The organism is Enterococcus caccae ATCC BAA-1240 (assembly GCF_000407145.1).
In the GTDB taxonomy this organism is placed as follows: Bacteria; Bacillota; Bacilli; order Lactobacillales; family Enterococcaceae; genus Enterococcus_L; species Enterococcus_L caccae.
This window is the reverse complement of record NZ_KE136476.1, coordinates 230,686-346,028: the sequence shown is the minus strand read 5'-3', so window position 1 is coordinate 346,028 and position 115,343 is coordinate 230,686. Positions and strand designations below refer to the sequence as shown.

103 protein-coding genes and 1 other annotated feature (2 of these 104 only partly in view) are annotated in these 115,343 nt (G+C 35.2%); of the genes, 28 read left to right on the top strand and 75 right to left on the bottom strand.

Going from position 1 to position 115,343, the window contains the following annotated elements; genetic code table 11:
- The 14 genes from I580_RS16065 to I580_RS16000 form a co-directional block, all read right to left on the bottom strand.
- Positions 1 to 791: the 5' portion of a glycosyltransferase gene (locus I580_RS16065; RefSeq protein ID WP_010770951.1), read on the bottom strand. The gene continues 79 nt to the left of window position 1, outside the view; 791 of the gene's 870 nt are visible here — the first part of the coding sequence; its start codon is at positions 789 to 791; the stop codon falls past the left edge of the window.
- A gap of 19 nt (positions 792 to 810) precedes the next feature.
- A complete protein-coding gene (locus I580_RS16060; protein WP_010770950.1) occupies positions 811 to 2,025 on the bottom strand; it encodes a CDP-glycerol glycerophosphotransferase family protein in 1,215 nt (404 codons plus the stop codon).
- Positions 2,026 to 2,028: 3 nt separating this feature from the next.
- Positions 2,029 to 3,078, bottom strand: coding sequence for an NAD-dependent epimerase/dehydratase family protein (locus tag I580_RS16055; RefSeq protein WP_010770949.1), 1,050 nt, complete (start codon positions 3,076 to 3,078; stop codon positions 2,029 to 2,031).
- A gap of 18 nt (positions 3,079 to 3,096) precedes the next feature.
- Entirely contained in the window at positions 3,097 to 3,819 is a 723-nt protein-coding gene (locus I580_RS16050) for an IspD/TarI family cytidylyltransferase (RefSeq protein ID WP_010770948.1), read from the bottom strand.
- A 21-nt stretch (positions 3,820 to 3,840) separates the two neighbouring features.
- The gene (locus tag I580_RS16045; RefSeq protein WP_010770947.1) at positions 3,841 to 4,716 is read right to left on the bottom strand and encodes a LicD family protein; all 876 of its coding nucleotides are present in this window, start codon (positions 4,714 to 4,716) and stop codon (positions 3,841 to 3,843) included.
- A gap of 18 nt (positions 4,717 to 4,734) precedes the next feature.
- Complete coding sequence (locus tag I580_RS16040) at positions 4,735 to 5,619, bottom strand: NAD-dependent epimerase/dehydratase family protein (RefSeq protein WP_143141734.1); 885 nt, start codon at positions 5,617 to 5,619, stop codon at positions 4,735 to 4,737.
- Positions 5,552 to 6,196 carry a sugar transferase gene (locus tag I580_RS16035; RefSeq protein ID WP_010770945.1) on the bottom strand — a complete coding sequence of 215 codons (645 nt, stop codon included), beginning with the start codon at positions 6,194 to 6,196 and terminating at the stop codon, positions 5,552 to 5,554. The genes I580_RS16040 and I580_RS16035 overlap by 68 nt, the downstream gene beginning before the upstream one ends.
- A 13-nt stretch (positions 6,197 to 6,209) precedes the next feature.
- Positions 6,210 to 8,018: a polysaccharide biosynthesis protein gene (locus I580_RS16030; protein WP_010770944.1), complete on the bottom strand. Its 1,809-nt coding sequence runs from the start codon at positions 8,016 to 8,018 to the stop codon at positions 6,210 to 6,212.
- Positions 8,019 to 8,037: 19 nt separating this feature from the next.
- Complete coding sequence (locus I580_RS16025) at positions 8,038 to 8,802, bottom strand: tyrosine-protein phosphatase (RefSeq protein WP_010770943.1); 765 nt, start codon at positions 8,800 to 8,802, stop codon at positions 8,038 to 8,040.
- A 25-nt stretch (positions 8,803 to 8,827) separates the two neighbouring features.
- Complete coding sequence (locus I580_RS16020) at positions 8,828 to 9,529, bottom strand: CpsD/CapB family tyrosine-protein kinase (RefSeq protein ID WP_010770942.1); 702 nt, start codon at positions 9,527 to 9,529, stop codon at positions 8,828 to 8,830.
- 11 nt (positions 9,530 to 9,540) lie between these two features.
- Entirely contained in the window at positions 9,541 to 10,377 is an 837-nt protein-coding gene (locus I580_RS16015) for a YveK family protein (protein ID WP_010770941.1), read from the bottom strand.
- Positions 10,378 to 10,512: 135 nt separating this feature from the next.
- On the bottom strand, positions 10,513 to 11,343 hold the full coding sequence (locus tag I580_RS16010) for a hypothetical protein (RefSeq protein WP_010770940.1): 831 nt from the start codon (positions 11,341 to 11,343) through the stop codon (positions 10,513 to 10,515).
- 79 nt (positions 11,344 to 11,422) lie between these two features.
- Complete coding sequence (dapF, locus tag I580_RS16005; protein ID WP_010770939.1) at positions 11,423 to 12,397, bottom strand: diaminopimelate epimerase; 975 nt, start codon at positions 12,395 to 12,397, stop codon at positions 11,423 to 11,425.
- Between the two features lie 131 nt (positions 12,398 to 12,528).
- Entirely contained in the window at positions 12,529 to 13,137 is a 609-nt protein-coding gene (locus I580_RS16000; RefSeq protein WP_010770938.1) for a superoxide dismutase, read from the bottom strand.
- Between the two features lie 165 nt (positions 13,138 to 13,302).
- On the opposite strand from I580_RS16000, the gene I580_RS15995 reads away from it, so the two are divergent.
- From I580_RS15995 to I580_RS15985, 3 genes are all read left to right on the top strand, one after another.
- A complete protein-coding gene (locus tag I580_RS15995) occupies positions 13,303 to 14,115 on the top strand; it encodes a DUF1189 domain-containing protein (protein WP_010770937.1) in 813 nt (270 codons plus the stop codon).
- A 142-nt stretch (positions 14,116 to 14,257) separates the two neighbouring features.
- On the top strand, positions 14,258 to 15,349 hold the full coding sequence (ispG, locus tag I580_RS15990) for a flavodoxin-dependent (E)-4-hydroxy-3-methylbut-2-enyl-diphosphate synthase (protein ID WP_010770936.1): 1,092 nt from the start codon (positions 14,258 to 14,260) through the stop codon (positions 15,347 to 15,349).
- 99 nt (positions 15,350 to 15,448) lie between these two features.
- A complete protein-coding gene (locus tag I580_RS15985) occupies positions 15,449 to 16,411 on the top strand; it encodes a phosphoglycerate dehydrogenase (RefSeq protein WP_010770935.1) in 963 nt (320 codons plus the stop codon).
- 124 nt (positions 16,412 to 16,535) lie between these two features.
- On the opposite strand, the gene I580_RS15980 is transcribed toward I580_RS15985, so the two are convergent.
- Positions 16,536 to 17,474, bottom strand: a complete 939-nt coding sequence (locus I580_RS15980) for a glycosyltransferase family 2 protein (RefSeq protein ID WP_010770934.1) — start codon at positions 17,472 to 17,474, stop codon at positions 16,536 to 16,538.
- 408 nt (positions 17,475 to 17,882) lie between these two features.
- Between I580_RS15980 and I580_RS15975 the strand changes: the two genes are divergently transcribed.
- Positions 17,883 to 19,370, top strand: coding sequence for a helix-turn-helix domain-containing protein (locus I580_RS15975; RefSeq protein ID WP_010770933.1), 1,488 nt, complete (start codon positions 17,883 to 17,885; stop codon positions 19,368 to 19,370).
- Between the two features lie 145 nt (positions 19,371 to 19,515).
- Here the strand turns inward: I580_RS15975 and I580_RS15970 are convergent, their stop codons facing one another.
- The 8 genes from I580_RS15970 to nox form a co-directional block, all read right to left on the bottom strand.
- Positions 19,516 to 19,827: a HesB/YadR/YfhF family protein gene (locus I580_RS15970; protein WP_010770932.1), complete on the bottom strand. Its 312-nt coding sequence runs from the start codon at positions 19,825 to 19,827 to the stop codon at positions 19,516 to 19,518.
- Positions 19,828 to 20,019: 192 nt separating this feature from the next.
- The gene (locus I580_RS15965) at positions 20,020 to 20,685 is read right to left on the bottom strand and encodes a potassium channel family protein (RefSeq protein WP_010770931.1); all 666 of its coding nucleotides are present in this window, start codon (positions 20,683 to 20,685) and stop codon (positions 20,020 to 20,022) included.
- Between the two features lie 182 nt (positions 20,686 to 20,867).
- Complete coding sequence (locus I580_RS15960) at positions 20,868 to 21,500, bottom strand: response regulator (RefSeq protein WP_010770930.1); 633 nt, start codon at positions 21,498 to 21,500, stop codon at positions 20,868 to 20,870.
- On the bottom strand, positions 21,475 to 22,578 hold the full coding sequence (locus I580_RS15955) for a sensor histidine kinase (protein ID WP_010770929.1): 1,104 nt from the start codon (positions 22,576 to 22,578) through the stop codon (positions 21,475 to 21,477). The genes I580_RS15960 and I580_RS15955 overlap by 26 nt, the downstream gene beginning before the upstream one ends.
- On the bottom strand, positions 22,575 to 23,306 hold the full coding sequence (gene liaF / locus I580_RS15950; protein WP_010770928.1) for a cell wall-active antibiotics response protein LiaF: 732 nt from the start codon (positions 23,304 to 23,306) through the stop codon (positions 22,575 to 22,577). The genes I580_RS15955 and liaF overlap by 4 nt, the downstream gene beginning before the upstream one ends.
- A 200-nt stretch (positions 23,307 to 23,506) precedes the next feature.
- Positions 23,507 to 23,980, bottom strand: a complete 474-nt coding sequence (gene greA / locus I580_RS15945; RefSeq protein WP_010770927.1) for a transcription elongation factor GreA — start codon at positions 23,978 to 23,980, stop codon at positions 23,507 to 23,509.
- Between the two features lie 252 nt (positions 23,981 to 24,232).
- Positions 24,233 to 25,417: an endolytic transglycosylase MltG gene (gene mltG, locus I580_RS15940; protein ID WP_390621161.1), complete on the bottom strand. Its 1,185-nt coding sequence runs from the start codon at positions 25,415 to 25,417 to the stop codon at positions 24,233 to 24,235.
- Positions 25,418 to 25,848: 431 nt separating this feature from the next.
- Positions 25,849 to 27,186 carry a H2O-forming NADH oxidase gene (gene nox / locus I580_RS15935; RefSeq protein ID WP_010770925.1) on the bottom strand — a complete coding sequence of 446 codons (1,338 nt, stop codon included), beginning with the start codon at positions 27,184 to 27,186 and terminating at the stop codon, positions 25,849 to 25,851.
- 261 nt (positions 27,187 to 27,447) lie between these two features.
- Between nox and I580_RS15930 the strand changes: the two genes are divergently transcribed.
- Positions 27,448 to 27,951, top strand: a complete 504-nt coding sequence (locus I580_RS15930; protein WP_010770924.1) for a cupin domain-containing protein — start codon at positions 27,448 to 27,450, stop codon at positions 27,949 to 27,951.
- 154 nt (positions 27,952 to 28,105) lie between these two features.
- Here the strand turns inward: I580_RS15930 and I580_RS15925 are convergent, their stop codons facing one another.
- Positions 28,106 to 28,756 (bottom strand): HAD family hydrolase, encoded by a 651-nt coding sequence (locus tag I580_RS15925; RefSeq protein ID WP_010770923.1) that lies wholly within the window; start codon positions 28,754 to 28,756, stop codon positions 28,106 to 28,108.
- Between the two features lie 23 nt (positions 28,757 to 28,779).
- Positions 28,780 to 29,646 carry an SPFH domain-containing protein gene (locus tag I580_RS15920; RefSeq protein WP_010770922.1) on the bottom strand — a complete coding sequence of 289 codons (867 nt, stop codon included), beginning with the start codon at positions 29,644 to 29,646 and terminating at the stop codon, positions 28,780 to 28,782.
- Between the two features lie 171 nt (positions 29,647 to 29,817).
- Between I580_RS15920 and I580_RS15915 the strand changes: the two genes are divergently transcribed.
- Both I580_RS15915 and I580_RS15910 read left to right on the top strand, forming a co-directional pair.
- Positions 29,818 to 30,789 carry a ring-cleaving dioxygenase gene (locus I580_RS15915; protein ID WP_010770921.1) on the top strand — a complete coding sequence of 324 codons (972 nt, stop codon included), beginning with the start codon at positions 29,818 to 29,820 and terminating at the stop codon, positions 30,787 to 30,789.
- Positions 30,790 to 30,813: 24 nt separating this feature from the next.
- Positions 30,814 to 31,434, top strand: coding sequence for a flavin reductase family protein (locus tag I580_RS15910; RefSeq protein WP_010770920.1), 621 nt, complete (start codon positions 30,814 to 30,816; stop codon positions 31,432 to 31,434).
- Positions 31,435 to 31,504: 70 nt separating this feature from the next.
- Here I580_RS15910 and I580_RS15905 read toward each other — a convergent pair whose 3' ends face one another.
- The 4 genes from I580_RS15905 to I580_RS15890 all read right to left on the bottom strand — a co-directional run bounded on the left by I580_RS15905 (position 31,505) and on the right by I580_RS15890 (position 36,089).
- Positions 31,505 to 31,870, bottom strand: a complete 366-nt coding sequence (locus I580_RS15905; RefSeq protein WP_010770919.1) for an iron-sulfur cluster biosynthesis family protein — start codon at positions 31,868 to 31,870, stop codon at positions 31,505 to 31,507.
- A 113-nt stretch (positions 31,871 to 31,983) separates the two neighbouring features.
- Positions 31,984 to 32,475 carry a gamma carbonic anhydrase family protein gene (locus I580_RS15900; protein ID WP_010770918.1) on the bottom strand — a complete coding sequence of 164 codons (492 nt, stop codon included), beginning with the start codon at positions 32,473 to 32,475 and terminating at the stop codon, positions 31,984 to 31,986.
- A 120-nt stretch (positions 32,476 to 32,595) separates the two neighbouring features.
- Entirely contained in the window at positions 32,596 to 34,362 is a 1,767-nt protein-coding gene (efrB, locus tag I580_RS15895; RefSeq protein WP_010770917.1) for a multidrug efflux ABC transporter subunit EfrB, read from the bottom strand.
- Positions 34,359 to 36,089 carry an ABC transporter ATP-binding protein gene (locus I580_RS15890; protein ID WP_010770916.1) on the bottom strand — a complete coding sequence of 577 codons (1,731 nt, stop codon included), beginning with the start codon at positions 36,087 to 36,089 and terminating at the stop codon, positions 34,359 to 34,361. Before I580_RS15890 ends, efrB begins: the two co-directional genes overlap by 4 nt.
- Before the next feature lie 192 nt (positions 36,090 to 36,281).
- Here I580_RS15890 and I580_RS15885 point away from each other — a divergent pair, with 192 nt between their 5' ends.
- From I580_RS15885 to rnjA, 3 genes are all read left to right on the top strand, one after another.
- The gene (locus I580_RS15885; RefSeq protein ID WP_010770915.1) at positions 36,282 to 36,674 is read left to right on the top strand and encodes a YbaN family protein; all 393 of its coding nucleotides are present in this window, start codon (positions 36,282 to 36,284) and stop codon (positions 36,672 to 36,674) included.
- Positions 36,675 to 36,958: 284 nt separating this feature from the next.
- The gene (locus I580_RS15880) at positions 36,959 to 37,171 is read left to right on the top strand and encodes a DNA-directed RNA polymerase subunit epsilon (RefSeq protein ID WP_010770914.1); all 213 of its coding nucleotides are present in this window, start codon (positions 36,959 to 36,961) and stop codon (positions 37,169 to 37,171) included.
- Position 37,172: 1 nt separating this feature from the next.
- The gene (rnjA, locus tag I580_RS15875; RefSeq protein ID WP_010770913.1) at positions 37,173 to 38,843 is read left to right on the top strand and encodes a ribonuclease J1; all 1,671 of its coding nucleotides are present in this window, start codon (positions 37,173 to 37,175) and stop codon (positions 38,841 to 38,843) included.
- Between the two features lie 245 nt (positions 38,844 to 39,088).
- Here rnjA and I580_RS15870 read toward each other — a convergent pair whose 3' ends face one another.
- A complete protein-coding gene (locus tag I580_RS15870; RefSeq protein WP_010770912.1) occupies positions 39,089 to 39,538 on the bottom strand; it encodes a universal stress protein in 450 nt (149 codons plus the stop codon).
- 178 nt (positions 39,539 to 39,716) lie between these two features.
- Here I580_RS15870 and I580_RS17125 point away from each other — a divergent pair, with 178 nt between their 5' ends.
- Entirely contained in the window at positions 39,717 to 39,866 is a 150-nt protein-coding gene (locus I580_RS17125; RefSeq protein WP_010765983.1) for a hypothetical protein, read from the top strand.
- Between the two features lie 307 nt (positions 39,867 to 40,173).
- On the opposite strand, the gene I580_RS15860 is transcribed toward I580_RS17125, so the two are convergent.
- The 4 genes from I580_RS15860 to I580_RS15845 form a co-directional block, all read right to left on the bottom strand.
- Positions 40,174 to 40,374 (bottom strand): cold-shock protein, encoded by a 201-nt coding sequence (locus I580_RS15860; RefSeq protein WP_010760372.1) that lies wholly within the window; start codon positions 40,372 to 40,374, stop codon positions 40,174 to 40,176.
- A gap of 148 nt (positions 40,375 to 40,522) precedes the next feature.
- Positions 40,523 to 41,191 (bottom strand): RadC family protein, encoded by a 669-nt coding sequence (radC, locus tag I580_RS15855; protein ID WP_034860098.1) that lies wholly within the window; start codon positions 41,189 to 41,191, stop codon positions 40,523 to 40,525.
- A gap of 85 nt (positions 41,192 to 41,276) precedes the next feature.
- Positions 41,277 to 41,936: an HAD family hydrolase gene (locus I580_RS15850; protein ID WP_010770910.1), complete on the bottom strand. Its 660-nt coding sequence runs from the start codon at positions 41,934 to 41,936 to the stop codon at positions 41,277 to 41,279.
- 61 nt (positions 41,937 to 41,997) lie between these two features.
- Complete coding sequence (locus I580_RS15845) at positions 41,998 to 43,317, bottom strand: bifunctional folylpolyglutamate synthase/dihydrofolate synthase (protein ID WP_010770909.1); 1,320 nt, start codon at positions 43,315 to 43,317, stop codon at positions 41,998 to 42,000.
- Positions 43,318 to 43,703: 386 nt separating this feature from the next.
- Between I580_RS15845 and I580_RS15840 the strand changes: the two genes are divergently transcribed.
- The 4 genes from I580_RS15840 (at position 43,704) to I580_RS16560 (ending at position 50,721) form a co-directional block, all read left to right on the top strand.
- Positions 43,704 to 46,271 (top strand): YfhO family protein, encoded by a 2,568-nt coding sequence (locus I580_RS15840; RefSeq protein ID WP_010770908.1) that lies wholly within the window; start codon positions 43,704 to 43,706, stop codon positions 46,269 to 46,271.
- Between the two features lie 21 nt (positions 46,272 to 46,292).
- Positions 46,293 to 46,886 carry a TVP38/TMEM64 family protein gene (locus tag I580_RS15835; RefSeq protein ID WP_010770907.1) on the top strand — a complete coding sequence of 198 codons (594 nt, stop codon included), beginning with the start codon at positions 46,293 to 46,295 and terminating at the stop codon, positions 46,884 to 46,886.
- Positions 46,887 to 47,196: 310 nt separating this feature from the next.
- Complete coding sequence (locus tag I580_RS15830; protein ID WP_010770906.1) at positions 47,197 to 47,649, top strand: DUF1307 domain-containing protein; 453 nt, start codon at positions 47,197 to 47,199, stop codon at positions 47,647 to 47,649.
- Between the two features lie 18 nt (positions 47,650 to 47,667).
- Complete coding sequence (locus I580_RS16560; protein WP_010770905.1) at positions 47,668 to 50,721, top strand: BspA family leucine-rich repeat surface protein; 3,054 nt, start codon at positions 47,668 to 47,670, stop codon at positions 50,719 to 50,721.
- 62 nt (positions 50,722 to 50,783) lie between these two features.
- On the opposite strand, the gene I580_RS15810 is transcribed toward I580_RS16560, so the two are convergent.
- Positions 50,784 to 53,429, bottom strand: a complete 2,646-nt coding sequence (locus I580_RS15810; RefSeq protein WP_010770904.1) for a valine--tRNA ligase — start codon at positions 53,427 to 53,429, stop codon at positions 50,784 to 50,786.
- A 151-nt stretch (positions 53,430 to 53,580) separates the two neighbouring features.
- Positions 53,581 to 53,801, bottom strand: a binding site (T-box leader).
- A 134-nt stretch (positions 53,802 to 53,935) separates the two neighbouring features.
- Here I580_RS15810 and I580_RS15805 point away from each other — a divergent pair.
- Complete coding sequence (locus tag I580_RS15805) at positions 53,936 to 54,865, top strand: tyrosine-type recombinase/integrase (protein WP_010770903.1); 930 nt, start codon at positions 53,936 to 53,938, stop codon at positions 54,863 to 54,865.
- A 79-nt stretch (positions 54,866 to 54,944) separates the two neighbouring features.
- On the top strand, positions 54,945 to 55,949 hold the full coding sequence (locus tag I580_RS15800; RefSeq protein WP_010770902.1) for a D-alanine--D-alanine ligase family protein: 1,005 nt from the start codon (positions 54,945 to 54,947) through the stop codon (positions 55,947 to 55,949).
- On the opposite strand, the gene I580_RS15795 is transcribed toward I580_RS15800, so the two are convergent.
- The 12 genes from I580_RS15795 to I580_RS15740 form a co-directional block, all read right to left on the bottom strand.
- On the bottom strand, positions 55,929 to 58,229 hold the full coding sequence (locus tag I580_RS15795; protein ID WP_010770901.1) for a tetratricopeptide repeat protein: 2,301 nt from the start codon (positions 58,227 to 58,229) through the stop codon (positions 55,929 to 55,931). The genes I580_RS15800 and I580_RS15795 overlap by 21 nt on opposite strands.
- A 62-nt stretch (positions 58,230 to 58,291) precedes the next feature.
- Positions 58,292 to 58,774: a hypothetical protein gene (locus tag I580_RS15790; protein ID WP_010770900.1), complete on the bottom strand. Its 483-nt coding sequence runs from the start codon at positions 58,772 to 58,774 to the stop codon at positions 58,292 to 58,294.
- A 15-nt stretch (positions 58,775 to 58,789) separates the two neighbouring features.
- A complete protein-coding gene (locus I580_RS15785; RefSeq protein ID WP_010770899.1) occupies positions 58,790 to 60,364 on the bottom strand; it encodes an AAA family ATPase in 1,575 nt (524 codons plus the stop codon).
- Positions 60,365 to 60,377: 13 nt separating this feature from the next.
- A complete protein-coding gene (locus tag I580_RS15780; protein ID WP_010770898.1) occupies positions 60,378 to 60,818 on the bottom strand; it encodes a hypothetical protein in 441 nt (146 codons plus the stop codon).
- Positions 60,815 to 61,012: a hypothetical protein gene (locus I580_RS15775; protein ID WP_010770897.1), complete on the bottom strand. Its 198-nt coding sequence runs from the start codon at positions 61,010 to 61,012 to the stop codon at positions 60,815 to 60,817. Before I580_RS15775 ends, I580_RS15780 begins: the two co-directional genes overlap by 4 nt.
- Before the next feature lie 11 nt (positions 61,013 to 61,023).
- Positions 61,024 to 62,754, bottom strand: coding sequence for a hypothetical protein (locus I580_RS15770; protein WP_010770896.1), 1,731 nt, complete (start codon positions 62,752 to 62,754; stop codon positions 61,024 to 61,026).
- 315 nt (positions 62,755 to 63,069) lie between these two features.
- Positions 63,070 to 63,561 carry a thiol peroxidase gene (gene tpx / locus I580_RS15765; protein ID WP_010770895.1) on the bottom strand — a complete coding sequence of 164 codons (492 nt, stop codon included), beginning with the start codon at positions 63,559 to 63,561 and terminating at the stop codon, positions 63,070 to 63,072.
- Between the two features lie 229 nt (positions 63,562 to 63,790).
- Positions 63,791 to 64,438 (bottom strand): redox-sensing transcriptional repressor Rex, encoded by a 648-nt coding sequence (locus I580_RS15760; protein WP_010770894.1) that lies wholly within the window; start codon positions 64,436 to 64,438, stop codon positions 63,791 to 63,793.
- A gap of 152 nt (positions 64,439 to 64,590) precedes the next feature.
- A complete protein-coding gene (thiI, locus tag I580_RS15755; RefSeq protein ID WP_010770893.1) occupies positions 64,591 to 65,796 on the bottom strand; it encodes a tRNA uracil 4-sulfurtransferase ThiI in 1,206 nt (401 codons plus the stop codon).
- 290 nt (positions 65,797 to 66,086) lie between these two features.
- A complete protein-coding gene (locus tag I580_RS15750) occupies positions 66,087 to 67,235 on the bottom strand; it encodes a cysteine desulfurase family protein (protein ID WP_010770892.1) in 1,149 nt (382 codons plus the stop codon).
- A 141-nt stretch (positions 67,236 to 67,376) separates the two neighbouring features.
- Complete coding sequence (ezrA, locus tag I580_RS15745; protein WP_010770891.1) at positions 67,377 to 69,098, bottom strand: septation ring formation regulator EzrA; 1,722 nt, start codon at positions 69,096 to 69,098, stop codon at positions 67,377 to 67,379.
- A gap of 229 nt (positions 69,099 to 69,327) precedes the next feature.
- Positions 69,328 to 69,993: an HAD family hydrolase gene (locus I580_RS15740; RefSeq protein ID WP_010770890.1), complete on the bottom strand. Its 666-nt coding sequence runs from the start codon at positions 69,991 to 69,993 to the stop codon at positions 69,328 to 69,330.
- A 194-nt stretch (positions 69,994 to 70,187) separates the two neighbouring features.
- Here I580_RS15740 and I580_RS15735 point away from each other — a divergent pair, with 194 nt between their 5' ends.
- The 3 genes from I580_RS15735 to I580_RS15725 all read left to right on the top strand — a co-directional run bounded on the left by I580_RS15735 (position 70,188) and on the right by I580_RS15725 (position 74,008).
- Complete coding sequence (locus I580_RS15735) at positions 70,188 to 71,540, top strand: aspartate kinase (protein ID WP_010770889.1); 1,353 nt, start codon at positions 70,188 to 70,190, stop codon at positions 71,538 to 71,540.
- A 127-nt stretch (positions 71,541 to 71,667) separates the two neighbouring features.
- Positions 71,668 to 72,432 (top strand): ABC transporter ATP-binding protein, encoded by a 765-nt coding sequence (locus tag I580_RS15730; protein WP_010770888.1) that lies wholly within the window; start codon positions 71,668 to 71,670, stop codon positions 72,430 to 72,432.
- Positions 72,425 to 74,008, top strand: a complete 1,584-nt coding sequence (locus I580_RS15725; RefSeq protein ID WP_010770887.1) for a hypothetical protein — start codon at positions 72,425 to 72,427, stop codon at positions 74,006 to 74,008. Before I580_RS15730 ends, I580_RS15725 begins: the two co-directional genes overlap by 8 nt.
- A 146-nt stretch (positions 74,009 to 74,154) precedes the next feature.
- Here the strand turns inward: I580_RS15725 and I580_RS15720 are convergent, their stop codons facing one another.
- The 4 genes from I580_RS15720 to I580_RS15705 all read right to left on the bottom strand — a co-directional run bounded on the left by I580_RS15720 (position 74,155) and on the right by I580_RS15705 (position 77,347).
- The gene (locus tag I580_RS15720) at positions 74,155 to 74,682 is read right to left on the bottom strand and encodes a pyrophosphohydrolase domain-containing protein (RefSeq protein ID WP_010770886.1); all 528 of its coding nucleotides are present in this window, start codon (positions 74,680 to 74,682) and stop codon (positions 74,155 to 74,157) included.
- Between the two features lie 72 nt (positions 74,683 to 74,754).
- Positions 74,755 to 75,594, bottom strand: coding sequence for a Cof-type HAD-IIB family hydrolase (locus I580_RS15715; RefSeq protein WP_010770885.1), 840 nt, complete (start codon positions 75,592 to 75,594; stop codon positions 74,755 to 74,757).
- 37 nt (positions 75,595 to 75,631) lie between these two features.
- Positions 75,632 to 76,465, bottom strand: coding sequence for a DUF72 domain-containing protein (locus tag I580_RS15710; RefSeq protein WP_010770884.1), 834 nt, complete (start codon positions 76,463 to 76,465; stop codon positions 75,632 to 75,634).
- A gap of 141 nt (positions 76,466 to 76,606) precedes the next feature.
- Entirely contained in the window at positions 76,607 to 77,347 is a 741-nt protein-coding gene (locus I580_RS15705; protein WP_010770883.1) for an acyl-ACP thioesterase domain-containing protein, read from the bottom strand.
- Positions 77,348 to 77,543: 196 nt separating this feature from the next.
- On the opposite strand from I580_RS15705, the gene I580_RS15700 reads away from it, so the two are divergent.
- Positions 77,544 to 78,344, top strand: coding sequence for a MurR/RpiR family transcriptional regulator (locus I580_RS15700; RefSeq protein ID WP_010770882.1), 801 nt, complete (start codon positions 77,544 to 77,546; stop codon positions 78,342 to 78,344).
- Positions 78,345 to 78,423: 79 nt separating this feature from the next.
- On the opposite strand, the gene I580_RS15695 is transcribed toward I580_RS15700, so the two are convergent.
- Positions 78,424 to 79,845 (bottom strand): 6-phospho-beta-glucosidase, encoded by a 1,422-nt coding sequence (locus I580_RS15695; RefSeq protein ID WP_010770881.1) that lies wholly within the window; start codon positions 79,843 to 79,845, stop codon positions 78,424 to 78,426.
- Positions 79,832 to 81,184 carry a PTS sugar transporter subunit IIC gene (locus I580_RS15690; protein WP_010770880.1) on the bottom strand — a complete coding sequence of 451 codons (1,353 nt, stop codon included), beginning with the start codon at positions 81,182 to 81,184 and terminating at the stop codon, positions 79,832 to 79,834. Before I580_RS15690 ends, I580_RS15695 begins: the two co-directional genes overlap by 14 nt.
- A 435-nt stretch (positions 81,185 to 81,619) precedes the next feature.
- On the opposite strand from I580_RS15690, the gene I580_RS15685 reads away from it, so the two are divergent.
- From I580_RS15685 to I580_RS15675, 3 genes are all read left to right on the top strand, one after another.
- Positions 81,620 to 82,465, top strand: a complete 846-nt coding sequence (locus tag I580_RS15685; RefSeq protein ID WP_010770879.1) for a helix-turn-helix domain-containing protein — start codon at positions 81,620 to 81,622, stop codon at positions 82,463 to 82,465.
- A gap of 223 nt (positions 82,466 to 82,688) precedes the next feature.
- Complete coding sequence (locus tag I580_RS15680; protein WP_010770878.1) at positions 82,689 to 83,273, top strand: lytic polysaccharide monooxygenase; 585 nt, start codon at positions 82,689 to 82,691, stop codon at positions 83,271 to 83,273.
- A gap of 24 nt (positions 83,274 to 83,297) precedes the next feature.
- Positions 83,298 to 84,347 (top strand): chitinase, encoded by a 1,050-nt coding sequence (locus tag I580_RS15675; protein ID WP_010770877.1) that lies wholly within the window; start codon positions 83,298 to 83,300, stop codon positions 84,345 to 84,347.
- A 290-nt stretch (positions 84,348 to 84,637) separates the two neighbouring features.
- Here the strand turns inward: I580_RS15675 and I580_RS15670 are convergent, their stop codons facing one another.
- The 5 genes from I580_RS15670 to I580_RS15655 all read right to left on the bottom strand — a co-directional run bounded on the left by I580_RS15670 (position 84,638) and on the right by I580_RS15655 (position 93,737).
- On the bottom strand, positions 84,638 to 85,261 hold the full coding sequence (locus I580_RS15670) for a recombinase family protein (RefSeq protein ID WP_010770876.1): 624 nt from the start codon (positions 85,259 to 85,261) through the stop codon (positions 84,638 to 84,640).
- 36 nt (positions 85,262 to 85,297) lie between these two features.
- A complete protein-coding gene (locus I580_RS15665) occupies positions 85,298 to 87,439 on the bottom strand; it encodes a peptidase domain-containing ABC transporter (protein ID WP_010770875.1) in 2,142 nt (713 codons plus the stop codon).
- Between the two features lie 12 nt (positions 87,440 to 87,451).
- On the bottom strand, positions 87,452 to 90,565 hold the full coding sequence (gene lanM, locus I580_RS15660; RefSeq protein ID WP_010770874.1) for a type 2 lanthipeptide synthetase LanM: 3,114 nt from the start codon (positions 90,563 to 90,565) through the stop codon (positions 87,452 to 87,454).
- A gap of 109 nt (positions 90,566 to 90,674) precedes the next feature.
- Positions 90,675 to 90,860, bottom strand: coding sequence for a serine-rich class II lanthipeptide (locus I580_RS17160; RefSeq protein ID WP_139843294.1), 186 nt, complete (start codon positions 90,858 to 90,860; stop codon positions 90,675 to 90,677).
- A gap of 123 nt (positions 90,861 to 90,983) precedes the next feature.
- Positions 90,984 to 93,737 carry a SpaA isopeptide-forming pilin-related protein gene (locus tag I580_RS15655; RefSeq protein WP_010770873.1) on the bottom strand — a complete coding sequence of 918 codons (2,754 nt, stop codon included), beginning with the start codon at positions 93,735 to 93,737 and terminating at the stop codon, positions 90,984 to 90,986.
- Between the two features lie 235 nt (positions 93,738 to 93,972).
- Here I580_RS15655 and I580_RS15650 point away from each other — a divergent pair, with 235 nt between their 5' ends.
- The gene (locus I580_RS15650) at positions 93,973 to 94,848 is read left to right on the top strand and encodes a helix-turn-helix domain-containing protein (RefSeq protein WP_010770872.1); all 876 of its coding nucleotides are present in this window, start codon (positions 93,973 to 93,975) and stop codon (positions 94,846 to 94,848) included.
- 21 nt (positions 94,849 to 94,869) lie between these two features.
- On the opposite strand, the gene I580_RS15645 is transcribed toward I580_RS15650, so the two are convergent.
- The 7 genes from I580_RS15645 to I580_RS15615 all read right to left on the bottom strand — a co-directional run bounded on the left by I580_RS15645 (position 94,870) and on the right by I580_RS15615 (position 102,220).
- Positions 94,870 to 97,101 (bottom strand): vWA domain-containing protein, encoded by a 2,232-nt coding sequence (locus I580_RS15645; RefSeq protein WP_010770871.1) that lies wholly within the window; start codon positions 97,099 to 97,101, stop codon positions 94,870 to 94,872.
- A 32-nt stretch (positions 97,102 to 97,133) separates the two neighbouring features.
- Complete coding sequence (locus I580_RS15640; protein ID WP_010770870.1) at positions 97,134 to 97,793, bottom strand: hypothetical protein; 660 nt, start codon at positions 97,791 to 97,793, stop codon at positions 97,134 to 97,136.
- 69 nt (positions 97,794 to 97,862) lie between these two features.
- Complete coding sequence (locus tag I580_RS16555; protein ID WP_010770869.1) at positions 97,863 to 98,528, bottom strand: winged helix-turn-helix domain-containing protein; 666 nt, start codon at positions 98,526 to 98,528, stop codon at positions 97,863 to 97,865.
- Between the two features lie 90 nt (positions 98,529 to 98,618).
- A complete protein-coding gene (locus I580_RS15630) occupies positions 98,619 to 99,491 on the bottom strand; it encodes a BsaA family SipW-dependent biofilm matrix protein (protein ID WP_010770868.1) in 873 nt (290 codons plus the stop codon).
- Between the two features lie 53 nt (positions 99,492 to 99,544).
- Positions 99,545 to 100,312: a hypothetical protein gene (locus tag I580_RS15625; RefSeq protein WP_010770867.1), complete on the bottom strand. Its 768-nt coding sequence runs from the start codon at positions 100,310 to 100,312 to the stop codon at positions 99,545 to 99,547.
- 34 nt (positions 100,313 to 100,346) lie between these two features.
- Positions 100,347 to 101,393, bottom strand: coding sequence for a BsaA family SipW-dependent biofilm matrix protein (locus I580_RS15620; protein ID WP_010770866.1), 1,047 nt, complete (start codon positions 101,391 to 101,393; stop codon positions 100,347 to 100,349).
- Between the two features lie 80 nt (positions 101,394 to 101,473).
- Positions 101,474 to 102,220, bottom strand: coding sequence for a signal peptidase I (locus I580_RS15615; protein ID WP_010770865.1), 747 nt, complete (start codon positions 102,218 to 102,220; stop codon positions 101,474 to 101,476).
- A 444-nt stretch (positions 102,221 to 102,664) separates the two neighbouring features.
- On the opposite strand from I580_RS15615, the gene I580_RS15610 reads away from it, so the two are divergent.
- Positions 102,665 to 103,234: a recombinase family protein gene (locus tag I580_RS15610; protein WP_010770864.1), complete on the top strand. Its 570-nt coding sequence runs from the start codon at positions 102,665 to 102,667 to the stop codon at positions 103,232 to 103,234.
- A gap of 143 nt (positions 103,235 to 103,377) precedes the next feature.
- On the opposite strand, the gene I580_RS15605 is transcribed toward I580_RS15610, so the two are convergent.
- The 3 genes from I580_RS15605 to I580_RS15595 all read right to left on the bottom strand — a co-directional run bounded on the left by I580_RS15605 (position 103,378) and on the right by I580_RS15595 (position 106,044).
- Entirely contained in the window at positions 103,378 to 103,692 is a 315-nt protein-coding gene (locus I580_RS15605; protein ID WP_010770863.1) for a DMT family transporter, read from the bottom strand.
- Complete coding sequence (locus I580_RS15600; RefSeq protein WP_010770862.1) at positions 103,689 to 104,024, bottom strand: DMT family transporter; 336 nt, start codon at positions 104,022 to 104,024, stop codon at positions 103,689 to 103,691. Before I580_RS15600 ends, I580_RS15605 begins: the two co-directional genes overlap by 4 nt.
- Positions 104,025 to 104,715: 691 nt before the next feature.
- Positions 104,716 to 106,044, bottom strand: coding sequence for a C1 family peptidase (locus tag I580_RS15595; RefSeq protein ID WP_010770861.1), 1,329 nt, complete (start codon positions 106,042 to 106,044; stop codon positions 104,716 to 104,718).
- 145 nt (positions 106,045 to 106,189) lie between these two features.
- Between I580_RS15595 and I580_RS15590 the strand changes: the two genes are divergently transcribed.
- The gene (locus I580_RS15590; protein ID WP_010770860.1) at positions 106,190 to 106,561 is read left to right on the top strand and encodes a GntR family transcriptional regulator; all 372 of its coding nucleotides are present in this window, start codon (positions 106,190 to 106,192) and stop codon (positions 106,559 to 106,561) included.
- A 17-nt stretch (positions 106,562 to 106,578) separates the two neighbouring features.
- Entirely contained in the window at positions 106,579 to 107,961 is a 1,383-nt protein-coding gene (locus I580_RS15585; RefSeq protein ID WP_010770859.1) for a DUF5808 domain-containing protein, read from the top strand.
- Positions 107,962 to 108,611: 650 nt separating this feature from the next.
- On the opposite strand, the gene dagF is transcribed toward I580_RS15585, so the two are convergent.
- The 7 genes from dagF to I580_RS15550 form a co-directional block, all read right to left on the bottom strand.
- Positions 108,612 to 109,355: a 2-dehydro-3-deoxy-phosphogluconate aldolase gene (gene dagF, locus I580_RS15580; RefSeq protein WP_010770858.1), complete on the bottom strand. Its 744-nt coding sequence runs from the start codon at positions 109,353 to 109,355 to the stop codon at positions 108,612 to 108,614.
- A 28-nt stretch (positions 109,356 to 109,383) separates the two neighbouring features.
- Positions 109,384 to 110,475 carry a DgaE family pyridoxal phosphate-dependent ammonia lyase gene (locus tag I580_RS15575; RefSeq protein WP_010770857.1) on the bottom strand — a complete coding sequence of 364 codons (1,092 nt, stop codon included), beginning with the start codon at positions 110,473 to 110,475 and terminating at the stop codon, positions 109,384 to 109,386.
- A 99-nt stretch (positions 110,476 to 110,574) separates the two neighbouring features.
- Positions 110,575 to 111,411 (bottom strand): PTS system mannose/fructose/sorbose family transporter subunit IID, encoded by an 837-nt coding sequence (locus I580_RS15570; RefSeq protein WP_010770856.1) that lies wholly within the window; start codon positions 111,409 to 111,411, stop codon positions 110,575 to 110,577.
- Positions 111,411 to 112,160, bottom strand: coding sequence for a PTS mannose/fructose/sorbose/N-acetylgalactosamine transporter subunit IIC (locus tag I580_RS15565; RefSeq protein WP_010770855.1), 750 nt, complete (start codon positions 112,158 to 112,160; stop codon positions 111,411 to 111,413). Before I580_RS15565 ends, I580_RS15570 begins: the two co-directional genes overlap by 1 nt.
- 22 nt (positions 112,161 to 112,182) lie before the next feature.
- The gene (locus I580_RS15560) at positions 112,183 to 112,680 is read right to left on the bottom strand and encodes a PTS sugar transporter subunit IIB (protein ID WP_010770854.1); all 498 of its coding nucleotides are present in this window, start codon (positions 112,678 to 112,680) and stop codon (positions 112,183 to 112,185) included.
- A 16-nt stretch (positions 112,681 to 112,696) separates the two neighbouring features.
- A complete protein-coding gene (locus tag I580_RS15555) occupies positions 112,697 to 113,104 on the bottom strand; it encodes a PTS sugar transporter subunit IIA (protein ID WP_010770853.1) in 408 nt (135 codons plus the stop codon).
- 488 nt (positions 113,105 to 113,592) lie between these two features.
- A protein-coding gene (locus I580_RS15550; RefSeq protein WP_010770852.1) for a sigma 54-interacting transcriptional regulator crosses the window boundary here: on the bottom strand, positions 113,593 to 115,343 show its 3' portion. The gene runs 1,072 nt beyond the window's last position; 1,751 of the gene's 2,823 nt are visible here — the last part of the coding sequence; the start codon falls outside the window, past its right edge; it ends in the stop codon at positions 113,593 to 113,595.

The window sequence follows — 115,343 nt, the reverse complement described above, 5'->3', positions numbered from 1 at the left end:
AGTTTTTTTAATTCCCAAGAAAATATTTTTTTAACTTCTTGTTTGACTTTAATATGATTTTTATATTTTCTTATAAAATATATTGAATTTCTCATATAATAGTAGTTCCTATTTGGATTATGATTAAATGTTCTGGCCCATCTATTTAATGTTAAGGACTTACTTCTAGAAAATGCTTTTCCAAGTAATGATCCTTCCTTGGTATCACCTAAATTTTGTATCATATATGCTTCATTTATTCGAAGAATTTTCTTATCTAAAAGCAATATTTTTTGACACATATCATAATCAACGTAATCAATAAACATCCACTCATCATATTTCCCTGCTGCTTCCCATAAAGAAGTTTTTAACAACATTCCAGAAGTAGGACATCTCTGAACTGAATCTACTAAATTATTTGAAGGAGTTTCATAAATTATTTTTTGTTCCGATGATTTTCTAATAACCTTTAGAGTTAGGATACCAACCGATTCATCATTCAAATATTCAGAATATTTTTTTATCACATTTTCACCCAGTAATGTATCCTGATCCATAGACAGGACCCATTCATACTCCTCGTCTGATGCATGCTGCATGATATTATTTAAAGCTTTTGCGATTCCAACATTTTTTCCAACTGAAATAACTTCAATATCCTTATCAATTTCTTTTATATTTTCAAGGTTTGAACTCCCGTTATCAAAAATATAAATTTTTTCAACCTGCCTTTTTATTAAATTAAGGTTTTTAATTAGTAATTCTATTTCTGGATTGTAAGTTACAATACCCGCACATATTTTTTCCATATAACTCCTCATAGTAATTTTACAAATTTAAAATTTCTAAATAGTTACGCTCGCAATTTTTTTCATCATCATACTTAAAAAATTCATCTATGCGAACTCTATATTCATCTTCAAGTTCAAAGTTTTTTTCATACATTTCTTTTATCATGATTACTAAATTCTCTTCCGTATCGACGATAGGTCCAAAACCATCTTTGTCATAGGTAAAATATTTACTTTCAGCATATTGCTTTTCTTCAAATTCATCTTTGTCAAACTGATAGTAAATCATTGGTTTCTTCATATAACAGAAATCGTAAGTTACACTGGAATAATCTGTGATTAACAAATCAGATATTTTTAATAAATCTTGTACAAAATACTCTTCTTTGGAAGCAACAAGTAACCGACTGCTACTTGAATAAAAATAATCACTATATACTTGTGCATAGCCGTGCAAATAAAAAATTAATTCAATATCATTTTTGTCAAGAAAATCTAACAATGACCTGTTGTTTATTAGACTAAAAAAACTCTTATAATATTTTGACTCTAAAAACTGCTTTGTTATTTTCTCTTTATTGCTTTCATCTATTTCCAATCTAAAATCTAGCCAGTTTCTCCACGTAGGCATAATCACAATCTTTTTTTTATCTGATATAATGTTTTTTAAACTATCATATCTACAAAAACCCACTACTTTTACTTTCTCAGATGATTGAAAATTAGCTTTTATTAAAATTTCCTTCTCTTTTTCAGACATAGATATAATCAAGTCGTAGTTCGTATTTTTAGCATCTACTATTGATGAATATCCTCTGGCAACTCCATGATTCAAAAATATATTTTTAAAATCATGCAAATCCCACTGAACTAAATCTTCACAAATACGACCATATGGAAAACCGTAATATTTAGTTGTTCCTATAAATTTTGAACATCCCCAAAAAAGAATATAATGTTTAATCCCACCAAACTTGATATAATTTCCTAAACTTTTTATCTTATTAAAATCGTTACATTCAAAGTTTATTGGATAAAAAACTTTTTTGTTTGGATAAGTCTCTCTTATATATTTAAACAACCAATACCCATTATCCCTTGCATCATTCTCATACTCAGTAATCACCCAGACATCCGAGTTAAATAGCCTATACAGTTTACCAGGTATATAAGTCAAAATAAGTTTGATTAATGGAAACAAATCTCTTTTTCTCATTTTAAAAATTTGTTGTCTTAACTTTGCAAAATTCACGATTTACTTCATCCTCTCAGCCATACTAAAAATCAATTTCTCAAATGATTCTTGTAATGAAAATTTTGGCTGCCATCCTAAATCAACTATTTTCTTTATATCTAATTTGATTTTTGTATCTTCTGGATATTTCGACTTTTTTTCTTGTGATATCTGAAATTTCAACTCTATTTGATTTAAAGCTATTTCTCTGCATACCATACTTGCAACATTTTTTATACTATCGGTTGAATCAGGATTAGATATATTGTAGATATTTGACGCTTCTCCGCAATTAAAAAGTAATAAGAGCGCCCTTACAACATCCCTTGAATTACAATAATTAGCAATTGAATTTCCTTTTGTATTTAAAATAATATTTTCTTTATTTATTACACTTTTAGCTAATTGAGAAAAAAAACGCCCATCATTTAAATCGACACCTGAACCAAAAGTTTGTGCAAGCCTTGCAACCATAGTATCTACTCCATACTCCTTATAATAAGAAGAACATAGTAATTCGCAAGCTCTTTTTCCTTCTGGATATACATTACGAACATTTGTTAAATCTAAGTAACCAAGATTTTCTTCCTTCACCACAGTATAATGATCAAATTGACCATAAACTTCCATAGAAGATAGATATATTGTTCTAGAATTTTTATTCTTACAGGCTAATTCTAATATATTCTTGGTTCCTTCTATCATATCTAAAAACGTGTTAATTGGATTTTCAATTATAGATGATGACTTTGTAGTAGCTGCTGCATGAAGAAAATAATCAATTTCTTTATTACATTTAAGTGGTTCAACTATGTCTTGAAAGACACCTTCAATACCTAATGATTCATATTGACTGTATAAGTTGTCAAATTTTTCTTTATTTCTAGCTAAACCAATTATTTTACAATCTGTTCCTAGGTACTTATTCATGTATAGAATAGTCATCGCAAACTGATAACCTATTAATCCAGTAATACCAGAAATGAAAAAAGTTTTTCCAGAAAAAAATGCTAGCTCCTTACGTGAAGCAGATATTGAATCGACTAAATCTTGATGAAATATTGAGTCCATATCTTTTTGTCTTCCTTTCTAACTAAAAATTTTTTCATTTTTTCTTGCTTCAATCAATGCTTTAAACATATAAAAATCAGCAGGTGTTGTTATTTTTATATTCTCCGGCTCACCTTCTACTGTCGATAACGAAAATCCATAATATTGCATTAAAGACGCAGAATCAATGAACTTATGATTATTATCCTCTATGGCTCTTTTATGTGATGACATTATTTCTTCAAACCAAAAGCTTTGAGGTGCCTTAGCCATTCTACAATTAGACCTCTCCAAAACTTCACTTACTTTTCCCTTATCATCAATATAAACTACAGTTTCTATAGCTGGGCTAACAGTTATAGTAGCACCATATTTTTTTACGGAATTGATATTATCATTAATAACTTCATCGTTAATAAGCGGTCTTACACCATCATGTATTAAAACAATACAATCTTTCAATCCCACTATTCTTTGTTTGATCTCCAAAAGCCCCCTGTACTGAGACTCTTGCGCAGTCTTTCCACCAGAAATAACACTCAACACTTTTTTTATATTGAACTTTGATAATAAACTCTCTAAATATTCTATCCATTCTTCTTTACAAACTACGATAACTTGATCAATGTTTCTATTTTGTTCAAAAATTTCTAAAGTGTATATAATTATAGGCTTCCCATCCAACTCCAAAAATTGCTTTGGCATAGAGTCACTTTTCATGCGCGACCCTACTCCTCCAGCGAATATTAAACCAACATTCATATTTTTTCTCCTCCATTATTTTTATTTGTTGTAATATACCCCTTTAAACTTTTTATATGGTTCATTTAAATTAACATAGACAATATCATGCTTAGGATATCGTTCATTTTCTGGTGGCAATTTCATATAATCACCAAATATTAAAGAAAGATACTCCTCATGTCCAATAGCTACTGGCATAAAATCTGTTTCAAATGGTACCATAGAAACATCCAGAAACCATTTTTTTTCTAATAATCTAAAAATGGCTTTAGGTCCTGTTACTAATTCAACTAAATAATCTCCATCTTCCAAAGTCCACTTACTCATTTCTTTTTCAGATTTACTCCATAGTAGATACCTTAATTTTTTACTTGGTACCATAGCTAATGCGATCCCTGTTAATAATTTTAAAAACTTTCCTTTGTTATTAGGTATTCTTTGTGCGTTATAAACAGAGAAAATAAACGCACAGAGTATTTGTTTTATTCTTCCAAGCTTATATCTAGGAGCAATATCAATTGGTATTATATCAATTGATACACCATGGTTTATATCAACATCTTGACTATGAGTATTTATGAATGTAGTATTGTTAGCTTTTATGGACATTGCTGTATGATGATAATTTTCAGTTTTATTTGTTCTACATAGTGAATATAATCTAGTATCAGCAATCTCATTCCATTTTCTTGTCAATATTTCGTAATCTTCTCTCAACATAAAACAATCAATATCGTCATCCCAAGGGATAAAACCACCTTCTCTTTTAGCCCCAATTAACGTTCCACCAGCTAAAAAAAATGTCAGCTCATTTTCGAAGCAAATTTTCTTTAAATAACAAAGTATCTCAAGTTCCTTTAGCTGGAGAGCGCGTAATTTATCTGGCGTTATATCATCAAACGAAAAAAATTCCATTCCTATTTTACCTCGCAATTATTTTTTCTGTGTAGCTGTAATACTCCCTTGAAAAGAAATTTGATTATAGTCCAATTCAAAATCACTTGATGATTGGTCAATCATTAAATCTCCATATACTTTTTTTATCAGACTCAATGATAATAAGGAAAAAATAAATCTACTAAACCTACCTAAAATAAAGTACGTTCTTTTTCTATGTTCTTTTCTAATTAGGCTAATTAAATTATTAGTAACTACATATTCTTTATTTTGCGGAAGATACGTTCCATCTAATCTATTAGATATAATGATATATATTAAATAACATAGATTCTCAATGTAAATCATACTGCGACTATTAGTGATATTAGGAAATATTCCCCAATGCAGCGCTAATTTTTCCAATAGAGAAAAATTTCCTGGTGAATTTTTTCCATAGACCATTGGAGGTCTGATTATAGCTACTTTAAATGATTTTGAAGACAATTCATTTATAGCCATTTCTGCTTGCCGTTTACTTTCTCCGTATAAAGAACTAGGATTTAATTTAGTGTCCTTTGTAATTAAATCCGTCTCTGGACTAACGTCTCCATATACCGCAATAGTGCTAAATAAAATAAAATTAGGTACTCCATCCTTTTTGGCTTTTCTTGCAATTTTTATAGCTAAATCAGTATTTACTTGAAAAAAGATTTTCTCGTCCATTCTTTTTTTTTTATGCACAATAGCGGCTAAATGTACAATACAATCAAACTCAGAAAAATCCATATCTTTCCAATTATCTGTTCTTACACTTATTGATTTAAAGCATATATCGTCTGGTGAATAGTGCATTAAACTTTTCCCGATATAACTATTCTTTCCTACCAGTAATACCTTTGTTATGTTTTTCTCGTTTTTGTCTGATAACGCCTGTGCCACCTTCAACAACTCCCTCTGACTTAAACACAGATAATAATGTACCAAAAAAACATTTTACATCCATTAAAAATGACAATTGATTTACATATTCTCCATCTAATTTTGCTTTTTCAGCTATTTCTAATTCATCCCTACCATTGATCTGAGCCCATCCTGTTAGCCCAGGTCGAATACAATTGGCCCCATACTTCTCCCTTTCTTCAATTAAATCATATTGATTCCAAAGAGCTGGTCTAGGTCCAATAACAGACATATCACCTTTCAAAATATTAATAATTTGAGGTAATTCATCCAAACTTGTTTTTCTTAATATTTCCCCAACCTTTGTTATATAATAACCGGGATTATCTAATAAATGTGTAGGCTTTTCTGAAGGTGTATCAACTCTCATAGTACGGAATTTATATATAACAAAATGAGAATTATCAATCCCTAATCTTTTTTGCTTGAAAAAAACTGGACCTTTTGAATCAAGCTTTATGGCAATGATAATAGCTAAAAATAAAGGCGATAATATAATCAATCCTAACATTGATAAAATGATATCAATCATTCGTTTCAAATTTTGTTTATACATTATACTCCTCCATTTATTTACTAGATTCATTAGCAAAATTTATTAGTTTATCTGATACTGATTTATCATCAAATAGTAGACTTCTAACAAAAGAGTCAACTGTTTCCATATCAAAACCACTAACATTGCCAATGAATATTTTATCAAATACTTGTTCAGAATTTTTTTCTTTATTTACCAACAACTCTTCAAACAGCTTTTCACCAGGTCGAATGCCTGTTTCGACAATTTCAATTTGATCTTCTCTATAGCCACTAAGTTTAATCATATTTTTTGCTAAATCGTATATTTTTACAGGGTTCCCCATATCCAAGATGAATATTTCCCCACCTCTAGCTAGTGCCCCTGCTTGTATTACTAAACGACTCGCTTCTGGAATCGTCATAAAATAACGTGTCATTCTAAAATCAGTTATCGTTAGCGGGCCCCCCGCATGAATTTGTTCTTCAAAAACAGGAATAACACTTCCCCTGCTTCCCAAAACATTTCCAAAACGAACTGCACAAAACTTTGTATTTCCTCCATTATTAAGACCAGTTACGATCATTTCAGCTATTCGCTTAGTAGCCCCCATCACATTTGGTGGATTCACAGCTTTATCTGTTGAAATCATCACAAAGTTTTCAACATCATATTTTTTTGCCGCCTCGGCAATATTTTTAGTTCCAAAAATATTATTTTTAACAGCTTCTACTGGATTTTCCTCCATTAAAGGAACGTGTTTATGTGCTGCTGCATGATAAATAATTTCTGGTCGATATCTTTCAACAACTTGAAACATTCTTTTTCTATCTTGAACATCAGCGATAATAGGAATAATTTCTGTTTTTTGTGCACAAAAAATACGCCTTAACTCTCTTTCGATAAGGTAAATAGAATTTTCTCCATGACCTAAAATCAATAGTTGTTTAGGAGAAAATTTCATTATTTGACGACATATTTCTGAACCTATTGAACCTCCCGCACCTGTAACCAATATTATTTTTTCTGTTAATTGGTCTGTCAATTGAATAATATCCAACTTAACTTCTTCACGACCTAACAAATCAACGACATCGATTTTTTTTAGTCTAGATATCGTGATATTTCCTGAAGCTACTTCTTCTAATGCAGGCATAGAGTTTATAGGCAAACCTAAGGGAGTTACTATTTCTAAGATTCTTTGTAATTCCTTTGGTTGAAGAGAAGGAATTGCGATCGTAATCATTTCAATATTGTGACTTTCTACAATAGCTGGAATTTCAGTTGTTTTTCCTAGTACACGTACACCAGAAAGGTATGTGTGAAACTTATCCTGCGCATCATCAATAAATCCAACAACATCAATGTCACCATTCGTTGTAGAATTAACCAAACTATTTAATAATATTCTTCCTGCCTCACCGGCACCAACAATCAGCGTTTTTTTTGCAGCAGAAGTTATTGAACATTTTTTATTTTGATGTTCAATAATCAAACGCCAACTTAGCCGACTCGAAATGATGAAGAATGTAGCGACTAAATATGTCATTAATATAAACCTATGGCCATAAAATTTATCTGTCAGAAATAAAAAGATAAATTCAAGCATAAAAGTTATAGTAGTTGTTGCAAAAATAGCGCTCATTTCACTAAGATTCGTATAACGATTAATTCGATTAAATACTTTCAAAACAAAACCCCAAAAGATATATAAAACTAACTGTGCAACAACAGCTTTATTCAAAAAATTATATGTAATTTCAACATATGGTAATAAGTAAAAATACGAAAATATATTAGCTAACAAAATTATTAATGAATCTACCAACAGTAATACCAACACTTTTGTTTTTCTTGACATCCTTTAAACCCACTCTTTCTTATAAAAAACCAAACCTTTTTATTTTAATCTCTTTAAACTCCGGTCTTTGAACATCATCTCCATTCAAGATATCTTTAGCCATTTGTTGCATTGCTGCAACCTGCTCTACACTTCTGTCTTTCGCAATTGCCTTAAACGCTTTTTCCATAAAAAAACCACGTTTTTCTATATTATGGGCATCAGAAGCAACCATATATACCATATTATGAGCAACCATCTTTTTCGCAGTACGTTCGATCTGCTTCCCAAAAATACCAACATAACTTGGTGCAGTCATTTGAGTCAACACACCCATTTCCAAAAATGGTAACAGTCTATTAGGATCTTCAATAAACTTACTGTTTCTCTCTGGGTGAACAATCACTGGTATGTGCCCTAATTCCAATAACCTAAAAAACAATTGTTCTGTGTATGCAGGAATATCGTTACTTGGAAACTCAATCAAGATGTAACGATTCGTAAGATCAGCAAATAAAATATCTCCCATTTGGATCTGCTCCACTATATCTCCACTTATCCTGACCTCTTGCCCTTCGTACAAGACAAGAGGTATATTTCGTTGATCTAATTCTTTTTGTAATGCTGCTACTTGAGAAATCACTTGACTAGCAGGATTATCGTACTTTCCATTGTTATGATGAGGTGTACAAAGAATGTGTGTGACTCCTTGTTTAACAGCCATACTAGCCATGTCAAGTGAATCATCGATCGTTTTTGCTCCATCATCAATACCAGGTAATATATGGCAATGCAAGTCAATCATTGGCTTTTTCCTTCCTCATCAATTATTATGAACCATAGTAGTATCCTTGATCTTCTATATTCTTTGAGCCATTGTAGACAACGCCAAGGATATTCGCATCAACCATTTCCAATAAACTCTTAGCCTTTAATAAAGAATCTCTCTTTGATACGTTCTCACGAACTACTAAAATCGTACCATCTGATTTTGATGCAACAATCTGTGCATCAGTCACAGCTACGACTGGTGGCATATCAAAAATGACCAAGTCATATTGGTGTTTTAATTCATGAATCAACTCTTGCATTCTTCTAGAGTCCAGTAACTCTGAAGGGTTAGGCGGCTTAGGTCCACTCGTCATCAAAAATAAATTATCTACTCCAGAATTTTGGACAACTTGATGCAGCATTGTTTCCCGGCTACCTAGTAAAGTACTTAATCCTCGAGTATTATCTAAGGCAAAGGTTTTTGCTACTGTAGGTTTACGCATATCTGCATCTACTAATAAAACTCGTTTGCCTGAATTAGCAAATACAATCGCTAAGTTAGCTGAGGTGGTAGATTTCCCTTCACTGGGACCAGATGAAGTAATTACTAATGTTTTTAAGTCTCTATCTACCATAGCATATTGAATATTGGTACGAATTGTTCGATATTGCTCTGAAATCGGTGATGATTTATCTGCTAAAGTAATCAAACTTACTGCTTTTGTTTTTTGCTTTTTTTGAGCTCTCACTATATTTGTCATACTATACTCCTTTAAACCCGTGGACGGCTTCTACGTACTGGCGACGTAGTAGTATCTGGTTTACTATTTTCGTTTGTCATAGTTTTAGGTATCTCTTTATTTATACTTCTAGAATCACCAGCATGGTCTTCAGATGGTGATGGCGTTCGGACTAATTTGGCATTTAGTTCTTTAGCAGTCATATTTGGGACAATACCTAGTATTGTAAAGCCAAGTCCTTCTTCCACAAAACTATCATCTTTGATGGTTTTATCAAATAGTTCTAAAATAAATGCTACTGCGATACCAGCCATGATACCTAGAGCCAAACCAATTAGCAGGTTTAGTTTATCATTCGGTGAAACTTGATTCATATTTGCTGTTGCGGCAGATATGATCGATATCTTATCAACATTCACCATATCTTTAGCCTGCTCTTGGAAAACTAAAGCTGTTTGATTCGCTATATTTTGTGCCACTAGCGGATCTGTTACCTTTGAAACAATAGAAAACATCTGTGAATTTTGTGATTGATTCACTGAAATGCTTGCTTTTAAGTCTTCAACAGACAAATCACTATCATGTTCACCTTTCATTCTTTGCTGTACTTCAGACATTACGGTATCACTTTTGATCAAATCTTTATACGTATTGATCATTTGTAAATTCCCATTAATATCATTGACATTGGTTGTTTCATTTTGTGGTAATCGGACGATTAATTGTGCTTGTGAACTATATTTAGGAGTAATTACAAAATAAGTCAAAATACCAGCAATTCCCAATCCTAAAAACATGCTAACAATAATCAAACCAACGCGTTTCTTTAATACTCCGATTAATTCTTGTAAACTAATTGTCTCTTCCATTTTTTCCTCCAGTTAACTGCATATAAATAATTATAAATTTTAAATGAAACCACTACAAGATTATTTGTCAAGAATATTGATCAATAATTTGAGCAATTCTTCAAATTATTGATCGCTTAGATTCTAATAATCACTTTATTCACTTGGTAAAACTTCTTCTTGATTAGTCACTACCTCACCGAGCGCTTGCTTTTTAAGTAGACTATCAATTATATCTAGTTGATTAGCTAGTTCTTGTCTCAGGGTTTCATTTTTAACTAACTCTAACTGACTAATAGCGAGAAAGAAAGTTTCCACCGTCATACTGCTTGTCAATGCACCATCTTGAATCATTGCTTCAATGGTTCGCCTTAATTCAGTATATTGTTTGACCTGAGTATCCATTTCATCTAACAATGCACTCATTGCTTTGGTCCAATTGTTTTCACTTTTAGATACCTCATTACGAATCTGTGAAATCGTTGCAGTTGATGCCGTCTCATTGATAACAATATTAGGACTATTCGCTGTCCAATCAACTGGCGCTTTAACTAATAGCTCACTTATTTGTTTTTGTATTGTTCTTTTACGGTTAAAATCCTCTATTTTAGTTGATAGTTCTTTTTCTCCTTGGATCACTTCAACAAAATTGCTTGAAAAATCCTCATCTTTCAAGCCAAAATCTACAGCTTCTTTCTTTAGTGTACGGATATCTCTTTCGATACTTTTTAATTTTTCTTCATCAATTGGTTCCATTAAAAAGTCTTCCTGATCCTCTCGATACAGTTGTTTCACTTGCTTATCTAACCGTTTGATTTTTGCAGATTCACTTTTTATAGTTGATTTTGCGTAGTCAACTTTTCTTTGATATTCTTTATTGATATTAGACCTTATTCCTAAAATACAGACACTAATAGAACCGATAATCACAATTATGTAAATAAACCTTTTCGCTTTGTCTCTACCAAACCCTTCGAATTTTACCACTACTACACTCCTTTTAAGCATAACTAAATAACGAACTTTTATATTTTGGACATACCAACCCTCTATATTTGTCGATTATTTATTTTATAGATTTTAAAAATTTCTCATAATCTGCTTGCTCATTTGTTTCTTTTATACTTGCTTTTTTAAACTGTGCTTTTGTAAAATCAGACAATGTGCCAGATATTTCATGTGTAATTGTTGCATTACCAATCAACTCCATCCAATAACCATCTGAATTTTCTTCATGCACTACAGTATTTACCAAACCTCCAGTATTTTTGACAGTAATCGTTTCACCAAAGTTTCCCCCATGTAGCAAGACATACATTAAGCTACTCGCACACATAGCGGTTCCACAAGCATTCGTAAAGCCAACTCCGCGTTCAAACGTTCGGACAAAAATTTTATTGTTTCCTAAAATCTCTACGAAACTTACATTGATACCATCAGGAAAAATCGGATTGTCTCCATTTACATACGTTGCTATTCTCTCAAATTCATCGCCCATTAGCGTTTGATGATCTACAAATGTAATCAAGTGAGGATTAGGAACTGCTACAACCGAAAATGTCAACTTACTAGATAATTCTGAAATTTTTTCGTCAATGATTGTATTGTTTTTAGTTTTCATTGGGATTGCTTCTGCTTCAAAGCGTACAGGTGAAATCTCAACTTGATAAGTCGCAATTTTTTCTGCTAAATTTTTAGCTTGACGTACTTTTAGCTCAGCAAACATCGTTTCAACAGTAAATGATTCTTGATCGTATTTTTCAGCTAAGTATCTAGCAACAGTTCGCAGCCCATTGCCACACATGCTCGCTTCACTACCATCACTATTGATGACACGCATTTTAGCTAATGACTCGCCACCTATTACGGATTCAACTAGCAATAAGCCATCTGCCCCATTAAGCAGCCCGGTTTTTCTATCACATAAATGGGTGCGTAACGCATCGATTTCTTTGTCAGTAAAAGGGCGTTCTAATTGTGTTTCGTCTATTAAAAAGAAATCATTTCCGGACCCATGAACTTTTTGCATCGCTATATTCATCACAAAACTCCTTTGCTCTTTTCTATCTCATTTAATATTCCTAACTATTAGTATGCCACAAACAAAAAGAGGAAAACAGTGTAATTTACTGTTTTCCTCAAAAAGTTTCTAAAAATTTTATTTTTTGTACCTTATTTAGCTGCTGCGAAGCGTTTATTTACTTCATCCCAATTTACAAGATTCCAGAATGCGTCGATGTAATCTGGACGTACATTTTTGTAATTTAGATAATAAGCATGTTCCCAAACGTCTAAACCTAAAACAGGTGTTTTACCATCCATTAAAGGTGAATCTTGGTTAGGAGTTGATGTAATTTCTAATGTACCATTATTTAAAACTAACCATGCCCAACCAGAACCAAAACGACCAGTTGCAGCTGTTTTAAATTCTTCTTTTAATTTATCAAAACTACCAAAAGTAGCATCAATTGCCTCTTTAATTTCGCCAGTTGGTGCACCACCAGCGTTTGGTGCCATAATTTCCCAGAAAAATGCATGGTTAGCATGGCCGCCACCATTATTACGTACAGCCGTACGAATATCTTCAGGGATGCTGTCCATATCAGCAATTAAGTCTTCTATTGATTTAGAGCCAAGCTCAGGATGCTTTTCGATTGCTGCATTTAAGTTCGTCACATATGTGTTGTGGTGTTTATCGTGGTGTAGATGCATTGTTTCTACATCAATATAAGGTTCTAATGCGTCATAAGCATACGGTAGATCTGGTAAAGTGTAAGTCATAAAAAAATCCCTCCATGTAAGTCTCTATTTTCATACATTTATAGCATAACAGATTTTATGGCAACCTTCAAAGTAATTGCTTACAAAAATTGAGCAAAACTTGTTTTTCCTTGATAACTCCTTTAAAATGACGTGTATACTCAATTTGAAGTCAGGAGAGAATGTATGAACTCATTTACACTATTTAGACGCTCACTATTTCAGGTAACTGATCTCAACAAGGCAAAAAAGATGCCGTTTTGGAAAGTTATTTTATATGCTATTTTTTTAAGTATCATTCTGGCTTTACCACTCACAAAACAACTATTTTCTATCATGCAAGATATCAAAGAGGATGGACAAAAAATCGCTGCAAAACTACCCGAATTTAAAATTTCCGACGGTAAACTGCATGCAGCAGATGATGTCGAAGGATTCATTTACCAAACAAACTCAATCATTTTCACTTTTGATCCAGCTGGAAAACGAACGGTTAGTGACGTTACAGCTGATTCAGTTGGAACGGCCGTTAGCTTAGGTTTCTTACAAGATAAATTTGTTGTCGCACTACCTAATTCTGGAGCTGCAGACTCATTATTAGGGGCCAATCAATTTGAATTTCCTTATTCAAAAGGAACACTAGATGGCTTAAATAGTCAAGACTTAAAACAAGGTTTGGATGAAGCGAGTATGCCATTTTGGATAAAATTAGTTATTTTTATTTTCACACTCTACCCAACCTTTATCAATCTCGTCATCAATTTACTCATGATTACAATAGGAGCCAATCTTTATAGCAAACTCCGGTTATATAAATTACGCTTTTTGGATTGCTTAAAGATTGCAACTTACAGCATGACATTACCTGTAATCATCAGTAGTGTCCTACATTTTGTCAACCAATCTTTTGATGACAGTTTTTTGATTGTTTTTATTTCTTTACTCGTTTTCTTTTTTGCTGTTCGAAATGAAAAACGGCAAGAACCACCATTGGCCTAAAACGAAAAAAGGAATGCTTGAATCTTAAACATTTCTTACATTCTCTACTTTAGAAATTATGATAAGATAGACCATGAATTAAGGCTAGAACACAAAATAGGCTATAAAATAAACAGAACAGTAATTAAGGAGAGAATGAATTATGGGAGAATTGACTCATCGTAAAAATACTCGTCAAGTGAAGGTCGGCGATTTGACGATTGGCAGAAGTGATGAATTATTTATTCAAAGTATGTGTACAACGAAAACTCATGATATTGAAGGGACAGTTGCTCAAATCAAGCGCTTGGAGGAATCAGGCTGTCAAATCGTGCGTGTAGCGGTTCCAGATGAAGCCGCTGCTAATGCGCTAGGTGCTATTAAACGTCAAATTTCTATTCCTTTAGTTGCTGATATTCACTTTGATTACCGTTTAGCATTAAAAGCAATTGAACAAGGGGTTGATAAAATCCGGATCAACCCGGGAAACATTGGACGTAAAGATCGTGTAGAAAAGGTCGTTACAGCATGTAAAGCCAAAGGAATTCCAATTCGGATCGGTGTAAATGCAGGCTCTTTAGAAAAGAAATTTTTACAACAATATGGTTATCCAACTGCTGAAGCAATGGTTGCTAGTGCAGTTGAACATATTAAAATACTTGAAGATTTAGAATTTTACGATATCATCGTTTCACTAAAAGCAAGTGATGTTCTTTTGGCGATTGATGCCTATACGTTGGCAGCTGAAACATTCGATTATCCCTTACACTTAGGAATCACCGAGGCAGGAACAAAATTCTCTGGTGGGATAAAGTCAGCTGCTGGACTAGGCTCTTTACTTTCTCGCGGTATTGGGAACACTTGTCGTGTATCCTTGTCAGCTGATCCTGTAGAAGAGATCAAAGTAGCAAAAGAGGTTTTAAAAGCTTTCGGTCTAGCCAGTAATGCAGCCACATTGATTTCTTGCCCGACTTGCGGACGTATTGAAATTGATTTGATTCCAATTGCCAATGAAATCGAGGACTATATTGAAAAAATTCAAGCACCAATCAAAGTTGCCGTTTTAGGCTGTGCGGTCAATGGTCCAGGCGAGGCTCGCGAAGCGGACATTGGCATTGCTGGCGGAAATGGAAAAGGCATGCTTTTCAAAAAAGGGAGAATCATTCGAACGGTGCCAGAAGAGATCATGGTTGACGAATTGAAAAAAGAAGTTGATCTCCTTGCAGCAGCATACGCTCGTGGAGAAAAAATATAATTTAAGCTTTAAATAAAAAAGATTGAGCCTGTTAATAGTTCAATCTTTTTTTGTTTAAAGTACTTTTTTGTTACAATGAACTAGCAAGGAGGAATCAATATGGGACAACCAATAATCTATCTTTATGAACAAATGAAAGAAGAGCAAGTTGAAACGATTAGGCAAAGTACCTCTGATTATATAATTGTTGATGCAAAAAGAGAATCACTACAAATAAACGAAGATGATATTGAGATTATGTTAGGCTGGGATAAAGAATTAGGACAAAAGCTTTTATCTTCTGTAACAAGCCGTTTAAAATGGGTACAGTCGATCTCTGCTGGCGTAGACACATACGATTTAGACCGCTTTGCTGAAAAAAATATACTGTTATCCAACGCCAGCGGTATTCATAGTATTTCAATTTCAGAACATGTTTTGGGCGTTTTGTTGACTGAATTCCGAGGCATTCGTACTAGCATCAATAACCAAGCAAAAAAAGAATGGACACGAGAAAATATTTCCTATCAGCAGCTTTCTATGAAAAAAATGTTAATTGTTGGAACTGGACATATCGGCCAACAACTTGCTATTTTTGCACAAGGTTTAGGCATTCAAACATATGGAGTTAATACTTCTGGGCACGTGACAAACGGATTTATTGAGTGTTATTCCCATAAAAATATGAGTCGTATTGTGAATGAGATGGATATTGTTGTAAACATACTGCCTTTAACAGACGACACTTATCAAATGTATAACCAACGAATGTTTCTTGCAATGAAAACGGGGACTGTCTTCATTAATGTCGGTCGTGGCCCTTCAGTCAATACAAATGATTTGATTCATGCTTTAAATTCAGGTCAACTAAGCTTTGCTGCTTTGGATGTTTTTGAAGAAGAGCCTCTACCTGAAAATAGTCCTTTGTGGGAAATGGATAATGTGCTGATTAGTCCACACATCTCTGGTTTAACTCCTGGATTTAAAACTAAATTACTGACAATTTTCATGCAAAACCTTAGACAGTATCTTCAAGATGGTACTTTAGCAAAAAATGAAATTACTTTGCATCAAGGTTACTAAACTAAAGAGTGGCTGGGATATCACTCTAAGAGTCACACCCCAGCCACAAGGAATCCGAATAAATAGTGGGAGCAAAAACAGCTCCCTCTTATTTCTCGGAGTTAACGCTTCGGTCCCTACCGCTTTATTGTTGTTGGTCTTTTTCAGTTTCTTTCACTAAATAAATAGGTCTTTTTTTTGTTTCCATGAAAATTTTTCCAATATATTTCCCAATTATCCCAAGACAAAGTAACTGCAATCCACCTACAAACAGAATTATACAAACCATAGATGGCCAACCACTAGTAGGATCTCCTTTAATAATAGTTCTAAAGAAAATAACAAGCATCGCGATTACTGATCCCATACACGAGAATGCGCCAACATACGAAGCCAAATTTAACGGTGCTTCCGAAAAATTGACTATTCCATCAATCGAATAGCTTAGTAAGCTCCAAAATGACCATGAGGTAGCGCCAGCTACGCGCTCGCGGTTTTCATAAGAAAGATACTCTGTGTTAAAACCGACCCAACTAAAAATGCCTTTTGAAAAACGATTATATTCAGTCAACTCTAAAATTGCATCCACCATTTGGCGTGTCATAAGCCGAAAATCCCTAGCTCCGTCAACCATTTCAGTTTCTCCTATTTTATTAACTAACTTATAAAACATTCTAGCAAAGAAACTACGGATTGCAGGTTCTCCTTCACGATCTCCACGTCTGGTACCGATACAGTCTAAATCTTTGTTAGCCTCTAACATTTGAATCATTTGGGGTAACAGCTCTGGTGGATCTTGCAAATCCACATCCATCACCGTAATCAAACTGCCTCTAGCCTCTTTAAGGCCAGCATATAATCCAGCTTCTTTCCCAAAATTTCTGGAAAAAGAAAGATAACGAACTTTCTCTGGATGTTTCTTATATAATTTTCTTAGTGTATTTAGTGTCTGATCTTTTGATCCATCGTTAATAAATATGTATTCTATATCCTGTTTAATTTGTGCGCTTACTTTTTCTACTTCTTCAAAAAACAACGGGATTGAGTCCTCTTCATTGTAACAAGGAACAATAATTGATAACATGAATTTTCCTCCAAAAAATATTCTTTTTTGATTATAACATACATCTTTTACAGAATAATAAAAAAAACATGCATAAATTGATTCATACTACTTCTGCTTTACATATAACAAAAGATATTGCTATAAAACAAAAATTTGAAATATAAATAACACATATTTTTTAATTATTCAAAGTATAAAAAAACAAAACCCTTATTATGAAAAGAATTAAGGGATACAAATCCAATGTTAATGTAACTTTAAATAATTGTTACATTTTTGATTTAACTTTATTTTCTGATTGAAATAAGCAGTTTAAATGGTTATTATATAGAGAGTAAATCTTTTTTCAACTAATGACATATCTTTTTTTGTGAAATATATAACTTTTAATTATTATAAAAAAATATTACTAGAAGGAGACTAAATATGCTAGAAGACATTTTGTTAGATGATGTTGCTCAACGTAAAATCAGTGTTTTTAACCAATTATTAGCCACCGCAGATGGTACATATAGTGTTCATTATTTTGAACAGTTTACAGATTTCTCATACGCTCGATTAAATTCGTTATTTGCTGAGATTCATGAGGATCTTATGGAACAGCAAGGATTAGCGTTATTAACAGACCAAGGAAAAGTACATATTCAGCTATCAAAGTTACGCGATATTCCATATTCTCAGTTTCTGTTTCGTAAAAGTTTACCTTACAGATTCTTACTTGCAACAATTTTAGAGAAAAATTACACAATCGAACATTTTTGCAGAGACCATTTTATCAGCCGAGCTTCCATTATTCGCCGACTTCAACCACTAATCAATTATTTAAAGGATTTTGATATCCAGCTAAATTGCTCAAAACTTCAAATGACTGGAAAAGAAAACTTAATTCGTATTGTCTATTTAAATTTTTTTTGGATTGCATCATACGGAGAAGATCTTTTTTTAGCGCTTGATGAAACCAAAAGAGGCGTTGATTTATTTGACCCAGAAGATCATCAATGGATGACTTATACAGAACCTAGAGAATGGTATCTATTAACCACTATTTCTCAATTACGAATACAAAAAAAACATTTCATTATCGAACCGCCATTTAAACAATTAATCTTTCCAAGAACAAGTAAGTCTTTTGTAAAAAAGCTGGAAAAATTAAAGGTTCCACAGCATTTCATAGAAAGAGAAACTACATTTCTTTCGTTTATGATGTTTTACTGGAATATTTATTTTTATGCAGATGACCCTAGAATCATCTATGTAAAAGAGTACCTGAAAAGTGAACAGCAACCTCTTGGTAATTTAATTGAACGGTTTGAAGCTTTTTATCTGCCACTATTTTCAGAGAATAGACTATCAAATGATGAAAAAGTGTTACTAAACATCAATATTTTTACTACTTTTCTCAATCATTCTGTGTTAAAAGATTCACTACCACTTACCATCAACTTTATGGAATCGTGTATCAAAGAACAGAATCCGTTGTATATTCCATTGTCGGCAAAGGTCAGAGCCTTTTTAAACGAAATTATTTTACTGCCAGATTTTTCTTGGATAAAAAATTGTTTAGAAGATTTAGTTTACATTTGTTCGTTTTTACTACTACCTTTTTACGAACGAAGCAACCCAAAATATCAGTTAAGTGTTGGTATTATCCTCTCACCTAATGCTATTTTTTTGCAATCTCTCTATGATTTTTTGGAGCAAATTGCGTTTGTTTCCGTCTCATTTGTTTCTTCAACTTCAAATGAAGAATACGATTTTTACATAGCAGCGTCGAAGCTTTTACTCCCTGATAAAGTAAAACAAAAGGATAATTTTCAAATCATTCCACTGTCACCTGCATTAGACTATCAAGTTGGACTTATTGATATTTTACATCAACGATATACAGCAAAATCAACTACTTTAGCTGGTTAAGCGAAACACCATTTCGCTCTAATCATTTGTGTAACACAAAGTAAGTGTGGCTGATCCATGACGATAAAAGTCATAAATCAGCCACTTAAAATTTATGAAGTAATCATCAGAATCAACCCTAACTTATGTTTGATTCTGAATCTACCTACTGTTTTAAATCCTCTTCATTTTTAGCAAATTTATATTCTGGTTCATCTTTTTCTTCATCATAATCCACCAATAAATCATACCCTTTAAAAAACCAATCATCTGTTTCTTCGATAAAATACGTAATCCCATCAATGACTTCTTTGACTAGAGGCTGGTCAGGTGCTTCCACAGACATCGCGATAGAAAAACCTTCATGAACATCTGTCTTACCATAAATTTTACCATAAAAGCGAATGCCACTATCTGAGCTAACAGCGATTTCATTTTTAAACCATTGTTGAGCATTTGGTGTAATTGTTAATTTCATCTTTAATTTCCTCCTAAGTATACAAGCTAAATGGGCCCGCCTAGCTTTGACAGAAAAGTAAGAAAATCTGTTTGTGGCGCTTTTAGCCGCAAATAAATGTTATTCTTTTCCAAAATGCTATCCTGTAAAGCTACATATCACTCTTGTCATTTTAGCATAGAGTCTGATTTTCAGAGAATAAAGTGCTTGAACTTACTCATTCATCTTTTCGTCTAATAAATCAACATCATCTGTTTCGCCAACAACGAGTAAATTATCATTTTCTCGAACGATTTCTTCAGCCGCGGGAGAAGCGATCACTTCGGATTTTGAACGACGAATTGCAACGACCGTCAAGCCAAAACGTTGACGAAAGTTTAAATCCCCTAATGTTTTACCATAAAATTTTGGATTAGAAACACGAACTTCCGCTAATGAAACTTCATTTGACAATTCAATATAATCTAAAATATTTCTGGAAACTAACTTATGCGCTACTCTGATTCCCATATCACGTTCTGGATGAACAACTAGGTCAGCGCCAATCTTCTCTAACACTCGTGCATGGTATTCATTTACAGCTTTCGCTAAAACGTTGGGAACGCCCATTTCTTTGACCATCAAGGTAACCAAGATACTGGCTTGAATATCCTCACCAATAGCCACAACAACATGATCAAAGTTACGAATCCCTAAAGAGCGTAATGTTGCTTCATCTTGTGCATTTGCTACAACTGCATGGGTTGCAATGTTCATGTATTCATTTACTCGATCCTCGTTACTATCAATGGCTAATACTTCTTGACCTGATTCAATCAAGGTTTGACAGATACTACCACCAAATCTTCCTAAACCAATAATTGCAAAATTTTGTTTCATATTCGCGTCTCCTAGCATTAAATTTAATTTAAGTATAACAAACAGATATACAATTGAACAGAAACAATGGTTGCTGTTTGAGCAAACTAATATAGCTAATTGTATGCTTCTACTCTAGCTAACGGATTATTTAATAGAAAAAAGTGAATAAGGTACGTATCCCTTATTCACTCAGAATCTTTTTATTTTGCTAATCCATGCTGAAATGCATAAATAGCCGCTTGTGTTCGATCTTCAACGTCTAATTTTGCTAAAATGTTTGACACATGCGTTTTAACTGTTTTAAGTGTAATAAATAACTCATCTGCAATCTCTTGATTACTGCGACCTTTGGCTATCAACATCAGTATTTCATGCTCACGGTTTGTTAAGTCCTCATGTAAAACAGGCTCTTGTTTTTTAGTCAACCGCTCCATCATTTTCGTTGTCACTTCTGGTTCTAACACACGCTCTCCCCTAGAAATTGCCCGAATGGCATTTGCGATTTCATGTGCTGTTGAAGTCTTCAATAAATAGCCCGCAGCTCCAGCCTCAATTGCTGGATATACTTTTTCATCATCAATAAAACTCGTAACAATAATGATTCGTGCTTGCGGCCATTCTTTTAAAATAGCTTTTGTTGATTCGATACCATCCATCACATCCATGACTAAATCCATTAAAATCACATCGGGCCGTAATTCTAGCGCTTTTTCATACCCGATTTGGCCATTTTCAGCTTCTCCAATGACTTCGATATCTTCTTGAATCGATAAATAAGAGGATACTCCTAATCGCACCATTTCATGGTCATCCACTAACATTACTTTGATCACTTGTTATTTCCTCCTTTATTACAGGCACCTTGATTTCAACACTTGTTCCTTGACCTTTAAAACTGATTATCTTAACGATTCCACCCATACCAGCTACACGTTCTCGTATGTTTTTCAAACCGTAACTACCTGCTTTATTGTCATTTTCACTCATATCAAACCCTACACCATCATCAACTAAACGCAATAAAACATTTTTGTCTACTTGATGAAGATAGACTTCCAGTTCTTTGGCTTTCGCATGACGAAGTGTATTGGATAATAGTTCTTGAACGATTCTAAATAAATGATCTTCAATGCTATTGTTCAAATGTACATCTTCTACATCCCAAGTCAATTCGATCTTGATCTTTGTTTGCAATTCTTTTAATAATTGCTCAATTCCCTTGCGCAAACTTTTCCCTTCTAAGCTTACTGGTCGTAAATGAAGCAATAAAGCACGCATCTCAGATTGAGAAGCGTTGATAATGTCTGTCACTGTTACTAACTGCTTACGAAACAGTTCTGGTGTTTCGCTACGCTGCGCTTGCTCATTCAAGGCAGACAACATCATCATCGCAGCAAACAACTGCTGACTAACAGAATCATGCAATTCCCTAGCCAGTCGATGGCGTTCAGCTTCTAAAATTTCTTCTTTGGTCTCTCCATCCATCATTTGTGGACGGCTATTCAATAATTGCAACTCTTTCGACATTTCCAATAATTTTGTTCTGATTTTTAAAATATCTTGATCCACTTCACCAATATATTGATCATTGCTAGCATGTGGTACGCCTTTTGCAATGATAGGATTTTCATAGCTTCCCCTTGCCAACAATCTAAGTTTTTCTTCAATTCTACCATATTGTGCCTTTTGTACAATAGATACGAGTAAAAAGGTCGACAATCCAACTAAAAGAGAAATCAATAGCATATGGAAAATCAAAGGAATATAAAAGACTTTCCTTTGAAGTAATTCCAACATCCAATTTTTTTGCTTGATTGAATGGAAATATGAAAATAATGTAAGCAAAACAACGATAAATGTGCTACAAGCAGCGTATAAGGAAAGCATCTGTCGAGAAATCCTACCCATCATACGCGAATCACCTCTAGATCTCCAACTAACGTGTTTGTAATGATTTTCAAGCGGCGATTATTCGTATCAAAGTCATTACTATAAACCTTTAATGATTCATTCTTCAAATGATATTTTTCTTCTTCAAAGTTAACATTTCCATAAAAAGTAGAATGTTCCAACATCACTGCAACACCTAATGGAACTAAAATTCTAGTACGGCCAAACCCTTTACGGATAATAATGATGCTGTCATCTTTAGGAAGTAATGTATTCCCTAAATCCACAATCGTATCACCAGATAGAACATCGATATTGATGTCATCCCATTCATAGACGTTGTTGCCGATTCGTTCATTCGCAAACCATGGCCGCTTAAAACGTCGACCACTCTTTGGTTCCACATTTGTTGTTTCTACCATGATCATTTGTTTCTTCCTCCAAGGAGCACGCTGGGTAATATCAACACCCGCAATTTCTACCCCTTTTAAGCCAATAAACAAAACACCAAACACTAACATCAACCAAAATGCAGGACTATTCATTACCCCGATCAAAATCAGAATAATCCCTAATACTAGTTGAAAATTATTAAAATTACTACGATGAACTTTTTTCAGTGCGTAAACAGCACTTAAGATACCCAGTGCCAACAATACTGCCAAGCCTGGGTTATGTATAATTTGCCATAAAGCCAATATAAAAAGTAATGATTCTACTACGATAAAAAAACGCCATGGGTTCTTCATATTATAATCCCCCTTCCTATGAAAATAGTATACCTTGATTCCTTTATTAATGTTAGTTGCTAAAGCCTCATTTTACTATAGGACTTTAGCCCTAATTTTGGTCATGAACTCAGGGTCTATCCGCTATCTATTCAGGTTTAAAGGGCAAGACAAAACTAATGATAGCTTTGGCCCGCCCTTTATTCTTATTAACTGTTTTGTTAACCAACTTTCGTGATTCTTACTTGCATATCTCCACCAGGAGTTGCAATTGCCACTTGATCATTCAAACGTTTCCCAATCAATGCTTGTGCAATTGGTGAATCATTTGAAATTTTACCAGAAAAAGGATCTGCTTCTGCACTTCCTACAATGGTATATTCTTCTTCATCACCATCGGGTAGTTCAATAAACGTCACTGTTTTTCCAATTGAAACTTCGTCTGAATCAACACCATCATTATCAATGATTTGAGCAAAGCGAATCATATTTTCTAATGTTGTGATGCGCCCTTCTACAAAAGCTTGTTCATCTTTAGCTGATTCATACTCAGAGTTTTCTGATAGATCACCAAAGCTTCTCGCAATTTTTATACGTTCAACGATTTCTTTTCGTTTAACTGTTTTTAATTCTTCTAACTCTTGTTCTAATTTTTCTTTTCCTTCAAGTGTCATAGGAAATACTTTTTCTGCCATGTTAATTTCTCCTTCTTAACTTACTACAATGTTTTATTTTCATTGAAAAATTCCGCTTTCAATCCAGAAAAGAGTACCACGCTTTAAGCAAATTGTAAATAATATTCCCTTAATTTTTATAAATCTACTAGAATTTTTTACAGATTACTCATTACTCATCTTTCCTATATTGAATTTAGGTTTCCATAGTAAAGCGAAACGAGCCGCCTAATTTATAGGTTGGCTCGTAATATAATACGCAATACTAAAAGGCTATTCACTTTTTTCTGTTTCAGTTTTATTGACATATTTAGCCACAAGTTCTTGATGTTGTTCGTATGTTTCTGCAAAATAAACATTTCCTGTTGAAATATCGGCAACAAAGTACAGGTAATCATTTGCAATTGGATTTAAAACAGCATTTACTGCTTGCTCACTAGGACTGTTAAATGGTCCTGGACCATATCCCGTATTTTTATAAAGGTTATAAGGTGAGTCCACTTCTAAATCTTTATAAGTCACTAATTCTTTATGTTCTCCTAATGCGTATAGAATAGAAATATCTGATTGTAATGGCATATTCGCTGCAAATCGATTAAAGAAAACTTGAGCGATTTTCTTGCGATCTTCTTCTTTCACGCCTTCTTTTTCTACCAACGACGCCAGTGTTAGAACTTGCTGGATCGTCATCCCTTTTGCATGAACTATTGGAATATAAGGCTCGATCACACTACTTGATTTTGCAATCATTTGATCGACAAAATCTTCTAATTTCGCTTCTTTATAGTAATCGTAGGTCGCAGGGAATAGATAACCTTCTAAACGATAACGAACTCCATTGGCCTCAGCTGCACTTCCCAACAATTCTGGGTATTTTGCTTTCATTGCATCGAAAAATGCTTGATTTTTCATTAATTCAATAAATTGGGTTTTCTTGAATTGGGTGTTTTTTTCGACTGCATCACCGATTTTATCAATATCAAATCCTTCTGGAATCGTTACTTTTCCATCAGCTAGTTGCGTTGGTTCAGCTGTCCCACCTTCTCTTAAGAGAGCGCCAATCTCATCCAATGTCATATCCGGTGACATTTGATAGTAACCTGCCTGAAAATCAGTCAAGTTTTTAAACTTTGCATAGTAATTGAACACAAGTCCGCTCTTAATCACCTTACTGTCTTCTAAAATATTAGCGATTTTCTTATTAGATGAGTCTTCCGGAATATGCACTTGAACTAGTTTCGTATCTTTTTTGTCAAGTGGCTGTAGCCCTGCATTGACATATTTATAAAAAGTAAAACCAAAAATCGCAATGACCAAAATTAACACTGAGGCAACAATCAGGACGATTCGTCCAACGATTCGATCTTCTCTTTTTCTAGTTCGTTTATTTTCACTATCATTTTTAGAATCTTCGCTGTTACTTGGATCAGGCTGCTCACCTGTTTCTGGAAGCTCCACTCTTTTAGAATGATGTTCAGCACTGCGAGATCCGACTGAATGCGTGTCAGCTACACTGACTGGTTCTTCCTGATCGTTAGGCTGAGAGCGATATGATCTATTGTATTCTGCTTCGTTATGCTGTGATGAGTTCTGAGCATTATGTTCAGAAGAAGCTGAATCATCATTTCCTATTTCTTCTCCTCGCAAAGATCGCAAGACCTGATCTTTAAATGAAGAACTGGAATGATCTTGATTATTTTGGTTATCTTCTGCCAAAACAAATCCTCCTTACTTTCTCTCTGTATCTTCTTTAACTTTAACTATTATACATGAAAGCTTTTTAAATTTAAACTTTTTTAGAGAAAAGTCACTAACTTGTAAGATTTGTTTTAGGATTCTTTTCAAATAAAAGGCTGAGAACGCGAATTCTCAGCCTTTCTTTATTACAATTATTCAGCACTAAGAGCCGCCATTGTAATATAGTTATAGGGTTGATTAAAGTGAGGCAAGAAGAAAATATCTAATAACTTTAGTTTATCGATCGTTACTTGTTCTTCGATTGCTAATGAGAACATATGGATTCCCATTGAAATATCTTCATAAGAAGCCATTTGTGCACCAACAATTCGGCGACTGCCTTCTTCGTAGACGATTCTAATTTTTACTTTATTGTTTTCTTTCATGAAGCCTGGTTTTTGTAAATCTTCAAATTCAGTGTATTTTATTTTTAGCCCTAACCGTTCTGATTCTTGCACCGTTAGTCCAGTAGAAACCATGTGGTAGCCAAAAATTGAAATCCCGTTCGAGCCTTGAACTCCGATCGATTCTAGTGGTGTACCACCCACGTTATGCGCTGCAACAATCCCTGAACGTACAGCGTTTGTAGCTAAAGCAATATAGGTTGTTTGCTGTACAGCATTTGAGAAAATTGTTGCACAATCCCCTACTGCATAAACGCTAGGATCACTTGTTTGTTGATGCAGGTCAACAAGATAAGCACCATTAGCAAATAATTCTAAGTGATCTTTCCCTAAACCATTATTAGGTCTGAAGCCAATCGCGTTGATCACTAAATCAACAGCATATTCGCCCTTATCTGTTACGATAGCTTCAACTTTTTCAGTTCCTTTGTATTCTTTTGCTAATTCATTGTAGTGCAGTTCGATGCCATTGTCAGCTAAGACTTTATCCATGTCAGCCGTAAACCATTTATCATAATAATTCGGCAGACATCTGTCAGCTGCATCAAATAATAAAACATGCTTGCCACGACGTTTAGCTGCTTCTGCAATTTCAACTCCAATGTAACCGGCTCCAATCACTGCAACCGTTTTGACTTCTTCTTTTGCCATGGCAGTATCAACTGTTTGACCATCTTGGAAAAGTTTCAAAAATTCAACATTTTTTAAATCTCTTCCAGGAATGGTAGGATTGATTGGTGCTGACCCTGTCGCTAAGATCAATTTATCGTAGGTTTCAGTGAATTCTTCCCCATTGCTTTTTTTGCAATGAACGATTTTTTGCTCAAAATCAACACATTCTACTGTTGTTTCCATGTAAATTTTAGCCCCTTTTGCTTCAAAGGCCTCTTTATTAGTATAAAATAGGTTTTCGTATGATTCAATTTGACGACCTACCCATAGCGCTGTCCCACACCCAAGGTAACTAAGGTTCGTATTTCGGTCGATCATTACGACTTCTTGATCGGAATAAGTATCCAACAATGTGTTTGCTGCAGCGATTCCTGCATGATTGGCACCGACAATAACTGTTTTAATTTTGCTCATAAGACTCTCCTTCATGTGATGTATTGAACTTAATTATAACCGAAGAAAAGGCTTTCTTTTATCAAATTATAAGTATTTTATTAAAATATTTGAGAATAACTCATCAAATTCACCGATTTATCAGATAAAGTTTCATTTTTTCAGCCTAATAGGTAAAATAGAGCTATAAATGAAGTGACAACATTACAATGAAGTCTCGTACAATTCAGTTTGGTCTTAATAGATTTAATACACTAAACTTATTTAATTGGAGGTAGGATCATGGAGAAAAATCAAGATTACTGGATATCACAACTAGGGTTAGAAGCACATCCAGAGGGTGGGTATTTTAAACAAGTATTACGTTCTACACAGTCACTACAAGTAGCATTCGATAAAAAGCGCCCTTATTATACAAGCATTTATTTTTTACTAACAAATGACAATCCTTCTCATTTCCATCGCTTAACTTCTGATGAAGTCTGGTATTATCATTCTGGTTCAGCATTAAGTATTCATTTACTGTATCCAGATGGAGAATATGAAATCATCCAACTTGGTGCTGATTTAGAAAATGGAGAAGTGTTGCAAGCTGTTGTGCCTAAAGATGTAATTTTTGGTTCTAGCATCGAAAATGGGGGAGAATTTGCACTTGTCAGCTGTATGGTCTCTCCTGGATTTGATTATCAAGATTTTGAATTGTTTACAAAAACACAATTGATTGCACGTTATCCTGATCACAAAGAGATTATCGAGCAACTTGCTTATGATCAACTCCCAGAATAACCAACTAAAAAAGAGCTGGTATACTTGAATGAGCAGTCTGTAACAGAATGGTTTAACTCCTTCCATTAATTATTCGGATTATATGAGGCTACGATGTAACTTGTAACGTTATGTTTTAGCCTTCCTATAAAGTAAGCAACTCTTTTTTGACCGATTAGTTGATAATTATTTTTTGGATTTCTTCTGGTGTTAGAGCAATATATTCAGCTCCTGCTGTTTCCAACTCTGCTCGATCCCCAAATCCATACAACACACCGATACTAGCTAGTTTATTCTCTTTAGCACCTATTATGTCGTGGCTGCGATCACCGATCATCACTGTTTCCTCTAAGCGCGTTATCTTAGCTTCTTTCAGTGCATACTCTATGACATCTCCTTTTTTTGAACGACCTCCATCTAAACTAGCTCCATATACCCCATCAAAATAGTCGTTGAGTTCAAAATGAACTAAGATTTGCTTTGCATATATTTCTGGTTTAGACGTTGCAATATAAAGAGTACACCCAGCTTTCTTTAATGCAGCTAACAGCTCAGGAATACCAACATATACACGGTTTTCGTACATTCCATTTGTTTGATAATATTCACGATAATAACGCACTGCTAAATCCGTTGCCTGAGTATCTAGGTGATATAATTTACTGAATGATTCATTTAAAGGTGGCCCTATAAATGAATTTAACTCTTCAATAGCTGGTAATTGTCTATTCATTTTCTTTAAAGCGTAGACTACAGAATGAATGATTCCTTCGCCAGAATCTGTAATTGTTCCATCTAAATCAAATAAAATCTTTTTATACTGCATAAACTACTCACTTTCTTTTTCTATCATTCGTGAATGTCACCTGTGTTAATGACAGGCTGTGTTCCTTTATCGGTAATGATTGATACTAAAAGATTGTTGATCAATTGTACTTTACGATCATCGGTAAAGTTTATTTGTTGACCATCCTCGATTTGTTCTAATGCCATTTGCGTCATAGATACTGCACCTTCAACAATAATTTGACGTGCAGAAAGAATTGCTTTTGCTTGCTGTCTTTGTAGCATCGCACTTGCAATTTCAGTTGCGTAGGCTAAGTGATTTAAACGTGTTTCGATGACCTCAACACCTGCTGCTGCTAAACGTTCTTGCAATTCTCTTGCCAATTCTTCTGATACTTCATTAGTATTACCACGTAAGGTAAGGTCATCGTCATTAAATGTATCATATGGATACTGAGTGGCAATATGTCGAATTGCAGTTTCGCTTTGAATCTCTACAAAATCTTGATAACGATCAACATCAAATAATGCCTTCGCTGTATCCACAACTCTAAAAACCACTACAGCGGAAATCTCAACTGGATTCCCATCCGAATCATTTACCTTCAATAAAGAACTGTTGAAATTGCGCACTTTTAGTGAGACGTTGATTTTTTGTGTCAAAGGAGTCGTCACAAATAAGCCGTTCTCTTTGATCGTCCCTAGATATTGTCCAAAAAATAATATTGCTTTAGCTTGATTCGGACTAACGATCGTCAATGAACTTAAAAATAAAGCAGAGATTATCCACAACACAAAACCAATCGCAATCATACCAAAACGTTCATCTGTTACCCCCATGTAAAAAGAATAACTACCAATAATAAGTAAAATAATCAGCACGACTAATGCAATATAGCCATTGACATGAAACGTTTTTTTCTCTTCCATCACTTTCCCCTACCTTCTTTTCCTATTTAATAATCCTATGGTACTCCTCTTTATTCTTTCTAGCAATAGTTAGGAAAAGATAAAAAAGTTGCTTATTTATTGGTTTAGATGTAAACTTACTTTTAGTAAGTTAACTAACAAAAATAATTATCAACTTGGAGGTTTTATATTATGGACACACATATTCGCGGTATTCATCACGTTACAGCAATGACATCAAGTGCAGAAAAAATTTATCGCTTCTTTACGGATATTTTAGGTTTGCGCTTAATAAAAAAAACAGTTAATCAAGATGATATCGAAACATACCATTTATTTTTTGCCGATGATCTTGGCTCTGCTGGAACTGATATGACCTTTTTCGATTTCCCAGGTATTCCTAAAGGAACGAAAGGAACAAATACGATTTCTCGCACTTCATTTCGTGTTAAGAATGATGCAGCTTTAATTTATTGGATCGATCGCTTTAATGAAAATCAAATTGACCATGGCGAAATTCAAGAACGTTTTGGTAAAAAATATTTGGAATTTGAAGATTTTGATCAACAACGATACCAATTGATCTCTGATGAGAATAATCAAGGGGTCACAAGTGGTACCCCTTGGAAAAAATCGGATGTTCCTACTGAATACGCTTTGACAGGATTAGGTCCTGTATTTGTAACTGTAGCTGATTTTGATCATATGCAAAGAGTTTTGATTGAGGTTCTAGGATTCAAGTTAATTGATGCTGAAGGACATTTCCACTTATTTGAAGTAGGCGATGGTGGTAACGGGGCCAGTATAATTGTAGAACATCGAGATGACCTTCCAGAAGCGCAAGAAGGTTTTGGCAACGTTCATCATTTAGCCCTTCGCGTAGCAGATCAAGAAGCGTTACGTTTTTGGATCGATAAAATCAATCGTCTGCAATTTCCGAACTCTGGATTTGTTGAACGTTTTTACTTCAAATCTGATTATTTTAGAGCTGCTCCTCATATTTTGTTTGAATTAGCTACTGACGGCCCTGGTTTTTTACAAGATGAAACCTATGAAACGGCTGGAGAAAAGCTCTCTTTGCCTCCATTTTTGGAAAGTAAAAGAACAGAAATCGAAGAATTCGTTCGTCCTTTCGATACTTCCGATGCAAACAAATCACGTTGAACACGAAAGAATTGGGGAAAATCTATGTTGCATTATCCGACAAACAGGCTAACATCAAAACAAGCATATAAATTTTTATCCGGCAGTATTATTCCAAGACCAATCGCTTGGGTAACATCAATGAATCCGGATCACGGAACAATCAATGCTGCGCCATTTAGTTTTTTTAATGCTGCTGCCTCAGATATTCCGTTAGCAACTTTATCAATTCTTAGACAGAATGGTTCAATTAAAGATACTGCAAGAAATATTCTAGACACAAAGGAGCTCGTGATTCATTTAGTCAATGATCAAGTTGTTGAGTTGATGAATAAAACAGCTGCTTCCTTAGAACCAGAACAAAGTGAAATAACGATCAATAAGATAGAAACTATTTCAAGCAAATCAGTCGCTGTACCTGGAATCAAAGCAGCACCCATTCGGATGGAAGCTCGTCTCCATCAATATGTCCCTATTAAAAATCATGAAGAACAGGTCATTACTGATTTATTTGTTGTCGAAATCACTGATTTTTATTTTACTGATACTATTTTTGATAAAGAAAATGAGTATATTATACCAGAAAAATTTAAGCCAATCGCACGATTAGCTGGTCATACATATGCTCATATTGATAAATTATTTGATATAAAAAGACCAGATTAAAGAAAGCGGTCGAAACAAACACCCATGAAGGTTATTGCCCTCAGGGGTGTTTGTCTCAACCGCTTCTTTACTATTCTATTGTTTGATTCGGTCGTAAATCAACGAGTGGTACATTACCATCTAGAACACCACTTGGACTTTTCAGTTTGAATACTTGTAAACGTTGATCAACTTCTAGCGTCATTTCTTCATCTAAATACCGTTTAGAATAGTCCTTGATGTATACTGCCCCAATATCTGAATCAAGAGTTAGATCAAAATCGGATGTATCTTGTAATTGATCCAATATCAATAGACGAAAACTTGTATCCAATGAACAAACACCCATTCTTGAATACTTACCCACACCATCATCTAAATCTAAAATCAGCACCGCTTTGCTTTCAAGATACGGAGTCAATTTCAACTGTGCTTCATCACTAATTTTTAAGAACATCTAGGCTCACTTCTTTCCTTATTTTTGCACTAAGCCTAACACCTAAATAAGCAATTTTCGAAAGATATGCACTAGATCTTTATTTACAAAGAGAAGGTAAATTCTCTATCTACTCAAGTCAGTCTCTGATACTTGTCTGTTAGGAACTCTTTAGATAGTTTAACATAATGTTGAGCGTTTTCTTTATTTTTACGAATTTCTTCTCTCGTTAAAGGACGGACTACCTTTGCTGGACGGCCAAAAGCTAACACATTTGGTGGAATTTCAGTTCCTTCTGTGATTAAAGAACCTGCCCCTATCAAACTGTTTTTCCCGATTATTGCATGATTTAAAATGGTCGAGCTCATCCCAATCAGAGCGCCATCCTCTACTGTACAACCATGAAGCATACAGTGATGCCCAACGGTCACATTTTCACCAATCATGACAGGAGCCTCTTGATCAACATGGATCACTGTACCATCCTGTACATTACTTCCTGCATCAATGGTAATTGTATTGTTATCCCCTCTTAATACAGACTGAAACCAGATACTGGTATCTTTCCCCAGTACTACGTTGCCGTAAACATCTGCGCTTGCTGCAATAAAATACTCTTTTGTCATACCGATCACCTCTTTTATTACGATTATTATATCAAACTTAGATCGATTCTGTTGTTGAAAAGATTCTTCATTATAAAAAAAGGAAAGAACACCTAATTCAGTGTCTTCCCTTTATATTGGTTACTCATAATCGCCATCTTCCGCGAATTGACTATTATATAATTTTTCATAAAAACCGCCTTGTTCTAGCAGCTCATTATGAGTTCCTTTTTCAATAATTTCTCCCTGATTCATCACCAGAATCAAATCAGCTTCACGAATCGTTGATAAACGGTGGGCAATCACAAAGCTAGTGCGCCCTTCCATCACTCGTTCCATTGCTTTTTGGATCAAAGCTTCCAAACGAGTATCAACTGAACTTGTCGCTTCATCTAAAATTAAAATTCTTGGATCAGAAATCACTGCTCTAGCAATTGTCAACAATTGTTTTTGCCCAAGAGATACGTTATCTCCTTCAGAGTTGATTTCCATTTCATAACCATCAGGCATTGTTCGGATAAAATGATCAACATTGGCTGTTTTAGCTGCATCTACAACTTCGTAATCAGTTGCATCTAGTTTACCAAAACGAATATTATCCGAAATCGTTCCTTCATATAACCAGGCATCTTGTAATACCATACCGAAAACTGAGCGAACATCGCTACGATCCATTTTCTTCGTATCGATGCCATCTATTTTGATTGCACCATCATTTACATCATAAAAACGCATCAATAAATTGATTAATGTGGTTTTTCCTGCACCAGTTGGACCAACAATTGCCACCGTTTGACCTGCTTTTACTTCAAAATTCAAATTTCTGATCAATGGTTTCGCTGGATCATAACTAAAGCTAACGTTATCAAACTGAACTGAACCTTGAACATTTTCTGGTAAAGGAATATTTTGTTCATTCAATTCTTCTTCAGGCTCATCTAAAATTTCAAAAACTCGTGTCGTTGCGGCAGATGCACTTTGTAAGGCCGCTGACAACTGGGTAATATTTCCCATTGGTTGACTAATCTGCCAAATGTATTGAATGAATGCTTGCAGTTGACCAACCACGATCACACCCGTAATAACATAGTAACTACCCAAAACAGCCATACCAATATAAGCACTATAGGCCGTCATCTGTACAAGTGGAAGCATCAAACCAGAAATAAAGGCTGCTTTGAACCCAAAATTATTTAGATTATGATTAACTTTTTTAAACCCATCTAAAGTCTCTTTTTCTCGACCATAGAGTTTTAATACACTAAAACCAGTCATATTTTCTTGGACATAACCATTTAAATTCCCTAGCGCATTTTGCATACCTTGGAAATATTTTTGAGAAATACCAACGATCGTTTTTGAAATCAATAAAGATAATGGGATCATCACAATCGAAATCAGCGCCATCAACCAGTTAATATAAAACATCATCACAACCGCCATCACAATACCAAGAATTGCTGAAACAATATTGATAAAGCTCTGCTGCATTGCATTACTAACTGCATCCACATCATTGGTTACGCGCGATAAGATATTTCCTTGTTGGTTTTTATCAAAATACGAAACAGGCAAACGATTGATTTTCTCATCGATATCTCGACGCAAATCACGCATAGAGTGTTGGACAACAGTTGCCATCAAAAAGCCAGATAAAAATTGTGCCGCACAATAACCTAGACCAACAATCAAGATCCAAATCAGACATTGAATGATATAGGAATAGTTCAAGCCTTCTCCTGCAGCAACATTATTACTGATTTCAGTAATAGGCAAACCAGAAACATACGGCAAAGCCGCATTAAAAGCAACGGTCAAAATCGTAAAAATAATGACTAAGATAAACGTGCCTTTGTAAGGACCGATATATCTACCTAAACGTCTAATAGAAGAGAGTGCCTTTTTCATGCTAGTTCCTCCTCTGACAATTGAGAAGCAGCAATATCATAATAGATAGGACAATTCTCAAGTAATTCACGATGGGTTCCGATGCCTACGACATCCCCTTCATTTAAAACAACAATTTTATCTGCATGCATGATCGTTCCTACACGCTGTGCTACAATCAAAACAGTTGATTCTGTTGTTTCTTTTTTCAAACGTGCTCTTAAATTCGCATCGGTTTGATAATCTAGTGCTGAAAAACTATCATCAAATATATACACTTCTGGACGACGAATGACCGCTCTAGCAATCGCTAAACGTTGTTTTTGTCCACCCGAGAAGTTTGTTCCGCCTTCTGAAAGAAGTTCATCGTATCCATCAGGTTTTTGTGAAATAAACTCTGTCGCCTGTGCAATATCGGCTGCTAACTCCATCTCTTCAATCGTTGCATCTTCTTTGCCATAACGCATATTTTCCGCAATCGTTCCTGTAAATAGCAACGCTTTTTGCGGAATATAACCGATTTTATTGCGTAACGCGCTAAGTTTATAATCACGAACATCCACACCATCTAGCAATACTTGACCTTCTGAAACGTCATAAAAACGCGGAATCAATTGAATCAATGTTGATTTTCCACTCCCAGTACTACCGATAAACGCGACAGTTTCCCCAGGGGAAGCTGTAAAACTAACATTACGGATCACCGGACTCTCTGAGTGCCCAGGATAAGCGAATGTTACATTCTTAAATTCTAAGTATCCCTTTGTCTTAGTCTCTGTTACCCCTGTTTCATTTTCACGAATCACTGGTTCCATATCAAACGCTTCTTGAATACGCCGAGCTGAAACAGCAGCACGAGGGTACATCATGAATACACTGGCAAATAGCATAAACGAGAATAATGCATGGAATATATACTCAATAAAGGCAATCAAATCTCCAACTAATAAGCTACCTTGATCGATTTGCAGTGCACCATTCCAGATAATCAAGACCATGACGATATTAAATAAGAAGAAAAATCCTGGTTGGGCTGCTGCCATCAAACGGAAAAGGCTTTTAGAACTTTTCGTATAGTCTTCATTCACTTTGCTAAAACGGCTTTCTTCAAATTTTTCGTTTACAAAGGCACGAATCACTCGTAAACCAGAAAGATTCTCTCTTAAAATGCCATTGATTCCATCCAAGTTTTTTTGCTGCTTATTGGATAACGGCTCAGATACTTTAGCAATCAGTACTACAGCGATTAAAAGAAAGGGCAATGCGCCTAAAACAAACCATCCCAATGAAGGACTTGTTCGCATAACCATATATAAACTGACAAAAAACATCATTGGTGTCATAAAACCAATGCGTAAAATATTCCCCATAAACAACATGATTTGATAAGCATCATTTGTCGTTCTTGTAATCAACGATGATACCCCGATTGTTTCATATTCACGATGGGAAAAAGTCTGTACTTTTTCAAATAGATCATCACGAATATCACGAACAATATTCGTTGTCATTCGTGCACCAAAATACCCTAGCATGATATTCATTGCCACACCGACAACTGTGATTCCAATCATTAGCAATCCCTGCTGTTTAACATAATCATAATCATTATTTTTAATCCCAACATCAATCATTCGTGCTAAAATCGTCGGTAATCCTAGTTCAATCAATATAAATCCAAAAACACAAATGAAATCTAAAAATAATAATTTCTTATATCTCATCGTGTAACGCCACATCAATTTCAATCAATCATCTCCTATTTCAATTTTTGACCCAGTACTTTCACTATAGCATAAAACCAACAGCTAGGTAAATTATATTTAAATGAAAATCCATGACTTTCCACCTAAATAATCAACCGAACCATTTTACTATGGTATAATGAAAATTACTTTAATTTTTGTATCAAAAATAGAGGAAAGAGATGGATCGACTCAATGAAAAAAATACTTTATATTGCTCTAGGCTGCCTCACCTTCTTTCTTGGAACCCTAGGGATTTTCTTACCGATTTTACCTACAGCAATTTTTTATATTTTGACAGCATTTTTCTGGATGCGCAGCTCTGATTCTTTATATTCAACATTTGTTGAATCGACTTATTATCGAAAATACATTCAAGAATCTATTGTAGAAAAAAAGATTACGCCACTAGGTCGGATAAAATTATTTTCAAGTTTGTTCGTGGTTTTTGCTATTCCTTGTTTAATCGTTCGAAATCCATTTATGACAATTACTTTAGCTATCATCTTTTTACTGCATTTAGTTGCTCTAAATGTGTATTTTAATAAAAAAAATAGCTCTACTCTAAAAGAACCTAATGAACAATAGTTTTCTTTAAGTCACAAGTCTGTTTCTATACTTATTCACTATTTTATGATAAAATACGGTTAATTGTTGTACACACAACACAACGGACGCTTGAAAGAAAGTACAGATTCCATAAAACAAGTCACATGAAGCAAAGTCGAGGCTTCATTTCATCATCAACGAATGTTCTTGGTGACAATTGTCTTTAGGGTGGACGATCACCTCATTTTGTTGTGTTCAAAATTACAGTAAGAAAATATTAAAATAAATAATTAACTGCTTAAGCAGATAAAGGAGAAGAAACGATGATTTATAAAGTTTATTATCAAGAAACAAAAACGAGAAACCCAAAAAGAGAAGATACAAAATCAATTTATGTAGAAGCTGAAAACGACGTGATCGTGCGTCAACAAGTAGAAGAAAATACCCCATACAACATTGAATACATTCAAGCACTTGATGAAAATCATTTAGCTTATGAACAAGAGCACGCGGAATTCTCTTTAACGGAGTTTTAATATGAAAGTAAATATAAAAAACAACGAAACTGGCGTTTTTGCGATAGGCGGTTTAGGCGAAATCGGAAAAAACACTTATGGGGTTCAATTTCAAGATGAAATCATCATTATTGATGCTGGAATCAAATTTCCAGAAGATGATTTGCTTGGAATCGACTATGTTATTCCAGATTACAGCTATATCGTTCAAAATCTGCATAAAGTCAAAGCGTTAGTTATCACTCATGGACACGAAGACCACATCGGCGGTGTCCCTTACTTATTACGTCAAGCGAATATCCCGATTTATGCTGGTCCATTGGCTTTAGCTTTGATTACTAACAAATTAGATGAGCACGGGTTATTACGCGATGCCGAGTTGCACGAGATCAATGAAGATACAGTGATTCGTTTCCGCAAAACAGCAATCAGCTTTTTCAGAACAACTCACAGTATTCCTGATGCTTTAGGTGTGGTTGTTAAAACACCATCCGGCAATATTGTTGCCACAGGGGACTTCAAGTTTGACTTTACCCCAGTTGGTGAACCCGCAAACTTACATCGTATGGCAAAATTAGGTGAAGAAGGCGTATTGTGTCTACTATCTGATAGTACCAACGCAGAGATTCCAACTTTTACAAAATCAGAAAAAACAATTGGCTCTTCTATTTTGAAGATTTTTGAAAAGATTGATGGAAGAATTATTTTTGCAAGTTTTGCTTCTAATATTTTCCGTCTACAACAAGCAGCTGATGCCGCTGTTGCAACTGGACGTAAAATTGCGGTGTTTGGTCGTAGCATGGAAAATGCGATCGTTAATGGTGAACATCTAGGGTATATCAATGTACCAAAAGGCACTTTTGTTGACGCCTCAGAGCTCAATCAACTCCCTGCTAATGAAACGATGATTTTATGTACAGGATCTCAAGGTGAGCCAATGGCCGCTTTGAGTCGGATCGCTAACGGAACTCACCGTCAAATTTCGGTCCAACCAGGTGATACAGTGATTTTCTCAAGTTCACCGATTCCTGGAAATACGACAAGCGTCAATCGTTTGATCAACTTGCTTTCAGAAGCTGGGGCTGAAGTTATTCATGGAAAAATCAATAACATCCATACCTCAGGACATGGTGGTCAAGAAGAACAAAAGTTGATGCTCAGCTTAATGAAACCTAAATACTTCGTACCAGTTCATGGTGAATTTAGAATGTTGAAAATCCACGCATCATTAGCACAAGATGTTGGTGTTCCTGCTTCCAATTGTTTCATTATGGAGAATGGGGACGTATTGGCTTTAACAGCAGATGATGCTCATATCGCTGGACACTTCAATGCGAATGATGTTTATGTGGATGGTAATGGTGTCGGTGATATCGGCAACGTTGTCCTACGTGATCGTAGAATTCTTTCTGAAGAAGGCTTGGTTCTAGCTGTAGCGACAGTTGATATCAAAAACAAAGAAATTTTAGCTGGTCCAGATATTTTATCTCGCGGTTTTGTCTATATGAGAGAATCTGGCGAAATGATCCATGAAGGACAACGCATACTGTTCAATGCGATTCGTGAAGCATTACGTGATGAAAATTGTACAGAATCAAAATTGTGTGATGCCATTACAGCGGCTCTACAGCCGTTCTTATTTGAAAAAACAGAACGTCATCCAATGATTTTACCAATGATCATGACTTCATAATGTTACATTCAAGGTAAAAGTGACCTGCTCCAAGAAATAAGAGTCAGGAGCTACTTTTTCCACCGTTTACTTATTTTAAGGGGCTGAGCGATAACTCTTCGAGTTATCACTCAGCCCCTTAAAACTAGAATAAATAGCGAAGCAAAGATGACTACTTCGGAAATCCTGGTAAAATACTCCCTTAGTCACCAAAATGGAAAAACAATTATCGTGCCTTCATTTTTCCCTCCCCTATCTTAGCTTTTTTAAGCTTCATTATTGACCACTAAAACATTAGCTTTCGTATGATTGACAACGTAAGCAGTCGTCGAACCGACCATCAGCCGCTCAAAGCCATTTAAACCAGTTCTTCCAATAACGATTAAATCGATTGGTTCTTCAGACTCTGTAAAATCAGCGATCAGTGTTTTTGGATAACCATACATAACATACGTAAATACTTTAACTACACCTTGTTCAAGAGCTTTTGATTCTCTTTTCTTCATTTCTTCTTCTTCTTTTGAGCGAAGATCTTCCATCAAGGTGCCCATCGACATTGTTAGTTCTCCAAAATAATTGCCCATCTCTTCAATAACAGACAATATGTGTAAAGCAGCACCATTTCGTTTGGCAATTTTTATGGCTTCCTGAAAAGCATTTTCTGATTGTTCAGAACCATCTACAGCAACTAAAATATTCTTGTATGACTCTCCCATGATAAAAAACCTCCTTCTTTGGTACATTCATTATACTACAAGAAAAGGGTTTCAACAAAAATACTGCCGCATTAAAAACTTTCTTCTTTACACTTCTTGTGAGCCATGATATAGTAATCATGGAATTTCGTTATCAGATATCGTTGCCTTTCATAAGAATCAAGAAAGGAGAATTATTATGACATTTGGTAATAAAGTATTAAAATACCGTGTAGCACTTGATACAAAGAAAAATTTGTTTATGGCCATCGATGCAAATGACCAAACAAATGTAGCTTATGGTATCACGATTACACAAGCAGTAAAAGAATTGAAAAAATCTATTTAAGGAGTTATCAACCTAAATGAGCGATTCAAGTTCTAATACGATTTAAAGGTGTCTAGTGAATGTTACTCACGGATGCCTTTTTTGTTTTAAATTTAGCTATTTTAATCCTAATTAGGACTTTTACTTCGCAATCTATTTATTCTCTACATAAATTATTAGATATAAACTATAGGCATTTCAATCATGAGGGTTACTACGCTCCCATTTGTCGTCTGGTGCTGTTCAACATCTGCTTTGGCTATAATCATAGTGTTTCACAGCAAAAAAAACATCTAGCAAATTTGCTAGATGTTTTGGAATGGATGAATTAGTTTTTTACAACGTTAACTGCTTGAGGTCCACGATCTGAATCTTCAACGTCGAAGCTTACTGATTGGCCTTCTTCGATTGTTTTGAATCCTTCACCTTGGATAGCTGAGAAATGTACGAATACATCGCTACCGTCTTCGCGAGAGATAAATCCAAATCCTTTTTCTGCGTTAAACCATTTTACTGTTCCTTGTTCCATTCTTTTGTTCCTCCTCGTGCTTAAGCACTAAATATTGTAACATTGCCCGTGTACGATAGAGGGTTTTAAAATTAAAACTTCTATATTGTCCCAAACAAGATTACACTAACATTGTACATGCGAACCCTTATTTTTGCAAGAAATCTAGTTAGTCTGCAGCAAAAAAATTTTCTTCTCTCATGCTGGTGTAAACTTGTTCTCCAATAATGATATGATCTAATACTTCAATCCCCATCATCTTTCCACATTCCTGCATTCTTTGAGTGAAATGAATATCACTTTCTGATGGTGTCGGGTTACCAGATGGGTGATTATGTGCGAGAATCAAACGTGCTGCAGAATACTTCACTGCACTGCGGAAAATCTCTCTAGGATGAGCGACAGACTGGTTTAATGATCCTTTGAACACGGTCTCTTGCTTAAGCACTTCATTTTTAGTATTCAAGTATAAACAAACCAGATGTTCCTGCTGAAGATCTTGCAATTCGTAAATTAAATTTTGTGCAATTTGATAACTAGAAGAAACCTTTCCTAATTTCAACTGAGTACTTTGCTGGATTCGATATCCAAATTCAATCGCTGCCCTCAGCTCAATTGCTTTGATGCGACCAATCCCTTTGATTTCCATCATTTCAGTCAATGTCGCGTTTTTCAACTCATATAAATGATTGAAATAATTCAAAAATTTAGACGCTACTTCCATCACATTGCTATTCTTGGAACCTGTTCGTAGTATGATTGCCAACAATTCTTGATTTGATAAAGCTTTTTCACCTACAACTTCTAACCGTTCTCGTGGTAAACAATCTTCTGGCATTTCTCTGATAAATAGTTTCTCCTCTTTGATCAAAAATCACTCCTTTATGCGCTTCTACTAAAAGATACGTAAAGGAGTGAGGATTTTATTTTTTTAAATAATCTGGAACTTGCGTTAAACTATCGAAAATTTCTACTGTTTTTTCTTTGATTTCGTTTGTTGGCATTAACAAATCGGGAACCATAATTACAGGAACACCCGCTGCGTGTGCAGCTGATACACCATGAAATGAATCTTCAAAAATCAATGTTTTTTCCGCATTCGTTCCTAAGTGAGCTAATGCTTTTTGAAAAATTTCTGGATCTGGTTTTGCTCTAGTCACATCTTCTGCTGAAACAATGCCAGAAAAACGCTCCTTGATCCCGGCTCCATCTAATAGTAATTCAATCGCTGGACGAACATTACTTGAAGCGACAACTCTTGGAATCTCTTGTTGATCAAGAAAATCAAGTAATTCCAAAACGCCTTCTTTTAAAGGCACTTCTCCTGATTCAAAAACTTGGTAAGTATCGTCATAGGACCGTTGAATAAACTCATCGACTTTTGCTTTACCGAAATCTTGATAGATTCGATGATAGTTTTCTTGAACCTCTTCATCTGACACCCCTAAAAATTCTAAATAAACCTCTTTACTATATGGAAAGTTCATCGCATCTGCTATTTTTTGCGTTGACTGATAATAAATCAACTCAGTATCAAATAATAAACCATCCATATCAAAAATCACGCCATCGATTTCTTTCATTCTTATCCTCCTAATTGAAAAGCTGATTGAGCTCGTTAAGCTTTATATTTTTCTCGTTAAACTAGTTCCCTTCACCAGATCCTAAATTCATTAACAATTCCCTCACCTGCGATACAAAATAAAGTGATCCTGTCACTAACATCAAATCATCGGCTGACATTTTTTCTAAAATCTCACCTAATCCAAATTGCCACAATGAAACGATTTCCGTTTTGTCATCTTCAAAGTGTTCCATTTTTGTTAACTCAATCGCTCTAGGATAATCAAAGGTAGTCAAATATAAATGAACATTAGGCACTCCTCGTAAAATAGTAATCATCTGATCAATATTTTTTGAAGCTAGTGCAGAAAACAAAATATGGATTTCACGATTAGGAAATTCTTTTTTTAAATTTTCGGCCAAGCGACGCATCGCATGATCATTATGCGCACCATCTAAAATAATCAACGGCTCATCACTAATTTTTTCCATACGAGCAGGCCACTGAGCCTTAGCTAACCCTTGGCACACATCTCTGTCTGTAAAATTGATTTTTCTCATCTCACAGTAAAGATAAAATAGCTCGATAGAAACTGCCGCATTCTCAACTTGATGACGGCCTAATAATGGTACTTTGACTTTAGATATTTTGCCGGCTTCACCGTAAAAATTAAACGTCTCACCCCAATTTTTATCTGGATGTAAATACTCAGCTTTATAATCTTTCTCGTAGCGGTATACCTTACTATGTTGTTTGCTTGCAATTTCATCGATCACAGCAAACGCAGCCGCTTCAATATTTCCAGTCACAACTGGAATTGACTCTTTAATAATGCCAGCTTTTTGAAAAGCGATTTTTTCAAGTGTATCCCCTAAAATTTCGGTATGATCTTTTCCAATCGTCGTAATTGCAGTCAACATTGGTTTTACAACATTGGTACTGTCTAATAAACCGCCAAGACCAACTTCTACAATAGCGATATCAACCTGTTCATCTAAAAAATACTCCAAAGCCATAGCAGTTAATGTTTCAAATTCAGTGATCCCTGCGCTACTAGGCGTTTGATCCATCTCTTCGATCAGCTGTTGATATTTTTCTACATACTGGATAATATAGCCATCTGAAATCCCCTGCCCATTGATAGCAATTCGTTCGTTGAAATGCTCAATATATGGAGAAGTAAAGGTACCGACTTTCAATCCTAACTCTTCTAACATACAGCGCAAATACGTTACTGTAGAGCCTTTGCCATTTGTTCCTGCAATATGAATCGTTGGAACTTTTGTTTCAGGATGACCAACTTTTTTTAATAGTGCTTCCACACGCTCAAGACCTGGTCTGGAACCAAAAGGTAGTCTACTATGAATCCATTCGATTGCTTCTTCTATCGTTAATGACATCTTATCAACTCCTCAATACCCATTATATAGAAAGCAGAGAAGCTTTTCACTAATTAAAGTCTATAAATCCATAAATGTTCAATTGTGAAAAAAATATTGTGCTATTTTATAAAAAAGAGTAAACAAATAGCTCATCTCTTTTAAATAAAACCTGTTGTGCTAAAATAAACAGGGTTATGTGTACGAAGTCCTTATTGATTTTTTTGCATCAATACTTGATCCCGTGATAGACTAGATTCTTAGAGCGTTTCAAGCACCGTTCCATTTATAAATAATTCGTTTCAAAATAGCATTGTTGCAGGTAGTTCGTTTGATTTACAAGGATTGATTGAACCTTTATCCTAAAACAGTTATAAATCATTAGAATAGAGGAGCAGTATAAAAATATGTTAAACAAAAGAAAAAATGTATTGATTAGTTGGAGTTTTTTCCTACCATTCCTATTATTAATTATCCTTTGGTCAATTTTAAGGTTAGCCCCTTTTGGAAATAATAATCTCTTAGTTAGCGATTTAGGGACACAGTATATGCCTTTTTTAAGTTCACTTAAGCAATTTTTCCAAGGAGATACCTATTCACTTTATTCGTTTTCTGATGCGCTTGGTGGAACGATCTTACCGTTAAGTGCCTACTATTTACTAAGCCCTTTCAATATTTTAGTGCTGTTTTTCTCTTATGAACAGTTACCGATTGCGATCCTACTGATTATTACCTTAAAAATTTCACTAATGGGTAGCTCGATGTTTTATTATCTCCACAAAACATATAAGGATTCTACATTATCTACATTGCTTTTTTCTACATCCTATAGTTTATGCGGTTTTGTAACGGTATATTGTTTGAATTTCATGTGGTTGGATGCCCTTATTTTACTTCCATTGCTAGTTTTAGGTATACAGCAACTATGGGATCATAAAAAGTATGGACTTTATTGTGTAACATTATTTTTGTCGATTGTGACCAATTATTATATGGGGTACATGCTCTGTATTTTTGCTGTATGTTATAGTCTTTACTGGTATTATCAAAAAAATGAAGTATCTAAAAAGAAATCAGTCTGGCACTTTATCAAAGAAGGACGCTTATTTTTTCTGACTTCTTTTCTTACGGGGATCAGTACAAGTTTTATTTTGATTCCAGCTATCGAAGGAATGTTAGCAACAAAGAAAACAAATTTCGAGTGGCAAACATTTTTACCTACACCTAATTTCGGTCTTAACTTTCTATCTCAATTGGGCCTTGGCAGTGTAAATTTTGAATGGCGTTTAGAACATTTACCAACGATTTTTTCTGGAATCTTAATGTTCTTATTATTTGTTGCATATTTTCAGCTGACCGCCATTTCTAAAAAGGAAAAATGGGGAGCCGCATTTCTGATTGGATTTATTTTCTTAAGTTTTTGGTTGGAATTAGTGAATACAATTTGGCACATGTTCCAAAGTCCAGCTGGTTTTCCCTATCGTAATACCTTTATCTTTAGTTTTTTAATCATAAAATTTGCCTATGAAGCCTTTTTGAAATTGAAAGCTGGTGCAAAACTAAGAATCATGATCCCTACTATTCTCTCTGGACTGCTGCTCATTGGTTATGTTGCTTTGAAATTTTCTGAAGAAAAAATATTTCTTTTGTCTGATTACTATTTTATTATCAGTCTGCTTAGCATTTGGCTTATCTTTAGCTTGATTATGTTTAGCCAGAAATTCAGCGGTGTAAAAAGAGTCTGTGTTTATGGATTATTATTTTTAGTCGTTTACTCAGAATTAGTCTTTAATTTTTGGGTTAGCTTTAAGGACATTCCTTTTGGTAATCAAGAAAAGTTTGCGCAAACCTTTCAAATTCAAGATAGTATTATTTCAGATTTACAAAATAAAGAACCCAACTTATTTCGACTAAAACAAACGATCGATTCTGATGCTGCTGGTTACAACGAGAAAAACAATGGATACAATAATCCGATTTTATATGGGTATGCTGGTGTCTCAAGTTACACTTCTACTTTGGATGCAAAAACGCAAGATACACTTCATGCTTTGGGTTTATATCAAAAAAATGATCGCAGAATCGCTTATGTGGATGAATCAAAAGTGATTAATTTACTTTTGAATGTATCGTATCAACTAACACCTGAAATAAAATCGTATCAAAAGAACCTTTCAAGTGATTCATCTACAAATGTTTATAAAAATCCTGAAGCAATCGGCATGGGCTTTTTAGTGCCTTCATCGTTTAGTGCTGTAGAACTAACAAAAAAGCAGCCTTTAAAAAATCAAGAAACAATTTTACAAAAAATCCAACAAAATAAGCAAAATTATTTTCAAGACACTCAAAAAATAGTTTGGGAAGCCCCCACTGATAATCAGTACACACTTACAACAAAAACAACTGCTAACGGTGAGTTGTATCTATATGCGCCAGAAATCAATTGGAAAAAAATAACATCTTTTAAAGTAAATGGGGAGAACATTCAGCCAGCCGTTTTTATCGCAACCAATCAGCTATTTAATCTTGGCTACTTTAAAAAAGATACTACTATCCAATTGCAACTAGAGTCTGAAAAAGAACTGGAAGACCAAACGATAACATTAAAAACATTACAGCAGGAAACCTTTGATTCATTGATTACGAAACAAAAGTCAAAAGCAATCCAACTTAATCAACAGACCTCTGGAACCTTGACAGGTGAAATAACGGTTACAGATTCTAAAAATACTTTGCTCTATTTGGCGATACCTTATGACAAAAATTGGCAAATCACAGTTGATGGAAAAAAAGTTAAAGCAATATCGGTCTTAGGTAATTTTACAGGGATCGACTTAGCTGCTGGAAAGCATCAAATCACGATGCACTATCAGCAACGAAATTTTATCTTAGGCGTTTTGATTAGCATTTCTGTTCTTTTCAGCGTATTATTTTATCAACTATTAAAACGTTACAGGAAACGAAAATCAGCGTAAAAATGAGAGGAATTTGCAGTCATGGGGGCAAGAATTCTTAAGCGAATCATCTATATACTGCCGATTATAGGCGTCATCTGTTTTACTGGGCTGGTTATTTATGGCTATTCCAAAGGAATTTTCCATTCTGTTGAATCCTTACAGAATTTTATCAAACAATTTGGCGAGTACGCTGTGTTTATTTTTATTTTTCTACAGATACTACAGGTCATCGTGCCAATCTTACCAGGTGGTATTTCAACAGTTGTCGGCATGTTGATGTTCGGTAATATTCAAGGTTTGCTTTATAGCTATGTTGGTTTGATCATCGGTGAAATCATTGTTTACTGGTTAGCTCGTTATTATGGCAAGTCCTTTGCTCGGCTGATTTTAACAAAGAAACGTTATTTGAAATTTGAAAAAATGTTGGATCGTCCAGAAAAAGGAATCAAGAGACTGATGATGCTTACTTTACTAGTCCCATTTGCACCAGATGATCTAGCTTGTTTAGTAGCAGGACTGGCTGAGCTTCCTTTTAAGGAGTATATGAAGATTCTGTTGATTTTTAAATTTTGGTCGGTTGCCACTTATGGCTATGCGATCTTGTTCTTGTTTAATCGATTTTTGATTCATTAAACATACTTATACGCAAGTACGATTTTGATACTAGTTATCAAAATTGTACTTGTTTTTTTTATTAGTTTATCTCTCTGATTCATTTCACATCTTATTTTCCAAAAAAATCATACAGCATAACAGTCACCTCCGTCTTTCTTCATCTGTTATTTCCCTCTTTCCATTTAATGAAATCAAGACAAGATTTATTTTCTATTACTTTTTATATCTCATTTCAAATAAGTTATTTTTAATTTCCAAAAAGTATAGAATTAATTATAAAAAAAATGGTATTATTAACACAACCTAACTCGCATAAGGAGGTGAAAATATGAAGAAAATGGGGATATTAGCTAGCATAATTTTTGGGGTCTTACTATTTATATCTGCTTGCGGATCTAAAAATCAAACAGCTACATACACTCTAAAACAAGACGATGAAATGGTAACGATTCAAAATATTTATAACGAAGATACAATCTTAAAACAAACTGTTACAACAACGATTCAATACAAAACGATGGGTGTAAAAACAAAAGCTAAGGCGGAAAAATTATTGCAGCCAAGCAAAGAACTATATGCTCATAAAAAAGGAATCAACTATGCAATTGATTTTAAAGATAACAAAGCCGTGGAAACAATTGAAATTGATTTTAAAAAATTTTCTCAAAGCAATGCCAAAATGTTACCATTGATTTCTTTACCTGATGGTGATTTAGATTCAGCAAGTGAAAAACAAAATGCAGACAAACTGATACATTTAGGATTTGAAAAAAATGACTAAGCTACAAGAGGAGGAATTATGAAACATAAACAAATGATCAAGGGGCTAATGATCACAGGGATGATTGGTCTTTTGTGGTCCCAGTCTTCCATCGTTTTAGCGGAAGAAAAAAATAAATTTGCCACTAAGATATCCGATTCCACTGAAACAAAACAGTTAGATGAAACAGACTCCACAGATGAATCCATTCCGACAACGATTGAGATTGTTAGCGAAAAAACATCGTTAGAAATCAATGAGACCCTTTCACTCATTGCCAAGATCACTTCAGAAAATACAACAATCAAAACAGTTACTTGGACGACGAGTGATGAAACAATTGCAACAGTTTCTGATACAGGAGTCGTAACAGCGAAAAAATCTGGAAGTGTTTCTATTACAGCAAGTACTGCTAACAAAAAAACAGTTTCAATACTGTTGACAATCTCCGAAAAAAAAGAAGCAATTACAGGTACTTACGGAACAGTTCCTTGGACATGGGAAACAGAGTCACAAACTCTTATTTTTGGAGAGGGAAATTTTCCAGCATCCGACTGGGTAAATGGAATTCAATCAAAAATTGAACATTCTTCTCGTCTAGACGGTAAAAAGATTAAAAAGATCGTCTTCACGAAACCCGTTGTAGCGAATAAATATTCTGACTATTTATTCTTTGAATTAGGAGAATTAGAAACTATTGATGGGCTGGAGTTATTGAACACAAGTCACGTGTCTGGAATGTCTTATATGTTTGGTGCAGCATTTGGTTCAGGAAATAAACTAAGTACGATAAATGTGAGCAATTGGGATACCAGTAATGTGACCGATATGTCTTATATGTTTGCTTCTGCTAGCAATCTGACAACTATTGATGTGAGTAGTTGGGACACTAGTAATGTCACGAATATGTTTGCTATGTTTAGAGATGCAAGTAGTTTAACAACTTTAGATGTCAGCAAGTGGAATACCAGTAAAGTATCACGTATGGCTGACATGTTCCGCGGCGCAGGTAGTTTAATAGCACTTGAGACAGGAAATTGGGATATCAGCAACATAACTGATATGTCCTATATGTTTGAGTATGCTAAGAGCCTGACCACCCTTGATGTGAGTAAGTGGGATACGAGTAATGTGAAAAATATGTTTCACACGTTTAACTTTGCAAGCAGTCTAAAAGTTCTTGATGTTAGTAACTGGAATACAAGTAATGTGACCAACATGAGGAATCTCTTTTACTCTACAAGCAGTTTGTCAGTTCTTGATATCAGTAAATGGCATACGAATAATGTGACAGATATGGCTTATATGTTTGGTTGGACAACTAATCTAACAACCCTTGATGTAGGTAATTGGGATACTGCTCAAGTTACAAATATGCAAGCAATGTTTCTTCATACAGAAGGGCTATCCACTCTTGATGTCAGTAAATGGAATACAAGTAATGTGACAGATATGGCTTATATGTTCCGAGGTGCCAGTAATTTAACAGCTCTCGATGTTAGCAATTGGGATATGGGCAAGGTCCAAGATACATCCTTCATGTTTTATAATGCAAAAAATCTGAAAATGCTTGATGTGAGCAAGTGGGATACACATAGCATTGGATATATGCAGAATATGTTTAATTTCACTTCAAGTCTGATAACACTTGATACAAAAAATTGGGATACTAGCAATGTGAAAAATATGGCCCACATGTTTGATGAAGCTAGAAATTTACGAACTATTGATGTAAGTAACTGGAATACAAGTAACGTCTACAGTATGACTAAAATGTTTTATAACACACGAAACTTAACAGAAATCGATATAAACAAATGGGATACGAGAAAAGTAACAAAAATGGAGCGACTATTTGCCTATACGAATTCTTTAGATACTTTGGTTTTAGGTGAAAATACCTTAAATATCCTAAAAGAAGCTAGCTTTCCAGAGAAAAAAAATACTACCTATACTGGAAAATGGGTATTGGTTTCCCCTGACTGCCAAAACAGTTATTCCAGTAGCGCTGACTTAATAGCCAACTACGATGGAACAAAACCTGGAAAGTATATTCGGGAAAAGTATGGGGATACCACAAAAGTTTCTGGAATCGAGTTATCTCCTTCTACTTTAGAGTTGAGTGTTTCTAAAGAAGTAGCATTACAAACTAAGATTATACCTGCGACCGCTAATAATAAAAACATCTCTTATACCACATCAGATAGCTCTGTGGCAACTGTTACAAAAGAGGGTGTAGTGAAAGGTCTAAAAAAAGGAACAGCCGTGATTACTGCAACAACCAACGATGGTAATTTTCAAGCAAAAAGTACTGTGACTATTATAGAGCAGAGCTCTTTCTTGATCGATTTGTTCTATTTAGGAATTGATGATTATGTAACAGGTAGCATTGATACAAATTTATCCGCTAAAAAGGTTCAACTCATCATAAATGATGCGTTAATTACGACTTCGACGATCTTTAAAGATGGCAGTTTTGAATTGGATACAGATGGTATGATCACTAAAATCACTGATAAAGTCGAAGTTATTGCATTAGATCGAAAAAATAAAGAATTAGAACGGACAACTGTAGCTATAGAAGAAAAGTCCTATGCTTTAAATGTTGATCCATACACTTTGTACGAAGATACGACCGTCACAGGGCAAACAGATTATTTCCATACCCATGTAGCCTTAATCATCAACGGCGAAGAAATAGAACGGAAATTATTATCATCAGCAAGAACGTTTAGTTTTGATACAAAAGATTTAATCGATTATGCCGATGATGAAGTTGAAATCGTTGGGTATCGTTATGAGACGGAAGTTACTCGTCAAGGAGTGTCGATTCAAGAACCTACAATAGAAATGGATCTAGCACCATATAAAGTAGATGACCCCTACGTAACTGGTAAAGTAACAGGAAAATCTGCTACCTCTGTTCGTTTATACGTAAACAGAAGACGACAACAAACCGCAAAATTAGCCGAAGATGGGGCATTTAAGCTGTTGGGTGTTGCTATTTTATCACCAACAGATAATGTAGAGATTGCCGTTTTAAATGAAGAAGGAATCGAACTACAACGGTTCTCTGTTGATGTTACTAATTAAGTAACGGAATAAAAAAATAGAGGAGACATCAGAAAAACTGATGTCTCCTCCATTTTTTATCTTTAATTCACTGTACGAAGTTGCGCAATTCGTTCTTTCACAACAACTTGTTTTTCTAAATAATCTTTCTCTTTTGCTTTCTCAGCTTCCACAACATCATCCGGCGCATTCGAAACGAAACGTTCATTCGCTAATTTTCCTTGCACGCGTTTGACTTCTTGTGTCCATTTCTCTAATTCTTTCTCTAGACGAGCAATTTCTTCTTCCACGTTGATCAAACCAGCTAGTGGCAAGTATAGCTCTGCCCCTGTTAAAACAGCTGACATCGCTAGTTCTGGTGCAATAATATCACTTGAAATCGTCAACTCTTCTGGATTACAGAAACGCTCGATATAATTTGTGTTTTGGATCAAGAATTTATCCACTGCTTCATCATTTGTTTTGATTAGCAATGTGATTGGTTTAGACAGTGGTGTATTCACTTCTGCACGAATATTACGCACTGCGCGAATCACTTCTTTCAAGACTTCCATCCCACGAGCAGCTGTTTCATCTGAAAATTCTTCATGAACAACAGGATAATCGGCAACAACTAAGGATACACCTTGATGCGGAATATTTTCCCAGATTTCCTCTGTCACAAACGGCATGATTGGGTGTAATAGACGTAAAATTTGGTCTAGTGTGTGTACTAAAATACTACGAGTTGTTTGTTTCGCAGATTCATTTTCACCGTAAAGGATTTCTTTACTCATCTCGATATACCAATCACAGAAATCATCCCAGATAAAGTTATATAACTGGCGACCCGCTTCGCCAAATTCAAAACGATCGAATAAGTCTGTCACACGCGCAACTGTTTCATTTAGACGTGTCAAAATCCAACGATCTGCTACCGTTTTTTCACCGCTAAAGTCAATATCTTCATAAGACATGCCTTCAACATTCATGATCACAAAACGACTAGCATTCCAGATTTTGTTGATAAAGTTCCAAGATGCATCCATTTTTTCATAGCTGAAACGCATATCTTGACCTGGTGTAGAGCCGTTTGACATAAACCAACGTAATGCATCTGCTCCGTATTTATCGATCACTTCCATTGGATCAATTCCGTTACCTAAAGATTTACTCATTTTACGTCCGTCTTCTGCTCTGATCAGCCCATGCATCAAAACATTTTTAAATGGCGCTTTTTCAGTAAACTCTAAGCTTTGGAACATCATACGGCTAACCCAGAAGAAGATAATATCGTAACCTGTTACTAATGTACTTGTTGGGAAATAACGCTGATAATCAGCTGCTTCCTCATCTGGCCAACCCATTGTTGAAAATGGCCATAATGCAGAACTAAACCAAGTATCTAATACATCAGAATCTTGTGTCCAATTTTCTGCATCAGCTGGTGCTTCCATGCCAACGTACATTTCACCCGTTTCTTTATGGTACCAAGCTGGAATTTGATGTCCCCACCATAATTGGCGTGAGATTACCCAATCGTGAACATTTTCCATCCAACGTAAGAATGTTTGGTTAAAGCGTGGTGGATAAAATTCTACTGCATCTTCTGTGTCTTGATTTTTGATGGCTTTTTCAGCAAGGGGTGCCATTTTAACAAACCATTGTGTGGATAAACGAGGTTCAACGACAACGCCAGTACGTTCTGAATGTCCAACGCTATGATTCATTGTTTCGATTTTAATCAAGCGACCCATTTCTTTCAGATCAGAAATAATCAATTTACGTGCAGCGAAACGATCCATCCCTGCGTATTTACCAGCTAAATCGTTCATAGATCCATCTTCATTCATGACATTTACGCGAGGTAAATCGTGACGGTTACCAACTTCAAAGTCATTGGGGTCATGAGCTGGCGTGATTTTTACCACACCTGTTCCAAACTCCATGTCCACATACTCATCAGCAATGATCGGGATTTCTTTATCTACTAAAGGTAATGTAACTGTTTTGCCGATCAACGCTTGGTAACGTTCATCTTCCGGATGAACAGCTATCGCAGTATCACCTAACATGGTTTCAGGACGAGTCGTTGCGATTTCCACAACGCCTGTGCCATCTGTCAGTGGATAACTCATATGGTAAAACGCACCTTCGATATCTTTGTGGATAACTTCAATATCAGATAACGCTGTTTTCGCTTTAGGGTCCCAGTTAATGATATACTCACCACGATAGATCAAGTCTTTTTCATATAAAGAAACAAAGACTTTGCGGACAGCTTCAGACAAGCCTTCATCCAAGGTAAAGCGTTCACGGCTATAATCTAAGGAAAGCCCCATTTTTGCCCATTGTTCACGGATATGAGAAGCATATTCTTCTTTCCAATCCCAGACTTGCTCTACAAATTTTTCACGACCTAAATCATAACGGGAAATATCTTGTTCTGCTAATTTTTCTTCAACTTTCGCTTGTGTTGCAATACCAGCGTGATCCATCCCAGGTAGCCATAATGTATCAAAGCCTTGCATTCTTTTTTGGCGAATAATCATATCTTGTAACGTCGTATCCCAAGCATGACCTAAATGTAATTTCCCCGTAACGTTTGGCGGCGGAATTACGATAGAATAAGGTTTTGCTTCTTTGTTGCCATTTGGTTTAAATAAATCTTGATCTAGCCATTTTTGATAGCGTCCTTGTTCAACTTCTGTGGGTTGGTATTTCGTTGGCAGATTTTTTTCTTCTGTCATACAAGTTCCTTCTTTCTGTTTTTAATTCAAATGAATGCTGAAGCGACACTCTAAGGTCACAACGCTTCTTATCAGTCGCCTTATACCGTTCAACATCAGATTGCTTCACAATCTGCGATGAACATGAAAAAAGCCCTAAAATACTTTCGTATTTTAGGGCGTATAGACGTTATACGCGGTACCACCTAAATTGTGTCTGAAAAAATCAAACACCGCTTCATTCGTGAGGTAACGATCACTACTCGAATCATCTACTACATTCAAATCATTGACTCCCAAGCTACCTTCTTACTGGTTATGTGAAAATCTTCCACCAAATGATTTTCTCTCTAGGACGATGCCAGTAATACTCCTCTTGATCATGGTCTTTGCTTCATTTTAACATTGAAATGAGCGATAAGTCAATTTGAACTACACTTACCTTGTGCAAAAGAATTCTCACACAAGTATTTCATTTCTACATGCTGTGTGCTTTAGTATTAGGTAGACTTAAAGGGGGAATTCACATGTTAGAGAAAATGAAATTAGAACAATATTTTGACTATTGTCGCTATCAAAAAAAACTGGATAGTAAAACACTAAAAGCCTACAAAATAGATCTTCGACAATTTTTTGAGTACATTGAACAAACTGATGTTGACTTGATTAATCGGTCAACTATTGAACATTATATACAATTTCTAGCTTGTTCTTATAAAGCGACTTCCATCAAAAGGAAATACGCTTCTTTAAAAACGTATTTTAGCTATTTGGTATATATGGAATTTATTTCCATAAACCCATTTACTAACATAAGACTTCAATTGAAAGTAGAGACTATCTTACCACGAGTTTTTTCTTTAGATACATTGGAACAACTCTTAAAAACTGCTTATTCGCAATCTTACAATCCAGTACATAAGCAATCTTCTTTTCAAAGATTTTCCACAGTTCGAAATATTGCTGTTTTAGAGCTTTTATTTTCGACAGGAATCAGAGTTTCTGAATTATGTAATTTGACTATGGAGAATACAGATTTGGCGAATCAAAAAATTTTAATCAAAGGAAAAGGTTCCAAAGAACGCATTTTATACTTATCTAATCAAGAAGTCATCACGGCGATGAAAAAATACGTTGCACTTCGTGATCACTCTAAATCTGATTGTCCACATTTTTTCATTAATCGTTTAGGAGAACGACTATCGGAACAGTCTGTTCGAACGATTATTAAGAATATTGGGAGAAAAGCAAATCTATCTGTTCGGTTAACTCCTCATATGTTTCGGCATACACTAGCTACTACACTTTTGGATGAAGGCGTAGATTGTCGGTATATCCAGAGCATTTTAGGTCACAGTTCTATAAAAACAACGGAACGATATATTCATGTGAGTTTAACGATGCAAAAAAATGTTCTGTTGAAGAAACATCCTAGACATCATTTTTCGTTTGGTTGATAGTTGTGAATGTGCATACTCTGATATACCACCTTATGAATGAAGGATAATAAGCAATTATCGGAGGTTGAGTGTAAGGATGAAAAAGAAGAGTGAGATAAATATTCTATTTTTAGCTAAATATGCACCAAAAAACATAGCAGAGGCAATACCAGAAAATATCTATGACAAAGTTTATGCGCAATATCATCATAAAGTTTATGAAGTTTTAACGAATAACTATGGAAAGATTGTGTCTACAACTGATCCTGGTGGAATCCTACATTTGAATACAGAAGTCGACTATATTTTTTCTTTATATAATAAATTTCCAATCAGAAACTCTGAAATTTTCATCTCTTCTGTTTCAGAATACTTGAAAATCCCTTATCTGGGTGCTTCACCAAATATAAGAGCTTTAGCTGAAGATAAACATTTAGCTAAGCTCCTGTCAAAGCATGAAGGAGTTCCCACCGCCCAATGGAAAACATACAATGTGGACCAAGCGATAATTCCCCCTGAGTTTGCCCCTCCTTATTTTGTAAAACCAAGGTTTGGTGCTGCATCTGCAGAAATTGATGAATCGTCTATTTGTGCATCTTGGGAACTTGCAGCAAAGAAAATAAATGAACTTTACAAAAAAGATATTGATGTCATTTTAGAAGAACAAATCAAAGGGATTTACTATACTTGTCCAGTTTTGAATAATTTTGGAGCACCTCTTTTTTTAACACCCATAAAAGAAACTTCCACTTTAAAAGATAACGTGGTGACACATCAACAAAAGCGGAAGATTCAAGGGGGGTTATCTAGAGAAATTAGTTCAGACACAACCATTAATCAGATATTATTAGGGTTTTCAAAAAAGTTATTTAAGCAAATACAGCCACTTGATTACACCAGATTTGATTTCATCGTTGATGAAGACACTGGTATTCCTTCTTTATTGGAATTCAATGTTTGTTGTAATCTCGGAGAACGTTCAACCATTGCTCAAAGTTCACTGGCTTCTTCCATTTCTTATGAAGATTTACTAATTAATATTGTTGATTCCAGTATGAGCAGGCAAAAATTGATTTCTTCTTCAGAATGTCACCAGCTTTAATGGATCGACATACCAATAAACCAAATAACAAGGTTGATAAAACTTTTGCCATTGCTCAAAAGATATAGATTCATCAAATTCTTCATGACACAACAATTCGATCAGTTGTTGTGTCTGTTTTGGATATTTACGATCTAAAAACTTTTGACAGTTCTCAATACATTTATTTATGCCATCTGTCTGACAACACTGCTCTATAAATAATCTGTTAATATAGTATTTTTGTCGTACTCGATCAACAGGGTGTTCTTCAACCCTTTCTTCTAGTTCCGTTATTTGTTTTAAGGCGAGTTCTTTATTTGTAAGCAATGTAATACATGCCTGATTTATATCAGCAAATATTTCTGGCATACTATCTTTACTTTGTTTCTTTGCTAGTTTGAAATATCGAGTCGCATAAACCATTTTTTCATTGTAAGCATAATAAATCCCTAAATCATTAAAAAGAGCATAAGAATGATGAGTACCATATTTTTGCAATAATATTTCTGCTTTCCCCAGATACTTGTGTGCTTTTTCAAGGTTTCCAATTTGACAGTACTCTTTGCCTTTATTACATAAGGTAGTAGCATAGCCGAAACTATCATTATGTTGTTCAAATGCTTCTGAGGCTTGAGTGTATATTTGTATAGAGTCATCAAAAAGAAGAACAGAATTACGTAAAAGGTAGCCAAAATTAGCTGATTCTTTAACCCACGAAACACACTCCTCAAATATTCTTTTTGCCGTTTTCGATTGATTAAGATGAATATACGAACTAATCAGATAAGATAATAGAAGACATTTTCTATCAATTGATTTTGTTTGTTCAATAGCTTCTTCAAGTGCTACAACGGCTTCATCTAACCTTCTACAGCGATTTAATAACACCCCTCGTAAATTTCGGTAATTTTCATCTTTGTTGTTCTCGATCTTTTCTAAAAAATTTAGCGCATCAGAATACTTTCTCTCTTTACAATAGATGATACAACTTATTAGGCAATCTTCTTCCATATCTGGAGATAAATTAGCATCTTGAATTAATTCTTTTGGTATATCTTCTCCTGTTGTCAGCATGATATCTACTAATCTTCTAGCTATATTTTTTAGTTGATCACTATCTAATTTTTTGCCGATTTTATAATAAATCAAAAGACCTTCTTTATTAATCAACGAAAGATTCATCCCATTAAAATATTCAAGAATAGTATCCTCATATAAATAAGAAAGTTTTAGATTCAATTCAGGTAAAATACAATCCAGAGATACACAAATTTGAACTTCTTGACACCAAGTTTTCTCCCCTTTTATTAAAACGACCCCTTGGGATTGAAGTTTTTTTAAATCTTTATCTAAATCCTGCGAGCCATAAATTTGGGTAATATCTTTCACTAATGGTAATTGAGTAACAATTTCTTGAAGAAATTGTTTAGGTAGACTTCCTCCGCTATAGTACAGTACTTTTAGCAATTCTATTTGAATGCTGGTGTATTCTTCAACAGTTGCTGTTTCTTTGCGAATGTCTTTAACAATTTTATGAATATTTTTTTTGTTACTTTCTAAAATTTTTTGAGCTATTGGCTCAGATAACTGTTTTTTTGTAATTAGCTCAGCTAGTTCTTGAATGAGTTTTATTTGAGGCTCTGAAAAATCAATGGTTGTGTGCTTGATTTGATATTCTTGGATAAAATTTTTTAACTTTAAACAATTATCATTTTCCTCTGTTTGGATAAAAACTAGATGAAAATGTTTAATCTGGCTTAATGAAAGTAAAAAGTTAAAATACCGCTCATTGATATTTTCCATATGATCTAAGAATAAGACAACATTCTTAAATTTTTCTACAGATAATCTGTCTATAAAGTAGTTTTTCAAACATGTTTCGAGTAATAACTCATCATACTCGTTATAAATGTGTTTAGCACTTTTTTTACTACCTACGTGCTTGAGTAGAGAAGCGCCGTAAGGTAAAAAATCTAAGGCTGATAAAACAAGCGAACCTTCTCTTTCTCCATACTCTTTGTCTACATATTTTTTGAAATCCTCATTAATTTTTTCATAATCGGAAGAGCTCTTTAAAATAAATGCCGGGAGTTCGCAATCGCTATCTAACAGTCGATATAATAATAAAGAATCTTTGTCTTTCTTTTTTTCTCTATAAATAAAATTGCTTATAAAAGAGCTGACTCCACAAGCCTTTACTGCCTCTATAATACTAATTTTCGTAGAGTCACTAGCTATGCTTTTTTCAAGCTTCTCTCTTTCTGCGTCTCTATTAGCATAATTAGTTACTTCTCTCATCCTTACACTCAACCTCCGATAATTGCTTATTATCCTTCATTCATTTTTATTAAAAAAATCTTCTATCCTTTAACTACTGAAACTAACCCATTATCACTCACCGCTCTGCAACAATCACTGTATACTTCAATAAATGCGTAAGCTGGGTTCATTGCTATGGCTCTTGCTTTTTCCATACCACTCGGTAATGTCTCCCCTTGCTTATAGTGCTCTATAATTCGACCACTTAGGTCAACAGTATGAACCTCATAAGGAGCACCTAAATAACATTTCGAAGCATAACCTAATAACAGTCCTGATAACTCTACTTCGGGAAATTCTTTAGCAATTGCGCCCAAAATATCATCTACCTTGTTTTGTGCAATGGTAGCCTCTCCACTGTCCAGATGGCTAAAGTTGTCCAAATATTCTTTACTACGCATACGCCTCAACACTTTTTCAATTTGAGCATCTCCACTGATGGCCATCGAGTTACTTTTTGTATTAGCACTAAAAACGGAATCAAATTGACTTTCATTTGTTCTATTAAGCAATGGTTTCGGCATTCTATTTCACTCCTATCAAACTAAGACTTTCCTTGTTTTTTGAGATTGTTGTTCTCTCATTGAAACTTCGCTTCCAATTGGTTTTCCAGATGCCGGGACTGCTCTTGATTTTCCCCATTCTCTGATAGACTCTATTTTCTCTGGACTTGTTTGAGATAATGGGACTACATTTTGGAATATTTCTAGAATGGTTGTTTCATCCAAACTAAAATTATCTTGGGCTAGTTTATTATAGGCAAGTTCTCTGACTGTAGACTCCAAATCAGCACCAGTAAATCCATTGGTTAATTCGACGATTGACTCTGCTAATTGACCTTCAAAATCCAGTTCCAAATATTTACGCATATAAATAGAAAGAATGTCTTTTCTTTCTTCTGCTGTTGGTAAATCAACAAAGAATAACTCGTCAAAGCGTCCTCTACGTAATAATTCTGAGGGTAATAAACGAACATCGTTTGCCGTTGCAACAACAAACACTTGTTTTTTACTTTCTTGAAGCCAGAACAAAAACTGTCCCACCATCCTTGTCGATACGCCTCCATCGTTACCAGACGTAGCACCAGAAAGTCCTTTTTCAATTTCATCTATCCACAATATACAAGGTGAAACATTTTCAGCTGTTGTTAAGGCATCTTTCAATTGTTGTTCAGATTGCCCTACATAACTCCCTTGTACAGTTGCAAAGTCTAATCTGTATAGTGGTAATTTCCAATTCGCAGAAATAGACTTTGCTGAAAGTGATTTACCGCATCCTGGTACCCCAACAAGTAAAATCCCTCTTGGTGACTGTAATCCTCTTAATTTCATTTCGGCTCTTTTCTCTGGAGCTAACAATGTTTTTTTTATATCCAACCATTTTTTTAATCCCTCTAGCCCACCAACATCTTTTACACTATCCTCGACTTCTATTTTCTCTAAGCCAGAAATATCCGAAAATAAGCGATCTTTCGCATATCTTACTTCATCCATATCTGATTTTTTTATCGACTTATTCGCAATCAAGGAAGAGATAATATTTTCAGCCTCAATCCGTGTAACTCCCGATAATAAAGACGCCGCTTCACGAACATCCATATCATCCCATTCAATTAAAATCTCTGATCGGTATTCGTCAATAAATTCTTTTATAATCTTATGCATATCCTCTTCATCTGGTAAATCAACCTTGATCATCATGCCTAGTCTTTTCAACTGATTCCATACAGGATTCGTTGAAAAGATAACAATAGAACCACCCGTTTCATTTGCTAAGGTTACTAAATCTAAAAGTTGTTTTGCTTCAGAATTATCATTGGATAGATCGGGTACTTCCGTTAGTATAAGAGTCAGATTCTGTTTCTTTTTCATTTGTTCACTCATGAAATCTATCGCTGCATAATAGGACTTATCTTCTGTTAAAAGTTGCTCACTTGTTAGTTCATAGATTCCTTTTGATAATGTATGGACATAAAAAGGCAATGATAACTCTTCTGAGACGCCTTCTAAAATTTCCAATGTTCTTGCTCGTTCAATCGTATTAATTACCACTAACGGAATACGCGCAATCGAGTACCTTTTCATCAAATCTTTGCATTCATTTATACTCCCCATAACAGTTGCTCCTCTAATTTACTTTATGATTTTTAACAATACTCAACATTTTTCCTGAGTAATCGCTTTTGGCACTATCTTCTAATGACTTTTGTATATTATCAGCATGTTCTCTGACTAACACTTGAAAACGTTCTTGCTCATCTTTGGGAATGGCAGGAATCGTCACTACTTTTCCAAGCTGCTGCAACTCTTTTCTAAGACTTAAAAGTGCTTGAATATAGCTGGCTTCGTTTCTCACACCCATTGATTGATTTTTATGAAATTTATCAGTAGCGCAAACTAAACGATAATTCACAACATCAAACAATTGTTTTGTAAATCTTTCAGCAACCCCTGACTGCCATTCTATTGTTCCAAGTTTCATCGCTTCTAACACTTCATTATCATTACATGCCTCTTTCAATAATTGAAAACATTCTACCCATTCTTTATAAATTGTCGGACTTTTCATCGCTTTCTTTTCCTTCTTACTACGATTGTTTCTGGTGGAACAACATCCCAATCTGGCAATCCCATAGCAAATGGATTCTCTTCGGCTTTATTTTTTAAATCGCTATTCTGCATTGTAGTTAGCTGTTTCTCACAGTTATTACAATAAGTTGAAGCCTCGTTTATTAAATTTTCACATTTTAAACATTTCTTCATTTTTTATTCCCTCATTCATCTATTTTTATTCGACGAATCGATCCTGATAGTTTTTGTACATACTGATCTGGCGAAATTTGTTCAAGATAGTCGATTACTTCGTTTCCTCTAGCATCAGCCAATTCAAACTCCTGTCTAAAATCAACAATTTCTGCCAAAATAGCACGGATAATTTCTTTACCAGTTATAATCTGCTGATCGTATTCACTTTTTACTTGGGCTCTAACTTGAGTCATCTTCTTTTTCTCACTGACCGAGCTACTTGCCACCCAAATGCCGGCAATAGCTGCTAAAATTCCAAATAATGGATTACCTGTGATCATCATCAATAAGCCGATTCCACCGATTACAGCCCCGATTTGTACCCCATATTCACGAATAACTGGTAAGACTAAACTTGCAAGCTTTTCATCTCTTTTAGATGAGATAAACTGTTCATAATCTGCAAGTACCTCTTGTTCACCACTACCATCAGTTGATATAAAAATAAATTTATTTACTTCACACTGAATTTTAGTTGGAACTTTGGCCCTATTTTCTGCTGCGACGTCATTATAAGCATTGATGATCCAATTTTTTGATAATGCAATTGCAAATTTTTGAGTGGAAACACTTGCGCCAGAATTTTCTGGCTTCATAGCAGCATCCGTCAGCAATTGTGAAAAATCTTTCTTAACAGTAAAATTCGTTTCTTCTACCTGAATTCCTCTTTTAGCTGCCTCTTCGTCACCATTATGGTCAATTATTAGTTCATTTAATCTTTCTTTCTGTCTAAACGGAAGTTCTTCCTCATCAAATTCACTAACCAATGTAAAAAGGATATCATCTAATTGCTCTACTAACTTTTTCTTGGAAGCTTCTTTGTTGAAAATCCCTTGAAAGTAGTCCAAGATCACTTCATGTAAATGTGCTCCTTTTAATACAGCTTCTAGTTCAAGCCAAGTTGAACTATATTTCTTTAAATACGGATAATTTGAAGTCGTTTCAACTGGCGTATGTAGTTTAATCGCCTCAGACCATTGCACGATCAGCTGTTCTTCAAAGCCAGCTTTAGCAGATATATTTTCAAGCCAATCCATTAATTGCCTTGCTATCATCCCTTCAGTGTCCACACCCAGTAATCCACTTGCAAAGGCATCGATAATAATAATCGTTTCTCTGTTCAACTCTTCTTCATTTTGATTTGCAAAATAACGTTGTGTCCATTTCAAACTAGCAGCTTTTCTATCTGCTCTTCGACAAACTAAAGCAAATAACAAAGATGTCTTCTCATCATCTCGGCGAATCGCTTCCTTAATTGCTCTTTCTGCTAATTCTTGTTTGTTACTTATCCACGCTGAAACTGCAACTAAACAGGGGGCTAACCAATATCCTGGTGCTGATAACATCAACTCTTCCGTTGCGGTTTCTATAGTCTCTTTTCTTACAATCTCTAAATCATCTGCTTGTAAAACACCTGTTGCTGTTCTGCGAATTTCTCCATAGTGACCAAATTTCTTTTCAATTTCTTGCCTAATTTTTACTAATCTAGTTTCTGCCAATTCTAACTTATGTTGTTTATTGGCTTGTTGTACGTAGTCATGAAATTCTTTCGCCAATTCAGCCAATTCTTGATAGACAACTTGTACATTTCCATCTACTGTAGAAATCATTCCATTCATTGCATCAATATTATTATGAATAGCAGATAAATTATTTTCTATTGCACTTAAATTTGCCGTACTTATAACTCTTTCAGCCATTTTCGTCCTCCTAATCCTTTTTTCTAAATTTAATTTTAACATAAATAACCAACATTTTATAATTAATTTCAACTATTTTATAAAATAGAAAGAACAAATAAACGAAAATGACGGACATGAAAAGAGTTTACGGGTGGGGGACAAAAGTAAAAATTACTTTTGTCCCCCACCCTAAATGCGAATAAATGATGGAAGTGGAAGCAAGCCTCCACCGATATAGCTATAAACAAAAAAAGTAAGTGGAAACCAAAATACAGGTTCCACCTACTTAAAAAATCGATTATTTTAAAATTATACGACTGATTTTTATATTCACTACAAGATACTTGCTATTTTATCCAAAGCAGCTGCATAATCTGGTTCTTCCGCAATTTCTGTAGAAATTGCTTCATAAACAAGCGTTCCATCTTTATCAATCACAAAAATCCCACGAGCTAAACGGCCCATTTCAGGGATAAATAAACCATATGCTTCTCCAAAAGTTCCTTCTGTATCATGTAAAATTTCCATATCAACACCTTCAGCCGCACACCAATTGGCTTGCTCTTCTTTTGTATTGTTGGATATCGTGATGAATTTTACACCTTCAACATTTGCTGCTTCTTGATTGAAACGTTTTGTTTGTAAGGAACAAATTCTCGTGTCAATGTCTGGCACAACACTAATCAAAACTGGTAACCCCGCAAAATCGGATAGATTTACCATCTCGTCTTTTAAATTTTTTAATGAGAATTCTGGTGCTTGGTCACCAACTTCAGGTTGTACACCAATGATTTCTACTTCTTCGCCTTTTTTTGTTACTTTCATCATTGTCTTCCTCCTTTAATTTAAAAGCTGAATGAGCCACTTAGTATTAACGAAAAATAGGAAAATATAACTACGGCGATTTCTACCACATTCATATTTTATCTTTTTCTGAAAGACAGGCTCACGAAACTATATATTTAAGTTTCTAAAACTCAACAAATTAATTTTGTCTATCTCTACTTAGTATAGAGGAAGGGGGATCAGATGACAAAGTTCTTGCTTTCTAGCCTTATTTACTCGTGAATGTTTCATCAAAATAAATCAAAGTCTGCAATTCTGTTGTTAAATCAATATACTGAACATTCACATTATGTGGTACAGTAACACGATCTGGTGCAAAATTCAAAATCGCAGTGATTCCTGCATCTACAATTTTATCAATCGCTTCTTGTGCGTATTGACTTGGCACCGTGGATATCGCAACGGTTACACCTGTTTTTTTGACTTCTTCTGCTAAATTTTCCATTGGCTGAATAGTAACATCGTCTATTGCTAATCCCACAAGATCCTCTTCCGTATCAAATGCACAGACAATATTCAGATTTTCATTTCTGCGAAAATTATTTTTCACCAATGCTTTACCTAAATTACCACAACCAACTAAAGCAATACGTTTTTCTTCCTGGGTATTTAAAATATGGCTAAATACGTCAATTAAATAAGGTACATCATAGCCATACCCGCTTCGACCCAACTCACCTAAGTGCGAAAAATCACGACGAATGGTAGCTGATGGTACTTGGATCACGTCACTGAATTCCCTTGACTTGATTCGAGTTACACCAGAATCACCTAACATTTTTAAATAGCGTAAATACAATGGTAAACGTTTAGCTGTTGCTTTTGGCATTGCTTTTTCTTTATGTACTTCTTTCATTATTCTAGCCCCCTTGTTACTTATTTCACATATATAGTTTAGCATGCTTAGGGTATGTGAGCAACTTCTTTGTGAAAAAAATAGCAGATATTAGAAAAACCTAATAAAAAAGAACAGATTCGATAGCGTTATCAAGTCTGTTCTTTCAACCTTTATAAGAAATCAGAAAATTCTTCGTTTTGTTCATTTCGTTCAGTTATTTCACTAACTTTCAATCCTGCCATTGAACGAGCCATCAACCCTTCAATATCCAAACGTGCTTCATAAGCTTGCGCTTTTTCTAGTTTTGGTCTAGTTTTTGGTTGGGGTGGGGCAAAAATTGTACAGCAATCTTCAAAGGGTTGGATTGCTAATTCAAATGTATCGATTTTTTCAGCAATTTCAATGATTTCACCTTTATCCATTGCCACAACTGGTCGAATAATCGGTGTTGTCGTTACTTCATTGATTGCGACCATGCTTTGTAATGTTTGCGACGCCACTTGTCCTAATGACTCACCATTGATGATTACTAAGCCTTTTCTCGCAACACGTATCGCATCAGTCAAACGCAACATCATTCGACGTGTCACAGTCATTAAGTATCCTTCTGGCACAACTCGTTTGATTTCTTCTTGAATTTCAGTGAAAGGCACTTCAATAAATTGGATACTGCCTCCGTATGGCGCGATTTTTGCTGCCAAATCTTTTGCTTTTTGTAAAGCCTGCTCACTTGTATACGGTGGGCTAGCAAAATGAACAGCTTCAACTTCTACCCCACGTTTCATTGATAAATAACCAGCTACTGGTGAATCAATCCCACCCGAAAGCATCAACATACCACGACCACTTGTTCCAACAGGTAAACCGCCAGCTCCACGAATCGTTTCATATGAAAGATAAGCCCCTTCTTTACGAATTTCCACACGAATTTCGATATTTGGTTTTTTCATTTGTACAGCGATTTCAGGGAAAACTTCAAACACAGCACCACCAAGTTCTCTATTCAATTCATTCGTATCCAGCTCAAAACTATGATCTGAACGTTTTGAAGTGATTTTAAACGTTTGTCCAGGCTGATAGGCAGATTTGATAATAGTTTGAACCATTTCACGAATCGCTGGCATTGTTTTTTCCACACGGACACTAGGAGAAAAGTTTTGAATACCGAAGACTTTTTCCAGCTTAGGTAAGATTTGAGCACTATCTTCACCATTTAATATCAGATGCATCCGATCTCGATCAGCGTGAATTTTGACAGCAGGAAAATCACCCAATACTCTTTTAACATTTTGTGCTAGTTGGGAAATAAATATTTTTCTATTTTTCCCTTTCGTTGAAAGTTCGCCGTAGCGAACCATTATTTCAGTATAGTTCACAATTTTTCAGTCCTTTTCTATTAAGTTCGATTTTTTGAACTTCTCTTAGCCAGTCGTTCATTTCCTCGTTTAAAATTAAAAGTTATTCTTGCAAGTAACTATTGTTGTTCTTCCTTCGCAGCCTTTTGTAAATCTTCTACAAGATTTTGGGCTTCTATTCCTTTAACAACCATAATTTGTTTTCCATGGTAAAAAATAAACAGTTACAGTCCTTATTTTTTACCATGAGAATACTTTATTTGTAACTAAATCATCTAGTCCTACCATTTTCACACGCTAAAATTTCATTGTTATCCATTTAACACCAAAAACTTTTTATATAATTGGTTAAAGATAATCATAAATTGCTCTGCTTCTGCAACCGTATTGCTTTCATCTAAGCTGACCCTAATAGCTGAGGTAGCAATTGAATCTGGAACTTTCATTGCGTGTAACGTACTGCTAGCGATTTTTTTTCGACTAGAACAGGCACTTGTTGTCGAGGTATAAATTTGTTTTTCTTCCAGCGCATGTACAAGTACTTCCCCGCGAATTCCTTTTAAAGCAAAACATAAAATATGCGGTGCAAAATCTGTGGTCTCTTTTGAAAAAACCGTTACGTTGGGATATTCTTGTAAGGCTTCGATCAAATAGCGACGGATTTTTGCAGTATGTTCTGGTTTTTCTGTTTTTTTATCCATATATAAACGTAGCGCTTTCGCCATGGCAACAATTCCAGCAACATTTTCAGTTCCACTTCTTTGATCATTTTCTTGACCACCACCATTTAGAAGCGGTGCAAGTTTACGTCCATGTTTCCAATAAATAAACCCTACGCCTCTTGGTCCATGAAATTTATGGGCAGAAAATGTTGCGAAATCAACACGAGGTGTTAACCATTGTTCTTGAGAGACTTTGCCAATCGCCTGAACTGCATCCACATGAAAATGAACCGTTGGATAATCAGCTAAACAATTACTAATTGCTTGAATTGGTTGAATCGATCCTATCTCATTATTCACTGCCATAATCGAAACAAGGATCGTATCTTTGCGAATCAGTTTAGCTAATTCTTCAACTTTTACAAATCCACGTTCGTCAACTGGAGCAATTGATAGTTCAAACCCATTTTCAGCTAGCTGTCTTGCTGTTTCAGAAACGGCGGGATGCTCAATATTTGAAATAATAATATGTCGACCAAATGTTTGTTTCTCTATTGCGGTGCCTTTTAATACCCAATTATCTCCTTCAGTTCCGCCACTTGTAAAAAAAATCTCATGTTGCTTCACGTGAATCAAATCGGCAATTTGCTTACGAGCTTGCTCCATCAGACGATTAGCTTGATTACCTAGGTCATGTAGACTTGATGGATTCCCAATAATTCGTTGACTGACTTTTACATATGTATCTAAAGCTTGAGGATAAATCGGAGTTGTTGCACTATTATCAAAATATATCATCTAAAAAACCTTCTTCTTTTGAAATTCTTTCCTATTATATACTTTCTATTTTAGTAGTTCAACCAAACAATCAGAAATCGTTCAATATAAATAGAAACAAAAAGACGAGACCATTGTCTCGCCTTTTTTATCAGCTCTCTTTTACATTGCATCAAGATTGTTGAAATAAAAATCTTCAATTCTTCTAAATGCTCCTGGTTCTACTCGTTCAAGTGCTGTACCAATTTCATCTAGAGCATCTTGATATCTATATTCTTTTGAAAATAGTTCTAAACTGTTTTCCATCGCTACACGAATTGCTTCATGTGTATGACGATAACGATTTGCATATTGCATCATTTGTTCTGTTAATGCCGCAGAGTTTACTAAATCGTTGGTTTTCTTATCTAGTAATTCCAAATCTTCGTTACAAAGATCAGATATTTTTTTGATTTCTTCCATATTGATACGGATGCGGTTCAAGGCTTTACTTAATTCTTCGATACGGTCTGTTGCGACGAAGAAGAATTCCAAGTAGTCAGCTGGTAATCCAGGCAAACGTTGTTTTTCAACATAACGTTTGATATTGCGCAAACGGAAATCATATTGATCGACTTTTTCTTGGGCAGCTTTTTCACCTTTTCGTAATTCTTTTAATGAATCATCGATTTCAACTTGTTGATTTTCGATATCATCCAAGATCTTGTAGCAGTCTTTAAAGAATGCTTGTACTTCTGAATATGGAACTGTATGTTCTTTCATTTTTGGTTCGAAATCTTCATAACGGCGAATCAATTCTTCGATCTCTGTTTGGAAACCTCTTGAACGCCCTAACTCGTTGTGATTTAATGTGTAGCTTTGTGAAGTATGATCTAATTCGATCATCAATTGACGATTATTTTTTAATGCATGGGCAATATAGTCACCTACGACTTTGCGATTTGTGATCACATATTTCTTCGCATTAATCTCACGCTCCATGATTTCGTACAAAGCGTCGATTGCGTTTGCAGTATCACGGTTTGCAACTTCTACTGCATCGACTTCTGTTTTTTCTAAATCAACTGTTGAATTTTTCACACGTTTTTGAACACGTCTTAATTCTTCTTCGAAATTCTTTTCAGGGAAAACATAATGATCTGCAAGCAGACGTTTGTATCCTTCTTCAATCTCTTTTAATTGATCTGGGAACGTTCTGTTTAATTCGTCGTAAAGCGGCGGAATACGTTTCATCACATCGTCTAGCTCATAAGTGTGACGTTCGGCGTTCTCTAATACTTCACGCGCTTCGATTGGATCTCCTGAAGTATTCAATGTAACAAATTGAGTAAATTCGATTTCGATATTTTTAATTTGTTTCTGCAGTTCAGGATAGGCAGAACCAAATTCTGATTTTTCATCATGAAGTAATTTACTGATCTCTTCGTAAACATCCAAAGCTTTTTGCACTTCAAGCGAGTTACGTTCTTCACTTTCACGCAATTCTTTTAATCCGTTACGGATGATTTCAACTTCTGATTCCATCTCAGCCATTGTTTCATCAGCTTCAGCAACTGCTTTTTTCGCTTTCATAAAACGGAAGGTTTCATTTAAATTTTCAACTTCAAAAATCTGACTTTCTAACTCTGCAAAAGAACGAGTAGAAATCTCGGTCCAACGTTGATTCCATTCTCTAAACGTGTTCTGACTTTGACCAACCATGTGCATCTTTTTGACATCATCGACCTCTTCGATCACCGGCAAGTCGAACAGTGCTTCTTTCCTCTTTTCCAGATCATCGAGTTTCATTTGATTTTTCTTTCTCATAAAATAACCAACTAAATACAAAACTGCTGCGATGATTATTATAGCTAAAACTACGATAATGATCAGATTATTCTTCATCCATGGTTCCTCCGTTTATTAGTCCATATATGATATGTAACGATTGATAAATAACAAAAATGCCTCTATCTACAGTTACACTATTCTCTTATCTACTTAAATTTCCTTAAAAACACCTACAGAAAATTATATCACAAACCAGTCGATCAAGCACTAACAATTTGTAAATTTTTAAGAAATGTTTTGACTTTGTATGATTGTCACAAATCTATGCCGACTATTAGTTAGTTTAACCGATTTTCGCTCTCTTTTGCAACTTTTTACACACATCGCTCAATGTATTAAGTTTTAAATCTGCTAATTGCTGATCCATCCCAAAGCGAGTATCTTTCAATGCCCACACTGTTGTTCCTGCATCGTAGGCTGAGCGGATCCCCTTTTCAGAGTCTTCAATTGCCAAACAGTCCTTAGGATCGACTCCTAATTCTTGCGCTGTGTATTCATATATTTCTGGCGATGGTTTACTTTTCTTAAATTGAGTGCCACTTATGATCGCATCAAAGTAGCTCGTTAGTTGGCCTACTTTCAATACTTCTTGAATCACATTCATCGTTGAGGAGGATGCCAAACCGATTTTGTAGCCTTTTCTTTTAAAAAACTGCAACACTCGTTTTGCATCTGGATCGATCAACCCTCTGTAGTCGATTGGATGTTCTGCTTTATATTGATGATAACGTTCGCTCAAATAGGCTTCATCATAAGCCGTATCGTTAGATTCAAGTATGATCTCCCATAAGCTTCGCATATCAGCTCCGATAAATAATGAAACAGGAATCTGTTCAATGGATAGATCATATTCTTTAAGGAATGCTTTTCTGCGCTGATAATAAAACGCTTCGCTATCAACAAGAACCCCGTCCATATCGAAAATTATTCCTTTATATTCTTGCGTCATTTTGGTGCTCCTTTTTTGACTATTCTTATTCAGCTCTACCAGTCTAACAAAAGTTTGAAAAAAAATGAAGAAATTTGTTGAAAAACTACTGAAAAGAACAAATAATTATCATTTTTGCAGTTGCTTTTCTGACCATCTTTCGGTATTCTTTTACTATTATAATGAAAAATATATTAAAATTAGGAGTGAAAAAAGTGAAAGTCACAAAATTTGGAGGCAGTTCGCTAGCATCCGCTACACAATTAGAAAAAGTTTTGCAAATCGTAAAAGAAGACGTTTCACGAAAGTTTATCGTTGTTTCAGCTCCTGGTAAGCGTTCTTCTGATGACACAAAAGTAACAGATTTACTGATTGCTTACTATAATGCCTATTTAAATAGTGAAAATACGAGCGAAATTATTGAGAAAATCGTTAGTCGTTATGAAGGGATTTTAGAGGAGTTAGCGATTGGAAAAGAAATTTTAGATGATATTCAACAAGCTATCCAAAAGTTATCTACTTTGCCCAAAGATAATAATCCGCATCTTTTCGATGCCTTTCTCGCAAGCGGTGAGGATAACAATGCAAAATTAGTTGCTTCTTTTTTCCAACAACGTGGACTAAAGGCTCGCTATAAAAACCCAAAGGATCTTGGACTCATCGTGTCAGACGAACCTGGTAATGCCCGTATTTTGCCTTCTTCTTTAAGTAAGATCAATCGATCTAAATCAACGGATGAAATCTTAGTGATCCCTGGTTTCTTTGGCTTTACAGAAGCAGGAGATATATGTACATTTTCCAGAGGGGGATCTGATATCACAGGATCGATCGTTGCAGCTGGTGTGGAAGCTGATATTTATGAAAACTTTACGGATGTCAATGGTATTTTTGTTGCTCATCCTGGAATCATCCATGAACCTAAAACAATCAAAGAACTGACATATCGAGAAATGCGAGAATTAGCTTATGCTGGTTTTGCCGTTCTACATGATGAAGCATTGATGCCTGCTTACCGTGCTAATATTCCTGTAGTTATCAAAAATACAAATAATCCTGAACATCCTGGTACATTGATCACAACTTCCAGAACAGTTAAACACGATCCTGTTGTTGGAATTGCCAGTGACCAAGGTTTTGCTAGTATTTATATCAGCAAATATCTAATGAATAGAGAACTTGGATTTGGACGTCGTTTGTTGCAGATTCTTGAAGAATTGGGGCTTAGTTATGAACACATGCCTTCTGGGATCGATGATATTTCAATCATTTTAAGGGAACGTCAGCTCACAATTGATATCGAAGAAGAATTGATGAAACGATTAGAACTTGAGCTAGAACCAGATGAATTACGGATCACCCATGGCTTATCTATGTTAATGGTGGTGGGTGAAGGAATGCGCCAACGAATCGGTGTCATGGCCGATAGTACTGCAGCCTTGGCTTTTAATAAAATCAACTTGGAGATGATCAACCAAGGTTCTTCAGAGGTCAGCATTATGTTTGGAATTCAAGAAGATCAGGAGAAAAAAGCGATCCAAGCCTTATATAAAACATTTTTTGAAGATTGATCAACTAGGAAACACAGAAACGCCAAATCTGGCACTTTCTGTGTTTTTTTTAAGAAAGCATTCTCATCAGCATAAGACTGGGGTACAATAAAAACAATCTACTACATATGAAAAGGTGGGAAACAACGTGATAGAATTGGTAGGCGTTAGTAAAAACTATGGAACAAAACAAGCATTAAAGGGTCTGAATCTAACAATTAAACAGGGAGAAATTTTTGGATTTTTGGGGCACAATGGGGCGGGTAAATCGACAACGATCAAAAGTTTAGTCAGCATCATTCAACCTTCTAGCGGTTCAATCAAAGTGGACGGTCTAGAATTATCGGAAAATCGACAAGCAATCAAACAAAAAATTGCGTATGTCCCTGACACCCCAGATATCTTTTTGCAGTTAACAGCAGGTGAATACTGGGATTTGATTGGTGCTGCTTATGAACTTGACGAAACACAAAAACAGACTCGTTTGAGCGAGTTAGCTTCTTTATTTGATATGTTGAGTCATCAAGATGAAACGTTAGCTAGTTTTTCTCATGGAATGCGGCAAAAAACGATTATCATCGGTGCGTTATTGCCTGATCCTGATGTTTGGATTTTAGATGAACCGCTACAAGGATTAGATCCCCAAGCTGCCTTTGACTTGAAACAAATGATGAAAGCTCATGCAGCAAAAGGGAAAACAGTTATTTTCTCAACACATGCCTTAGATACAGCACAGCAACTATGTGATCAATTGGCGATTTTAAAAAAAGGCGAACTCATTTACAATGGTTCTGTTGATAATTTATTAGCGCAATCTCCAGATGAATCTTTAGAAGCTATTTATTTGAAGATGGCGGGTCGTCAATCAGATACACAATTATTAGAACGTATTGAAGGTGAGACGAATGAATAAAACTCAATTGTTTGAATTAACACGAGTAAACTTACGATATGCCAATCCTCAAGTAACAGATCGAGCTCGAAGAAAAGGGAAAAGTGGAAAAGCTTTGACACGGTCCTTGATCAATCAATATTTACTTTCTGGTTTTTTATTTTTACTTATCTATGGTGTAACAATGTTTCTGATTGATTTTAGTCAAATGCCAGGTTTCTTTACTTATTACGTAGCCTTATTTAGTATTTTAGCCTTTTCACAAGGAATTTCTGTCATTTATAATGTCTTCTTTGAAAGTCAGGACTTACCAGCATATTTACCTCTACCGTTTAAGCAAAGTATGATTTTTACGGCAAAAATTTTGGTTGTTGCTTTAACTGTTACACCTTTTGTTTTTCCAATGTTGGTCGTGTTCTTGCTGACTGGTTGGCGAGCTGGTCTGTTTTTGCCAGTGACCATTATTTTGGCGATTTTGCTTTTTTTATTAGTTTTAACTACAGTCTTTGCAATCTGCTGTTTGATCGTATTTGGATTGACTCGAACGAAATTTTTCAAAGAACATAAAAAAATTGTTACTAGTTTATTGTTAGGAATTTCTATGACCATTGCCATTGTGGGAATACTTTTTATGAATGGGCAAGGTTCTTATTCTGAAGCAGGCCAAATGGATCGAAATCCGATTACTGTTTTATTACCACTATTTCAGATTATATCCAATCCCTTTTCAACATCTGGCTTACTTAGTTTGGTTGGATTACTAGGTATACTTCTACTTTTAATGTTAGCAGTGAAAGTACTGATTTTACCAAAACTTTATGAACAACTTACAGATGCAACAACTGCCAAAGGTGCTCAACGCCGAAAACATAAAGTAAATCAAAATTTGAGGCAGTTGTTGATCAGTTATAATAGACAGTTATTGAAAGAACCCAACTTAATTATGCAAGTATTATCAAATTCATTGTTGATGCCAGTCATTTTTATCGTTACATTTGCGTTTGGCGGCTCTTTAACGTTAAATCATTTAGATATCCGTTTTATTGGGGTGGTCTTTTTAGCTGGAATTGCGTTGGCTTTGATGACAATCAACCAGACTTCTTTTATTAGTAATCTGATTTCTCTTGATCAAGAAAATTTCCATTTTATACGATCTTTACCGATCTCAATGTCTAATTATATGCAGAAAAAATTTTTAGTTGGTCTCGTTATTCAGATTATCTTGACTGGTGGAATAGCAGTGATTGCTAGCGTTCTCTTACAATTATCACTTCTCTTTGGTTTTGTTTTAGTTGCAGGGGCATTGTTAGGAAGTTATCTACTTTGTCTGCGTTTTTTTGCAAGAGACTATCGTTTTATCTTACTAGAATGGACCAGTATCAGCCAATTGTTTAATCGTGGGGCTGGAAATATAGGATTAGTTATAACAATGTTAGGATCGATTTTTGGTAGTTTGATTGTTTTGGTCATTTATGGTTTTGCAGCTATGTATTTGCCATTTTGGCCATTAAATTTATGTGTTTTAGGGCTTATCGTACTTATGACTATTCTGTGGATCCATCATTATCAAAAAAACTTTTGGGCACATTTCGATTAACCTTTCATGATAAAAATAAAGGATGAGGATGGAACAGAAGCTTATTTCCAAAGGGATTGCTTCTGCTTCCACCGTTTACTCGCATTTAGGGTGTGGGACAAAAGTGATTTTCACTTTTGTTCCACACCCGTCCTTTTTTCTATCGCTCATGATTCATTTGTTTCAGCCGCTTTTTTCTGACGATCTAATTCAGCTTTGATTTTTGGCTCAGGCGCAAAATCAGCTTCCCAATTATCCGGCTTCATCACTTTATGTGTGACTGGATGATAATGCGGTTTTCCATCCGGGAAAATTTTCCCCATGTTGGCTTCATGAACGATTGAGAAAACTTCAGTGGGTTCTACACCTAATAATGAGAATGAGCCATAAGTGAAATACAACAGGTCGATCAAGGCATCCACTTGTTCTACCAAAGGATCTGTTACTTTCTTTTGCTTGCTAAGGACTTTTTCCTCAGCCTGATCAACGGCTGCTTTCAACTGATTCACTAAGTCTTTAAAAACTACTGGATCATTATTCGCTGATCCATACAAAAATTCAACTAACTCTTCCACTTTAAAGCCCGCTCGATCTGATGCTTGCTTAGCAGAAAATGGTGTTGGGATTGCAGGTTTTCTATTATCAAATTTTTCATGAAATGCTTCCGCTTTTTCAAATGGATTATCGATTTTCATAAAAAGCCTCCTTTTTATTAAGAATATATACATAAAATAGGCAAGTTTGCCATATGGTAGGGAATCCTAACACTATCTAATCACATCATAGTATCTCAATGCTTGATAAATGCCGTCTTCTTCATTGCTTTTCGTTACATATTTAGCGGCTTTTTTGATTTCTTCCTCAGCGTTGCCCATTGCTATACCAAAACCAACATGACTCAACATTTCCAAGTCATTCCAGCTATCACCAAAAGCCATTACTTCTTCTAACGAAATACCAAAGTGTTCAATACATTGCTGGATTCCCACTAATTTAGAACCACCTGATGGAATAATATCTACAGTATAAGGGTTAGAACGAGTAAACTGGCAATCTGGCAATTGTTCTTTTAAAAATCGTTCTTCTGACATTGCACTTAAAAGAACACATTGATAAATCGGTTCTTTCAAAATAGCAAGATCATGGTACCGTTGATCTTTTCTGTGCAGTGAAAATCTACTGACTAGATTTTTTGCAAGTGTCACCGGAAACTGTTTAGGTAAAAATCGAGTAAGTCTTTTAGCCCACTTTTTTTGGCCAAAACGCATCAGCGAGCTGCCTTCTAAGCTGTCCTTTGAACCAAACATGATTTGACGATGATGTTCATCGGAAAATGCCACAATGTTCCTTAATACATCAACAGAAAAAGAATTGGCTCGGATCGTTTCATCTTTTGTATAAACTAACTGACCATTATACGTAACAAAAACATCCAAATTCAATTTGTCAATCTGTTGATTTAAATGGACAGGACCTCGACCAGTTGCTACACCGCAAATGATCCCTTGTTTTTGTGCCAACTCAATTGCTCGTTTAGTTGTTTCCAGAGCTTTAGCATTTTTATTGACCAGCGTTCCATCAATATCAAAGAAAATAGCTTTTATCATATTTTCCCTTTCTTTATTTCATTTTATCTTGGTTCGATTAAAACAAATCCATTTGCTTGGGGTTTAAATTGTCATATTCCAAGTTAAGTGCTGCCTTCATTTCTAGCAGATTCCCTGCCGCATCACCACCAGAATTATTGTTAAAGATTACGCCAATTTCTTTAGCTTCACGAGCCACTTTTTCTACGGCTTCACTTAACTCTGCTATTTCTTCAGTGTTATAACGATATAAGGTACGCTTTTTACGCCAATCTTTATCGTTTGCCATCCAACCAGCAGCATTTCGGCCATGAAAACGGAATAAAGCAAAATGATCATTTGTCACATATGGGAAAAAGGGAACTGGGTTTGTAGGTATCTGCGGCTCATCAACTGCAACCAGTGAAAATTCATTATGCTTCATAAATGATAACGTTTGTTTAATATATTTCGCCGTATACCATGAGCCATTACGCAATTCTATAGCAATTGGACAGCCAGTAAACCAACGACGGATTTTTTCTAAGTATTGAACATTTTCCTTTGTACAACTAAAAGTCCCAGAAAATTGAATGAGAAACGCAAAAAGTTTACCGCTTTCAATCATGGGAGCCATACTTGTTAAAAACGCTTCAACCATTTCTTCTTCACTTTGATAGTACTGCTGCCATTCTCCCTGACAACTGATCCCGCTGTATACTTTCATGACAAAACGAAAATTTTCAGGAACGGATTTAGTCCATTCTCTAACTGAGTCTTGCTTTGGAATCCCGTAATAAGCAGTATCCATCTCAACTAATGGTAAGTAGCCTGCATATTCATATAACGTTGAACGCTTTTTTCCGGTTAATTTATCATGTTCATTAAAAGAAGTCAAACCTAATCGTATCATAGCACTATTATCCTTTCCTTACTTGTTCAAGTTATTATGTACAACTGTTAAAATCGGTTCCCTATCTGTTTATTTTATACTAAAAAAGACCAAGACAAAACAAAAAGTTGTCTCAGTCAAAAATGACAAGATTTTATGATTCTATTCGCTTTTTTTCCATTTCATGTTCGCTTCACAATATGTTTGACCATCAATTCGAATTTCATGTCTTGTTATTTTGCCCTCATCTGTGTCCAGCGTTTCATAATGACTTTCTACAACTTGACCGTATTCTACTTCTTTATCAAATTTCACATTGATAAATGTCGGTTCATAAGTGCTAAGGAAATCATATCCTAATACATCGAGTAACCAGTTGAAGTAAATAGCATTATTCACATGTTGATTGCCATCTATATCAAAATAGCGCACACGATACGGTGAAAATTCACCCTTTTCAACTTTTTCAATTTTTTCGCTACGATAGATTTTCTTGATTTTTTCACTTTCATACGGCTCAATAATTTCTGGCAAGACGCTGCTCATTTTACGGTTCACTTTATCCATCAAGACAAAAGTTGACTTAATCAGTACACACTCATTGCCTGCTTCATCATGAATCCAAAAGTTTCGATAACAAAAATATTTATTATACGCGATGGCTTGTGTTGTTATAGCCAGTTTTTCTCCCACTTTAGGTAAACGCGTGATATGGATTTCGTAGTTGGTAATGACCCAGCCAAGTCCGAATGACGCAACAAAATCGCTTCCTCTCTCTAAGGCATCGCTTTGTTCTTCGGATGTTTTGATCACAACCGCTAACATTGACGGAATCGTCATTTTTCTTGTAATATCGCCATCATAATAAGCTACTTCATATGGGGTCGTAAATTTTTTTGCCACTGGATCTCCTCCTTTTCCGCTTGTAAGACTAGTTAAATTATAACATAAGATAGCCAGATAAAAATATGTATCTACTAATCTTTCCATTGCGATCAAAGTGAACAATCAAGAATGTTTAATCAGACCAAGAAATCGTATTCATAGTGCCTTTTTTTCTGTTATACTTTGAATAATCATACTTATTCAGGAGGTAACAATGGAAAAAACAAGTATTGTAGGGAAGCTTCAGGATCTCGTTATTTCCACTACTGAAGGAAATATCAATACCACGATTGCACGAATCTTATTAAAAAAAGTAGGACATGATACACCAGACATCACGATTGAGTCACTAGCGGCTGAATGCTTCACCTCCACAGCTAGTATCAGCAGGTTTTCTAAAAAATTAGGGTACTCAAAATTTTCTGACCTGAAACAAGCGTTTAGTGATTATCGGTTAGAAACTAAAAAATTTATCAATAAAAATAATTTTGAATTAACAATCGATGGACCAACTAAAGAGCAGACACTCAACACTTATATCAAACACATCTCTGCCTCACTTCAATCATTAGAAAATCATCTGGACTTAAACCAGATCGATATGTTATGCCAACGAATCCACGACACGGAAGATGTCTATTTTTTTGGTACACATTCTTCTGGATTATTACTAGAGCAATTTCAATATCTATTATTTTCTTGTGGAAAATACGTCACTTACTTTAATGGGCGAATGGATCAACGAAAGGCATTTCAACAAATGACGAAAAATAGCCTAGTGATTATTCTTTCGACTGACGGTAACTACTTTATAAAATTCAGCGACCTTTTGTTCGACATGGCTTCAAACGCTAACTACACTGTGTTGATTACCCAAAATGTTCAAATGAAAATAGCGAATATCTTCGATGAAGTTCTTTACCTTGGTCAAAGTTCGATTAAAAAAGCGGCTCCATACCAGGCTCAATTTTTGATCGATATACTCTATTCGCGTTATTACCATCTTTATTCCTAATTTTTTTGATAGAAAAATAAGCTGGATGATACTAGAATCGATCAAACAATTCTTAGGTATTCCAGCTTATTTCAAGTTCTTATAAAACGGCAGCATTGGTCGCAATCACTTTTTGATACCAAGCGAAGCTATCTTTTTTGTAACGTTTACGGCTGCCATGACCTTCATTATCTAAATCAACATAAACGAACCCATAACGTTTTTTCATTTCGCCAGTACCCGCGCTGATCAAATCAATACACCCCCAAGTCGTATAACCAATTAAATCCACTCCATCTTTTACGGCTTCTGCCATCTGCTCAATATGACTACGAAAATAAGCAATTCGATAAGGATCATGAATAGCCCCCTCATCAAATGTATCTTCCACACCTAATCCATTTTCAACGACGAATAACGGACGTTGATAACGTTGGTAGATTTCATTGATGGTAATCCTAAAGCCTAGTGGATCGATTTGTCTGCCCCAACCAGCATCCTTTAAATAGGGGTTTCTAATACTTGCCATAGCATTTCCCTCAATAAGATTCTTCCTTAATTCACTATCTACTGTTTCCAAGCGACTAGTATAATAACTAAACGCCACAAAGTCTACTGTATGTTCAGCTAAAAGTGCTGTCTCTTCTTTTGAAATCGTCAATTGAATGCCATGCTCTTCAAAATAACGATGCGCGAAATAAGGATAACATCCATTGACCTGAACATCGATGAAAAAATACTGCTCTCTACTTCGTTCTAGTGCCGCTTGAACATCTTTGGGATTACATGTATATGGATACACACTGCCTGCTGCTAACATACACCCAATTTGTATGTTAGAATCGAGCTCTTTTGCTAGTTTTGTTGCTTCAGCAGAGGCAAGTAATTGATGATGTGCTGCTTGAAAAATCGTTTCTTTGTCCACTTTATTTCCACTTTTTACGATTCCTCCTGCCAAAAACGGGTTACGTAAAATCATGTTGATTTCATTGAATGTGATCCAATACCTAACTTTTTTGTGGTATCGTTCAAACAGTACCTTGCAATATCTTCTGTAAAATAAGATCAGTTGTTTATTTTGCCAGCCACCATATTTTTGGGCTAAGTTCAATGGTGTATCAAAATGATTGATTGTTACAAGCAACTGTATATTGTATTTTAAACATTCGTCAAACACAGCATCATAAAATGCCAGTCCTGCCTCATTAGGTTGAGTTTCATCACCATTTGGGAAAATCCTAGGCCAACTGATTGATGTCCGTAAACACTTGATCCCTAATTCAGCCAATAAGTGAATATCCTCTTTATAATGATGATAAAAGTCAATTGATTGATGGCTTGGATAGTAATCAAAGGTTTGTTCCATCACATAATTTGGCTCTTTCAAGCCCCGCTTACGTTCTACTCCCACCGGTAAAATATCAATAATCGATTGCCCTTTGCCGTTTTTCAAATAAGCACCTTCTGATTGATTAGCAGCTAATGCGCCCCCCCATAAAAAACCTTCTTTAAACTTCTGCAACTGAATCCCTCACTTTTTCCGTTTCCTCACGTATTTCTATGCCTATTTGCTTTTCTTCAAGCATTGCTTGTTTATCTGCCGCTTTAAAAAATGGAAACCATAAAATAAGTTGAATGATAATCAGTACGGTCTGCACAATCAAAATGGGTAAACCACCTTCCAACCAACCATATGCTAAAGCAGGTGTTCCAAGTGGCAACTGGATACCTCTCAATGTTTCAATTACGTGAAACACTTGCAATAAATACGGAACTACAAACATTATGATTGGACCTAAGACAAAAGGAATAAAGAAAATCGTATTCAACACCATTGGAATCCCAAAAATAACTGGTTCATTGATTCCAAAAAAAGTTGCTGGTAAGGCCATTCTTCCCAATTTTTTATAACGATCGCTTTTCGCTGTGAAAGCCATTAAAATTGCTAAGCCTAATAAAGCACCGGAACCACCTAAATTGGCATAAGTACCATAGTGTTGATACGTGATTGCATTTGGTAACTGTTCACCTGCTTCAAAAGCAGTTAGATTCATCAAACTTAGTGGAATAAAAACCGTCTGCAAAATAGGACGAATGATCATATATCCATGTATTCCAAAGAACCATAACAATTGCGCTACCACAATTAAAATGATAAATGACCATGGACTATTTCCCAAAGATTGTAAAGGGCCACCTAAAATAGTGTAAATAAAATTATTTGCATCCCCGTATGAAGTCATTTCAAATCCAAAACGAACACAGGAGAAGATACCTGTCAGAATAAAAGCTGGCGCAATAGAAGCAAACGATTTTGCAATTGTGGGCGGAACACTTTCTGGCATTTTGATAATGATTCCTCGTTTAACCACGCCACAATAAATTATGGGAACAATGATTCCTAATAGAATGCCCATAAACATCCCTTTTGCTCCTAAATATTCTGTTCCCAGAGCATTGGAAACCGAAATAATTTCGCCTGATTCTAATTGATGATTTACTCCAGCTGGCAACATAAGAAAAAATAAAACGAATGATAGTAGTGCTGAAAAAAAGGCATCTTTTTTAAATCCTAATTTTATTGTTAAGTTATACGCTATAGAACTCACAACGTAGAGCGCTATCAAATCAGTTGTGACTTTTGATGTGTACCCAAGAATAGTGCCTAAGTGCGTCATTGCTAAAAAATTCTGATACCACTCAAATTGCATGCTGGATAACAATGTAAAAATAGCTCCCAACATCGTGATAGGTAAAATCATTGAAAAACCATCAGAAATCGCACTCATGTATTGATTATTTTGAATTTTTAACGCAATGGGCATTAGTCGTCTATTAATTATTTCTTCAATTTTATTCATTCATTTTTTCTCCTCTATTTTTTGTAATCGATTACAAAAACAGAATATCACAGCTTTCATATCATAAAATAGGCAATATTTGTATCACTTACAGAAGTAGTACTTTTTACAATTTTTGAAAATAGAGATTTATTTAAATTTCTGTAAAATAATCATCTTTTTTATAAAAAAAACAAAAAAACTTTCTAAAACAAAATAGAAAATACCCTGTTTTAAAAAGCTTTCACTTCTAACTAATTGTTTCAAAAAAAATCCTAATAACTAATTTTTTCACACTACACGTGACCTGTATTGCCATCACTAAGTACTTCAAACAATAGATCCCAAAGTGCTTGCATCCCTATCCCTCCAAAAAAACTAGTTGATTCCAAGGGGATAATACCATACTATTATATAAAACTATAACTATAACGCTTAAATATAGAGGGGAAAAATATGAGAATCAAAGGCGCCATAATCCGAACCGCAAGAAAACAAAAAAGATTGTCACAAGTAACTTTAGCCGCCGGAATTTGTACGCAAGGAACTGTAAGTAATATTGAAAATAAAAATGTCTGCGACAGTCTTGAGATCCTTGATGCAATATGCAAGAGGCTAAATCTCAGTCTGGAAAGTGTGTTAGATGATAATGATGAAAAAAAACTAACTTCTTTACTCAATCATGTAGAAGAATTATGTAATACATTCAGACATAAAGAAGCTTATTCACTTTTAAAAGAAACATCGATCAACGTTGCTGATTTTCAAAATAAAGAGCTAGAAGTTCGCTGGTTTTATTTTATGGGGATCACTAATCTGCTGGGCTATGACAATACAACAGATGGCTTATTTTATTTTTACAGAGCCGATGAACTTGGTGATTCAAATTCCGTTTATGCGATTCTTTCTGTTAATAGCTTAGGTATCGTATACGAAATGGCGAATGAACTAGATAAAGCGCAGATTTATTATGAAAAATCTATTGATATGCTGAAAAAAATGACCGTCAAAATGCCTATCGAAGCAACAAAAATATTTTTTAATACAGCAAAATTTTACTCATTAATTAAACACTATGATACTGCATATGATTTAGCTTCACAGGGAATGAATCTAAATCGATCCTATCAATCCTTGTACATGTTGGATCTTTTAGCATATGAAACCGCATTTAATGATTTCATGCGCTCTACTGAAATAACAAGACCTGACTTCAGCAGTGCAAAAGTTTTTGCTACATTTAATAATAATCAAAATTTATTGAATGTGATCGAAAATGATGAAAAAACATTGACTCGCTAAACAATTCATTAACATAAAACTGCCAGTTGGGAAGGAAGTAGCCTTTCACCAACTAGCAGTTTTTTTCATAGATTAGAATGAAACAGCTTCAATCGTTATCTACACAATTCCTCTCACTAAACTATCATTTTAAAAAATAATTGCATATCATTTGAATAATATAAAACAACATGTTAAATTTACAATTGTAAGCGCTATAAAAATATTTTTAGGAGGAATCACAATGAAAAAAACAATGCTCAAAGCAGTCCTTACACTTAGTTTATTGGTGGGAGGTTTATCCGTTTCAGCCACTGTCTCTCATGCTCATGGATATGTTTCATCACCAGGAAGCCGGGCCTATTTTGGTAGTGCACAAGGTGGAAAAATAAATAAAAATGTAGGACGCGCTGAGTGGGAACCTCAAAGTATTGAGGCAACTAAAAATACGTTCACTCCAGGAAAATTAGCTAGTGCAGGTGTTAGCGGATTCGAACCACTAGACGTTCAAACAACAGATCGTTGGCACAAATCAGATATCACAACTGGACCACTTGCAATCAATTGGACTTTGACTGCTCGCCATAGAACATCTACATGGGATTACTATATGACAAAACAAGGCTGGAATCAAAATCAACCATTAGATATTAAAAACTTCGACTTAATTGGTCGTGTTGATGATAAAGCAACGATTCCAGAAGCCTCTGTCAACCATACGATCACAGTACCAAGCGATCGCAAAGGCTATCATGTAATTTACGCTGTATGGAATGTTTTCGATACGACAAATGCATTCTATCAAGCAATCGATGTTAATGTTAAATAATAAATGAGCAAAGGAGCAATATAGATGAAATTCAAACAGTTTATTCCAGCTTTTTTACTTGTTTCAGGTATTGTCTTTGGTAGTTTACTCACACCACTGCCTGCGCATGCCTCTGATTCAGCCAGTGAGATGGTCAGTGTAGCAAATAAAAAAGTTCTTGTCGGTTACTGGCACAACTGGGCTTCTAAAGGCAGAGATGGCTACAAGCAAGGAACATCCGCAAACATTTCATTAGCGGATGTAAATAAGGCCTATAATGTTGTCCCAGTTTCCTTTATGAAAAGTGATGGTGTCAATCGCATTCCAACTTTCGCTCCATATAACAAAACAGACGCCGCTTTTCGCCAAGATGTCGCTTTGCTAAATAGTCAAGGTCGTGCTGTCTTATTAGCATTAGGTGGAGCAGATGCTCATATTCAATTAAAAGCAGGCGATGAACAAGCTTTCGCTGATGAAATTATTCGTCAAGTTGAAACATACGGCTTTGATGGACTTGATATTGATTTAGAACAGTCTGCTATTACAGCTGGTGATAACCAAACAGTTATCCCAACTGCTCTGAAAAAAGTCAAAGAACATTATAAAACACAAGGGAAAAATTTTCTCATCACAATGGCACCTGAATTCCCTTACTTAAAACCAGGTGGCGCTTATGAAAAATACATTACTTCTTTAGATGGTTATTATGACTATATTGCGCCACAGTTGTATAATCAAGGCGGTGATGGTGTTTGGGTAGACGAAATTATGACATGGATTCCTCAAAGCAACGATGCTTTAAAATATGAGTTTCTTTATTACATGTCTGATTCCATGATCCATGGTACACGAACATTCTTGAAAATTCCAAACAACAAACTTGTTTTGGGGCTTCCAGCAAATGTTGATGGTGCCGGTAGCGGTTATGTTAGCGACCCAAACGCAGTTTACAAAGCTCTTGATCAGCTAGCAAAAGATGGTAATCCAATTAAAGGATTGATGACTTGGTCTGCCAACTGGGACATCGGTACCAATGTAAATGGTGTGTCTTATAATAATGAATTTGCGACAAGATACGCGCGCATTTTACAATAACAACCAAACGAAGTTGTATCAGAAACGGCTAGCTCCTAGAACTAAGAGGAAATTCACGAAACCACAGTGAGCTTGAGAAATGAACATATCGGTACCTACTTGGTTCTTTTCAACTGTTTTTGGCCAAGTAGGGATTATGCAATATCCGTTCATTTTATTCACTGTGTTTTACAACCGTAGTCTTCACATCTTAGTGTAACGAAGTAGTTGCTTTTGATCGCACCGTTTTGCTCTGATTCATTAAGGCTGGTATGTGACTCGTAGAGTTATGTTCCAGCCTTGTTTTATTATTATTTCTTTTCCCCACTGCTGACAAGCATTTTGTCTCCTTTTTCTGAATAGGTCACCTTTTTTGTTCGATAAATACCATCTTTTCTAAGATGATGGTAAATTGTTGAAGTCGAAATACCACAACGTTTGGAGATTGCTTCTGTTGACATCTTGGTATTATGATAAAGCTCAAGCGCTTCATTCACTTGATTCACAAGTGGTGGACGGCCTAAAATGACACCTTTTTTTTTAGCTGCACTCAAGCCTGCCAATACTCGTTCGCGAATCAATTCCGCTTCCATTTCAGCAAATGCGCCCATGATTGTAAAAAAGAAGCGCCCCATTGGTGTTGAAGTATCAATATTGTTTTCAATACTAACAAAATTTATATTTTGTTCATTGAATCTTTCTAGTAAAACCAACAACTGCTTCGTCCCTCTAGCCAATCGATCCAATTTAAAAATAACGAATGTATCGCCAGGTTTCAAACTATTCAACGCTTTATTTAATTCATTGCGAAAACTTTTACGTCCACTTTCGTATTCTTTAAAAATTTTATCGACACCGTAATCTTTTAATGCCTGTTGTTGAGAATCAAATTTTTGATAATGTGTACTAACACGCATATAACCAATAACTGCCATTATATTTCTCCCCCTTATATCCCAACTAATTATTTGTTATGTGACATTCATTGGATCATGATAGATCGAATGATAATATCCTTCTAACGCCAATAATTCTTGATGTGTCCCTTCTTCTACGATTCTCCCTTGGTCCATCACTAAAATTCTGTCGAAATGTTTGATCGTATTTAAACGATGCGCCACAATAATGCATGTAAAATCATATGTCTTTAAACGATTCATAATAAAGTTTTCCGAAATATTATCTAACGAACTTGTTGGTTCATCCATCAATAGTAGACTGGTTTCTTTGACCAATGCTCGAGCAATAGATATCCGTTGCATTTGTCCACCAGATAAATTCATTCCACCTTCTGAAATTTGAGTCTCTAAACCTAAAGGCAAATTCATAATAATTTCATCCACTCTTGAATCAAAAATCGCTTGTTCCACTCGTTCATCCGTTGCATCTGCTTGATTCAACACGATATTGTCATATAAAGAAGCATTAAAAATCGTCGGTTTTTGATTGACAATACTAATGCAATTCTTTAACGAGACATCATCGATTTGTTTTAGATCGATATCGTTAAATTTAATTTGTCCTGAAGTCGTATCATATAAGCCTGCCAGTAATTTTAATAAGGTACTTTTCCCTGACCCACTTTTACCAACGATCGCCACTTTATCACCTGGTTCAATTTGAAAGGAAACTTCATGTAAAATGTCTTCTTCAAAATAACTGTATTTAAATGAAACATCTTCCACCGTTACGGACTCGATTGTTTTTATTTTTTCCCCTTCAATTGCTAAGCGAGGATTATCTTTTGCTTCTAAGATTTCATTTAATTTACCAAAATATGAACGTAATAATAAAAATTCTGTATACGAATCAAAAACAGTCACGATTGGTGCTATAAAAGCTCCTGATAATGCATTGAAGCTGATTAGCGCTCCTAATGTTATCTGACCTTTCGTCACTTGGAAGAGTCCAACATAAATCAATATGATCGGTAAAATAAATTGAATGGATGTTTGAATCGTCCTAACCCAAGTTGAAAAGCGATTTTTTTCTGCTCGCAACATAATTTGTTTTTTAAACTCCGTACGCCACTTCGTGTAGAATTGATTTTCAGATCCAGATGATTTAACTGTTTCCATCCCTTCGAACAATTCGACTAACAATCGTTGAACTTTCGATTGAGCGATCAATTCTTTATTCGTAATACTTTGTACTCTTCTGGAATTGATAACTGAAATCGTCCCCATCATAACTGCACCAAAAATAGCAATAAGCGTCAGATTGAGGGATAAATCGATCATTAGTATCAAATAAATGAAAACGAATAGAAAATCTATTGAAATCGTCAGCATTCGTTGGCTCATGATTTGCTGGATAATCACGCTCAGATTTGCACGAAAAATTAAATCACCTGTTGAACGATTGACAAAGAAACGTAATGGTAAATGAATAATTTTCTTCATAAACGCTTTCATTAAGGTTAAATCAAATAGGTTCTCCAAAATAATCAAAACTAAACCTCTTGCAACTTGTAGCAAATAATACGCAATAAAGAGAATTGCAATCGTTGAACCAATTTGAAAGATATTTCCCACAGCGACATTCGCGTTGTCGATAATCATTTGCGTCAATCTGGGGATTGCGATTGTGACCATTTGAATCAAAAGAGTTAAGACAATAAACAGAGCCACTTTCGCTTTTTGGTCACTTAAAATATTTTTTAGGATCGTCCAAGTTGCATTTTTTTTCTTCTTTCGTTGTGTGATCGTAACGTCAACATCCGTTAGGATCAACGCAATATTAGAAAAACTTGCTTGAAATTCAGCTCGTTTGATTTTTTTCCGCCCACTAGCAGGGTCTAGAATCGTTGCTTCTTTAGCTGTTAATTTTTCTAAAACAACGTAGTGCCGCTCCTCCCAAAAGCAAATCGTAGGTGTGGTCTGTTCCTCCAAAATTTCTAGATCCAATACTCGAATCGCTTTTGTTTCGATCCCACGATCCAATAAAATTTGATTTAGATTTGTAAGTGTATTACCACCTTTAGGCACACCATATACATCTCGAAGGTGGCTTAGCGTGACATTATCATCATAATAGTTCAAAACCATTGCTGTACATGCCAGTCCACATTCACTATGTTCACTTTGTTCAGTGAATGGTACTTTTTTAGTCAATCCGATTCCCCCTTATTCTTTTGGCAACTCTAACGTTAGTATGTCCGCTACTTGATTTGCATCATGTATTCGTAAAAGTTGATGTCCGATACCAGCTAATCCCGTGAACAATCCATATTTAGGAATCGTTGGTAATCCTTCAAATGTATACGTTTCTTTAAGCATTTTCTGATGTGCTTTTTTTACCTTTGCTTCAATTTGTTCTTTTTGTTGTTGTGATGCCAAACTCGTTTTTCCATATTCGATTAGGAATTCCAAATCGCCAAAATTACCGTGACATAAGCAATCATCTCGTTTATCTTGTTTGATCAAGCGTTCTGCTGCAAGCTGAACTTCTCCAGCCAATCGCGAATCGTCAAAACTGCTCTTCAACAAATCTAAATAGGCTAAACCAATCCCTGTAGAACCATAGCACCACAAATCATTGACCATTGGAGGTGTCGGACGAAGATCTAGCCAACCTTTTTGAACTGGATCAAAAGTCGTTCTTTCTTTCACTAAACATGTTTTGATCAATAACATGATTTCAGGATCTTTTTCGATTTTGAACAAACTATTCGCACTATAAATTATGCCAGAATAGCCATGAGCAAAACCGCCCTGAGTGATTTTTGTAAGATCTAACTCTAAAAGTAGTCGCTTAGCAAAGCTAAAATAGTCTTCTTTAGTTGTGATTTGATACAAATGCACAAAGACTTTTATAATCGAAGCAATACCTCCGTTCCAATCATAGCCTTCAACACTATCTTTCTCATATCTTTCCATGTATTTTGCAGCAATTGATTCCGCAGCTGTTAATACTTTAGGATCATGAGTGTATCTATAGCTATAAAGCAATGGATACACTGCAGCAAAAGAACCATAGAAAGCTGAAATACTATCCACATAATCTTCTTCAAGCTTCAACACTAGTGCTTCGGCTCGTTCATAGGGCTTCTGAAATTTTTTATTCCCTGTAACATGATACAACTCGCTAAAGTACAAATACATCCCGCTGATTCCGTCATAAAAGTTTTCATTCATAACATTGACCACGTAATTATCTGGCGATGTTTCTTCAATATCTTTCCAGGCAATCGATTCTTCTCCTAAAAAGGCAGCATCAAGAACAGCTTCTCCAATTGCAACAGCTCCATCTAAAAAGGTTGCTTGATGCGTTTTCTCTGATAGCGGAATTGATTTTTCTTGTAAATCTGTCGAATGATATAAACCAAATGACGTTTTTAGATAATCTAACTGTTGCTCTTCTTCTAATACTGAGTAATTCTTTAATCGTAAAATTTCTAGATCGATTGCTTTTTCCTGATACATATCCTTGATGATCTCGCCTTGACTAGCCATTAAATCTTTTGTACTCGTAGGATTAAAGAAAATCGGCACATCATGTTGCAACATATCCCGGACTTCATACGGAACAGGTTCTGAACTAGAATACCCATGCATCCATAGATTTTCAAAAAGTTTTTCACGCTCAATGTAATCGACCATACAAGTCGGATGCGTTGAATAATCCAGTAAATCACCATAACTCTGTGTTGTTTTGATCACATTACGAACCACGCAGTTTGAAAAAGTGTTTTCCGCTAACTGAGCCAATGTCTCTTTGTTCTCCATCGCAAATGCCGAAAATTCTTTAAAACCATCAATAATTGTTTGGATATAAGGGGCAAAATCAACTTTCTCCCCCTTATATAAAGGGATATTTTCGGCCGCATCAGTGATATGTTCTTGATACATAAATTGCATATTGACCGAATCAAAATTAATTAGCTTCAACACTTTATATGGTAATTTTTGTTCTCCGCCACTAAGAGCACTCAGCTGAATTCCTTTTGTTGTACCTTCCACATCTGCTTCAGCTCGTTCTTCAAATAGATAGATTGGAACTAGTCCACTCATTACGACTGATTCCCCATTTTCTTGCATGACTTTCACAATTGCATTTTCACTGTCTGGCATTGGGAAATGGTTTTGAATAATTGTTTCAAGATCGATAAGAACCGGATATTTTCCAAAAGCCAAGACATTCTCTAAATGAAAATCATTCCCATTCAATAAATAAACCAAGGCTACTGTCTGTCCAAATTGACGATAATAGTGCATAACCTCCTCTTCTGACAAACATTCAGAATAAATCAATCGTTCCTCAAATGTATATTTTTCTTTCACTATTTTAGTTGTTAAATAAAAATTAAAGGCTGGGTCCATCTGATTGACTTTTTGTACAAAGCGATCAAAACGTTCTCCGATCATTAAATTTTTTGGTTTAAACACAACATCGACTTGATCACTAAACGTTAGAATCGCTACTGATTTCCCTTGATCATGAGAATCACCTGCACCCATTTTTAAACCAGTCAAACAAAGCGGTCTTGCTACTTGAAATACTTGGTTCAATTCAGTTTCACTTTCCGCTAGTGCTTGCATTAACTCTCGAAAATTAATCAGCTGAAAATCAATTGTTTCTGCATAAATTCTTGTTAATACTGGATACTGATCAAAAAAATCAACCAATTTTTCTCGTGTATTAAACCGAGTGATCAAGTATTGGCGAAACCCTTCTTTTTCATCTAGTGATTCCGAAAGTGCCATTTTATCTTTTTCTACATGTAAATCGTACACAAATGTTCGTAATCCAATGTCCATAAAGCGATTGATTACTTCAGCAATAAAATCCTCCATGGCAGTTGCTTGAATCTGAAGCATGGGAAACTCAGTGATGATTTGTGCTAATTGTTTTTCGAAATAATCAATATGCAAGCGTAAAACATAGGTGAAATTTGTTTTTTCCTCATCAGAAACATCATCAACTAAGCGATCCTCTTGTGAGAAAATCATTTTTGTCGTTTTTATCCATTGTTCTTTAGCACTAGTCGTATAGATATAGTCCTTTTCTTCTGCTGTTAATTCTTTGATTGCAAAACCAAAATCCTTTTCGGTCAACTCTAATGAGTTCAAAATTTCCTTAAATCGCTCATCTGTTACAGTCGTTGGGCGCTTGCGCCAGTTTTTATAATTTTCAAGCTGTTTTTCAGGATATGTTCGATTATTTTTTTGATAATATTCGTTTAGGGCATCGTATCGTTGTCGGATCGATGTGCCTTTTGCTAGATTTTTAAAGCTCATGTCAAACTCCTTTTATTCATTTATTTATGTAAAATTTCTTCAGTTAAAAACAAGTGCTAGACAAACTTCCTATCAAGAGGAAGTCGTCTAGCAACTTGATTATTTTAGATTACCATCCGCAACATCTTGAAGAGCAGCAGCTATAGCTACATCTTGTAGAGTAACAGCTTCGTGATGATGATGAAGATGATGATGAAGACCAGCTCCAACCAAAGCTCCCTTGAACTTTGTTCATTTCTTCTGGTGTTAATTCCTCAAAAGACTTTCCAACTTTTTTCTCAGCTTGTTTGTTCATAGTGTGTTTTCCTCCTAAATGGTTTTTGGATAATAAAATGTGCACTTTTATTATCATTTATTTAAAATAGATTGTTATTTAAACAATCTATTTTAAAACAATTTTGTGTTTCTTCGTTCTTACTTAAATTGTCATTCGAATAATGGTGAATTTATTCGCTTCAATCTTAAAGCTTGTTGCTTTAGAGTTGTTTGAATACCCTTTTGTTACAGGTTCTATTTCATATTCACCAGGTGGTAAATACGTACTGATTTGTCCGAATTTATTCGTTACAACAGTCGTTTCTAATGCTGTACCTTTCGTACAAGTGATATTGTATTCCAAGCCACTTAGTACTGTTTTTGTATCATTACTTGAAATATAAATTAAGGCTCTGCCTACTTGTTCTTTAGGCATATTATAAAATGTTACTTCTGCAATTTTTTCTGCAACAATCGTTGCATTTTTAGTAGCTGTATCAATTTTATAGCCATCGGGTGCTTTTGTTTCAGTAATTAGTACTTCCCCAGCTGGTAAGTCTGACAAGAAAAGTTCACCTTTAGGGTCCGTCTTTCCTTTATGGATATTTCCAGCTGAATCTTTTACTTCAAACTCAGAATTTGGCAAGACAGTATCTGTTTCAAAACCATATTCATCTTTGGCAAATTTTTTGATTTTCAATCCACCTAAGTTATCTTTTTTACTATTTGCATGTCTAATTTCAGCTATTTTTCCTGATTCAACTGTCACTTCATAAAACGTTGAATCTTGTTCGTAACCTGGTGGTGCTTCTACTTCAATTACATAATATTTTCCTGGCTCTAAATCATTTAACAAAATATTTCCATTCGCATCCGTCGTATGAGTGCCTATCAATTGATTGTCATTATCATAGACTTCAAAAACTGCTCCTTGTAAGTAAACAGTTGGATCCGAATCCTTTACGTATTTAGTAATTTTTAGAGAACCTGTTACAGGTAATACTATTTTTTTATTGACCACATCAACGGACAATTTACCGTTTGGATCACCTTTAGCGATAGTAATGGTGTGCGGTGTCGCATCTAGTTCATAGCCTTCTGGCGCTTTTGTTTCAATTAGTTTATAGGTGCCATATGGTAAATCGTTTAATTGCCCCACTCCATTGGCATCCGTTGTCACTTTTCCAACTAACTCATCTTTTGCATTATAAACATCAAACTCTGCTCCAGCTAAAAGCGTTCCAGCTTCATCTTTCTTGATAACTTCAAGATTTCCGGTTGTTTTGGCTTTTTTATTTTCAACAGTTATGCTGACCACACCATTTGGATCACTTTTCGATACTGTAATTGTTTTTGGTGTTGCATCTAATTCATAACCTTCTGGTGCTTTTGTTTCAATCAGTTTGTATGTGCCATATGGTAAATCTTTTAGTGTTGCAATACCGTTGGCACCTGTTGTAATTTTTCCAACTACTTTATCGTTTGCATCATAAACATCAAACTCTGCTCCAGCTAAAAGCGTTCCAGCTTCATCTTTCTTGATAACTTCAAGATTTCCGGTTGTTTTGGCTTTTTTATTTTCAACAGTTATGCTGACCACACCATTTGGATCACTTTTCGATACTGTAATTGTTTTTGGTGTTGCATCTAATTCATAACCTTCTGGTGCTTTTGTTTCAATCAATTTGTATGTGCCATATGGTAAATCTTTTAGTGTTGCAATACCGTTGGCACCTGTTGTGATTTTTCCAACTACTTTATCGTTTGCATCATAAACATCAAATTCTGCTCCAGCTAATAACTTGCCTGTTTCATCTTTTTTGATGACTTCAAGTGCGCCGGTTGTGATTTTTTTCTTATTCAAGACGGTAATACTTGCTTTGCCATTTGGACTATTCTCCGATAAAGTAACATATTTTAGTGTTTGATCTAATTCATAGCCTTCTGGTGCTTCGTATTCTATCAACGTATAGGTATCATAAGGGAGATTTACCAATGTGGCGATCCCATTCGCGTTTGTTGTAATTTGTCCAACCCAAGCATTTTTGCTATTCAGAACATAAAATTTTGCTCCAGCTAGTAATTTACCCGCTTCATCTTTTTTAATAACTTCAAGTGTTCCCGTTTTCACTTCTTTTTTATTAAAAATCGTAATACTAGCTATTCCTCCTGGTGATGCTGCAGAAATCGTAACATATTTAGGTGTTGTATCTAGTTTGTACCCATCTGGTGCTTTCACTTCGATTAATTTATACGTTCCAAATGGTAGATTTCCAATCGTTGCCACACCATTGGCGTTAGTCGTGATTCTTCCCATGTATTGATTGTATGCGTTATAAACATCAAAAGTAGCTCCAGCTAATGCTTGATTGTTTTCACCGATTTTAATGACTTTAAGGCATCCTGTTTGGGTTTGTAATGGTTTATTGCTTTTCGTTATACAAACAAGTTGTCTTGCTCTCAAGAGACTAAAATTCAATGTACTCGTATCTATTTGGTAACCGCTCGGTGCCCTTGTTTCCCGAATAGAATAGTAGCCTAGCGGTAAGGTTCTCGTTTCTGCAACGCCATTATAGTTTGTTTGAATCACCTGAACAGCACGATTCCAGCGATCATAAATTGTAAATTGTGCACCTGATAGTCTTGCATTTGTGCGTTCATCATACTTAATCACTTGAATGCCGCCACATGATACTGGAACAAAACAACGTTGCGTTTGCCCCCTATAGGTAAAAAGATTATTTTGTACATTTAACAGTTGCTTATTGGTAAATGCTGTTGACATCTGCGTATTCACACGTGTCCCATTTGACCAAGAAGCTGTCTGAACCGCTTCTGCCTGTTTCCCGCTAAAAGCGCCCAATATCAATAAAATTAACCCGAATGAAAACAATAAATAGCTGATTTTCCGTTTCATATAAACAAGCTCTCCTAACAATTCTAATTTTTTAACACTCAAACACCTTTTTTAGTTAGTATGTAATAAACCAAATCAATAATTGAATCATTTTACTCAACTCCTCTCAAATTCAAAAAAATTAAAAAATATTTTTTTTTTTGTTAGTTATTTAATGTTTTTGCTATAATAACATAAGTATTATAAAATTTTTCACTAGGTAAATTATTATGTACCATTAGAAAGGAGAATCATTTTGGAGAACTACGGAACATTAATCAAAAAAATTAGACAAGAAAAAGGACTGAGTCAAAAAGATATTTATGAAGGCATTATGACTAGACAAACCTACTATTTAATCGAAACAAATACTAGTATGCCTTCTTTTGACAAATTTTTAATGATATTAGAGAAACTCTTTATTTCAGTAAATGAGTTTCTCTATATACTGGATCCAGAAGTATTTCCCACAGAGAATTACTTGTACCACCAGTTAAGCCAAGCTGTTTTTAAAAAAGATGAAACAAGACTTAGTTTACTCTTAGACAAATCTCAACAGCTATATACATCAACAAACAATAAAAAATACCTTCATTTAAATTTGATTACTCAAGCAATGACTTATTTAAATGACAAACAAATGGAGCCAGATTCACTCTATCGTTTGAAAGAGTTGATGTTACCAATCAAAGAATATTTGATTGGTATAGACAAATGGTATCTCTATGAATTAAAATTATTAAACAATTCTTTATATAGCTTTGAACTCTCTGAAGCAATTGCTTTAGGAACTTTAGTCGGAAAAAAAATCGATGTGCTAGGCAATATGGAACAGTATCAAGATATTAAACTAAGAATCTATTTAAATCTTTCTTCTCTGTGTTTAAATCGGCAGGACTACGATAACGTCCTCTTTTTTTCAACTTTAGCTAAAGAAAATGCTCAAACTGATTATCGATTATTTGAAAAAGTTATTGCACATTTGAATTATGAGATTGCTCAAACGACTAAACACAAACAAGCGAAAAATTCTAATATCACTAATTATCTAACTATTTTAGAAACTTTAGGCTATCAAAAAACAGTTTTAGAATACAAAAATATTCTAAAAAGCTGTGCTATAGCTTTGTGATTATTTGTTTTTTAATGCAAACTATGATCCAAATTTGTTCACTTTGTAATCCCAACTATACGGTCTCGGTGAGCCAACCGACTCTCCATTAGTATCGTTACTCACCTGAGGCACAATGAACATCGTTACCCAGTATTCATTCTCTTTTTGATAATCTAAGATAGCTTCATTATTCTTGATTAAAGCTGACGTGTTGCTAGAAAGATGGGTAATGTTTAAGTCTGAACTTGTCGTTGTGGCAATATAACCATAAAATTTATAATACTCAGGGATTATATTTGTGATTTTAAGTTGTTTTTGTTGTTTGCTAAACGTGAGTTCATATTTTGTAAAAAGTTCTTTCGTCACTTCAGTTGCCGAATCTTTTGTTGTACTTCCGGAAATAAAATTCAAGTTTTGTAGGTTCTTATCAATGTAAGCGCGATAAAATCCTTTTGACGGTATGACTAACTCTGAATTTACTTCAAGAACAGTTTGTCGAATATTCAAAACAACGTTTTTCTTTTCCGGAATTTTTTTATTGGTCACAATTATTTGTTGATGTACATATGCGTCAGCAGTAGGTGCAAACTTAAAGCTACTTTTTAAGCCTATATTTGTTAAACCATTGATATCAATCGTTGTTTCATAGTTTTGATTGTCTTTTAATATTTCCTCTACAACATAGTTTTGATCTGCTTTCCATGGGTGAACAATTTTTTTGACCTCGTTTGAATGAAGCGAAAAGTGATCATTTGTTGTATGCTCGTCTTCTCCATAATTGAAATCAAATAACTCCGTTTGACTCTGGATTTCCTCACCTTTTTCATTGTGCAATTTTTTTTGTAAACTAACGATGATTGGTTTGACTTTAGGCACAGTGAAATCGACTTGCTTCATAACATCTTCATAATCTTTATAGACCAGTGTTGTTCTTCCATTCGTTTTTGCTAAGCCATTTTCATCGATGATCGTTGACTTTAAAACATTGTTGTCCGCATTGACACGGTACTTTATTTCAGCAAACATCACATCTTCATCATGCTCACTGGAAACAGGTTTTTTGAGCGCCCCTACATTCCAATTGATTGTCGGACGGCCATTTACCTCTTTAATAACTGCCGTTCCCTGAGTGGCTTGAACTTCTCCATCCAGTTCAAATCCTATTCCCATTGGATCAACAACAAATCCCGATTTGATTGCCCCAACCATTTCTCCAGCAATACCGCTAAGAATATCTTCTAAATTATCTGCAGTTGCAGCAAAGCTCTTATCCTCAGAAGAAGCAATTTCTTTCAATGTTTGATTTCCTGTAACAACCTCATCATCTGAAGAAGTAGAATCCATATCTACGCCTATCGTGTAAAAATCTGTTACTAGACTTTCGCCGTTCGGTATTTTCTCATTTTTTGAAATTGAAGCTTCAGCTATCGCACTGTGCGCATGGTTAGCCATTAAACGATTTTTCGAATTTGCTGGCATTTGTTCATAATCTGGTGCAAAAGCCCCATAACGATATCTTCCACCATTCCCATATACTTTGTTGTAATTAAATTTTCCTTTTGGAATTGTTTTAACACTTTCATAATAAGTATAGCCAGCTTGTACAGTATATTCTTTCATGCCAGTCAGTTGGTTATACGGTTCGGTTGGAGGATAACTATACGTTGGGACACCATCTGATATCAATACAATATCTCGTTTACTTCCAGATGCTTTAGCGATTACTTCCGTTGCTGATTTTATAGCAGCTTGCGTAAATGTTCCTCCGTCTGGTGTTAAGTCTTTGATTTTATCGATTAACAGACCTTTGTGCGTTGAATCAACAAATTGGCCACTCCAACCACTTTCATTAAACGTATAATTTGTTACCTCTGAGTTGTATGTGATCAGAGCAATTCTATTGTCGTAATCTTTGCGTAAGATCATATTTACAAATTTTTCAGCAGCCACTTTCGCTTTAAGCATTCGGTCATTATCTTTCATACTCCCAGATGTATCAATGATCAAAACGACATCCGTAGGTGGTGGTGGAAATTGATTGCGTCCTTCGATTCGTAGTGTGATATCCCATTGATTGACCATTCCGACTACTGGCTTTGCTGTTTTATTTACTTTTATCCGTCCAGGTAGCAAATCCGTTTTCAGAGCAGCTTTAACTGGTATATTCGTATACGAAAGTGACGCCTGTGCCACGTAAATAGAACCGACCAAGCAGAAAATAAGCATGAACCATTTAAAAAATGACCGTTGTCTTTTTTTTATTTTTTTCAAAACAGCTTCTCTCCTCACTTAGAATTTTGTGTCTATTCACTAATTGTTTGATTTTTCAATAAATTTTCTACATCTGATAGCGGTTTAGTTGTAGGCGTTTGACTTCCCCACCAAGCATCTCTATAGGCGTACTTAGTCGTACTGATTCCTTCGGCCTTGACTTCAAATGACAACGAGACCCCCTCATACTCTTCCGTAATGTTTGCTTGATTCATTTTTATTTTAGTAAATAAATTTGTTGTCCGTTCTTCTTTTGCCAGTTTCTTTTTATAGTAGAAATAACCATCTTTACCATCAATCCAGTCCGTTAAATTGTAATCAATACTTAAAACTGGATTTGATCCATCCACCGTAGCTGGCAATAATGTTACTGCATCATTTGGTTGTTTTTTAGTAAGTACAGGTAAGGCTAAAACACGAATAAAGCTGTCTTGTTCTCCTGTATTTTTGATAGATACTTTTTTTAAATAGTCTTTTTCTGGTTCAAATATCATTGGTGGATCAAATTCTTCTTCTATTGAGGTTTGAAAGTTTCCAATCCTAAATTCATTACGCTTTTGATCACTATCCGTCAAAGCCGCATATGTTTGATATAAGCCGAAAGAAAAACAAATTACCACTACCAAAAAGCCTGTAAATAAGCTCAATTTTTTTAAACTTACATACTTCTTTGTATTCTGCTTTTTCTTCACGTTCCCTCCACTCCCTTTTACAACTTGCTAGCTTTTTGCAAAACGTTTGAATTTTTTATCCTTTCATTTTTACTTATTTGTTTGTTCTGATAAGTTCAAACTATACCCTTTCGAATGGACTGTTTTGATCATATCCACGTATTTTGGATGAACCATTTTTATTTTTTGACGTATGTGGAAAACTAAATTAGCTACACGGTATTTTGGCACTAACTTTTCTTTACTCCATAAATACTTAGCGATTTCCTCATACGTACGAACTTTATTTTCAGAAGCATATAAATAATCTAGTAATGAATATTCTAATCTAGTCAGCGTGATCTTTTTGTTAGCGATCTGAACAGCTAAACTTGACGGTTCTAAACAAAAACTATGATTTTGTCCTATCGTCATACAACTTAATCCGTTTTTGATAGTCCAAGCAATTTCATCAAAAGAATCTGATTCTAATAAAAATCCTATAACACCTAATTTCAGATAGATGACTTTTTCTTTTCCTAATGGTTCATCCGTCAAAATCCAAATTGGTTTTATTGGATTTTCTCGAAATTTAATCAGCCATTGGAATAATTTTTCTATCTGGATATGTTCATTTTTATGAAGAACGATGCCTTGTAAAGTCGTTAAATCTACATTTTCCAAATCGTAGATCTGAATATCAAAGTCAGTAAAAAGTCGTTCTTGCTCATTTTTTTGTATCGTTTGTTTATCTGAAAGTATACCTAACGCATACATCTCTTTTCACATCCTTTTTATTTTATCTAGACTATCTCATGTAGCTTAACGTACATTTTCAAACTAGTTGCGTTTGAATAACTCTCCCAATCAGTCATTTAGCTTCCCATGATATATGTTGTATAAATCACCTGTATTGCCTATGTTCCATGAACTTAAAAGTTCTTTTGTGGCATCATGAGCTTCCATCATGGGATTCAGTTGATACAATGCTCCCTTAACCCTATTAGGTGCATTGGATCTCAATCGTACGCTTTTTAAAACTGGTGCACTTATTTCATTGGGTTCAAGTAATTCAGAATAATAAAAGTAACCATCTTGATATAGCCAATAATCTTTTGTTCCGATTACTGGTGCAGCCTTATAAACATTTTCTGAAAACATTAACTGAAACCACTGTAATTCTGTCTTTTCTCTACCGTTTTCTTCGAATTGATACATTTCCGTTCCTGTGAGTACATTAGGAACGATTGCTTTTTCTGTAATAAAATTTTGACCATGAAGTGAATATGTCCCTCCTGCTTCCGTTGCCGGTCGCCACGATTCTGTGTTTCTTTGATCGACGGTTGGCAATACTTCTTTTGGAGAAGTTACTAAATTACCATTACCCGTTTGATCAGTAATATCTATTTTGAACGTTAATAAGTATTCATATAAACTGATTCGTACAAATGTAGGGATGTTCCCCGTATTTTTAACTTGGATTACTTTTTTAGTTGTTAAACCTGGTTGCCATTGAAATTCTGGTTCAAATTCTTCTACGATTTCAGCTGACAGCCGTGAACCAACAAAATGATTGACCTCGCTATCTTCAGCGACAAACCAAGCATATGTACTTCCTAGAACCATCAAACCAGAAAAGAGAACTGTATATACAGCGATGATTAATTTAATATTGACTTTAACTTTTTGCTTTTTTCTTCGCTTTTTTCTTTTGGTCAGAGTTTGCTTATTTGTTTTCATGCTGTATCGCCTCCCATCATTTGATCGTTCTAAAAAATCCACTTGTCGATTTCCTATTTTCTATCATTTTTTTTCTTTTTAGGTGGTTTTTTCTCCATTTTTTTATGTTTAATGATCAACAATAAAACGAGTATTAAAAATAAACCTACACATGAAAAAAGTAAGGCATTTCGCCATTCTTCTCCCGTATTGGGTAACCGAAATCTAGTTATTATTTTTTCAAATAATGATCGGTCTGGTTGATCTGGCTCTTTAGTATCAGGTAATGTTGTTTTCACTGCTTTAAAATACCAAGTATTTTCTACACTATTCTTTTTAAAAAAATCTCTGTTAGTATAAGCTTTTCCATCTAATTCAAATTGAGCTTCTAGCATTTTCGTGTCACCACTTTTGAATGTACCTAGACTTAATGGCGCAGATTTGTCTTGTAGATTGACTGTTTTATTTACACCAGATAACGGTCCTTTGTAGACTTCTTTTCCTTCATAGATTAATGTCATCTGAATTTCTTGAGACAAATCTAACGTTCCTTCAATCATCGTTGGTTTGCTAATGTTCATTGTTAAATGATATGGCGTATCTTTTTCAATATTGATGATGGTGATTTTCGTAGACCATTTTTTACCTGGTGCTACATCGCGAATATCAACAAGGTATTGCCCGTCATTTTTTATTTTAATGCCTTGATCATCGCCAACTACCATTCCAGGGGGAAGATTTGATTCAGAATTTACTTCAACAGGTTCTAATGTAAGTGATAGACTAATCAGTAGAAATAATCCTATCAGCAGCCACTTGTACTCCCAGTACCCTTTTTTCATCTGTTTTCCCCCTCAAAATAGATAGCTGTTTCGCTTATTTAGCCGGTACTAAAGCTTTTAAAGCTGTTGCTAAAGTATCATTGACACCCGCTGGCAACCAATCATCTACAGCATCTTTGTATGCCGCGATTCCTTGACCTTTAACCGTTAAGTCATAGAGTAATTTACTATATTCATTGCCTGCTGTTCCTAATAGCTTAACTGCATCCATTAATTGCGTTGTATTCATACCTGGATTTAAGACACTTGTATAATAGAAGTAACCATCAGCCGCATTGAAATACCATTTGTCAGCAACCTTTGGATCTGTTGTAATATTGTTAAATGAAATTTGAATATTTTTTGAACCTGTTGCTGCTGGTACATTCCAAATCAATGCACCGTCTTGTGTAAATTTTGGTGCATAAATCGGTGCTTTTGTCCATTCTTTTTCATCAGCTGCATTATATTCTAGTGACACATAGTTAAGAGAAGGTGTACCAGATTTTACTTTAATTTGATTTGATGCACTTCGTACAAATCCATCAATACCACTTGCGTAGTATAAAACGCCACCTTTTTCAAAAGCATAGCGATACGTATAGATTGTTTTGGTTCCAACTGTTTCAGCTTTTTCTTTTACTTTCAATGTATAAACCCCAGCAAAATCACCTGCTGCTACAACTATTTTTGGTGCGTCACCATCAAATGTTGAATCTGTGAACCCAGTTGGCGCATCTGTTCCTGGCAATACATAAACATTTTTGCTTGTTTTCCCTTCAAGTTCAGCACCAGTTGTTGGTTTTACTTGGTGGTCTTTTAAAAGTTGTAATGATTCTGCTAAAGAAACACGAACCAATGTTTTGTATTTTCCAATATTGGCAATGGCCACATCTTTATTTACCTCTGAACCTGGATCCCATTCGGTTGGTGGTTCAAATGTTTCCACTACTTCAATATCTTTACCCGTTGCAATTTGCCCCTCAAAGTGGTTATTTTTTTGGTCTTCACTGGTAAACCATGCAAATGTTGCTGCAGCTATCGCTGCTAGTGCGAAAACACTTGCCAACGCAAGGACTTTTTTCTTTCTGTTTCTATTCATTCTCAAATTCCTCCCAATTTTTTTATTATTAACTTTTTAACAACGGCACTATATCTGCCCTTATTAAAAAATAAATATCTTTATTTAGTTAAAATGTAATATCTGATGATCGTGATAAATCCAAAAACCGAGATTAAAAAAGTGATTGAAACAATGACATTCTCACGAACAAAATTTAAAAATGCACCTATTTTTGGAATCACTATCACCTTTTTGCCAACTACTTGCTTTTCATTGACTGGAACATCTTCTGCTAAGTTTGCGTCCCCTTGGGTGATATAGTAGGTTCCTTTGGTTTCACCTAAATGATCTAATTTTTCTTTCACTCTATGCGTTAAAAATGCCTGACTTTTGATACTTGGTCTAAACGTAATAATGTCGCCTACTTCAGCTGAATTTCCAACAATATTTTTCACAATAATCACATCACCAGAATGGAAGCCTCCTTTTTGTTTTTCTGGATCTCTGGGTACCATTGAATCAGTCAACACACCGAAAAAACGGTAACCTAAAACACTTTTATCAGTATTTTTAGTCGTTGCAAAAATAATCGATCCGATAATCATAAACAAAATAAAACTGTAAAAAATAATGTTAAATAGTAAAGTCGAGCCAGAATTTTTAGGGGGATGTTGGAATTTATTTTTCTTTTTTTTAGAAATAGGTACTTGCTTTCTTTTTCTATTTTTCGTTTGTGCCTTCTTATTTTCCGGTTTGGAATGTATCGAATCTTGTTTCTTCTTTATCGCTTGTTTTGCTGTTGATTTTGTCCGTTTAGTTTCTCTTTTGGGCTGTTGTCGTCGCCTCTTTTTTCGCTCTTCCACCATTTCCCTAAACCCTCACTTTGCCATGAACTTACCAAAACAATAATCCTTTACTTTTAACGCATAAGAAAAACAACTACATCTATACATTCAACCCCTCCGAACAGTCCAAAAAACTAATGATATTGAGAAAATCAACTAAAACGCAAAAAAGAAATACATCTGAATGGATAAATCCCTTCACAACGTATTTCTAGATTGTTTCTTCTACAAAAAATAACAAGCCTTTTGACTCTATAAAAATCATTAGTTTATTATAGAGAAAACTGAAAGTCAATAGTATTTAAAAATATTTTTTACTCTTTGTTTTAATCTTCTTAAAGGTGGTGATTCAGATGTTTGACTCTATCTTATTCGGCTATAGTCACAGCTGAATAAGTACATAATGTGACTTTTTATTTTCACTAAAAAAGATTACAACTATCAATGATTTAGAGGTGTATATTCATGACAGTAATTGGCTATATGCGTGTTAGTACGCATCAGCAAAAATTTGATTCTCAACAAAAAGCGCTTGAACAATATGGTGTAGATTTTATTTACAAAGAACGGGAAAGTGGTAGAAAGGTGTCTAGAAGCGAGTTAAATAAAGTATTAGCCCTGCTAAAGTCAGGAGACACGCTCGTTATTTTCAAACTTGATCGATTATCAAGGGGAACAAAGCAACTCCTTAGTTTGTTAGAGGAATTTGAGCGAAGAAATATTCATTTTGTCAGTATTCAAAACAATATAGACACAACAACTGCAATGGGACGCTTCTTTTTTACAGTGATGGGCGCATTTGCTGAAATGGAGGCCGAATTAATTCGAGAAAGAGTGATGGCAGGTCTTGAAGCCGCCAGAGAAAATGGCAAGCAATTGGGGCGTCCTCCACGTACAAAAGAGGTAAATGAAGCATTGAAGCTTTATGCGAATTCCAATCTATCTGTACCTGAAATCGCAAAAAAATGTAATGTTTCTGTTCCTACGGTTTACAATCATATTAGAAAACAAAACTTGCTCAGGAAGGCCAACTAACACACAATTTGCACATAAAAAAACTAAGAACATTTAATTTATACGATCTATTTAACCTCCTTTTATAGGGAATACATATTGAAAGTAAGAATCTGAGCAAAGATAACTGTTTTCCACTTATCTTTGCTCAGATTCTGAAATTATCAACCAATCAATTTTAACCCAATCACTGATAATAAAATGACACCAATAAAAACGATTCTACGCCAGTCTTTTGACTCTCCATAAAAAACCATTCCTAAAATTGCTCCACCAGCCGCTCCAATCCCTGTCCAAATAGCATAAGAAACCCCCATTGGCAAACTCTTCATCGCCATATAAAGAAAGATAAAGCTACTACCAAAAGTAAGGAACAATAGGAACAATGACTTTCTATCTTTGCTTTGGTTAAAACGATTGATCGATCCAACACCTAACATTTCAAATATTCCTGCTGTAATTAAAAATAGCCAACTCATTTTTTACTAGCTCCTTTCTCACCAGTCACAAATTTCAACCCCATCACACCTATTAATAATATTGCGATTAAGAGAATTTTTGACAGCTTAAATTCTTCTCCAAAAAAGAGAATTCCTGTAATGACTGTTCCTGCTGTACCTAACCCAACAAACACCGCATAGGCCGTTCCAACAGGTAATGTTTCTCCTGCTTTAATCAACGCATAGAAGCTGATAAAAATAAAGACAATCGTCAATAAAATTTCCCACCACGTATTACTATGCTTCATTCCAATAACCCATAGCACCTCGAAAAAAGCACCAATCATTAATTTGATCCAATCCTTGTTCATGTAAAAACCTCCTTAGTATATAGAAAACAACGTTTCGCTTTGTTTCATCCTGCACTCTTTCACTTCAAGTAATGAAGAGAAACAATGTGACTGATCACAAACCAATAAAAAAAGTGTCAATCAACAATTCCATCTACGGCCTAAGAATTGTCGATTCACACTTTTACTGATAAACAGCCGGCGCTGTTCATCAAAAGTTATTTGATTTACTTAATTGATTCGTTGAAACTGCTCCCATTCTACATCACATTGAATCATTTAGCAATAGAATTTTTCTCTATTATTTATTAAATAAAACTTAATCTTTGAGCAATATTGCTTAAAATAGCTTTTTTACTATGTATTACTTATAAATATGTCTAGCAATTCAACCATTTTAGTAAGAACTATTCTCGTGCTTTTTTTGAAAAATAGTTTATCTTATAAAAAATTTCAAGTTGATCAGATAATTCTAAAAATTTCTATCTCATGATTTTGTAAATGTAAGCAACATATGATACACTTACTTTATCAAAAAAAGATTCCTAGTGAATCAGTCAACGTTGATATTACTTACTTTAGGCGGTAGTAATGTCAACGTCTTTCTTTTGTCTATACAAATTATACCACACTAAAATCTTTTTGAAAATATCCGCATACTTAGGGTAAAAAAAAGAACCCACCTCTTTAGAGGCGGGAATTATTTATACTTTTATGCTAAAGCCCCCATTGGATCCCATGGTGCTAAAACTGTCGGTTCTTGTTGCCATATTTCTTGTAATTCTTTGGATAGTAATTCTTTACGAATAACGATTTGATACGTATATTCGTCCATCCAAGCATCACTCATCACAAAGAATCCTTTATCTCCAACTTTTTCACCCCAACTGTTTTCTACTTTCCATTTAGTAGAAGCACCCTCGATCACATCTACTCCAGTTAATACCATGGCATGTGTCATCAAACTTTCACCGAAATCTAAGCGTTGTGCTTTTGTCATCGTAAAATCGATATCGAATAAATCATCTATATCATATGCATCTAAAGACATAATTCCACTATCTCTTGTCGAAGATTGGCCAACATCACATCCAAACCAAACAGATTCTCCTTGTTCTAGCTGAGCCACTGCCAATTTTTTAAATGTGGTCATATCTACATTGATATACTTCACTTCTTTACCGCCAACAACATTCCCTAACATCTCTACTGTATAAGTTTGATTATAAGGTTTATCTGCTGTAGGAGCATTGATTACACTTACATAGTCATCAAGATTCACGCCTACATATTTTTCATAAAACGATTGCGGCGTTAGCTTTTGATCTAAATGATACATTTTTTCTTCATCACGATATTCAAAATCAAACACTTCTGGTGGTGTACCTAATGAAATCGCTAAAAAGTTATAGACTTCTGCTAACATCGTTTCTTTTGCTGCTTGAACTTCCGCAACTGTTTTTCCACTGGTGATTAACTCGCGCAAAATCGTTGCATCTTTTCTTAATTTTTTATTTAAGTAATTATTTAAATCTCGAGAGTTTGAACTGTTGCTACTCTCAGGCATAGCTGTCTTTGGTACAACGCCATATTTTTGGAAAAGAGAGACAATCATATCCCATTGTCCACCGTCTTGTTGTGGTGTTGCTAACAAGAATGCCACTTTACGGCTGTCTAGCTCTTGATCGGCAGTTGCGATGATATTTTCATAGAAGTAATTTGATTTTTCATACTTATCCCAGAAAAATGTATAGTTTTGAGAAAGCTCAAAATCTTTTAAATTGAAGCTATTGATCATTTTGTGTCTAAAAGTATTTAAGGCTGCAAACATCCAGCAGCGGCCACTTTGTTTTTGGTTGGCTACTTTCCCAGTGGCTATATCTATTGAAAACACTGGGACATTATTTACTTCAGCACTTTGGTTTTGCGCAGAAGCAGTGATTCCATTTTTGATAACTCCGCGCTGTAAAGCATTTTGCTTATTATTTTCTATAAATGTATCGTGAAATTTTTGTGTTACTGTTGGTTCGATTGCTGACATATTGACTCATCCTTTCACTCATGGTATTCCTTTTTCATTATATGCCTGAATTTTCAATCTCTCAAGTTTTTAATGAGATAAAATTGCTTTTTTGCATCACCTGTATTATACTTCATAATACAAAGGAGCAAAAAGAGGTGAAAATATGTTATTAGAAATAGATGCACAAAGTCAAACCCCTATTTATCAACAAATTTGCAATCAGCTCATTATAGGAATCGCCACAAATAAACTACAACCTGGCGAGATACTTCCTTCTGTCCGACAAATGGCTGATGAAATTGGTGTAAATATGATGACTGTTTCAAAAGCTTATACTTTACTGAAAAATGATGGTTACATTTTGACCGATCGCCGAAATGGAACAATGGTTGCTGCAAAACAATCACTAGATCCTCCATTTCAAGCTCGATTTTCACGGGAGCTTGAACTTTTATTAGCTGAAGCTTCTATCCATCAAATTTCGGAAACGATGATTCAAGAAAAAATCAAACAAATTTATCAAAAATTTGAATAGTAAAAGGTGTGTTGAAAATGAATTTTTTCCTATATTTAATACTTGTAGGCGTTAACTTTTTAATGGCTTTTGCAGGTAGAATTCCAGCAAATCCGCATAAAAATATTATTTTAGAAACGACTTTGCCTAAAGATAAACTTCAGAATAAACAAGTCCTAAACGTTAGCAAAACATATAAAAAAAGGTTGTTGCAATGTGCTCTCATTTTCTCTATCATTGCCCTTCCAATCATTGTCATCCCATTTGATTCTTTAGTTCTGCTTTATTTTCTAGTGATGATGATCGGATGTCTTGGAACTTCATTTTACTTGCAGGTTATTTTTATTCGTAAAATGACCACTGTAAAAGTTCAAAACAATTGGATTTTACCAACAAGTCCGATTTTAGTCGATACAAAATTGGTAGCAAATAAAAACCGTAAATTGATTTCTGTTTGGTGGTTTTTACCCAGTGTTTTGATTACTCTTTCAGGTTGTATTTATTCATTTAAGGTACTTGGTTTGGCGAATGGTACTTGGATTATTTGCCTTATTTCTCTTCTTATGACAGGAATGTTTCTGCTTTTTTATTATTTTATTGCACGTTTTCCAGTTAAGTCAGTTACTAGCGATGAAACAATCAATCAAAACGTGAATGACCAAATGCGTCATCATTGGTCTGTTTTAATGGCTATTTCGTCATTGGTTTTAAGCCCGTTGTCTTTTATCTCAACAAGTTCAGTGATGCTCCCTTATGAGCAAGTGATGGTGTTTTTAGTTGGTTACACGGTGCTTATACTAGTATTTGTGATAGTCACTTTTTATTATTTATTTTCATCTAGAAAAAAACAAGATCAATTGATTGCACAAGCAAAAGAATACCGTTACAGTGATGAGGATCAATATTGGAAGTATGGAATCTATATAAATCCAAATGATAAAAGAATCATGGTACCCGATCGCGTCGGAATGAATATCTCTGTCAATTTAGGCAGACCCGTTGGAAAACTGACTTTAGGAATCACTGGTATTTTGATTTTGATTGCTTTAAGTGTAGCAAGTATACCGATGTTGATTAGTGATTTTTCAAGTAATCCATTTGAATTATCTACGACTCACAAGGGTATCTCTTTATCAGCACCATTAAGTCAACGTAGACAAATCGACTGGAACGATATTGAATCCGTAAAATTGGTGGATAAGCTTCCAAAGGATAAACTCCGCGTTTACGGAACAGCAACAGAGAATTATTTAACTGGGGAATTCCAGGTCGATGCTAAACCTGCTTATTTGCTAGTTTTAAAAGATAAAAAACCAATTTTGGAAATAAAAACTAAAAATAAACTCTACTATTATACAAATAAAGATAGTAAACTAACTGAAAAATACTATCAGAATATCCAAGCAATTCGAGAAAAATAAAAATAAGTTAGGAAAAGACACTCTGCTTTTCCTAACTTATTTCTTTATTTTTCTCTAGCTTTAAGAGCTAGTGCTTCGGAAAAAAGATGAACGTGGGTGGTGGCATAATACGCCACAGTCAACTTTCCCTATTTTTCTGTCAGCCCTGAACAAGCTCATTCTGCTTTTAGTTTATCTAGCTTCATGAGCTAGTGCTTCGGAAAAAAGATGAAAGTGAGCCGTGGCACAATACGACACAGGCAACTTTCCCTATTTTTCTGTCAGCCACGAACAAGCTCATTCAGCTTTTAGTTTATCTAGCTTCATGAGCTAGTGCTTCGGAAAAAAGATGAAAGTGAGCCGTGGCACAATACACCACAGTCAACTTTCCCTATTTTTCTGTCAGCCACGAACAAGCTCATTCAGCTTTTAGTTTATCTAGCTTCATGAGCTAGCGCTTCGGAAAAAAGATGAAAGTGGGCCGTGGCACAATACGCCACAATCAACTTTCCCTATTTTTCTGTCAGCCCTGAACGAGCTCATTCAGCTTTTAGTTTATCTAGCTTCATGAGCTAGTGCTTCGGAAAAAAGATGAAAGTGGGCCGTGGCACAATACACCACAGTCAACTTTCCCTATTTTTCTGTCAGCCCTAATCGAGCTCATTCTGCTTTTAGTTGTTCAACGTATTTTTAATCATACCTAGTAATGTTTTCACATCTTCTGGTCTTGTATCGCCTGTTTCTGAGTCGATGATTGAGCTGTATACGTGAGGGATGATCTTTTTCACGCCTGCGTCCACTGCGATTTGCACGATTTCTTCAAAGTTTTCTAAATCGATGCCGCCTGTTGGTTCTAGGTAGAAATCATATTTGGCACAGGCCTCTGCGACTGCTTTGTATTCTTCGATATGCGCTAATCCTTTCATAGGGAAGAATTTGATAGAGCTACCGCCCATATCTTGTAATAAACGAATCGCTGTTTCGATCGTTACTTCGCCTGCTGGTGTTTGGGAACTTAAGGGACCTGTGGCGATATTGACGATGCCGACTTTGCCTGTTGGTGAGACTAAGCCATTAACGATCGTGTCATTTTGACCTAATAAAGCACGAGATGTCCCAACGCCTGTAAAGACTTGGTTGACGTGTTGTGGTTGTAGTTCTTTTGAGATTCTTGACACCATTTGGCTTTGGTTTGGATCGCCTGCACCTAAGCCAACTGATAACGCGTTATTGGTTTCTGCGGCGTATTTTTTCATATCTTCGATTGCGGCTTCATCGGTTGGATAGTTTTTAGATAAAACACCTAAAACGATATGGCCTTCGGCAGCTTCGTAACAGTCTTTTGCGTTTTCTACTGAGTTGGCTAAAACGTTTAAGCAAATACGGTCTTCTAAATAGTTTGGTGTTAATGTCATGGTTGATTCACTCCTGTTTAGTAGTTTTTTAATTCATGATCTCGGTTAAACGAGTCACGATTTTAGTCATTTCTTCTTCATTGACAGAACGGATATCGAATTCGATGATCCCGGTGTTGGCTTGGTATTCTCGGGTATAAATAGCGGGACTTTCAGCTTTTAATTCTTGGATGACTGCTTTCGCTGACTTTTCTCCACTGACCTTGATACTCGCTCTGTAAATATCTCTGCCAGCGCCATCTTGAACGCTTTTGGCTTCAATATTGTTTATTTGATTTAATGCTGCGATAAATGGTGCTAAGCGTGCTTGCATGGAATCCCCTGCTTCACTGCCGTTTTTCACATAATCTTCTACCGCTTGGGTAAAGCCTAAGATATTATCTTTACCGATTTTCATTGCGCGGCCGATGCCTTTTCCTTGTAGGCGGATCCATTCGATATAGGCTTTTTTGCCGATCACAAGTCCTGCACTTGGTCCTTCGATGGCTTTGGCTCCACTGTAGATCACAAGATTTGCGCCTGCTTTGATGTATTTGAATAGATCTTCTTCCGCTGCGGCATCCACAATCAATGGTAACTTATGAGCCTTCGCAACTGTCGCGGCTTCTTCCACACTTAACATACTTTTTTGAACGGTGTGATGGCTCTTGATGTAAAGAATCGCTGCAGTTTGATCTGTGATCATCATTTCAATGTGTTCAGGTGAACACATATTGGCATAGCCTGCTTCCACCACTCGTCCCCCACCTTGTTCGACCATTACTTCAACGGGCGTGCCGTAATCTACGTTATGCCCTTTAGGTAAGATAATTTCACGTTTGGTGATTTTATCTGTGTATGGATGATAGGCGTGATACACTGAACCTTCACCGATCAAGGCTGCCACACTTTGGGCGATACCAGCGGATGCGGAAGAAACGACTTGAGCATCTTCGACAGTCAATAATTTAGCTAGGTAAGCGCCTGTTTGAATGCTTAACTCACTCATCTCAAAGAAATGTTCCCCACCGAATTTTTGCGCGGCTAAGACATTCTCTGAGACTTTCGATACGCCTAAGATCGTCATACGGCCTGAGGCATTGATGACTTCTTTTAGATTGAATTTTTCATAGCTATCCATTTGAACTTTCACCCCTTTTTAAACATTATAACATTATATTTTTAAATGTAAAACTCAAGAAAGAGGATGAGAATTTATATTATCTCAACCTCTTCGTTTTTATAAAAGTCCTAAAAATGAACCAATAATACTGACAGCAACAATTGTTCCAATAATAATTCCATAACGAGGACCTTTTTTGACCATAAAGAAATAAATCAGGAATACCGCAGTCAACGGTAAAATCCCTTTCATGATTTGATCCAAAATATCTTGAACAACAATTGTTGCTCCGCCTGAAACATGGAATTTCATCGGGCTGGAAATATTCACATAACTTGCAGACAAAGCGCCCATCATCATCATTCCCAGTACATTTGCACCATAGATGACTTGTTTGATTTTCCCATCTTTAAGCAGTGCCATGATGGAGTTTCTACCAAGTGTATACGACTTATTGATCAAGCCCCAACTGATATACATCGTTAAAACTGTATAAATCACTAACGGGCCTAAACCACCCATGATACTACCGTTTTTAGCAATAGGAATAAAAATTGAAATAATCAATGGCATGATCGCCGCCCAAACAATAGAATCACCAATACCAGCTAAAGGCCCCATCAGACCAGTTTTAATTGAAGTAATCGCAGAATCGCCAATATCAGCTCCGTTCGCACGTTCTTCTTCCATCGCTAGAGAAATCCCCTGAATCGATGCTCCAATAGTTCCTTCCGTATTAAAGAAGGCCAAGTGGCGTTTTAACGCCTCACGTTGTTCCTCTTCATTATCCGCATATAATTTCTTGATCGCTGGAATCATGGATGCACAGAAAATCAAGCTTTGCAGACGTTCATAAGAGTTGGATAATTCACAGCCAAGTTGATAAATCCAAAAGGTTTTACTAATTTCTTTTTTCGTTAATTTTTTTTGATTGATATCTGTCGTATTTTCCATTATGCTTCTCCTTCTTTCAGCGCATTATTTCTCACCAAGAAAGCCACACACGTACCGATTACCGCCACAGCCATCACTTCTGCACCAAAATACATAACGGCCACAAAACCAATGAGAAAATACGGAATCAATGTTTTCTTTCCAATAACCATGATCGTTAAAGCAAACCCTAACGCTGGCAACAAGCCACCCATTACTTCAAAACCGTGCATTAATTTTTCTGGAATAATATCTAAAAGAGTCGTTACCACTGATTGTCCGAAGAAATTCCCCGCAAAAACAAGTGGAAAACGTAATAAAAAGCCAACAAGTGCTGGGTACAAGAACGCTGCACGATAGATCCCTTTGTAATTTAAGTTTTCGGCATATTTATCTGCCATATGAACAAATGTTGCATTGACTGTTCTTCTGATTTGATCCATAAAAACACCTAATACTCCGAAGGGTACAGCTAAAGCAATCGCTGCTTCTGCATTCATTCCTACGCCAAGAGCAATCGGGATCGCAATGGCTGAGGCTAATGCTGGATCGCTAGGAACATTTCCACCTGGCGTTGACGTTACGCCTAAATAAACTAATTGTATGCCTGCACCAATCGTCATCGCTTCAGCAATTTTCCCTGTGGCAAGTCCTGCAACCATTGCTGCACATAATGGCTGAGACAACATTCCTGAAAATGTGTAGCCAAACCGCAAGCGGGCGAACCAATAGTATAAGCCCATTGTAATTGAAACACCTAAAACACCCATCTTTGTCACTTCCTTTTTTTAGTTATAATGAATTATATTTTTCAATCAATTTTTCGATCGGCATTGGATTATCTTCTGGAATCGCTTGGAAAAAGACGTTTAGATTTTTTTCTAGAAAACCATTTAGAACATTGACGTCATTTTCAGATAGATTGATGTTTTTAAGCACGTTTTTCCGTTCTGCGCCTCCACCTAAACCGCCAATTTGAATATCATTTTCGATTACATTTGCGTTGACCATTGCTTCTAAAGTAGGTAGATCGGGCACTAAGAATAGAACCTTGGCGTTGCTGTTAGGAGCCTCTTCTGCCCAATATTTTTGTGCGGATTCTACACCATAGATTTTCACTTCAACACCTGGAGGGGCTGCCATAACATAGATGCTTTGTAAGAACTCATCCTTCTCCAATTCATCACTCACTACAAAAATTTCATCTGCACCTGACTGTTGTAGCCATTTTGTTACCACTTGTCCGTGAATCAACCGACTGTCTACTCTTGTTAATACGATTTTTGCCATGTTTATACTCTCCTATCTAATTGTTAGTTGTTGGTAATTGTAAAATCTGACAGTTATCTAATGATGCTTGTAAAATCTCTACTCCCGATTGTTCAGTGAAGGGCGTGGATTGTTTCATGATTGCATCCAAAAGCATTGCCGTATTCAAACCTGATATAGCCAAAATATCATAATCTCTTGAAAGCCTTAACGCTACATTACTTGTTGTTCCACCTTTGATATCTGTTAAAATAAGCAATTTCTCGCTCCAAGTGACGGTTTTTAATTGTTGTTCTACACGTTTTATATATTCTTGTAAATTATCTTCCGGCTGTAAAACAACCTCATAAATATTCTCTGTCTCCCCAACGATCATTTTGATACTCTTTAAAAGTCCTGCCCCCCAACCGCCATGGGTGAGTAGTATAATGGGTTCTTTTGTCATTTTTTCATCTCCTTAAATTAAAAGCGTAACGGGCTCGTTCAACCTTAACAGAAAAACAAGAAAATATGAATGACGCGCTTTTTGCCTCATTTATAATTTATCTTTTTTCCAAAAGGTTAACCCGTGAAGCTAGATAGATTTAAAAGCTGAATGGGCTCGCTTAGGTTCGACAAGAAAATAGGAAAAATTAACTGTGACGTTCTTGGTCACATTTAATTTTTATCTTTTTCTCGAGAGCCTAGCCCGTGAAGCTAGATAACACAGCACATCTTCACCTATCTCAATCCAACAACCTTTTTTATTTCTCCCTTTGCTTAACTAAATAGCAAGTCCTGTGCCAATAATCTGTCGTAAAATAAAACTCATTTAAAATATACAATTAAATGAACTTAGCACATTACTGCGTAGTTTAATAATAAGGGCGAAGTTTAAACAGAAAAAGCCCCTAACACCATCTGTTAATAGTGTTACGGACTTCTTAATTATTCTCAATTGCCATAAATTAATTCATAAATATATTTTATTTCTAATGGTGAAAATTGAACATTGTACGACACTTCCAAGGGACGGAAGGCCATTTTTATGACAGATGCTTCATTTGGGATGTCTTTGTACGACACATTATAATCAGATGTGCTGTATTCATTATTGATCACCAAACGTTCCACCGTACAACAAGTATGGATCAAAAAGCGCAACATGATTTTTTCATCACTATTCAAATTCAATTGTCGACACAAATCATCATAAATCTGGCTGACTTCGATCGATAAGCGTTGCGGATTTAATACAGTAATATGATTGATGATCGCTTTTAAAGACAATCCATGTACGTAACGTTTCGCTATTTTATCTTTCAGCACCCGATTCTTTTTATCTGACATATCATAACCGAATAATAGCAAGAGACGTTCTACGCCTTTTTCTGAAAACAATTCTTCTAATGGAATAAATGGAATATCAGGTACTTCTGTTTGAAAAGTGCCCACGATCCCAACTAATTTTTCATCTGCTCGAATATGTTGGTGAATCCGCTCGATATCTTGTATTTCACTATTATCTAGTGTTAGTATTCGGATGTTTTGCAACACCTCTTCTTGGAAGACATCGATGATTAGTTTTTCGATTTTTAATGCCGTCCCAAGTCCAGTCATACAAGAAACGATAAGTACTTTTGAATCAAAAAAATGCCCTTTTTTGCAAATAGATGAAAGGTGTCCTTTTTCATTCAATACAGGAAGTAAGTAGTTGAAATCAGTTGATTCATAAATTACTTCTCTAGAAACTTCAAGCAGTGATAACAAATTGATATTTTTGACCAGTAATACATCGATCCCAAATTCTTCACTGATCAGATTACCAAAATAAACCAGTGAGCCAATATCCACTAACAAAATCAATCGTTTATACTTATTGATTTTAATAATAGTTTTAACCTTCTCAAGTGTTTCTTCCACAGTTTGATGAATTGGCATATTGACAGCTTTTAGGAGATTACTAGAAAATAAAATATTAGAATATTCCGCCATGCTCGTAGCAGTCGTTGAGCCGTGTGCGACAACTATTACACCGCACTCGTCATTACGCTGATACTGGCTGTCTGCTTGTTTTAATTTTCTAAGCAGCAAGCCAAAATAAGTAATTTCTGTTTTAGGCAATTCTACTGAAAAAAGGGTCGAGACTTTTTCTACGATTTTTTTTGAAATATCATAATTTTCAAGTCGGCCTAACATTAACTGGCTAGAATATAGATAAAAATCATCATTAGGAATCTCCATAAATAACAAAGTAGAATAAACATGATTCGCCAGCACTTCTATAAGATTTTTTTGAATTGTAAAGCCTGTCAGCTCAGAGATATAGGCTGTTAATTCAGCTATTTTTTGCTCAAAGCTCTCATCAATGGTTCGCATCGATTGTGTTTTAGCCATCGGTTCAAATAAACGCATATCAAATAATTGATCGATTTTTTTCTGTAGGATCGAAGCCACTTCTTTTTGGGGAATATTGCTATTTTTCAAATTGGAAAATTCTTTTAATAAAAAATCATAGAACGCATCGTTGATTTTATCTCTCGTTGTAAAATAATGGCTGGCTGATGTTCGATCATCTGATTTTATCTTTAAGCTCTTACCATCCAAGAGTTCTTTTAAAGCAATTTGATCTTTCGCATCTTTTTCTAAAGGTTCTTCATTCAATAATAATGTTTGGTCGATCATCAATGCTACTGATTGCTTTT

Bases quoted from the DNA above. Each gene is read 5' to 3' on its own strand.
- I580_RS16055 (WP_010770949.1), bottom strand. From the start codon at position 3,078: ATGGACTCAATATTTCATCAAGATTTAGTCGATTCAATATCTGCTTCA.
- I580_RS16050 (WP_010770948.1), bottom strand. From the start codon at position 3,819: ATGAATGTTGGTTTAATATTCGCTGGAGGAGTAGGGTCGCGCATGAAA.
- I580_RS16045 (WP_010770947.1), bottom strand. From the start codon at position 4,716: ATGGAATTTTTTTCGTTTGATGATATAACGCCAGATAAATTACGCGCT.
- I580_RS16035 (WP_010770945.1), bottom strand. From the start codon at position 6,196: ATGTATAAACAAAATTTGAAACGAATGATTGATATCATTTTATCAATG.
- I580_RS16030 (WP_010770944.1), bottom strand. From the start codon at position 8,018: ATGTCAAGAAAAACAAAAGTGTTGGTATTACTGTTGGTAGATTCATTA.
- I580_RS16025 (WP_010770943.1), bottom strand. From the start codon at position 8,802: ATGATTGACTTGCATTGCCATATATTACCTGGTATTGATGATGGAGCA.
- I580_RS16020 (WP_010770942.1), bottom strand. From the start codon at position 9,529: ATGACAAATATAGTGAGAGCTCAAAAAAAGCAAAAAACAAAAGCAGTA.
- I580_RS16015 (WP_010770941.1), bottom strand. From the start codon at position 10,377: ATGGAAGAGACAATTAGTTTACAAGAATTAATCGGAGTATTAAAGAAA.
- dapF (WP_010770939.1), bottom strand. From the start codon at position 12,397: ATGAATATAGCGATGCAAAAAGTTCATGGGTCCGGAAATGATTTCTTT.
- I580_RS16000 (WP_010770938.1), bottom strand. From the start codon at position 13,137: ATGACTTACACTTTACCAGATCTACCGTATGCTTATGACGCATTAGAA.
- I580_RS15995 (WP_010770937.1), top strand. From the start codon at position 13,303: ATGAACTCATTTACACTATTTAGACGCTCACTATTTCAGGTAACTGAT.
- ispG (WP_010770936.1), top strand. From the start codon at position 14,258: ATGGGAGAATTGACTCATCGTAAAAATACTCGTCAAGTGAAGGTCGGC.
- I580_RS15985 (WP_010770935.1), top strand. From the start codon at position 15,449: ATGGGACAACCAATAATCTATCTTTATGAACAAATGAAAGAAGAGCAA.
- I580_RS15980 (WP_010770934.1), bottom strand. From the start codon at position 17,474: ATGTTATCAATTATTGTTCCTTGTTACAATGAAGAGGACTCAATCCCG.
- I580_RS15975 (WP_010770933.1), top strand. From the start codon at position 17,883: ATGCTAGAAGACATTTTGTTAGATGATGTTGCTCAACGTAAAATCAGT.
- I580_RS15970 (WP_010770932.1), bottom strand. From the start codon at position 19,827: ATGAAATTAACAATTACACCAAATGCTCAACAATGGTTTAAAAATGAA.
- I580_RS15965 (WP_010770931.1), bottom strand. From the start codon at position 20,685: ATGAAACAAAATTTTGCAATTATTGGTTTAGGAAGATTTGGTGGTAGT.
- I580_RS15955 (WP_010770929.1), bottom strand. From the start codon at position 22,578: ATGATGGGTAGGATTTCTCGACAGATGCTTTCCTTATACGCTGCTTGT.
- liaF (WP_010770928.1), bottom strand. From the start codon at position 23,306: ATGAAGAACCCATGGCGTTTTTTTATCGTAGTAGAATCATTACTTTTT.
- greA (WP_010770927.1), bottom strand. From the start codon at position 23,980: ATGGCAGAAAAAGTATTTCCTATGACACTTGAAGGAAAAGAAAAATTA.
- nox (WP_010770925.1), bottom strand. From the start codon at position 27,186: ATGAGCAAAATTAAAACAGTTATTGTCGGTGCCAATCATGCAGGAATC.
- I580_RS15930 (WP_010770924.1), top strand. From the start codon at position 27,448: ATGGAGAAAAATCAAGATTACTGGATATCACAACTAGGGTTAGAAGCA.
- I580_RS15925 (WP_010770923.1), bottom strand. From the start codon at position 28,756: ATGCAGTATAAAAAGATTTTATTTGATTTAGATGGAACAATTACAGAT.
- I580_RS15920 (WP_010770922.1), bottom strand. From the start codon at position 29,646: ATGGAAGAGAAAAAAACGTTTCATGTCAATGGCTATATTGCATTAGTC.
- I580_RS15915 (WP_010770921.1), top strand. From the start codon at position 29,818: ATGGACACACATATTCGCGGTATTCATCACGTTACAGCAATGACATCA.
- I580_RS15910 (WP_010770920.1), top strand. From the start codon at position 30,814: ATGTTGCATTATCCGACAAACAGGCTAACATCAAAACAAGCATATAAA.
- I580_RS15905 (WP_010770919.1), bottom strand. From the start codon at position 31,870: ATGTTCTTAAAAATTAGTGATGAAGCACAGTTGAAATTGACTCCGTAT.
- I580_RS15900 (WP_010770918.1), bottom strand. From the start codon at position 32,475: ATGACAAAAGAGTATTTTATTGCAGCAAGCGCAGATGTTTACGGCAAC.
- efrB (WP_010770917.1), bottom strand. From the start codon at position 34,362: ATGAAAAAGGCACTCTCTTCTATTAGACGTTTAGGTAGATATATCGGT.
- I580_RS15885 (WP_010770915.1), top strand. From the start codon at position 36,282: ATGAAAAAAATACTTTATATTGCTCTAGGCTGCCTCACCTTCTTTCTT.
- I580_RS15880 (WP_010770914.1), top strand. From the start codon at position 36,959: ATGATTTATAAAGTTTATTATCAAGAAACAAAAACGAGAAACCCAAAA.
- rnjA (WP_010770913.1), top strand. From the start codon at position 37,173: ATGAAAGTAAATATAAAAAACAACGAAACTGGCGTTTTTGCGATAGGC.
- I580_RS15870 (WP_010770912.1), bottom strand. From the start codon at position 39,538: ATGGGAGAGTCATACAAGAATATTTTAGTTGCTGTAGATGGTTCTGAA.
- I580_RS17125 (WP_010765983.1), top strand. From the start codon at position 39,717: ATGACATTTGGTAATAAAGTATTAAAATACCGTGTAGCACTTGATACA.
- I580_RS15860 (WP_010760372.1), bottom strand. From the start codon at position 40,374: ATGGAACAAGGAACAGTAAAATGGTTTAACGCAGAAAAAGGATTTGGA.
- radC (WP_034860098.1), bottom strand. From the start codon at position 41,191: ATGCCAGAAGATTGTTTACCACGAGAACGGTTAGAAGTTGTAGGTGAA.
- I580_RS15850 (WP_010770910.1), bottom strand. From the start codon at position 41,936: ATGAAAGAAATCGATGGCGTGATTTTTGATATGGATGGTTTATTATTT.
- I580_RS15845 (WP_010770909.1), bottom strand. From the start codon at position 43,317: ATGTCATTAACGATAGAAGAAGCAATCGAATGGATTCATAGTAGACTA.
- I580_RS15840 (WP_010770908.1), top strand. From the start codon at position 43,704: ATGTTAAACAAAAGAAAAAATGTATTGATTAGTTGGAGTTTTTTCCTA.
- I580_RS15835 (WP_010770907.1), top strand. From the start codon at position 46,293: ATGGGGGCAAGAATTCTTAAGCGAATCATCTATATACTGCCGATTATA.
- I580_RS15830 (WP_010770906.1), top strand. From the start codon at position 47,197: ATGAAGAAAATGGGGATATTAGCTAGCATAATTTTTGGGGTCTTACTA.
- I580_RS16560 (WP_010770905.1), top strand. From the start codon at position 47,668: ATGAAACATAAACAAATGATCAAGGGGCTAATGATCACAGGGATGATT.
- I580_RS15810 (WP_010770904.1), bottom strand. From the start codon at position 53,429: ATGACAGAAGAAAAAAATCTGCCAACGAAATACCAACCCACAGAAGTT.
- I580_RS15805 (WP_010770903.1), top strand. From the start codon at position 53,936: ATGTTAGAGAAAATGAAATTAGAACAATATTTTGACTATTGTCGCTAT.
- I580_RS15800 (WP_010770902.1), top strand. From the start codon at position 54,945: ATGAAAAAGAAGAGTGAGATAAATATTCTATTTTTAGCTAAATATGCA.
- I580_RS15795 (WP_010770901.1), bottom strand. From the start codon at position 58,229: ATGAGAGAAGTAACTAATTATGCTAATAGAGACGCAGAAAGAGAGAAG.
- I580_RS15790 (WP_010770900.1), bottom strand. From the start codon at position 58,774: ATGCCGAAACCATTGCTTAATAGAACAAATGAAAGTCAATTTGATTCC.
- I580_RS15785 (WP_010770899.1), bottom strand. From the start codon at position 60,364: ATGGGGAGTATAAATGAATGCAAAGATTTGATGAAAAGGTACTCGATT.
- I580_RS15780 (WP_010770898.1), bottom strand. From the start codon at position 60,818: ATGAAAAGTCCGACAATTTATAAAGAATGGGTAGAATGTTTTCAATTA.
- I580_RS15775 (WP_010770897.1), bottom strand. From the start codon at position 61,012: ATGAAGAAATGTTTAAAATGTGAAAATTTAATAAACGAGGCTTCAACT.
- I580_RS15770 (WP_010770896.1), bottom strand. From the start codon at position 62,754: ATGGCTGAAAGAGTTATAAGTACGGCAAATTTAAGTGCAATAGAAAAT.
- tpx (WP_010770895.1), bottom strand. From the start codon at position 63,561: ATGAAAGTAACAAAAAAAGGCGAAGAAGTAGAAATCATTGGTGTACAA.
- I580_RS15760 (WP_010770894.1), bottom strand. From the start codon at position 64,438: ATGAAAGAAGTACATAAAGAAAAAGCAATGCCAAAAGCAACAGCTAAA.
- I580_RS15750 (WP_010770892.1), bottom strand. From the start codon at position 67,235: ATGATATATTTTGATAATAGTGCAACAACTCCGATTTATCCTCAAGCT.
- ezrA (WP_010770891.1), bottom strand. From the start codon at position 69,098: ATGAAGAATAATCTGATCATTATCGTAGTTTTAGCTATAATAATCATC.
- I580_RS15740 (WP_010770890.1), bottom strand. From the start codon at position 69,993: ATGACGCAAGAATATAAAGGAATAATTTTCGATATGGACGGGGTTCTT.
- I580_RS15725 (WP_010770887.1), top strand. From the start codon at position 72,425: ATGAATAAAACTCAATTGTTTGAATTAACACGAGTAAACTTACGATAT.
- I580_RS15720 (WP_010770886.1), bottom strand. From the start codon at position 74,682: ATGAAAATCGATAATCCATTTGAAAAAGCGGAAGCATTTCATGAAAAA.
- I580_RS15715 (WP_010770885.1), bottom strand. From the start codon at position 75,594: ATGATAAAAGCTATTTTCTTTGATATTGATGGAACGCTGGTCAATAAA.
- I580_RS15710 (WP_010770884.1), bottom strand. From the start codon at position 76,465: ATGATACGATTAGGTTTGACTTCTTTTAATGAACATGATAAATTAACC.
- I580_RS15700 (WP_010770882.1), top strand. From the start codon at position 77,544: ATGGAAAAAACAAGTATTGTAGGGAAGCTTCAGGATCTCGTTATTTCC.
- I580_RS15690 (WP_010770880.1), bottom strand. From the start codon at position 81,184: ATGAATAAAATTGAAGAAATAATTAATAGACGACTAATGCCCATTGCG.
- I580_RS15685 (WP_010770879.1), top strand. From the start codon at position 81,620: ATGAGAATCAAAGGCGCCATAATCCGAACCGCAAGAAAACAAAAAAGA.
- I580_RS15680 (WP_010770878.1), top strand. From the start codon at position 82,689: ATGAAAAAAACAATGCTCAAAGCAGTCCTTACACTTAGTTTATTGGTG.
- I580_RS15675 (WP_010770877.1), top strand. From the start codon at position 83,298: ATGAAATTCAAACAGTTTATTCCAGCTTTTTTACTTGTTTCAGGTATT.
- I580_RS15670 (WP_010770876.1), bottom strand. From the start codon at position 85,261: ATGGCAGTTATTGGTTATATGCGTGTTAGTACACATTATCAAAAATTT.
- lanM (WP_010770874.1), bottom strand. From the start codon at position 90,565: ATGAGCTTTAAAAATCTAGCAAAAGGCACATCGATCCGACAACGATAC.
- I580_RS17160 (WP_139843294.1), bottom strand. From the start codon at position 90,860: ATGAACAAACAAGCTGAGAAAAAAGTTGGAAAGTCTTTTGAGGAATTA.
- I580_RS15655 (WP_010770873.1), bottom strand. From the start codon at position 93,737: ATGAAACGGAAAATCAGCTATTTATTGTTTTCATTCGGGTTAATTTTA.
- I580_RS16555 (WP_010770869.1), bottom strand. From the start codon at position 98,528: ATGTATGCGTTAGGTATACTTTCAGATAAACAAACGATACAAAAAAAT.
- I580_RS15630 (WP_010770868.1), bottom strand. From the start codon at position 99,491: ATGAAAACAAATAAGCAAACTCTGACCAAAAGAAAAAAGCGAAGAAAA.
- I580_RS15625 (WP_010770867.1), bottom strand. From the start codon at position 100,312: ATGAAAAAAGGGTACTGGGAGTACAAGTGGCTGCTGATAGGATTATTT.
- I580_RS15620 (WP_010770866.1), bottom strand. From the start codon at position 101,393: ATGAATAGAAACAGAAAGAAAAAAGTCCTTGCGTTGGCAAGTGTTTTC.
- I580_RS15615 (WP_010770865.1), bottom strand. From the start codon at position 102,220: ATGGTGGAAGAGCGAAAAAAGAGGCGACGACAACAGCCCAAAAGAGAA.
- I580_RS15610 (WP_010770864.1), top strand. From the start codon at position 102,665: ATGACAGTAATTGGCTATATGCGTGTTAGTACGCATCAGCAAAAATTT.
- I580_RS15605 (WP_010770863.1), bottom strand. From the start codon at position 103,692: ATGAGTTGGCTATTTTTAATTACAGCAGGAATATTTGAAATGTTAGGT.
- I580_RS15600 (WP_010770862.1), bottom strand. From the start codon at position 104,024: ATGAACAAGGATTGGATCAAATTAATGATTGGTGCTTTTTTCGAGGTG.
- I580_RS15595 (WP_010770861.1), bottom strand. From the start codon at position 106,044: ATGTCAGCAATCGAACCAACAGTAACACAAAAATTTCACGATACATTT.
- I580_RS15590 (WP_010770860.1), top strand. From the start codon at position 106,190: ATGTTATTAGAAATAGATGCACAAAGTCAAACCCCTATTTATCAACAA.
- I580_RS15585 (WP_010770859.1), top strand. From the start codon at position 106,579: ATGAATTTTTTCCTATATTTAATACTTGTAGGCGTTAACTTTTTAATG.
- dagF (WP_010770858.1), bottom strand. From the start codon at position 109,355: ATGACATTAACACCAAACTATTTAGAAGACCGTATTTGCTTAAACGTT.
- I580_RS15575 (WP_010770857.1), bottom strand. From the start codon at position 110,475: ATGGATAGCTATGAAAAATTCAATCTAAAAGAAGTCATCAATGCCTCA.
- I580_RS15570 (WP_010770856.1), bottom strand. From the start codon at position 111,411: ATGGAAAATACGACAGATATCAATCAAAAAAAATTAACGAAAAAAGAA.
- I580_RS15565 (WP_010770855.1), bottom strand. From the start codon at position 112,160: ATGGGTGTTTTAGGTGTTTCAATTACAATGGGCTTATACTATTGGTTC.
- I580_RS15560 (WP_010770854.1), bottom strand. From the start codon at position 112,680: ATGGCAAAAATCGTATTAACAAGAGTAGACAGTCGGTTGATTCACGGA.
- I580_RS15555 (WP_010770853.1), bottom strand. From the start codon at position 113,104: ATGACAAAAGAACCCATTATACTACTCACCCATGGCGGTTGGGGGGCA.